The sequence below is a fragment of the Sediminibacterium roseum genome (assembly GCF_009939005.1).
GTDB lineage: Bacteria > Bacteroidota > Bacteroidia > Chitinophagales > Chitinophagaceae > Sediminibacterium > Sediminibacterium roseum.
Map to the genome: position 1 here is coordinate 952,058 of NZ_JAACJS010000002.1, position 92,627 is coordinate 1,044,684.

General features: G+C 48.1%; 82 protein-coding genes (1 of these 82 cut by a window edge). 54 read left to right on the plus strand and 28 right to left on the minus strand.

Annotated elements, in window-relative coordinates; genetic code table 11:
• From GWC95_RS04205 to GWC95_RS04235, 7 genes are all read left to right on the plus strand, one after another.
• Window positions 1-679, plus strand: partial view of a hypothetical protein gene (locus GWC95_RS04205; RefSeq protein ID WP_161817409.1) — the 3' portion only. It extends 368 nt beyond the left edge of the window; the window shows 679 of its 1,047 coding nt (coding positions 369-1,047); its start codon lies beyond the left edge, outside the window; the stop codon is at window positions 677-679.
• Complete coding sequence (locus GWC95_RS04210) at window positions 669-2,357, plus strand: capsule assembly Wzi family protein (RefSeq protein ID WP_161817410.1); 1,689 nt, start codon at window positions 669-671, stop codon at window positions 2,355-2,357. Before GWC95_RS04205 ends, GWC95_RS04210 begins: the two co-directional genes overlap by 11 nt.
• 8 nt (window positions 2,358-2,365) lie before the next feature.
• On the plus strand, window positions 2,366-4,000 hold the full coding sequence (locus GWC95_RS04215) for a capsule assembly Wzi family protein (protein ID WP_161817411.1): 1,635 nt from the start codon (window positions 2,366-2,368) through the stop codon (window positions 3,998-4,000).
• A gap of 303 nt (window positions 4,001-4,303) precedes the next feature.
• Entirely contained in the window at window positions 4,304-4,921 is a 618-nt protein-coding gene (locus tag GWC95_RS04220; protein WP_161817412.1) for a glycosyltransferase family 9 protein, read from the plus strand.
• Complete coding sequence (locus GWC95_RS04225; RefSeq protein ID WP_161817413.1) at window positions 4,914-5,633, plus strand: glycosyltransferase family 25 protein; 720 nt, start codon at window positions 4,914-4,916, stop codon at window positions 5,631-5,633. Before GWC95_RS04220 ends, GWC95_RS04225 begins: the two co-directional genes overlap by 8 nt.
• 70 nt (window positions 5,634-5,703) lie before the next feature.
• Entirely contained in the window at window positions 5,704-6,645 is a 942-nt protein-coding gene (locus GWC95_RS04230; protein WP_161817414.1) for a class I SAM-dependent methyltransferase, read from the plus strand.
• Window positions 6,632-7,930: a lipopolysaccharide biosynthesis protein gene (locus GWC95_RS04235; protein WP_161817415.1), complete on the plus strand. Its 1,299-nt coding sequence runs from the start codon at window positions 6,632-6,634 to the stop codon at window positions 7,928-7,930. The genes GWC95_RS04230 and GWC95_RS04235 overlap by 14 nt, the downstream gene beginning before the upstream one ends.
• A gap of 58 nt (window positions 7,931-7,988) precedes the next feature.
• Here GWC95_RS04235 and GWC95_RS04240 read toward each other — a convergent pair whose 3' ends face one another.
• Entirely contained in the window at window positions 7,989-8,675 is a 687-nt protein-coding gene (locus GWC95_RS04240; RefSeq protein ID WP_161817416.1) for a DUF707 domain-containing protein, read from the minus strand.
• Complete coding sequence (gene glf / locus GWC95_RS04245; protein WP_161817417.1) at window positions 8,672-9,775, minus strand: UDP-galactopyranose mutase; 1,104 nt, start codon at window positions 9,773-9,775, stop codon at window positions 8,672-8,674. The genes GWC95_RS04240 and glf overlap by 4 nt, the downstream gene beginning before the upstream one ends.
• 162 nt (window positions 9,776-9,937) lie before the next feature.
• Between glf and GWC95_RS04250 the strand changes: the two genes are divergently transcribed.
• The 8 genes from GWC95_RS04250 (at window position 9,938) to GWC95_RS04285 (ending at window position 19,857) form a co-directional block, all read left to right on the plus strand.
• Window positions 9,938-11,218 carry an O-antigen ligase family protein gene (locus GWC95_RS04250; protein WP_161817418.1) on the plus strand — a complete coding sequence of 427 codons (1,281 nt, stop codon included), beginning with the start codon at window positions 9,938-9,940 and terminating at the stop codon, window positions 11,216-11,218.
• Window positions 11,219-11,911: 693 nt separating this feature from the next.
• Window positions 11,912-12,685: a WecB/TagA/CpsF family glycosyltransferase gene (locus tag GWC95_RS04255; protein ID WP_161817419.1), complete on the plus strand. Its 774-nt coding sequence runs from the start codon at window positions 11,912-11,914 to the stop codon at window positions 12,683-12,685.
• Window positions 12,682-13,659 carry an NAD-dependent epimerase/dehydratase family protein gene (locus tag GWC95_RS04260; protein WP_161817420.1) on the plus strand — a complete coding sequence of 326 codons (978 nt, stop codon included), beginning with the start codon at window positions 12,682-12,684 and terminating at the stop codon, window positions 13,657-13,659. Before GWC95_RS04255 ends, GWC95_RS04260 begins: the two co-directional genes overlap by 4 nt.
• Before the next feature lie 302 nt (window positions 13,660-13,961).
• Complete coding sequence (locus GWC95_RS04265; protein WP_161817421.1) at window positions 13,962-15,521, plus strand: capsule assembly Wzi family protein; 1,560 nt, start codon at window positions 13,962-13,964, stop codon at window positions 15,519-15,521.
• Window positions 15,522-15,678: 157 nt separating this feature from the next.
• Window positions 15,679-17,025, plus strand: coding sequence for an undecaprenyl-phosphate glucose phosphotransferase (locus tag GWC95_RS04270; RefSeq protein WP_161817422.1), 1,347 nt, complete (start codon window positions 15,679-15,681; stop codon window positions 17,023-17,025).
• Window positions 17,026-17,175: 150 nt separating this feature from the next.
• Window positions 17,176-17,622, plus strand: a complete 447-nt coding sequence (dut, locus tag GWC95_RS04275; RefSeq protein ID WP_161817423.1) for a dUTP diphosphatase — start codon at window positions 17,176-17,178, stop codon at window positions 17,620-17,622.
• Window positions 17,623-17,628: 6 nt separating this feature from the next.
• Window positions 17,629-18,462 carry a DUF4292 domain-containing protein gene (locus GWC95_RS04280; protein WP_161817424.1) on the plus strand — a complete coding sequence of 278 codons (834 nt, stop codon included), beginning with the start codon at window positions 17,629-17,631 and terminating at the stop codon, window positions 18,460-18,462.
• Between the two features lie 90 nt (window positions 18,463-18,552).
• Complete coding sequence (locus GWC95_RS04285) at window positions 18,553-19,857, plus strand: murein hydrolase activator EnvC family protein (RefSeq protein ID WP_161817425.1); 1,305 nt, start codon at window positions 18,553-18,555, stop codon at window positions 19,855-19,857.
• A 12-nt stretch (window positions 19,858-19,869) separates the two neighbouring features.
• Here the strand turns inward: GWC95_RS04285 and GWC95_RS04290 are convergent, their stop codons facing one another.
• Window positions 19,870-20,964, minus strand: coding sequence for an AI-2E family transporter (locus tag GWC95_RS04290; RefSeq protein ID WP_161817426.1), 1,095 nt, complete (start codon window positions 20,962-20,964; stop codon window positions 19,870-19,872).
• A 134-nt stretch (window positions 20,965-21,098) separates the two neighbouring features.
• On the opposite strand from GWC95_RS04290, the gene GWC95_RS04295 reads away from it, so the two are divergent.
• The 3 genes from GWC95_RS04295 (at window position 21,099) to atpC (ending at window position 23,383) form a co-directional block, all read left to right on the plus strand.
• The gene (locus GWC95_RS04295; protein WP_161817427.1) at window positions 21,099-21,320 is read left to right on the plus strand and encodes a YtxH domain-containing protein; all 222 of its coding nucleotides are present in this window, start codon (window positions 21,099-21,101) and stop codon (window positions 21,318-21,320) included.
• A 211-nt stretch (window positions 21,321-21,531) separates the two neighbouring features.
• Window positions 21,532-23,034 carry a F0F1 ATP synthase subunit beta gene (gene atpD, locus GWC95_RS04300; protein WP_161817428.1) on the plus strand — a complete coding sequence of 501 codons (1,503 nt, stop codon included), beginning with the start codon at window positions 21,532-21,534 and terminating at the stop codon, window positions 23,032-23,034.
• A gap of 94 nt (window positions 23,035-23,128) precedes the next feature.
• Window positions 23,129-23,383 (plus strand): ATP synthase F1 subunit epsilon, encoded by a 255-nt coding sequence (gene atpC, locus GWC95_RS04305; RefSeq protein WP_161817429.1) that lies wholly within the window; start codon window positions 23,129-23,131, stop codon window positions 23,381-23,383.
• A 106-nt stretch (window positions 23,384-23,489) separates the two neighbouring features.
• Here the strand turns inward: atpC and GWC95_RS04310 are convergent, their stop codons facing one another.
• Both GWC95_RS04310 and GWC95_RS04315 read right to left on the minus strand, forming a co-directional pair.
• Window positions 23,490-24,593 (minus strand): DUF3667 domain-containing protein, encoded by a 1,104-nt coding sequence (locus tag GWC95_RS04310; RefSeq protein ID WP_161817430.1) that lies wholly within the window; start codon window positions 24,591-24,593, stop codon window positions 23,490-23,492.
• A 143-nt stretch (window positions 24,594-24,736) separates the two neighbouring features.
• Window positions 24,737-25,285 (minus strand): YqgE/AlgH family protein, encoded by a 549-nt coding sequence (locus GWC95_RS04315; RefSeq protein ID WP_161817522.1) that lies wholly within the window; start codon window positions 25,283-25,285, stop codon window positions 24,737-24,739.
• Window positions 25,286-25,405: 120 nt separating this feature from the next.
• Between GWC95_RS04315 and GWC95_RS04320 the strand changes: the two genes are divergently transcribed.
• Window positions 25,406-26,737 carry a sensor histidine kinase gene (locus GWC95_RS04320; RefSeq protein WP_161817431.1) on the plus strand — a complete coding sequence of 444 codons (1,332 nt, stop codon included), beginning with the start codon at window positions 25,406-25,408 and terminating at the stop codon, window positions 26,735-26,737.
• Between the two features lie 409 nt (window positions 26,738-27,146).
• On the opposite strand, the gene GWC95_RS04325 is transcribed toward GWC95_RS04320, so the two are convergent.
• From GWC95_RS04325 to GWC95_RS04335, 3 genes are all read right to left on the minus strand, one after another.
• Window positions 27,147-27,782 carry an imm11 family protein gene (locus GWC95_RS04325; RefSeq protein WP_161817432.1) on the minus strand — a complete coding sequence of 212 codons (636 nt, stop codon included), beginning with the start codon at window positions 27,780-27,782 and terminating at the stop codon, window positions 27,147-27,149.
• A gap of 53 nt (window positions 27,783-27,835) precedes the next feature.
• Window positions 27,836-29,086, minus strand: a complete 1,251-nt coding sequence (locus tag GWC95_RS04330) for an S-adenosylmethionine:tRNA ribosyltransferase-isomerase (RefSeq protein WP_161817433.1) — start codon at window positions 29,084-29,086, stop codon at window positions 27,836-27,838.
• Between the two features lie 118 nt (window positions 29,087-29,204).
• On the minus strand, window positions 29,205-29,603 hold the full coding sequence (locus GWC95_RS04335) for a DUF3052 domain-containing protein (protein ID WP_161817434.1): 399 nt from the start codon (window positions 29,601-29,603) through the stop codon (window positions 29,205-29,207).
• Between the two features lie 259 nt (window positions 29,604-29,862).
• On the opposite strand from GWC95_RS04335, the gene mraZ reads away from it, so the two are divergent.
• The 14 genes from mraZ to GWC95_RS04405 all read left to right on the plus strand — a co-directional run bounded on the left by mraZ (window position 29,863) and on the right by GWC95_RS04405 (window position 47,783).
• Window positions 29,863-30,318: a division/cell wall cluster transcriptional repressor MraZ gene (gene mraZ, locus GWC95_RS04340; RefSeq protein ID WP_161817435.1), complete on the plus strand. Its 456-nt coding sequence runs from the start codon at window positions 29,863-29,865 to the stop codon at window positions 30,316-30,318.
• Between the two features lie 34 nt (window positions 30,319-30,352).
• A complete protein-coding gene (gene rsmH, locus GWC95_RS04345) occupies window positions 30,353-31,288 on the plus strand; it encodes a 16S rRNA (cytosine(1402)-N(4))-methyltransferase RsmH (RefSeq protein ID WP_161817436.1) in 936 nt (311 codons plus the stop codon).
• A gap of 26 nt (window positions 31,289-31,314) precedes the next feature.
• Window positions 31,315-31,674, plus strand: coding sequence for an FtsL-like putative cell division protein (locus GWC95_RS04350; RefSeq protein ID WP_237722051.1), 360 nt, complete (start codon window positions 31,315-31,317; stop codon window positions 31,672-31,674).
• 37 nt (window positions 31,675-31,711) lie between these two features.
• Window positions 31,712-33,826 (plus strand): penicillin-binding protein, encoded by a 2,115-nt coding sequence (locus GWC95_RS04355; RefSeq protein ID WP_161817437.1) that lies wholly within the window; start codon window positions 31,712-31,714, stop codon window positions 33,824-33,826.
• Window positions 33,827-33,852: 26 nt separating this feature from the next.
• On the plus strand, window positions 33,853-35,316 hold the full coding sequence (locus GWC95_RS04360; protein ID WP_161817438.1) for a UDP-N-acetylmuramoyl-L-alanyl-D-glutamate--2,6-diaminopimelate ligase: 1,464 nt from the start codon (window positions 33,853-33,855) through the stop codon (window positions 35,314-35,316).
• Window positions 35,317-35,400: 84 nt separating this feature from the next.
• Window positions 35,401-36,720, plus strand: a complete 1,320-nt coding sequence (gene mraY / locus GWC95_RS04365) for a phospho-N-acetylmuramoyl-pentapeptide-transferase (protein WP_161817439.1) — start codon at window positions 35,401-35,403, stop codon at window positions 36,718-36,720.
• Window positions 36,721-36,795: 75 nt separating this feature from the next.
• Entirely contained in the window at window positions 36,796-38,136 is a 1,341-nt protein-coding gene (gene murD / locus GWC95_RS04370; RefSeq protein ID WP_161817440.1) for a UDP-N-acetylmuramoyl-L-alanine--D-glutamate ligase, read from the plus strand.
• 22 nt (window positions 38,137-38,158) lie between these two features.
• Window positions 38,159-39,451, plus strand: a complete 1,293-nt coding sequence (locus tag GWC95_RS04375) for an FtsW/RodA/SpoVE family cell cycle protein (protein ID WP_202630203.1) — start codon at window positions 38,159-38,161, stop codon at window positions 39,449-39,451.
• Window positions 39,452-39,480: 29 nt separating this feature from the next.
• Window positions 39,481-40,650 (plus strand): undecaprenyldiphospho-muramoylpentapeptide beta-N-acetylglucosaminyltransferase, encoded by a 1,170-nt coding sequence (gene murG / locus GWC95_RS04380; protein WP_161817441.1) that lies wholly within the window; start codon window positions 39,481-39,483, stop codon window positions 40,648-40,650.
• Entirely contained in the window at window positions 40,647-42,002 is a 1,356-nt protein-coding gene (gene murC / locus GWC95_RS04385; RefSeq protein WP_161817442.1) for a UDP-N-acetylmuramate--L-alanine ligase, read from the plus strand. The genes murG and murC overlap by 4 nt, the downstream gene beginning before the upstream one ends.
• A gap of 30 nt (window positions 42,003-42,032) precedes the next feature.
• Window positions 42,033-43,100 (plus strand): cell division protein FtsQ/DivIB, encoded by a 1,068-nt coding sequence (locus tag GWC95_RS04390; RefSeq protein WP_161817443.1) that lies wholly within the window; start codon window positions 42,033-42,035, stop codon window positions 43,098-43,100.
• A gap of 62 nt (window positions 43,101-43,162) precedes the next feature.
• A complete protein-coding gene (gene ftsA / locus GWC95_RS04395) occupies window positions 43,163-44,533 on the plus strand; it encodes a cell division protein FtsA (protein WP_161817444.1) in 1,371 nt (456 codons plus the stop codon).
• 184 nt (window positions 44,534-44,717) lie between these two features.
• Window positions 44,718-46,649, plus strand: a complete 1,932-nt coding sequence (gene ftsZ / locus GWC95_RS04400; RefSeq protein ID WP_161817445.1) for a cell division protein FtsZ — start codon at window positions 44,718-44,720, stop codon at window positions 46,647-46,649.
• A 201-nt stretch (window positions 46,650-46,850) separates the two neighbouring features.
• Window positions 46,851-47,783, plus strand: coding sequence for a TIGR01777 family oxidoreductase (locus GWC95_RS04405; RefSeq protein WP_161817446.1), 933 nt, complete (start codon window positions 46,851-46,853; stop codon window positions 47,781-47,783).
• 119 nt (window positions 47,784-47,902) lie between these two features.
• On the opposite strand, the gene GWC95_RS04410 is transcribed toward GWC95_RS04405, so the two are convergent.
• Window positions 47,903-48,727, minus strand: a complete 825-nt coding sequence (locus tag GWC95_RS04410) for an ABC transporter permease (protein ID WP_161817447.1) — start codon at window positions 48,725-48,727, stop codon at window positions 47,903-47,905.
• A 16-nt stretch (window positions 48,728-48,743) separates the two neighbouring features.
• Window positions 48,744-49,640 carry an ABC transporter ATP-binding protein gene (locus GWC95_RS04415; RefSeq protein WP_161817448.1) on the minus strand — a complete coding sequence of 299 codons (897 nt, stop codon included), beginning with the start codon at window positions 49,638-49,640 and terminating at the stop codon, window positions 48,744-48,746.
• Window positions 49,641-49,812: 172 nt separating this feature from the next.
• Here GWC95_RS04415 and GWC95_RS04420 point away from each other — a divergent pair, with 172 nt between their 5' ends.
• Window positions 49,813-50,424 carry an ATP-binding protein gene (locus tag GWC95_RS04420; protein WP_161817449.1) on the plus strand — a complete coding sequence of 204 codons (612 nt, stop codon included), beginning with the start codon at window positions 49,813-49,815 and terminating at the stop codon, window positions 50,422-50,424.
• A 115-nt stretch (window positions 50,425-50,539) separates the two neighbouring features.
• Here the strand turns inward: GWC95_RS04420 and GWC95_RS04425 are convergent, their stop codons facing one another.
• Window positions 50,540-52,915 (minus strand): 3-hydroxyacyl-CoA dehydrogenase/enoyl-CoA hydratase family protein, encoded by a 2,376-nt coding sequence (locus GWC95_RS04425; protein WP_161817450.1) that lies wholly within the window; start codon window positions 52,913-52,915, stop codon window positions 50,540-50,542.
• A gap of 149 nt (window positions 52,916-53,064) precedes the next feature.
• Between GWC95_RS04425 and gatC the strand changes: the two genes are divergently transcribed.
• The 3 genes from gatC (at window position 53,065) to GWC95_RS04440 (ending at window position 54,790) form a co-directional block, all read left to right on the plus strand.
• Window positions 53,065-53,355, plus strand: a complete 291-nt coding sequence (gene gatC / locus GWC95_RS04430) for an Asp-tRNA(Asn)/Glu-tRNA(Gln) amidotransferase subunit GatC (RefSeq protein WP_161817451.1) — start codon at window positions 53,065-53,067, stop codon at window positions 53,353-53,355.
• Window positions 53,356-53,455: 100 nt separating this feature from the next.
• On the plus strand, window positions 53,456-54,169 hold the full coding sequence (locus GWC95_RS04435; protein WP_202630204.1) for an ABC transporter ATP-binding protein: 714 nt from the start codon (window positions 53,456-53,458) through the stop codon (window positions 54,167-54,169).
• A 60-nt stretch (window positions 54,170-54,229) separates the two neighbouring features.
• Complete coding sequence (locus GWC95_RS04440) at window positions 54,230-54,790, plus strand: cob(I)yrinic acid a,c-diamide adenosyltransferase (RefSeq protein ID WP_161817452.1); 561 nt, start codon at window positions 54,230-54,232, stop codon at window positions 54,788-54,790.
• 53 nt (window positions 54,791-54,843) lie between these two features.
• On the opposite strand, the gene GWC95_RS04445 is transcribed toward GWC95_RS04440, so the two are convergent.
• Window positions 54,844-55,359 (minus strand): DUF4199 domain-containing protein, encoded by a 516-nt coding sequence (locus tag GWC95_RS04445; protein WP_161817453.1) that lies wholly within the window; start codon window positions 55,357-55,359, stop codon window positions 54,844-54,846.
• Between the two features lie 95 nt (window positions 55,360-55,454).
• Complete coding sequence (locus GWC95_RS04450; protein WP_161817454.1) at window positions 55,455-56,108, minus strand: ABC transporter ATP-binding protein; 654 nt, start codon at window positions 56,106-56,108, stop codon at window positions 55,455-55,457.
• A 146-nt stretch (window positions 56,109-56,254) separates the two neighbouring features.
• On the opposite strand from GWC95_RS04450, the gene GWC95_RS04455 reads away from it, so the two are divergent.
• Window positions 56,255-56,476, plus strand: a complete 222-nt coding sequence (locus GWC95_RS04455) for a DUF2795 domain-containing protein (RefSeq protein WP_026751298.1) — start codon at window positions 56,255-56,257, stop codon at window positions 56,474-56,476.
• Between the two features lie 133 nt (window positions 56,477-56,609).
• On the opposite strand, the gene GWC95_RS04460 is transcribed toward GWC95_RS04455, so the two are convergent.
• From GWC95_RS04460 to GWC95_RS04490, 7 genes are all read right to left on the minus strand, one after another.
• A complete protein-coding gene (locus tag GWC95_RS04460; RefSeq protein WP_202630205.1) occupies window positions 56,610-57,152 on the minus strand; it encodes a DUF2911 domain-containing protein in 543 nt (180 codons plus the stop codon).
• 56 nt (window positions 57,153-57,208) lie between these two features.
• Window positions 57,209-57,505 carry a SemiSWEET family sugar transporter gene (locus GWC95_RS04465; protein WP_202630206.1) on the minus strand — a complete coding sequence of 99 codons (297 nt, stop codon included), beginning with the start codon at window positions 57,503-57,505 and terminating at the stop codon, window positions 57,209-57,211.
• Between the two features lie 8 nt (window positions 57,506-57,513).
• On the minus strand, window positions 57,514-58,338 hold the full coding sequence (locus tag GWC95_RS04470) for an enoyl-ACP reductase FabI (protein WP_161817455.1): 825 nt from the start codon (window positions 58,336-58,338) through the stop codon (window positions 57,514-57,516).
• Between the two features lie 118 nt (window positions 58,339-58,456).
• Entirely contained in the window at window positions 58,457-60,109 is a 1,653-nt protein-coding gene (gene recN, locus GWC95_RS04475) for a DNA repair protein RecN (protein WP_161817456.1), read from the minus strand.
• 123 nt (window positions 60,110-60,232) lie between these two features.
• Entirely contained in the window at window positions 60,233-61,687 is a 1,455-nt protein-coding gene (locus GWC95_RS04480) for a tetratricopeptide repeat protein (protein WP_237722052.1), read from the minus strand.
• A 219-nt stretch (window positions 61,688-61,906) separates the two neighbouring features.
• Window positions 61,907-62,662 carry a zinc ribbon domain-containing protein gene (locus GWC95_RS04485; RefSeq protein ID WP_161817458.1) on the minus strand — a complete coding sequence of 252 codons (756 nt, stop codon included), beginning with the start codon at window positions 62,660-62,662 and terminating at the stop codon, window positions 61,907-61,909.
• 131 nt (window positions 62,663-62,793) lie between these two features.
• Window positions 62,794-63,894 (minus strand): Nif3-like dinuclear metal center hexameric protein, encoded by a 1,101-nt coding sequence (locus GWC95_RS04490; RefSeq protein ID WP_161817459.1) that lies wholly within the window; start codon window positions 63,892-63,894, stop codon window positions 62,794-62,796.
• A gap of 109 nt (window positions 63,895-64,003) precedes the next feature.
• On the opposite strand from GWC95_RS04490, the gene GWC95_RS04495 reads away from it, so the two are divergent.
• Complete coding sequence (locus GWC95_RS04495) at window positions 64,004-64,870, plus strand: aminotransferase class IV (RefSeq protein ID WP_161817460.1); 867 nt, start codon at window positions 64,004-64,006, stop codon at window positions 64,868-64,870.
• A 77-nt stretch (window positions 64,871-64,947) separates the two neighbouring features.
• Complete coding sequence (locus GWC95_RS04500; RefSeq protein ID WP_161817461.1) at window positions 64,948-66,255, plus strand: cryptochrome/photolyase family protein; 1,308 nt, start codon at window positions 64,948-64,950, stop codon at window positions 66,253-66,255.
• Between the two features lie 21 nt (window positions 66,256-66,276).
• Here the strand turns inward: GWC95_RS04500 and GWC95_RS04505 are convergent, their stop codons facing one another.
• On the minus strand, window positions 66,277-67,122 hold the full coding sequence (locus GWC95_RS04505; RefSeq protein WP_161817462.1) for a 1,4-dihydroxy-6-naphthoate synthase: 846 nt from the start codon (window positions 67,120-67,122) through the stop codon (window positions 66,277-66,279).
• 81 nt (window positions 67,123-67,203) lie between these two features.
• Window positions 67,204-67,872: a futalosine hydrolase gene (gene mqnB / locus GWC95_RS04510; protein WP_161817463.1), complete on the minus strand. Its 669-nt coding sequence runs from the start codon at window positions 67,870-67,872 to the stop codon at window positions 67,204-67,206.
• Between the two features lie 189 nt (window positions 67,873-68,061).
• On the opposite strand from mqnB, the gene GWC95_RS04515 reads away from it, so the two are divergent.
• The 4 genes from GWC95_RS04515 (at window position 68,062) to fabD (ending at window position 70,581) form a co-directional block, all read left to right on the plus strand.
• Window positions 68,062-68,472, plus strand: coding sequence for a 6-pyruvoyl trahydropterin synthase family protein (locus GWC95_RS04515; RefSeq protein WP_161817464.1), 411 nt, complete (start codon window positions 68,062-68,064; stop codon window positions 68,470-68,472).
• Between the two features lie 49 nt (window positions 68,473-68,521).
• Window positions 68,522-68,932, plus strand: coding sequence for a 6-pyruvoyl trahydropterin synthase family protein (locus GWC95_RS04520; RefSeq protein WP_161817465.1), 411 nt, complete (start codon window positions 68,522-68,524; stop codon window positions 68,930-68,932).
• A 17-nt stretch (window positions 68,933-68,949) separates the two neighbouring features.
• Window positions 68,950-69,546, plus strand: a complete 597-nt coding sequence (gene folE / locus GWC95_RS04525) for a GTP cyclohydrolase I FolE (RefSeq protein WP_161817466.1) — start codon at window positions 68,950-68,952, stop codon at window positions 69,544-69,546.
• 144 nt (window positions 69,547-69,690) lie between these two features.
• Window positions 69,691-70,581 (plus strand): ACP S-malonyltransferase, encoded by an 891-nt coding sequence (gene fabD, locus GWC95_RS04530; protein ID WP_161817467.1) that lies wholly within the window; start codon window positions 69,691-69,693, stop codon window positions 70,579-70,581.
• A 76-nt stretch (window positions 70,582-70,657) separates the two neighbouring features.
• Here the strand turns inward: fabD and GWC95_RS04535 are convergent, their stop codons facing one another.
• The 3 genes from GWC95_RS04535 to GWC95_RS04545 all read right to left on the minus strand — a co-directional run bounded on the left by GWC95_RS04535 (window position 70,658) and on the right by GWC95_RS04545 (window position 74,198).
• Window positions 70,658-71,107 (minus strand): GNAT family N-acetyltransferase, encoded by a 450-nt coding sequence (locus GWC95_RS04535; RefSeq protein WP_161817468.1) that lies wholly within the window; start codon window positions 71,105-71,107, stop codon window positions 70,658-70,660.
• Window positions 71,108-71,189: 82 nt separating this feature from the next.
• The gene (locus GWC95_RS04540; protein WP_161817469.1) at window positions 71,190-72,863 is read right to left on the minus strand and encodes an N-acyl-D-amino-acid deacylase family protein; all 1,674 of its coding nucleotides are present in this window, start codon (window positions 72,861-72,863) and stop codon (window positions 71,190-71,192) included.
• A gap of 108 nt (window positions 72,864-72,971) precedes the next feature.
• On the minus strand, window positions 72,972-74,198 hold the full coding sequence (locus GWC95_RS04545) for a trans-sulfuration enzyme family protein (protein ID WP_161817470.1): 1,227 nt from the start codon (window positions 74,196-74,198) through the stop codon (window positions 72,972-72,974).
• A 58-nt stretch (window positions 74,199-74,256) separates the two neighbouring features.
• Between GWC95_RS04545 and GWC95_RS04550 the strand changes: the two genes are divergently transcribed.
• Window positions 74,257-74,745, plus strand: a complete 489-nt coding sequence (locus GWC95_RS04550; protein WP_161817471.1) for a DinB family protein — start codon at window positions 74,257-74,259, stop codon at window positions 74,743-74,745.
• Between the two features lie 60 nt (window positions 74,746-74,805).
• On the opposite strand, the gene GWC95_RS04555 is transcribed toward GWC95_RS04550, so the two are convergent.
• Window positions 74,806-75,795 carry a beta-ketoacyl-ACP synthase III gene (locus GWC95_RS04555; protein ID WP_161817472.1) on the minus strand — a complete coding sequence of 330 codons (990 nt, stop codon included), beginning with the start codon at window positions 75,793-75,795 and terminating at the stop codon, window positions 74,806-74,808.
• 273 nt (window positions 75,796-76,068) lie between these two features.
• Here GWC95_RS04555 and ruvA point away from each other — a divergent pair, with 273 nt between their 5' ends.
• Entirely contained in the window at window positions 76,069-76,653 is a 585-nt protein-coding gene (gene ruvA / locus GWC95_RS04560) for a Holliday junction branch migration protein RuvA (RefSeq protein ID WP_161817473.1), read from the plus strand.
• A gap of 72 nt (window positions 76,654-76,725) precedes the next feature.
• Complete coding sequence (gene sov, locus GWC95_RS04565; protein WP_237722053.1) at window positions 76,726-84,006, plus strand: T9SS outer membrane translocon Sov/SprA; 7,281 nt, start codon at window positions 76,726-76,728, stop codon at window positions 84,004-84,006.
• A gap of 133 nt (window positions 84,007-84,139) precedes the next feature.
• On the opposite strand, the gene GWC95_RS04570 is transcribed toward sov, so the two are convergent.
• Both GWC95_RS04570 and GWC95_RS04575 read right to left on the minus strand, forming a co-directional pair.
• Window positions 84,140-85,483, minus strand: a complete 1,344-nt coding sequence (locus GWC95_RS04570) for an ABC transporter permease (RefSeq protein WP_161817474.1) — start codon at window positions 85,481-85,483, stop codon at window positions 84,140-84,142.
• 27 nt (window positions 85,484-85,510) lie between these two features.
• Window positions 85,511-86,446 carry an ABC transporter ATP-binding protein gene (locus GWC95_RS04575; RefSeq protein ID WP_161817475.1) on the minus strand — a complete coding sequence of 312 codons (936 nt, stop codon included), beginning with the start codon at window positions 86,444-86,446 and terminating at the stop codon, window positions 85,511-85,513.
• Between the two features lie 131 nt (window positions 86,447-86,577).
• Between GWC95_RS04575 and GWC95_RS04580 the strand changes: the two genes are divergently transcribed.
• From GWC95_RS04580 to GWC95_RS04610, 7 genes are all read left to right on the plus strand, one after another.
• Complete coding sequence (locus tag GWC95_RS04580) at window positions 86,578-87,579, plus strand: zinc dependent phospholipase C family protein (protein WP_161817476.1); 1,002 nt, start codon at window positions 86,578-86,580, stop codon at window positions 87,577-87,579.
• A gap of 105 nt (window positions 87,580-87,684) precedes the next feature.
• Window positions 87,685-88,335 carry a hypothetical protein gene (locus GWC95_RS04585; protein WP_161817477.1) on the plus strand — a complete coding sequence of 217 codons (651 nt, stop codon included), beginning with the start codon at window positions 87,685-87,687 and terminating at the stop codon, window positions 88,333-88,335.
• Window positions 88,336-88,359: 24 nt separating this feature from the next.
• A complete protein-coding gene (locus GWC95_RS04590) occupies window positions 88,360-89,166 on the plus strand; it encodes a sensor histidine kinase (protein WP_161817478.1) in 807 nt (268 codons plus the stop codon).
• Window positions 89,141-89,785, plus strand: a complete 645-nt coding sequence (locus GWC95_RS04595; RefSeq protein WP_161817479.1) for a response regulator transcription factor — start codon at window positions 89,141-89,143, stop codon at window positions 89,783-89,785. The genes GWC95_RS04590 and GWC95_RS04595 overlap by 26 nt, the downstream gene beginning before the upstream one ends.
• 19 nt (window positions 89,786-89,804) lie before the next feature.
• Window positions 89,805-89,942 (plus strand): Hachiman antiphage defense system protein HamA, encoded by a 138-nt coding sequence (locus tag GWC95_RS20040; protein WP_161817529.1) that lies wholly within the window; start codon window positions 89,805-89,807, stop codon window positions 89,940-89,942.
• 347 nt (window positions 89,943-90,289) lie between these two features.
• Complete coding sequence (locus GWC95_RS04605; protein ID WP_161817480.1) at window positions 90,290-91,288, plus strand: hypothetical protein; 999 nt, start codon at window positions 90,290-90,292, stop codon at window positions 91,286-91,288.
• 8 nt (window positions 91,289-91,296) lie between these two features.
• On the plus strand, window positions 91,297-92,325 hold the full coding sequence (locus tag GWC95_RS04610) for a DUF1016 N-terminal domain-containing protein (protein WP_161817481.1): 1,029 nt from the start codon (window positions 91,297-91,299) through the stop codon (window positions 92,323-92,325).
• Window positions 92,326-92,627: the final 302 nt, after the last annotated feature.

Consider the following 92,627-nt stretch of genomic DNA (forward strand, 5'->3'; position numbering starts at 1 on the left):
CGATTTCTCGCATCTGAAACAGAAATGGGCAAGGAAAGGTGAGGCTGGTTTAAGCAATATAGATTTTTCAAAATTAAAAAACGACAATGCATCGAAGCACACGATTCTCCAGGATAGTGTGCTTTTTGTTCTGTTCGAACGACTGAAGAAGAAGCATGTGAAAGCCGACAGGTTGAATAAAAAAGGTTCAATCATTACGGTGAATACGGTTGCCGAGGACCAGGTTTTCTCCAAGTTATTTTCAGAGCGTTTGGTAGACGAAACACGTAAACTGTACATTTCTGTAAAAACATCCGTTTCCGCCGCCAACATCAACCGCCTGCAGTCAAGGGCCGATTCTTTACAAAAGGTCATGAATTTCAAATCCTACCAAACCGCATCCCTCCAGATCGTCGATGCCAATACCGCTTTCAAAGCCGAAGCTGTACCTGCAGAAGTTACACAACGCGACAGGATGGTAACTTATGCAATCTATACCGAGGTTATGAAAAACCTCGAAGCGAGCCGGATGGCGATGGCAAATCAAACTCCGGTTATACAGATATTGGATTCGTCAAAATATCCATTGGAAAATGAAAAGTCAACATTTTTGATGATACTGATGCTGAGCATAGTGGCTGGTTTGCTTGTATGTGGGGCCTTTATTTTTTTATTTTATCCAAGAAGTCATGCAATATAAAAAACGTAATTATTCATCATTGGTTTCATTGGCTGGTAAGCGGATCCTGCTTGTCGTGCTGCTTGCCGGGTTATCGGGCATGCATACTGCCATGGCGCAGCTGTCTGTTCCGGTTGGGATGACAGGCTTTGATGATCAATTACGCATCCTTCAGCTGCAAGGAAAGCTGGGCATTGATCATTCGCTGATGGCGCGGCCTTTTTTTGCAGATCGTTCTATTACAATGGATAGCATTTTCCACATGGTAGATGGTAAGGTGAGCTACCCCTCTTCCCATAAAGCGTTCATGAATGGAAAAGTAAATGCGGCATTGCTACCCCTAAGCCTGTATACCAAATTCAACAGCGACCATCCCTATTCCTGGAACCAGCCGGGTTTTATACAGGCAAAAGGATTGCAAACCCTTGTTTCAACCGGAGTGTATGCATCCGCAGGTTGGTTTAGTGTACAGCTAAAACCTGAACTGGTGCTTGCAAACAATCCGATGTTTCCACACAACAGCAACTGGGGAGCGCCTACCACAGGAAATTACCGGAAGGTTTTTATGGGGCAATCCGCGGTGAGGCTCACCAAGGCCGGTGTGTCGCTGGGTTTGTCAACAGAAAACATCTGGTGGGGCCCGGGTGTTCATAACTCATTACTTATGAGCAGTAATGCTCCTGGGTTTTTACACGCAACCTTTAATACGGTCAAACCCATACAAACAGCGATCGGAAATTTTGAGTGGCAGTTGATCTCCGGCAAACTAACAGAAGACACCTCCTTATTGCTGGAAAACAAATCCTTGACCACCCGGTATTACAACCCCGCAAACTACGACGGGTCAGGTTACTCGTGGGCTTACGACCCCAGGAAGAAATGGCGTTATTTAAACGGCATCACCTTGAGCTACAATCCCAAATGGATCAAGGGGCTCTTTCTCTCTGTAAGCCGTGTCGGGTATACTTACAAAACAAAATTGGATTCTGTCGAAGGCTATAACTTTTTCCAAAAATATTTCCCCGTGTTTTTCGGGGTCATGCGGAAAAGCTATCCTTATGGGTCGCCCAGCCAGAGTCACGACATAGGCTATAAACAGATGGCATCCCTTGCCGCGCGTTTTGTTTTTCCCAATTCACAAACCGAAGTATATGCGGAATATGGATTTGGCGATAATTTTTACAACCTGCGCGACATGAATACGGATGCCCCACACTCGAGGGCATATATCGTTGGGTTTAAAAAACTGAAAGCATTAAACAAAGGCAAATGGCTCGATATTGGCGCAGAGATCACGCATATGTCGGAGCCGGTTAACTATCTATTGCGTACCGCCGGCGACTGGTATAGTTACCAGGGTGGTTATACCAACCAGGGGCGCATCATTGGCGCCGGACTTGGCCAGGGTAACAATGCTTTTACATTGCGTGCAAATGTGCTCTCCGGGTTTTCACGGATGGGTGTGATTATACAGGGATTGCAGCACCGTCCTGTGGCTGTTGTGGGCGGCCTACCTAATTTTGGCATTCGTGAAACAAAGTGGAACGATTTTTCAATCGGAATTTCAGGCCAGAAAAAATTCAACCGGCTTATTTTAAATGCAGAACTACAAGCCGTGAACGCGAATAACTACGGATGGGAAAACGGGAACAACCGGTTTAATTTATACGGATTCTTAGCAGCGACATACTTATGGTAAAAAAATATTTGCAGACAGTTGTTTTTTTGTTGTTCATGGCAACGGGCAATGTGGCGCATGCGCAACAGGGACTATTGCAACAGGTTCAACTGGATGACTATTACAGGCGCCGGCAGATAACCGGAACGGACAGTATTCCGTATTCATTTTTTATGCAGCCTTATGCATACAGGTACAGCGATAAGTTGTACGAAACAAAAAAAGATACTTCCCTTTTGAGGTCGGTGGTTGGCTATACCATTCAGAACAACTCTTTATTGCCATACGGGTACAACGATGAAACATTGATGCCGGCATCCGGATTTCAGCAGCGAATCACGGCTGGTATTTATTTTGAAACCAAAAATTTAAGCATAAGGATCCAACCCGAATTTGTTTATGCAGCCAATACGGTTCACGATGAATTGATTCCTCCGGCAAGGGCCGACCTGGGCAATTATTTCGGAGGTTATTTCGCTATGCTCGGCAATAAGATCGATATGCCTTTCCGTTTTGGCGATGCTGCGAACAGTAAGAGCTATTGGGGCCAGTCTTCCCTACGGTACCGTTATAAATGGGTATCTGTCGGCTTATCATCTGAAAGCATGTGGTGGGGACCGGGCCGGTACAATGCCCTGATCATGGGAAATAATGCGCCGGGTTTTCTCCATGGCACCGCCAGCACCACCAGGCCTGTCAACACGCCTTTGGGACGCATAGAAGCGGAAGTTATTTACGGTGGACTCAAGGCTTCAGGGTTTGCGCCGGCTGAGTATAAAAGGATCGCACAACTCGGCTGCCCTCAATGCTATGAACCACCATTGTCTGATTCTATCAGCAAACGATACGCCGCGGGTTTTGTTTTCGCGATCAGTCCCGGCAACCTCACCAACCTGCACATCGGGCTGGCATTTATGTCTTATTTCTACCGCGATTCCAGCCTGGCGGCTTCACAACTGTCTTCTTTATTTCTGCGTTATACAATGCCAAAAGACAATGCGGAAATATACGCAGAATACGGTAGATCGGATCGGTTGATCAGCCCGTTGGATCTGTTCAAGGATTCGGTTCCCTATGCGTATACCCTTGGTATCAGGAAGATGATACCCATGCGGAACAAAAGTTTTATCAGTATCACCGGTGAGTTGACCCAGTTGGGATTGCCGAAAGCCAGGCTCATTTTTGACAGGAACAACATATTCGGACCTTCAAATCTCAATTCTTATAGTTGGTATACCAGTGCAACCATCCGGCATGGTTACACAAACGATGGCCAGGTAATGGGCGCTTCGATTGGTCCCGGCAGTAACAGCCAAACCATAGACATCGCATGGGTGCAGGCGCAGAACCAGTTGGGTTTGAAATTGCAGCGGGTTGTGCACAACACAGACTTCTATTATTACCGGTATTTCAACGGCACCATTGGCGGGGGTAATACCGATGCATCGTGGGTCGATGTTTCTGGTTCATTGTATGGACAGTTAAGTTACCGCCAGTTCCTTTTTGCAGGATCCATAGATTACCTGAAGTCGATCAATTACAAGTGGCAGAAACTCGATGGCGGTTTTGCCGAGCCGTCTTCGCTGTCGGATAAAAAGAACTTCCAGGTAAGACTGTCTGTTTTATACAACATCAACTGGATAAGCCGCATTTTTTCTGAATGACAAACGTTGACGGTTTACAGGTGATCTTTCCCTTCATATTTAAAAACGCATCTTCAATTTTCAGGAATGCATAAAAGCAAGACCGTTTTTCTATTGAGGGCTTTCGGTGACTTTGTGATTGCCATCTATGCTGCCGTTCATAATACTGTAAAGGAGCCGGTTACTTTGGTCGCATCAAAACATCTGGAACCACTTTATAACGCGCTTGCCGCGAGGCTTCCGGAAAACATTACATTGGTGTTTGAAGATTTTAAGATCAGCCACAATATTTTTAGTTGTTTTACAAACAGGTATCTTTTCAGCATGGGAGCCATAAAAGAATTGCTTGCATTGCGTGGCTACATTAAACAAAGGTCATCACCTGGTACGCGTTATTATCTGGAGAACCGGAAAAGGCGTATTCTTCCCGGTTTATTTTCGGGCAGTTTGTTTGCTTTTGTTTTTTCAGATGAAAATGCATACGAGGCATACGCGGATTTCTTTGCTGTTCATCCTGGTGCAATGGATTATCCGGCCACACCGAAAAAGCAAAGCGGCCTGAGAATACTGGTGATCGCGGATGCAAGACAAAAAGAACGCAACCTGGATGATGGCGTGATCAAAAAGATTGCAGATTATTATAAGGAAGGTGGCAATAGTGTAACAACAGCGTTCTTCAGGCAAAGAAAACCTAGTGTTACAAATGAAGTTGAGGTATACGGCGATTTTCAAACCCTGGTGGCATTGATAAAACGCTACGATATTATTGTAGGTGCCGACAGTATGCCGGTTCACCTTGCGCAATTTTTTCGAAAGCCCCACTACATCCTGCACCCTTCACATGTGAAGGACCAGTTCTTTACGCCGTTCTCGATGAAACACAAAACACATTTTACTTTTGAGGAGATCGCCTCCAGAAATTCATTTTTGCCCGATGCATGAGGAGATAAAAGGATTTGTATTAGGATCGGTTCATGAGCCTGATCGCCGGCAGAACATCGCATTGTTACGGCGAACGCTGCCTTTGCTTCAATATGAAGAAGCGATCTACCCCGCTTTTTGTAAGGTTCCTTTTGTCGATGACATCGCCGCGCGTTCACTCGAGCGTACGGGTCATTCATTGAATAAAGGAGAGATCGGCTGTTTACTCGGCCATAGGAATATCTGGAGAAAGATTGCCGCCCAACCAGATGACAAAACGATGTTCCTGGTATTGGAATCCGATAGCTGCCTGGTAGATGCCGCGATCATCAACAGGCATTTTAAAAAAATCGCAGAAGAATATGATCTTTTTTTCTGGGGCGCATGGGAAGGGCATATGAAACTGCTCCGTAGTACAAAAAGACCCTTATCCGGCGAGTATGCTGTTGGAACGCCGTATATCAAATCGGTGTATTGTACGTATGGATACTCCATCAACCGTACAGGCGCGAGGCACCTGTTGAAGCAGACAAAAAAAGTTGGCTACCCGGTGGACCAGTTCAAGCGGTTTATCCGACCCGGGGACCTGCGCATCGGGGGTGCAATGCCGGAATTGGTAAAAACAGCCGGCCGTAAAAAGAGTTATATACAGGAAAGCCGCAACAGTGTAAAAGAGTTTTTCCTTTGGTTGGCCCTTGATTTTAAAAATGCACTGATTTGTATGCTAAAATAGATGGAATAGGCACCCGTGGCCTTATTTTTGTCGCCACGCTTACATTGATGATGATAAACCAAGTCCGATCATGAGTTGCGCAATATGTGGTTCCAGCGACCAGGCGATCCTGTTTAATGATACCGTCGAATCATCCGAATGGTATCTGAACAATGTTCACTACGACTATATAGCATGTGATCAATGCGGGTTCATTCAGTGCCACCCGGTTCCGCCAGCGGATGATCTGCTGCAGTATTACCGCGAACAATATGCATACGATTGGTTTCAAAAGAATACATACTTTAAAAAATGGCAGGCATCGCATCGGTTGGGTAAGGTTCGGAGATACCTGAAGGGTAGCTCGCGTATTTTGGATTTCGGTTGCGGACATGGTTTTTTTGTGCAGGAACTCGCCAGGGAAAAATTTGAAAGCTTTGGTTTTGATATAGGCGCCGATAAGATCATGGAGGCCGGCAATGCACGCATCACCAACAAAAACAATCTGGAAGAATATACAGAAAGAGGCTTTGATGTAATCAGTTTGTGGCATGTACTCGAACACATGAGAGACCACGACAAAGTATTGGAGGATCTCGCGGGACGGATCAATCCCGGTGGCAAGATCATCATAGCCGTGCCCAATATCAGCAGCCTGGGCTATAAGTTGTTCAGACAGAAATGGGGGTGGGTACAACAGCCTTATGTTCACATCAATCATTACAATCGCCAAACACTAAGTATGCTGTTACAAAAGCACGGTTTTTCGGTTCGGTCGGCCAGCACGCGGGATACCTGGGACCAGAACCTGTACGACTTACTCATCACTTATTTTTTTTACCGGAAAAAATCAAGGAACCCGGTCCGGAAATTCGGAAACGGAACAGGAGCGAACCTTTTTTTCAGGGCCAACCAGGTGGCAAGACTTTTGTTCACACCAGTTTCTTACCTGGTATCATTTATCAGGAAAAAGAAAGAGGAGGGAAGCGAATTGTTAATTGTTGCTGAAAAAAAGAGGAATGGCGATCTTTAAGGGAAAAGTTCCTGTTAACTACCTGGTCAACCTGCTCACAACCTTTCTTTCACAGGCTTGTAGCGCGGGGATCATTATTGTTCTTACCCCCGTCTTGCAAAGAAGCTTCAGCGTAGATGAGTTTACCAATTACGGTGTACTGCTCAATATCGTCCTGTTTGCTTCCGCCTTTGATTTCGGTTTGAATATCGGGTTGTTGCGAAGGATCATTCATAATGAAAACGCAGCTTCGGTACTGGTAAGCTCCACGTTTTTTTTCTATCTTTTGTTATTTGCTTTAGCGGTTCCCGTTTTCCTGTTATTGTATTATTTCGATGTTCTTCGCACAGGGGAGCATTTTTTTTACAACGCAGTTTTAACCGCTTTGCTGGCCACACAAACCATTGTTGCGGCTTTGTTCGACGTTGTACTGCAAACAAAAAACAAGATATTTCTTGGTAAGTTGATCAGGATGGGCAAACTCATTGCAGAGTTTAGCATTTTACTTTATTGCAGCAAATATGATTCTGCGACTTTACTGCTGCTGGTGAGCGCCCTTATCAATTTTATTTACATCATCACTCTTTTTATTCATTCGCGCAAACAGGTAAACTACGAAATCTCCATCCGTATGTTCCGGTGGCAGTCTACATTCGATCACATGCGCTATAGTTTTTGGTATTTTTTAAACGCGATCAGTGTGGCCCTCGTATTTTATTCGCAGATTATTATGCTTAACCAGTTGGTCACGAAAGCGCAGGTGGCAAAGTACGTGTTGGTAACGCGTTTTTTTGATGCGATCAGGCTTGGATCAACAAATTTTACAACAGTACTATTTCCTTCCCTCGCTATTTCGGAGGCAAAAGGCGAATGGGGCGCATTGAAGGATACTTATTTTACGGTTTTATCACGCGTAGCCGTATTGGCGGTGATCGGCCTTGCCTTCCTGCTTACCGCCGGTAAAATGATATTTCAGTATTGGAGTGGGCAGAACAGCGGTGACATACTCACGCTTTATGTGTTCCTGTCTATATTTACGATGTTGATCGTTGTTGATAATGTTTCCGCCGTGTTCCTGAATGCGCTCAGGTTAAACAGGGGGCAAACCATCATTTCTATCGGCCAGGGAATTCTTGCGTTGCTGATCGGATCTGTTTTACTGAGAAAAATGGGTATTGCCGGGATGGCCGTCGGTTCCATCACGGCGCTTGCAGTCACTAATCTTATTTATAACCCGGTTCACCTGGTTTCGGTAATGAAGAAAAAAATCAGGGGGTTAGCCATCAGGCAGGATGATAAGATATAAGCAGCCTCTGTTTGTACTGGATTTTGGTATATTGCCTACCCCCGGTTGCCTGAATTATTTATTTAAAAGCGATCGCATCATACACAATGATCTTTGCGCGCAACCCTGGTGCATATGCTTTGATCAGTTCCTTCATTTCTTTCTCAGGATGTTTTGGAAACCGCGAATAATCTTTACCAACGGGTTTCGTATGTTTCATGATTACCGAATCGATGATGGCGATCTTATTCCTTGGGTATCCCAGCAGGTAAGGCCACAAGTAATCGTATCCCCAACCGGAGTAGTTCAAATTGAATGTGTCCTTCAACCGCAAAAGTGTTTCGCGGCTCATCAGCGGCGCAAGCACTTCTACAAAGTTTGTGAAGCGTAAAAAATTTTTGGTCGGGGTTGTCACCTTATGTGAAATATAACCGGTCATCGCCGGCTGGCTCAACAACAACTTATTTTCGTCTGCAATTCGGAACAATTTATTGATGTCAGCTGTAGAGATCGACACGTCATTGTCGGGCAGCCAAATGTAATCGTAGCCTTCGATGAACGATAGATTCGTCTCAATAAATGATTTCAGCAGGTGGTACTTGCTTCCTTTCATCATGAAAAAAAGCGCGGTAGTTGCCGCATACCTTTCTGCAACCTCATCACTGTTGCCATAATAAAGCAGGCAAAGATCAAATCCTGCGTTGCCCGCTATCCATTCCGGGTGCAGTGATTCGTCTCCCACTGCACTGATTACCAAATATCTCATGACAAATGCGTTCTGATGAATTCTAATGCAGATTCGATCACCTGGTGCATATCGTAATACTTATATTCAGCCAGCCGCCCGCCGAAAAAAACGTTGGTTTCAGCATCGGCCAGGGATTTGTATTTACGGTATTTTTCATTGTTGGCCTCATCGTTTACAGGGTAATAGGGTTCCGTAACACCCGCTTTGTACTCGGCCGGATAGTCGAAGCTGATCCATGTGTGCTGTGTTTCATTTTTTTCAAAATGTTTGTGTTCAATGACCCTCGTATACGGTACTTCGATGTCTGTATAATTCATCATCGCCACTCCCTGGTAATTTGACGTTGAAGCATCTAAGCGGTGTTCAAATCGGTTTGTTTTGTACTCGAGTTCGCCATGTACATAGGCATAGTAGCGGTCTATCGGTCCTGTATAGATTAATTTTCCATAAGCCGGCAAGGGGTCGTTAAAAAAATCAGTGTTGAGTCTTACCTCGATCCCTTCGAGCAGTTTTTTAAATATCTGCGTATATCCTCCCACCGGGATCCCCTGGAAACGGTCATTGAAGTAATTATTGTCGTATGTGAACCGAACGGGCAGCCGTTTTATGATACTCGCCGGCAACTCCGCAGGAGGCTTGCCCCATTGCTTGTGTGTATAGCCTTTTATCAATTTTTCATAAACGTCTGTGCCAACCAGCTTAATAGCCTGTTCTTCCAGGTTGCCGGGGTCGCCCGAAATGGAGGCAGCCTGCGCAGCAATGATCTGTTTTGCTTCGTGCGGATGGGTGATATTCCATAACCTTGAAAAGGTCCACATATTGAAGGGAAGCGAATAGATTTCCCCTTTGTAGTTTGCAACAGGCCTGAGGGTAAAATCATTGAATGTTGCAAGTTCGTTGATCCAGCTCCATATCATGGGGTTGGATGTATGGAATATATGCGGGCCGTAAATATGTAGATGGATACCGTCCCGCTCCTCGGTATAGCAGTTGCCGCCGATGTGATTGCGCGAATCGATCACGCAAACGCGAAACCCTTTTTTTGTCAATTCTCTTGCGCAGATCGAGCCGAAAAACCCCGCACCTACAATCAGGTAGTCGTATGTGCCGTCTCTCATCGCTTATTTTCGGTTTTAATGGTCAAAATAGAGGGGATCATCGTTAAACGGGATATCAACGGCTGCAAATATAGTTTATATGACACGGGAATTTGCAGGGCGCTACGTTTATTTGCCTAGTTTGCGATTAGTTTTGCACCCATAAAAACCAGCACCGCCCGGATGGCCTCAGTTAAAGCACTTTATTTTCGTTTTTTTGTATTTGTGTATGCGCTGTACGCCTTTTTTAACAAAGGGATCGCCTACAGTTACCTGGCCGAAGTTACGCTGGTAACCGGGTTACTGCTCATCCTCTGGAACCTGCGCCGGTATGAATTTGCCTGGGGGAAACGAATGACATTGCTGGCGGTGTTTGTAAGCCTTTCAATAGTTTATATAATCAGGGGATTGGCATCGGGGTATAGTCTAGTTGATGTGGTCCGCGACTCTGTTATGTTCAACTACATTGGCTTCGCGTTTATCATTTACTTTTTTAAGGACGACCTGCCTGAATTGATCCAACGGCTTTCCATCGTATACAAATGGTACCCCTTCGTGATGTGTTTCTGTTTCCTGCTCTCTTCTTACAATACTTTTTTCCGGGAACTCATCCTGTTTGGAGGCCAGCGGCTTTTTCTATATAAGTTTGGCGACATGGGCGTGCATCTTTTTATTGCCAGTATATTGCTGTTGAGCGGGAACATCACGTTGCGCAAACGCTATTTTGTGATGCAATGCATCATGATCGTTTACTTATTATTGATCGTAGCCTCTTACAGCCGTTCAGGGATGATGTCTTATGTGCTGGCCATGGGCGCTTTTCTCGTTTATACCAAGAACGTTGCATTACGCAGGCAGGTATTCAGGTGGATTAAATTTGTTCCTCTACTCATCCTGCTCGCGCTGCCTTTGTTTTTGTCTACCAACGTCGAAGAAAATTTCCAGGGAAGATCGTTGAGCCTGGAACAACTCTCAAAGAACGCAACCAGCATTTTTTCTTTTGAAGACGACGGATCAACTTTAAGCGACAACAAAGCCTGGCGGTTGTTGTGGTGGGCGCGGATCGTCGATGAAACTTTTATGGGGCCCTTTTTCCTTTGGGGCAAAGGCATGGGAATGAGTCTTGTGCCTGTCGGTGAAGCGGGATATGATGTATCGGAAGGCGATCTGAGGTCACCGCATAGTTTTCACATGACCGTGTTGGCACGTTTCGGCGTACCTGTGTTTTTGCTGTGGATTTGCTGGATGTACCTGCATCTTTCCCATATCCGTAAAAAAAATACCAGTCCGCACGCTTTGTTGTTCACAGCCATCACATTGGCTTTTTTGGTCAATGCATCCTTCGATGTATTCCTGGAGGGGCCCATGGGAGCCTTCCCATTCTGGACATTCGTGGGGCTCGCATATGCAGAAGAAGTATTTAAACAAAAGCCAGAGAACCCCGCTCGCCTGGGGGCGGGGTAGCATAAAAAATGCGGATCTGTATTAATATCTAATACCATTGCGTGCGTTTGAAACGATAGCTTTAATCGTGTAATAATGTCAATCGAAAGAATAGTAAAGGATAATCCGAGTTTTCATGGGTGGTCGGCTGGCAAAACAGCGAATTTCGGCGCATCGGATGAGGTACTTAAATATATGGACGGCACATCGTGTCCTGGCTTTTTTACCCAGGAAACGGGCTCAGGGAAGTCGACCTTCGGTTTTTTACTGGCAGACTGTAAGCATATGGCCATCCCCCCGATCCAAACGAAGAGGAGCGCATCCGGGATTACTGCGGCAAAAACAATATACCCGACGATCTTACACAGAAAAAAAACTAAAAAACGGGCGGGTACACGATCGTTGACGATGTTAATTTATCCTCCGTGCGCAACCTGAATACCTTCCTTCGCAAAAAGAAGAACTGGAAACTGGATAAAGTGGTTGGTAAAACTGCTTTTTTTATCAAAACAGGAGAAGCATTTCTGATGAACGATTGGCAAAACCAAGGGATCAAGAGGTCTTTTTTTATTTATTCTGGAGATCGCGGAAAGCTGGTCCGGTTCGATAAATGCACCTTATTTATGAAAAAATAAGGTGGAATGCCCGGGATAGGGAAACTGAAAGACTACAGGGAGGGGGTTAATTGTTATTTTCGCTGCTTATTACACAAACATGGTTTTTGTTCTCAACGTTCCTTTTTACGACCGCGATATACCATCGGCGGTGGCGCAAATACTCTCTGAAATGAGGTCCGGCGCTTCACGGGCCCAAAATTTCCGCATCAGCGCTACGGGCGCACACGGGTTGATAGAGGCGCGTAAAAGCCCCGCATTCAATGCGGTGATCCAGGATTTTTACATCAACCTCCCCGACGGCATGCCGGTTGTATGGGTGGGCCGGCTCCGGGGCCATAAGCAGATGCGCAGGTGCTACGGCCCCGATTTTTTCAAGGAACTTATCGTAGCTACCGCCAACACACCCATCAATCATTTTTTCTGTGGGGGAAAGGAGGGGGTTGCCGAAGAGTTGCAGGCGTTCTGCCGGACCCGTCTTCGCAATGAACACATCACCGGAACATATTCACCTCCTTTCCGTTCTATGACCGACCAGGAAATGGAGGAACTGGGCCGACGGATTTCAAAGGCTGGCGCAGACATCATATGGATCGGGCTGAGTACGCCCAAACAGGAGGCTTTTGCTCATAGGCTGGCCGGTTATGTAAAGGCTCATTACATCATAACCGTAGGTGCAGCATTCGATTTTCACACGGGCAGGATAAAGCAGGCGCCCCGATGGATGCAGTCGATCGGCATGGAATGGTTTTTTAGATTACTCACAGAACCGAGGCGTTTGTATCGGCGATATTTCGAGATCGTGCCTAAATTCATCTTCCTAAATATCAAGGAATTTTTCTATTTTTATCTAAGTAAAAGACACATTAAATGAAGAAAGTGCTTGTTTGCGGTGCGGGTGGTTTTATCGGGGGGCATTTGGTAAAAAAGTTAAAAAAAGAAGGCTGCTGGGTGAGAGGGGTTGACCTCAAAGAAAACGAGTTCAGCATTTCGCCCGCGGATGAATTCATCATTGGGGATCTTACCAACCAGCAAACAGTGCGTGAGGTGCTCGATATGCCTTTTGACGAAGTTTACCAGCTGGCAGCCGATATGGGCGGTGCAGGTTATATTTTTACCGGTGAAAACGATGCCAACGTAATGCACAATTCAGCAACGATCAACCTGAATATTATTCACCAGGCGCATAAGGCCGGTGCTAAGAAAATATTCTATTCTTCCTCGGCGTGCGTGTATCCGTCGTTTAACCAGGAAAATCCCGATAGCCCGTTGTGTACCGAAGATTCCGCTTACCCGGCAATGCCAGACAGTGATTACGGGTGGGAAAAATTATTCAGTGAGCGCCTGTACCTTGCCTTTAGCCGTAATTATAATATGACTGTGCGCATTGCCCGTTTCCACAACATTTTCGGGCCGGAAGGTACCTGGAACAGCGGTAAAGAGAAAGCGCCGGCGGCCATCTGCCGGAAAATAGCCGAAGCGCCCGATGGCGGGTACATTGAAGTTTGGGGCGATGGCAAGCAAACGCGCTCGTTTCTTTACATCGATGAGTGCCTGGAAGGAGTTCAGCGTTTGATGGAATCTGATTTTGCAGGCCCGGTAAACATCGGTTCCGAAGAAATGGTTTCATTGAACCAGTTGGCAGAGATGATAATGAAGATCGCCAATAAACCGCTTACCATTAAAAACATTCCCGTTTCACATATTGGTGTAAGGGGACGTAATTCCGATAACAACCTCATCAATGAGAAACTGGGTTGGGCGCCAAATGCACCACTGGTGCAAGGGCTCAAAAAAACCTACCAGTGGATCAGAGAACAGGTGCTTTGCGAAATGCCTGCTGAATAGCGTTATCCACTCCAAAACAAAGCGCCGGCACCATGCGGGTGATCGGCAATCCTGGAAGACGGCTGATGTTGCATTCCGGCTTTTTTTGAGGCATTGTTCCAATAACCGCTTTGTTGTTTGCATAAAACAAGCCGGCAGAATTTGCAAACGTGCACTCATCGATTATCTGGCCGCTTATACCATGGCATTGCCACTATGCAGTCACGATACAAAGTTAATGTTTAATGCAGGTGCCCATGTACATATTTCGGGTCTAAAAGGCTGTTCGGGTACACACAATATCTTTACAAAAAACCAAATAAATGCGTTTAAGGATTATCATCGTTTTAGGATTACTGGTTTTAACAGCCGATAGTTATTCACAGGTTGTATATGAGCGCCACACGAACGAAGTGTACAATTTCCTCTCGCGTTTTGCGCAGAAAGGGGTGATCGAGTTTGATGATATGATCCGCCCGGTGAGCAAAGAAAGGATAAGGGTGGCGCTGGACAGCGTAGCCGCGTACCCGCAGCGCTTGTCGCCCACAGAAAAAAAAGAACTGGCTTTTTACCAGGAAGAATACAATCCAGGCGTCCGTAAAAGAATTTTACGCGCGGCCGGCGAAGACTTTACACTCGAGGCCGATCCCGTATTCAGCGGTTCTTACCAGTCCGGTTCAGGAAAAGATATCAAAAGCACCAGTTCTGGCATCAATCTCTGGGGCCACGCAGGAAAACACTGGGGATTTCAATTTTCTTTCCAGGATGTGAATATGAATGGTAAAGGACTCGACACTTCTTACAGATCGCTCGAAAGCGGTGGGATAACGGGGCCTGTACTGTTCAATAATTTCAACAAGAACGTACAGAATTTTACGGAGATCCGCGGTCACCTAAGTTATTCTTTTAAAAATGGATCTGTAACCGTAGGGCAGGATTATCTTCTATGGGGGTATGGAGAGAACAGGCTGGTGCTTTCAGACAAAGCACCCACCTATCCATACCTGCGTTTCGATTTTCAGCCTTTGCCCTGGCTCCGTTTTAATTATACACATGCATTCCTGCAGTCGGGAGAGTTAGACAGCACAAGATCCTACACCATTCCTTCTGGTATTTTTGGCGGCATTCGCGAAGTACAGGTATCTAAATTCATGGCCTCTCACAGTTTGGATTTCAGAATCATGAAAGGATTGAATTTTTCCATGGGCGAATCGGTGATCTACAACGACAACCTCAATATCGGTTACTTGATACCGATCATGTTTTTTAAAGCGGTAGACAATTCCATCGGCTCCGGTTCTATCACGAGGGGGTCTAACGGGCAATTCTTTTTCCAGGCCAGTTCACGCAACCAACTGCGCAATACGCACCTCTACGCCACCCTCTTTATTGATGAGATCAGGGTGGGTACTATTTTCGATAAACAGAAACAACGCAACCAACTCGGATACTCGGTTGGCGGATCGCTTACTGATATCGGAGGCATCCGTTACCTTACGGCCGGCGTCGAATACACGCGGATCAGGCCATTTGTGTACCGGAATTTCTTACCGGCGCAGAATTATACCCACAACAATTATTTACTGGGGGATTGGCTGGGCAGCAATGCAGACAGGTTCGTTGGTTTTGTAAAATACACGCCATTGGCAAAACTCAAGCTGCAGATGCGTTATTCTTACCTGCGCAAAGGAGACGCAGGCACGCTGGCGCAGCAATATACCGATCCTGCTCAGCCGCCGTTCTTGTTTGGCCCGCAACTGCAATCGAACGAGTTTTTCTTCAACGCTTCTTACGAATACCTGCACAGGCTCTGCTTTAACGGCTATTATAAAAGATTTGATAATCATCAATCTGTGTTTGTGGGGCTGACCTATGGGCTTTGACGGAAATTATCGCTGCGCCATCATTTCAACGGCTATTTTTTGAGAAACAAGGTTGACGGTTAAATCCATTAGGTTTATATTGCAACGGACTTACCTGGGAACTATGTTTAGAGGAAACCGCTTAAATTACTTGTTGAGGATTTGGTTGGATATATTCATGCTCGCGACTTGTTTTCTCTTCGCGTGTTATATCGACAACGGGGCCATACGCGATGTATTGAAGTTGCCTCTTTTAGCGATTGTTTTATTAAGCATCATCGTTTGGTACGTAGGTGCGCGGATCTTTCTTTTGTATGGAGAAATCACGATCTTTTCCTTTTCGCAGGAGATGACGGTGTTCCTCCGGCAGCTGGTCACACATCTTTTGATCCTTACTTTTATCCTGTTTGTATTTTATACGCAGTTTTACCAGTTCCGTTCGCTGCTTTTGTATTATCACCTGCTCATTTTCGTCACGCTCCCTTTTGAAAAATACTTTTACCGTGTAGTGGTTGCGTATGTACGCAGGCAATACAAATACGAAAAGAACATCCTGATCGTTGGCGATGGCGCCCTGGCCAGTAATTTTTACCGCTCCGATATTCTTCACAACGACCTTAAATACAACCTTGTTGGTATCCTGGGTGATAACGACAACAAGAATTTCAACAGCAAATACCTCGGTTCCATCAATCTCCTCCCAGAAATACTCGACCAGAAAAGCATTGACGAGGTATTCCTCGCACTGCCCGGCGATGCGATCGAAAAGACGGATTATGTGATCGATGTATGCGAGAAAAGATCCTGCCGTGTAAATGTGATCCAGGATATCAACCGCTTGGGTGCAGGCTCTTTTGAAGTAACCAATTTCGCAGGGTTCCCCGTGGTGGGCATCCGTTACATTCCCTTGGATGATGCGGAGAACAGGTTCTTCAAACGTGTATTCGATATTGTTTTTTCTGCATTGTTTCTTGTGCTCGTATACAGCTGGCTATGGCCCATCATCGCTCTGGCCATTAAATTGAATTCAAACGGGCCGATCCTCTTTAAGCAGGAACGATGGGGGTTGAACAACGATAAGATCATCTGTTACAAGTTCCGCACTATGTACATGCCGTCTACCGGCGAAGGAAGCATCGGGTTCAAACAGGCGAGCCGCAACGACAAACGCGTAACCGCAGTGGGACAATTTCTAAGGAAAACAAGTCTCGACGAGCTGCCCCAGTTTATCAACGTATTTTTGGGCAGCATGTCTGTAGTGGGTCCGCGCCCGCATCCCATACCGCTTTCGCTCGAGTCCAAAGACCTGGTTCAAAACTACATGCTGCGCCACCTTGTAAAACCCGGCATCACGGGATGGGCACAGGTGAACGGGAGCAGGGGTGAGACAAGTCACCCGGACGACATGCGCAAACGCGTAGCCTTCGATCTCTGGTACATACAGAACTGGAGTTTCTGGCTCGATTGCCAGATCATTTTCCAGACGATCGTGAACATGATCAAGGGAGACGAGAACGCTTATTAGCCACCGGATTTTATCGACCGACCATCTTTTACTCATGTAAAAGCTGTTGGCTCCTGGCCACCGGCTTTTTTTTATTTAGAGACATCCATTCATTCACCCGTTTGTAAAATCTAGCCGATCGCTAACAGCTAAAGGCTTAATTTCGCAGTCATGCAGCACACCGTTTTCAACGTCAACATCATCAACCGTTCAGACAATCCGCTTCCGCATTATGCCACCGACGGCTCATCAGGTATGGATCTGCGGGCATGGCTTCCCGGCGACCTCGTGCTTCAGCCGATGGAGCGTAGCCTGGTTCCTACAGGGCTCTTTATCGAATTGCCCGAAGGCTACGAGGTGCAGGTACGGCCGCGCAGCGGGCTGGCGATCAAGCAGGGGCTTACCTGTCTTAATTCACCCGGCACGGTAGATGCCGATTACCGCGGCGAATTAAAAGTGATACTCATCAACCTGTCTACCGAACCGCAAACCATCCGCTCCGGCGATCGCATTGCGCAGATGGTGATGCAGAAAGTAGAAAAAATAAACTGGCAACCTGTTGAGGCCATCAACGAAACCACGAGGGGAGAAGGCGGCTTTGGGCATACAGGTAAATAATCAATTATGAAAAACGTACTCTTCATACTGGCAGCGGCTACCTGTATTTTCTTTTCGTGTAAAACAGTGAAGAAAACACAGGTGATACAGGCCGCCATCACTAAAAAAGATACCACACCCCTGATCGTGATCAAAGAAACACCCAAAGTGGATTCGGGGGCCATCGTTCGCGACATCATGAGCAAGGTGATGAGAAGCAAGATCAGCTTCAACACATTCAACGCAAAGATCAAGGTGAATTATGAGTCGGGCGATAAGGACAATAATTTCACAGTGTACCTGGGTATGAAGAAAGACAGTGTGATATTGATCAAGGTAACCGGTACCTTCCTGGGCATTTCGGGTTTGGGGCTGGAGGCGCGGATCAACAGGGACAGTGTTACCGTGGTCTATCACCAGGGCGAAAAATATTACATGGTGCGCCCGATCAGCTACCTGAAGGAAGTGATCGAGATACCGTTTGATTTTTCAACGATACAGGACCTGCTCATCGGCAACCCGGTATTCATAGACAGCAATATTGTTTCGTACCGGGCCGGTCCCAACCAGTTGTCGGTACTGATGATAGGCGATCTGTTCAAACACCTGCTGACGCTCGACAACAACGGTTTCAAAGCGTTGCACAGCAAGCTGGATGATGTGGATCCGAGGCGCAACCGTACGGGCGATATTACGTTCAGCAATTACGAGAAGATGGGCCCGTACCAGTTTGCCACCTACCGCAACATCTCCATCGCCGAAAAAACAAAACTGAATGTGTACCTTGATTTCAAGGAATATGCCCTAAATGAACCGTTAAAATATAATTTCGATATCCCGAAAAAGCTGAAGCGTAAGTAATTTAAACGCATCTTAGCCGTTATTATAGAGCAATCACCCCTTTAATTGATCAGCATGCTAAACAGACTTTTTTCTACAATCCTTCTTGTAATGGCTTTCGCTATCGGCGCATCTGCCCAGACAAAAGAAGAATTGCAGCAAAAAGAACGGGAACTGCAGAAAGAGATCGCCGACCTGAACCGGTCGCTGAACGAAACACAGAGCAACAAAAAGCTTTCATTGAAGCAGCTGGCCATCATCCGCAACAAGATCAACAAAAGGGAAGAGCTGGTGAACAGCATCAACAAACAGGTGCGCCAGATGGACGAGACCATCTTTCTCAACGAACGCGATATTTACCGCCTGCGCCGTGAGCTGGACACTTTGAAAGTGAAGTATGCGAAAAGCATCGTCTTTGCTTACAAGAACAGGAGCAGCTACGAGTACCTCAACTTCCTGTTTTCGGCCAGCAGTTTCAACGATGCGATCAAACGCATGAACTACCTCAAAAGCTACCGCCAGAACCGCGAGGCGCAGGCACAGGCCATCGTGAAATCGGATAAACTATTACAGGAAAAGATCACAAACCTCAGCACCAGCAAAAAAGAAAGGCTCACCGTTTTGGTGGCGCAAAGCGCACAGCTGAAGGAATTGCAGGATGATAAAAAGCAGCAGGACCAGGTGGTGAACGAATTGAAAGGAAAGGAAAAGGAGCTGGCGCGACAGATCTCCGATAAAGACAAACAGCGCCGCAAAGTGCAGGATGCCATGAACGCCATCATCCGCCGCGCCATCGAAGATGCGAAGAGGAAGGAGGCGGCTGCCAAACAAAAAGCGCTCGACGATCAGAAAAAAGCAAACGCAGCAGCAGATGCTACCGCAAAAAACAACAACCCGCCTGTTTCTGCACGCCCTAAATCGGACGAACCCATTACCGGTGTAACGGCAACAAACAGGGACAGGTCTTACAGCCCGCTGGAATCAACACCCGAGGGAAAAGAAATGTCGATCAATTTTGAGAACAACAAGGGCCGCCTGCCATGGCCCGCGGCAACAGGGGTTGTTACGGCAGAATTTGGGGTAACGCAGATCCCCAATACCAAGCTTACCCGTAAAACAGACGGCATAGAGATCTCACTCCCCGTGGGCTCTACCGTGCGCTCGGTTGCAGATGGCGTGGTGATCTACGCAGGTGAGATCGACGGCGAACAGGCGCTGGTATTGCAGCACGGAAAATATTTTACATCGTACAGTAATATGTCCTCACTCAGCGTGTCCAAGGGCCAGGAAGTAAAAGCCGGATCCGTGCTAGGCAAATCAGGAACCTCTATCGACGGCGAGGGTATCATGATCTTCTCCATTATGAACGACAAAGGCGTTCAACAGAACCCAAGAAGCTGGTTAAAGGGAAGGTAGCAGCAAAGCGTCCTAACTTTTTCCGCCGCGTTTTTTGCCCAGGAACGGCACATTGAAATAGCTGTTGCTAACCACTTTTCTTCTTCTTACAGGAGTGGCCTTCTGGTATTCTGTGTAGTAAATGCGCAGCAGGATGATGAAATAAGAGATCAGCAACGGTCCGAACACCAGCCCGGTAATCCCAAAATATTTTACACCGATGATCACGCCCAGTACCGTTACCACCGGGTGAACATCGGCCATGCGTTTGGCGAGCACAAAACGCACCACGTTGTCCATGCTGCTTAATACCACGAGCCCCCAGGCGAGTATAAAGATTCCCTGCCAGGTTAACCCGTTTGCGAACAGGTATATCGTCATCGGTATCCACACGAGCCCGGTACCGATCAACGGCAGAATTGATGCAAAGCCGGTAAGCACAGCGTAAAAGCCGGGGTCGTTGATGCCAACGATGAGGTAAGAAATATACGCGATCAATCCCTGCACAACCGCGATCAACGGAACACCCACTGCGTTGCTGAAGGTTTGCGCCTTGAGCTCTCCGCCAAACAGTTCGATCTTGTGGCGACCGAAGGGCAGGTAGAAAACGATCGCCGCCTCCATGCGGTTGATGTTGATGATGAGGAAGTACAGGAAGAAATACATCATGGTGATCGTACCGAGAAGGTTCAATCCCTGGTTGAGTAAAGACGAAATAAGCCCGGTAACGAACGATTCGGCCTGAGCAATGTTTTTATCGGAGATCAGGGTGATGTGAAATTTCTGCTGCAGAAGCGCATCCAGGTTTTTCAGTGGCTGGATGATGGTAGCCTGCATGTTGCCGGCCACCTGTTCGATCTTTCCGAACAGCATCGTTCCCATAAGCGAGATCGGCAGCAGGATGATAAAGAACGAGATCACGATCACCAACACCGCCGCCATCGATTTTTTCCACCGTTTTTTCTTGATCAGGTATTCTACCAGCGGTTTGCTCAGCACGTAAAACATTACCGAGGCAAGAAATGCGGTAAAAAATTCAACAAGGCTGTATACAAGGAAGATCCCGAACATCAGGATCACACTGAGTAGAATGTAACGGTTGATTTTATGATCGCGTTGATTGTCCACAGTAACAATGATTGATGCTTGGTTCACAATTTCTCTCCGATGAAGATAGAGCATTTAAGCTGGTTGGCCGGAACACTTATTGCAGTTGAATGTTGGGTTTCCCCAAAGCATTCATAAACAAACAATCTTAAACTATGAGCCTCAAATTCATCGCCGGCCTGCTGATCGGCGCTACCGCTACCGCCGCCATCCTGTATTTCCTTGAAACAGAAGAAGGCAAGGCGCTCACCGCCAAACTAAAGGCGGAGGCCGGCAAAGTGGAAGAAGACATCCTGGCCATGGCCGACGATATGGCCAATGATCCGCATGCCTTTATGAACGACCTGGAGAAGCAGGTAGACAAAGCCACCTCCTGAGCTACGGACGCATTTACCCGCGATTTTGCACGAACAACGCCACAAAAGGCGATGACCCGGAGCCAGCCCCGCAGATTAACCACATTTTTCCAATAAAATCCCCCAAATTCTAAATTTTTACCCCCCATCCCCTTACCTTTGCCGCCAAGTCGGAAAATCCGGCTTTTGGTACATAAAAAGTACATTTTTAAACCTTAATATATCTCCTGATATGGCTACAAAAGGTAAGATCAAACAGATTATCGGTGCGGTAGTAGACGTTCATTTCCCCGACGATAATACATTGCCTGAAATTTACAATGCCCTTGAAATCACAAAGGCGAATGGCGAAAAATTAGTCCTGGAAGTGCAGCAACACCTTGGTGAAGACAGCGTTCGTACCATTGCGATGGACGGAACCGAGGGCCTTGTGCGTGGTATGGAAGTAATTGATACCGGTAAAGCGATCGCAATGCCGATCGGTGGTGGCATCAACGGCCGTCTCTTTAACGTTACCGGTGATGCGATCGATGGTTTGCCGCAGCTCGACAAATCGAACGGCCGCCCGATCCACAACAAACCGCCATTGTTTGAGAACCTGAGTACCGCTTCAGAGATCCTGTTCACAGGTATCAAAGTGATCGACCTGATCGAGCCTTATGCAAAAGGTGGTAAGATCGGCCTGTTTGGTGGTGCGGGTGTAGGTAAAACCGTATTGATCCAGGAGTTGATCAACAACATCGCCAAAGGACATGGCGGTCTCTCTGTATTTGCCGGTGTGGGTGAGCGTACACGTGAAGGAAATGACCTCCTGCGCGAGATGATCGAAGCAGGTATCATGAACTACGGCGACGCTTTCAAACACAGTATGGAAGAAGGCGGATGGGATCTGAGCAAAGTGGATATGGAAGGCCTGAAAGAATCAAAAGCAACGTTCGTATTCGGACAGATGAACGAACCTCCAGGGGCGCGTGCACGTGTTGCCCTGAGCGGTCTTACCATCGCAGAATATTTCCGTGATGGAGATGGTACCGGTAAAGGAAAAGACATCCTGTTCTTCGTAGACAATATCTTCCGTTTCACACAGGCGGGTTCAGAGGTATCGGCATTGCTGGGGCGTATGCCTTCAGCGGTAGGTTACCAGCCAACGCTTGCCACAGAGATGGGATTGATGCAGGAGCGTATCACTTCAACCAAAAACGGATCGATCACATCGGTACAGGCGGTTTATGTGCCTGCGGATGACCTGACCGACCCGGCCCCGGCAACAACCTTCGCCCACCTCGATGCCACAACGGTATTGAGCCGTAAGATCGCCGATCTGGGTATCTATCCGGCGGTGGATCCATTGGATTCAACATCAAGGATCCTTACGCCAGCTATCGTTGGGGATGCACACTACGACTGTGCAAACCGTGTTAAACTGATCCTCCAGCGTTACAAGGAATTGCAGGATATCATCGCGATCCTCGGTATGGATGAGTTGAGCGAAGAAGATAAAATGACCGTACAACGCGCACGTAAAGTACAGCGTTTCCTGTCGCAGCCTTTCCACGTGGCAGAACAGTTCACCGGTCTGAAAGGGGTATTTGTAGACATCAACGATACCATCCGCGGTTTCAACGCCATCATGGATGGAGAAGTGGACGATTATCCTGAAGCAGCCTTCAACCTCGTAGGTACCTTGGAAGATGCCATCGAGAAAGGTAAGAAAATGATGGAAGCAGCGAAGTAATTCAATTGGTATTAATAAGCAGTATGGGTAACTGCCGGTTACCGGTACTGGTTATCAATTACCGGTGATTAATTCCTAACCACTAATTAATAACATGACTTTAGAAATATTAACTCCCGAAAAAAAGCTTTACAGCGGCGATGTGTACGGTGTTTTGTTGCCGGGTATTACCGGGTTGTTCGAAATACTGAACCACCACGCCCCGCTTGTAAGCGCTTTGAAGAACGGAACACTGAAAATTCTGAAAGACAAAAGCAAAAGCTCGGAAAGCTACTCCATCCAGAGTGGTTTTGTAGAAGTGCTCAACAACAAAGTAACCGTACTTGTTGAAGGCGCTGTAGCAGTATAAAGCGCTTGCTTTTACCAATGAATAGATCCCTGGTTGAGAAACCGGGGATTTTTATGCCGGATAGCGAATAACGGAAAGCAAGCAGGACATCCCATTCGGTATTCGATCAATGCATCGTCCAGACCGTAAATGCGATCAATAACTTTTTCAATACCCCAAACAGCAGGAAAAAGAATACCCTGCTGCAGATATACGAAGCCAGGAGGTTGAACCACCATGGCTTGTTGGCAATTCGTTTGAACGCGATGAAAAGCCACGGCATCCAGAACAAAAAATGAAAGAAAGCAAACGAGTTCCCAAACAGGAATTCAAAATACGGCCCGGTGGCGCCCCGGAACAGCGGGTTGATCGGGCGGAAGAGTATAGATCCGAAATCTTCGCCCCACAGTCGATACGGCAACCAGTTCACCAGGCAATGCATGATGAAAAAACACAGGTTGAAGACCATAAAATGCGTGGCCAGCACCAACGCAGCGCCGTAATATTTCAAGGAACGGAAAAAGAAAACAAACAACAGGCCGGCCATAAAAGGCAGCATCACAAAAATGAATGTTTTTGAAAGGGTTGATACCGAAGCATCAAACGATTTCAGGAAAAGCTTTTGTGCTTCATTGCCTGCAATGGCATAAAGCTGCTCTTTGTTTACGAAGGCAGCATCGTTGTTGCTGAAATTGCGGATGCGGTATAAACCTGTTGCAGAATCTTTAACTGTTTCAAATCGCTCCAGCAGGTGTTGACGCGTTTCCTCAAAATATTTCAAATGCATTTTATCAATGCCCCTGATCACCGCACTGTCCAGCGGCGCTGCCCATTTGAAAGTGGCATAATCGGAGAGGAGGTGGTATTTCTGGTCGCCATAACCCGGCGTATAATCTGTTACGCCTATCTTGGTTACCGTAAAGTAGAAAAGCACACTTACCACCAGGTACAGTTGAATGGGGTTCGCATATTTTACCCGTATCCCCTGGAGGTTTTGCTGGGTGATAAAACCTGGCTTTTTGATGTTGAGCCAGATGGTTTTTAAAACCTTGCTCTCAAAATGCGTAAAGAAATCGATGATCTGGTGAAAGAAATGTCCCGACGACAACTGCTTTTCATCAAAAACCTTTTCGCCGCACTTGTTGCAGATCTTTCCTGTAAAATGATTCTGGCAATTCCTGCACGTAACAGGATGTTCGGAATGAATAAATTGCCGGGTTGTTAGTTTCACGCGGTGAAAATAGGGATTTAGCTGTTAGCTTTCCGCTGTGGGTTATTGGCTTTTTTAAAAAGAAACTTTCGGTAAACAAACGAAACCATAGAGTGGGGTTTGGCCTACCGGTTATTCTCCTGGCCATCAGTTAAAGGGTACCGTCAATTCAATTGCGGATCGATGGGGTAATTCACCATCTGGCTGTATTCGCCGCCAAGGTCTTCAAGCGCCGCTTTCCAGATCTGTGGCGTATTCATGCCGAACACAAAACTTTTATTGGCCTCGCGTGTGATCCAGCTTTTTTCTTCGAGCTCGGCCGCCAGTTGCCCCTCGCCCCAACCGCTGTAGCCGAGAAAGAAGCGTATGTCGTTTTTGCCAAGCTCGTTGGCTTTGAGCATCGATAAAACACGCTCAAAGTCGCCGCCCCAGAAAATGCCATCGGTAACTTCAACGCCCCCAATGTCTTTCGGGCGCTGGTGCAGGAAATGGATCGTATCGCGCTGTACCGGGCCACCACTGTAAACGGGGAAACGGATGCCCTCGGCATCCTGCAGCAGGTCGCAGATCTGCTGGTCGATCAGCTTATTGAGTACAAAGCCAAAACTGCCGTCTTTCGTGTGTTCGCAGAGAAACACAACGGTTCGCATAAAATTGGGGTCCTTTAAAAAAGGATCGGAGATGAGTAAGGTTCCTGGCGCTGCATCTGTCATAGGTAAAAGATAAGCCAAAGAATTTATTTATAAAAAAACTATGCTCGCCCCGCCGTTAAATTCCTTATAAACCTGCCGGGTGCCGGGCAGGGTTGTTCCTTTCACATTATATTTGTAAGGATGAAGAGAACTTTCCTTGCCATAGTCATACTGATCTCGCTCTCACTGTTTGGCCTGATTCTTCTCCAGGTCTCATGGTTCAAGAATTTATTGGAAACCACACGAACACAGTACTACAACAACTATAACCAGGTAGCGGTAACCGTTGCGAACGAGTTGTACAATACCAACAACAAACAGATCATACGTTTGCCCAAAAGAAGCGGCACCATTTTTGGCACCGACCCGCATCTTTACCACAACATCAAACCGATTACCGTAGAACAGAAATTTACGCAGCAGGAAGTGTCGGAGATGATCCGGAAGCACCTCGAACGCAACCACCTCAAACACGTAGATTTCGAATTCGCCATCGCCGAACCGAACGACGAGCCTGAAATGGCAAGCAAGAATTTTTACGACGCGTACTGGGATACCATCAACAACAAACGCTTCATCGTTCCCGTTATTCCCATCAACAACAACGACATCGAGATCGGTGCGGCGGAGAACCTCGTGATCATGGCCATCGCATTCGACCAGCAGATCTGGAAATCATTGCGCTGGATCGTACTTGGCGCAGGGCTCTTCACCATTGTGATCATCGCGGCATTTTTTGTAACGGTAAAATCACTGCTCAAACAAAAGAAGCTGAGCGAGATCAAGAGCGATTTTATCAACAACATGACGCATGAGTTCAAAACACCGCTCGCAACCATTTCATTGGCGGTAGATGCATTGCGCAATGAGAAGGTACAGGCCGATCGGGAGAAGTCAAGGTATTTCAGCAACATCATCAAGGAAGAGAACATCCGCATGAACAAACATGTGGAAACGATATTGCAGGCCGCTTTGATGGACAGGCAGGAACTCCAGCTCAACCTGAAACCGATTCACATACACGAATTGATCACCGATACGGTAGACACCTACGAATTACAATTGCAGGAAAAAGGAGGCGAGATACAGCTGATGCTGAATGCGAAGCACGATGTGATCAATGCCGATGAAGTGCATTTCACCAATCTCATCTCGAACCTGGTAGACAATGCGATCAAATATTCAAAAGACAAACTCAAGATCATCATCTCCACCCACAGCACCAAGAATAACCTGGTGATCCGCATCGAAGACAACGGGATCGGTATGAGCAAAGAATCCGTAAAACGCATCTTCGAAAAATTCTACCGTGCACACACCGGCAACCTGCACAACGTAAAAGGTTTCGGCCTGGGCATGAGCTACGTAAAAACGGTGATTGATGCCCACAAGGGAAAGATCAAAGTAGAGAGTGTTTTGGGAAAAGGAAGCTCATTTACCATCGATGTGCCGCTGGCGGAACAGCAGATCTGAACAACCGATTATATTCAACCTATTAATGGTATAGTACTCATATAACCCTAACGTATGTTAACGAAAACTGTCCCGCAGTTCAATGTCTTGTGAATACTCGAAACCGCAGAATCCAACTCAATCAACAAAAAAATCCTTTTCACGAAACGCTTCATCTGTTCCTTCTTTTGATAGCCCAAAACCAGAAGCGTTGCAAAGGTTGAAAATTGCGCACGGGCATCCAACCCCAAATAATTATTGCCTTCGCGCATCAGCCACAGTATTGGAAGCTGATTATCGTGCTGTCCTATTGCACGCACTGATGAAGAAACTGGGAAGTTACGTGTAGCTGATAATAGGAGAAAGTTTTGGTCTCAAGCTTAAACATAAAGCTCCGCCTGGCGAGGGGAGCTTTATGTTATTCATAAAATCAGAGCACTTCGAATGATATTCCTGTCAACCCTGCCGTTTCTATTTTCTGTTTAAGTATTTCTGATACATAGTAACGGATACCTGGAGCATTGCGTAAAATAATAAAATCTTTCTGGATGTTATCTTTGAATTTGACGGAGTAAATATTGATGCGCTCGGGCAAAAAAACAGCTTTCGACAATTTTTCAAAATCGTTTTGCGAGCCAATCGACAACTTTTTAACTTTAGTATCCCCAGCGCCGCACAACCAGGCTTCTGACTTTTCAAAATTAATAGTTTGCATATCGAACCTGAGTGGATTCAATAGCCAGTATTCGTAGGTCTTGTCAAGGTAATGTACGGTCATAGGAAGAAATTGAAAAAGCCCTTCTTCAGTATTTTCCTCTAACAACATCTTCAGTTTTGCACTAATGCCAAGTCGGGAAGTAAACACTACGCTCAATAAATCAGAAGGCTTTGCATCCGGATGTACAATGGCTTCCGGAACATATACGTCGTGCAAAAATTCAAAACCTTTACCTCTGATATGTCTCGGATCATTAACCGGGATCAAATCTCGCGACGTTTGTACCTGGGGGAAAGTCATTCCTGTTTCCTCCGGTTTGGTCGAGAAATTGAATTGAAAATATTTCATGTTACGGAGTTATAATATTTTCCAAAGAAAACTGCATTTACGCGATACGAATTTCAGAAACCTGTGTTTGCCGGTTCTTCGTTCCAAAGCAAACTTCCATCTCCATAACTTAAGAACCGGAACCCATTCTGCATGGCATATGCATAAATATTCTTCCATTCCTCCCCAACGATGGCAGACACCAGCAACAACAGCGTTGACTGCGGCTGGTGAAAATTCGTGACCAGCGCCCGGATGATCCTGAAGCGGTAGCCCGGCGCAATAATGATCTGTGTTTTGGTAACCAGTCGCTCCGCCTTGTGCCTGTGCATCCACTGCAGCAATGCACCCAATGCATCGGCAGCGCTGATGTGGTCTGCAGGAAGATCGTACGGTTCCCATTGCGAAACGGTCAATGCTTCCGGGGTGATGGATGGATCGAGTTTTGTTTTTACGCCCAACCAATACAAACTTTCAAGGGTACGCAGCGAAGTGGTGCCAACAGGGATAACGGCATGATGGATGTTTTGCAGAAGACGCTCAATAAAAGCAATGTGCACGTCTATAAATTCTGCATGCATTTCATGTTCCTGCATCGTATCGCTTTTTACCGGCTTAAAAGTTCCGGCGCCTACATGCAGGGTAACAAAACCGTGTTGTATTTTTTTTGACGCGAGCGATCGAAGGATGGCATCCGTAAAATGCAACCCTGCCGTGGGAGCAGCCACAGAACCATCGTGAGCGGCGTAAATGGTCTGGTATCTTTCTTTGTCGGCCGCTTCCACTGCGCGGTTCAGGTAAGGGGGCAGTGGGATGTTTCCTGCAAGGTGCAAAATTTCCGCAAAGCTCAGCGAAGCATCATCCCAATCCAGTTCAATGATATAGGCGTCTGCGCGCTGTTCGATCTTTGTTGCCTGTAAAACCACATCAGCTGCATCACTACGCGTGATCCGGTATGTCAGCGAACCCTCTTTCCATTTTTTTGCACCACCCACCAGGCACTTCCACCACACTTTTTCTTTTTGCAGCATGGCGGATGTAATGTCTGCATACCGCTCGTGCGGCTCCAGGCAAAAGATCTCGATCCTGCTGCCGTTCGACCTTTCAAAATGCAAACGCGCCTCAACCACTTTTGTATTGTTGAAAACAAGAAAAGCATACGGGGGCAAATGCGATGCGATGTTTGCATACACATCCTGCGTAATGGCCTTGTTTTGATAGATCAGCAATTTGCTTTCATCCCTTTTCTCCAGCGGGTATTTCGCAATGCGGTCGTCCGGCAGGTCGTAGGTGAAATTTCTGATCGGGAGGTTTTTAGGATGCATGTTGGTGTGTGCCCGTTAATTTGACTGCGTTGATTGTTGAGATCGCTCCGGTTGTGATTGGTTGCAAAACTAATTGATCCCCGTTATCCAAAACAGCGAAAAACAACCCGCATGCCGGTCATCTTTCCGAAAGACGCCTTACTATTTTCAAACCGCTCCACAATTCACTCACCGCGCACACTTTAACATCCACCCATCCCGTTGGCAGAACAATTTGTCGGATGGTGTCTTCGGTGATGTCTGTGGGCATTTTCGCTGACTTTTTGTACCACGAGATCCAGATCGTTCCACCCGGTGCAATAGAATGGATGGTAAGCTGGAATTGTTTCTCAAGATCTTTTGCCCTTTCCGCAAAAATGTGAACGAAATCGCCTCCACTTTTTACCACCTGCGCCGAAACATCGGCCTCCAGCAGCTCAAAATAGTTGGTCGGTGGGTTAACCAGGCAAATCTTCATACCCGGTTTGATACCCAATTTCTTGATCAGCGGAGTGCCGGAATACCCGGTTGGGGCCATTTTTTGACGATTTAGCGCCGAATTTCAGGAAAAACAGTCGAAATGCACAACAAAAGCACATTTATTCATGGGTTATCCACATGAATTCACACCATTAGAGGGAAATCTCTGCTCAAAAAGGGTGCAAACCCAGCGTGGTATTGCATTCCACGTCGTTCCAACCTGTGGATAAATACAAATGCGCCAAATTCAATTAGAAAGTGGGAAATAGTGTTATTTTGTGTCAACAAGTGGTAATCTTGGAAATATTTATTCACTAATGATTGGATTTCACGGAGAATACGAAGCAACGGTCGACCAGAAAGGGCGATTTCTTCTTCCGGGCGGACTGAAAAAACAGTTGCCGGAAGGGGAGGGCCGCTTTATTCTGAGCCGTGGGTTCGAGAAATGTCTCACGTTGTATCCGATCAAAAGCTGGGAACAAATTATTTCAAAGATCAGCCAGTTGAATGATTTCGACCCAAAAGTACGTGAATTCCGCCGTCAGTTTTTAGGTGGGGCAACGGAGGTGGAACTCGATTCTGCCGGAAGGATGCTTCTCCCGCAAACATTGAAAGAATTCGCGGGCATCAGCAAGAACATCATTCTTGCCGCCGCGCTTGACCGATTCGAGATCTGGGATGCAGGTAAGTACAAACAGCTCTTTGAGGATTTTTCACCCGAAGCCTTCAGCAGTTTGGCAGCGGAAGTAATGGCGGAGAAAGAAAGCAAGTAATCAAGAAACACGAATCAAGAAAATGGATCAAGAAATGAACGAACAAAATTCTAAATCCAAGATCCCCGATTCCGATTACCACGTTCCCGTCCTCTACCGCGAAACCCTTTCCGGCTTAGCCATTCAACCCGATGGTGTGTATGTGGATTGCACATTTGGCGGTGGTGGCCACAGCCGCGGAATACTGGAACAACTAAACAGCAAAGGCAAACTGATCGCTTTCGACCAGGATGCAGATGCACAGAAAAACCTGCCCGAAGATGACCGTGTCATTTTTGTGCCGCAGAATTTCCGTCACCTGCAACGCATGCTCCGTTTGCACAAGATCACCGAAGTGGATGGTATCCTCGCCGACCTCGGCGTAAGCAGCCACCAGTTCGATGAAGGCGAACGCGGTTTTTCGATCAGGTTTTCAGGGCCGTTGGACATGCGTATGGACAGGCGCCAGGGCGCAACGGCAGCCGACATCATCCGTACGTACAGCGAAACACAGCTGCACAAACTGTTTGAACAGTACGGCGAAGTAACCAATTCGAAAACATTGGCCAAACACATTGTGCAGGAGCGTAAACACCTGCAATCGTCAACGATCGAACAGTTCAAAGCATTGATCAGTCCCGTGGTGAAAGGAAATCCCAACAAGTACTTGGCGCAGGTATTCCAGGCTTTGCGAATTGAGGTGAACGACGAAATGGGTGCGTTAAAAGACATGCTGCAGCAGGTTCCTGCTGTGCTGAAACCGGGTGGCCGTGTTGCCATCATCACCTTTCATTCTATAGAAGACAGGGTAGTGAAGAATTTCTTCCGCCAGGGGAGTTTCGACGAAACGCCTGATAACCCTTTTATGCCTTCAACGAAGGAAAATGTGTTTGACATCATCACCAAAAAACCGGTAACGGCCTCGGAAGAAGAGTTGAAAAGAAACACGAGAAGCAGGAGCGCGAAACTGAGAGTGGCGAGAAAGGTGTAAAGACCTGGCGCAGGAAAAAACAAACAATGGCAGAACAGCTTAACGATACAACCGCACAAAAAACGGAAAAGCAAGGCGAGAAGGGTAGCAGGAATCCTTTGAAAGGATTGTTCAACTACCAATGGATCGTGAAGAACATTCCGTTCTTTTTGTTTTTGTCGGCGCTCACGATCCTGTACATCGCCAATGGACACAAAGCAGATAAAACGATACGCAGGATCAACAGTACAACCAACGAGCTGAAAGAATTGCAGTACGAATACAAAACACTGAAAAGTGAAATGATGTTCAGAAGCGAAGAAAGACAGGTGGTAACGGCAACACAACCACTCGGTTTGCAGGTGAGCAAGGAAACACCTGTAAGGTTAAAAGCAGAAAAACAATAATTGGCAATTACCAATCACCCATTATTAAGTAAAACAGTTGGATGTAAAACGCGACATATTATGGAGAGTATACCTCAGCTACCTGTTGGTAGTGGTGGTATGCATTACCATTTTTGGGAAAGCCGTTTACATACAACAGGTGGAGGGCGCAAAATGGAGAAGCATGAGCGACAGCCTTCACCAGAAACTCGATGAGATAGAAGCGGAGCGCGGAACCATTTACAGTGAAGACGGCCAGATGCTGAGCACCAGCATTCCGCAGTTTGATATATACATCGATTTCAGGGTCGAATCGCTCCGCCAGAAAAACGGGCAGCTGTTTCGTTCGGGCGTTGATTCGTTGAGTGAGTGCCTGGCCAATCTTTTCAAGGACCAGACGGCCGGGCAATACAAGGCAATGCTGCAGCAGGCGTATAAAGACGAGGAAGGATATTTTCCATTGAAGAAAAAAATATCGTTCAGGGAATATGAGCAGCTGCGTACGTTCCCGATTTTCAAACTGGGCCGTTACAAGAGCGGGCTGATTGCAAATGAAAAAACGATCCGCCTCAATCCGTACCAGATGCTCGCATTCAGGACCATTGGTCTTGCGCGTGACTCGAACAAGGTTGGGCTGGAAATGGCTTATGATAGTTTGCTGCGTGGAAGAAACGGAAAACAGTTTGTAAGAAGGATCGCTGGCGGCGCAACGGTTCCTGTTGATGATACTTATGAGATAGAACCCGAAACAGGGAAAGACATTGTTAGTACGATCGATGTTTTTATCCAGGATGTTACTGAAAATGCGTTGATGAAGATGATGGTTCAGAACGAGGCCCAGAGTGGTTGTGCCATGGTAATGGAAACAAAAACAGGCAAGATCAAAGCGATCGCCAACCTGGGCAAAACACCAAATGGCAATTACTGGGAAAATTACAATTACGCCATCACGCCAACAGAACCCGGATCAACATTTAAACTGGTAACGATGTTGTCGTTGCTCGAGGATAAAAAAATATCGCTCAACCAGATCGTTGATGTGGAGCATGGTGTCTGGAAAACCGCGGGGCAAACGGTTCGCGACGATGATGATACGCGCAACATCACCACCATCAGCGTTAAAAAAGCATTCGAGGTAAGCTCAAATGTTGGTATGGCAAAGATCGCAACAATGGGCTATGCCGCTAACCCGCAACAGTATTTAAGACACCTGAAAAAACTCCGCATCGATACACTCACCGGTATAGACCTTGTTGGGGAGAAGCGGCCGGTGATCATTCGCCCGGGCAGTAAACTCTGGGGACCCACCACGCTGCCATGGATGGCGTTTGGATACAACGTACAGGTAAGCCCGCTGCAAACGCTCACCCTTTACAATGCCATTGCCAACAACGGGAAAATGATGCGCCCTTACCTCGTAAGCGCGGTCAAAGAAGAAGGTGTGCTGATCAGGCAGTTCGATCCGGTTGTAGTGGATGAAAAAATTTGCAGCGATCAAACCGTTCGCCAGGCGCAGGAACTGCTGGAAGGCGTTTGTATAGAAGGAACAGCAAGAAAAGTTTTTGTTAACTCGCCTTACAAGGTTGCCGGTAAAACAGGAACCGCATTGGTGGCAAATGGCAATCGTGGGTATGCCGACCAGATCTTCCAATCATCTTTTGTTGGGTATTTCCCGGCAGATGCGCCGCAGTATACCATTGCGGTGATCATTGTAAACAAGCCACATGCCGTTAACCATTTTGGTGCGAGTGTGGCGGGGCCCGTTTTCAAAGAAGTTGCAGACCGCCTGTACAGCACTTACATCCGCGCCGTGAATACACAGGTGGCACAGGCGCCCAAAAAAGACAGCAGCTCCTTCGCTTATACAGGGAGCAAACGCGACATCGCATTCATCAACCGGAAAATGGGACTGCCGTATGCAGATTCAACAACGCGCAACGATGAATGGATCAACATGAACGGAAAAAATGCATTCGTATCACTGAGTAAAAAAACGGTTGACAACGGTAAAATGCCTTTGTTAAAAGGAATGGGACTGAAAGATGCGGTATACCTGTGCGAGAACATGGGATTGAAAGTAAGCGTGAAAGGAAGGGGCAAAGTGGCTGCACAGTCGATCTTGCCCGGACAGTTGATCGCAAGAGGGCAATTGGTAAGTGTTGAGTTGAATTGATTTTGGGCTGAAAAATAAATAAACGCATGGCAGTATTAAAAGACATATTGTACAAGGTTCACCTGAAGAAAGTGCAGGGAAGTACAAGTGTTGATGTAACATCAATACAGATCGACTCCCGCAAAGTGAGCGGGGGCTGTGTATTTGTTGCCATACGCGGCGCGCAGTCTGACGGGCATGCCTTCATTGAAAAAGCAGTTTCCCAGGGCGCGGTGGCCATCGTTTGCGAACAATTGCCCGCGTCAATGGCCGAAGGTGTTACCTACATCGAAGTAACCAATACCAATGAAGCCGTGGCTTACATGGCGCACCAGTTTTACGGCGAGCCTTCGGCAAAACTGAAGCTGGTGGGTGTTACCGGAACGAATGGCAAAACAACGATCGCCACTGTTTTATTCAAACTGTTTACACAGCTCGGTTACAAATGCGGGTTGATCAGTACGGTGCAGAACCAGATCGCAGACGAGATCATTCCTGCAACGCATACCACGCCCGATGCGGTTAGCCTCAACGCACTGCTCAAACGCATGCTCGATGAGAACTGCACGCATGTTTTCATGGAATGCAGCAGCCATGCGATACACCAGCACCGCATCACCGGCCTGCATTTTACGGGCGCATTGTTCAGCAACATCACGCACGATCACCTGGACTATCACAAAACATTCGAAGAATACATACGCGTTAAAAAGAAATTCTTTGATGACCTGCCATCAACCTCGTTCGCCATCTCGAATGCAGACGACAAACGCGGGGAGGTAATGCTGCAGAACACACATGCTAAAAAATACCTGTACAGCCTGAAAACGATGGCCGATTTCAAAGGGAAGATCCTGGAGAATGTATTAACGGGGCTGGTGATGCAGGTAAACGACAAGGAAGTTCATTTCCGCCTGATCGGCGAATTCAACGCATACAATCTGTTAGCGGTGTACGGCGCAGCCGTTTGCCTGGGCGAAGAGAGCGAGACCGTTTTAACCACGCTCAGCCTTCTCACCGGCGCCGAAGGAAGATTTGATTACAGCGTTAGCAGTGGCCTCATCATAGGAATAGTTGACTACGCACATACGCCGGATGCTTTGGAAAATGTATTGATGACGATCAAAAAATTACGCAAAGGATATGAGCAGGTGATCACGGTGGTGGGTTGCGGAGGCGATCGCGATAAAACAAAAAGGCCGGTGATGGCGCAGACGGCTTGCGACCTGAGCGACCGCGTGATCCTTACAAGCGATAACCCGAGAACAGAAGATCCCGCGCAGATACTGAGGGATATGGAAGAAGGGCTCACAAGCTCGGCCAAAAGAAAATACATATCGATTGAAGACAGGAGGGAAGCCATCAAAACGGCGGTGAGCTTCGCGAACAAAGAAGACATCATCCTCATCGCCGGGAAGGGCCATGAGAAGTACCAGGAGATCAAAGGCGTAAAACATCCATTCGACGACAAAGAGATCCTGCGGGAGATGTTTGAGTTGCTTGGCAAATAGATGTGCAGAAAACAGGAACACAGGAATAAGAAAGACCGAAAACAGGAATAACCCAATAAACCAAACCACAAACCCGCTTCGTCTATGCTGTACTATCTATTCAGTTGGCTGAACAAAGAGTTTCACATTCCGGGCGCGGGACTGTTCCAGTTCCTTACGTTCCGTATTGCGATGGCGGTGATCCTGTCGCTGGTAATTGCAACTGTTTATGGCAGGCGCATCATCGCGTTCCTGAAGAAGAAACAGATCGGCGAGAGTGTGCGTGATCTTGGGCTGGAAGGACAGACGCAGAAAAAAGGAACGCCAACCATGGGCGGTATCATCATCCTGCTGAGTATCCTGATCCCGACCTTGTTGTTTGCCAACCTCGACAAAGTGTACATCCGCCTGATGGTACTCTGCACGGTGTGGCTGGGAGTGATCGGTTTCCTTGATGATCTCTTCAAGATCCGCGCAAGAAAAAAAGCACAGGAAAAAGGTGAGGCATACAAAAAGAAAGACAGTGATGGGCTTGCGGGCGTATCAAAGATCATCGGGCAGATCGGTTTGGGAATCATCATCGGCTTGACCCTTTATTTCAGCAATGCCGTAACTGTTGAGAGAGAAGTGATCAGCAGTCCGCAGGGCCCATTGGCCGCGTTGCAGAAAGGCGAGCGCCTCGCAAAAGATTCAGACATTGTTGTGAGAAAGCTGAATGGTGTGGAGAAGCAATTCGTAAAAGTAAAAACGCCGATCACCACCATTCCATTTGTAAAGAACCATGAATTCAACTACAGCAGGCTGATCAGCTGGATAGGCCCGGGCGCTGAGAAATATACCTGGATCATTTACATACTCATCGTAACATTCATCATCACTGCAGTATCAAATGGTGCCAACCTTACAGACGGTCTCGACGGGCTGGCCGGTGGTGTGAGTGCGATCATTGGTGCGGGTATCGGCGTGTTTGTATACATCAGCGGTAACTACATTTTCGCGGATTATTTTGATGTGATGTACATCCCCAACCTGGGCGAGCTCTCCATTTTTGTTGGCGCGTTTGTGGGGGCCTGTATCGGGTTTCTCTGGTACAACGCATTTCCCGCACAGGTATTTATGGGCGATACGGGAAGCCTCGCGCTGGGCGGTATCATCGCGTCACTCGCCATTATCGTAAGAAAAGAATTGCTGATACCGATCTTCTGTGGCGTGTTCCTGATAGAAAACCTGAGCGTGGTTATACAGGTTACCTACTTCAAATACACCAAAAAGAAATTCGGCGAGGGCAGAAGGGTTTTCCTGATGAGCCCGTTGCACCACCACTACCAGAAAAAAGGTTTTCACGAAAACAAGATCGCGATCCGGTTCTGGATCATAACGATTATCTGTGTGGTGTTATCGATTGCAACGCTCAAGATCAGGTAAGGTGAAGAAACAAAAGAGCGTACCATCATTCGAAACAAAAAATAAAGGCAAGAGGCAAACAACCGTAACACAACAATGAAGCACAAACTCATCATACTCGGATCAGGCGAAAGCGGCGTAGGTGCGGCTATCCTTGGCAAGAAACAGGGGTATGATGTATTTGTAAGCGATGGCGGAACCATCAAACAGGCGTACAAGCAGGAATTAACGGACAGCGGGATCGAATTTGAAGAAGGACAACACTCAAAAGAAAGAATACTTGCGGCAAACGAAGTGATGAAGAGCCCGGGCATTCCCGAAAAAAACGAACTGGTAAAAATGATCCGGGCCAAAAACATACCCGTGATCAGTGAGATTGAACTGGCGTACCGGTTTAAGGGTAACAGCAAAATTGTTGCGATCACGGGAAGCAACGGGAAAAGCACCACAACCGCTTTAACCTACCAAATCTGCAAAACAGCCGGGCTCGATTGCGCGATGGTGGGCAATATCGGGATCTCGTTTGCAAAACAGGTGGCGCAGGATCCGAAAGAGGTATACGTGGTAGAAGTAAGTTCCTTTCAACTGGACGATATCAAAGATTTCCGTGCGGATATAGCAGTGTTGCTGAACATTACAGAAGATCACTTAGACAGGTACGACTACAGGTTTGAGAATTACATCAACAGTAAGTTCAGGGTGATCGAGAACCAGACAAAAGAAGATTATTTCATTTACTGCCTGGACGATGAAGTGATCACAAAAAAACTCCCATTACTAACCATTCATACTAACCCATTACCATTCTCTATGAAACAAGAAGTAAAAAAAGGCGGCTACATCAAGGGCGACCAGATGATGCTGCGCATCCAGGAAGAAAGAGTAAGCATGAGTATCTACGATTTTGCGCTGAAAGGCAAACACAACAACTACAACACTATGGCAGCAGGTATTGCAGCGGCAACCCTTGGCATCCGCAAAGAAAAGATCCGCGAAGCAGTGAAGAATTTTCACAGCCTCGAGCACCGCATGGAGTTTGTTGCAATGGTTAGAGGTGTTGAGTTCATCAACGACAGCAAGGCCACGAATGTGAACAGCACGTGGTTTGCACTCGAGAGTATGAATAAACCAACGGTACTCATATTGGGTGGTACCGATAAGGGTAATGATTATGGTTTGATCGCCGACCTGGTAAAAGAAAAAGTAAAAGCGATCGTATGTATGGGAGTGGACAATAAAAAGATCATAGAGGCTTTTAAAGACATTGTTCCGGTGATCGTGGAAACAGATTCGGCAAAAAAAGCCGTGAACGCGTCTTTCAAAATGTCGCAGAAAGGTGATGTGGTTTTGCTCAGTCCTGCTTGTGCAAGTTTCGATCTGTTCAAAAATTACGAAGACAGGGGAACACAGTTTAAGGATGCAGTAAAAGAACTATAACCGAAAATTCCGGATCAGAAATATGTCAGAGCTAAAAGATACCCTATTTGCCCAGATGCCTTCCATTGGTGGAATGCGCGGACAGCTTGTGCAGCGTACGAGGGGAGATAAGTATATCTGGGGGATAGTGGTGTTGTTGTCGCTGATCTCGATCCTTGTTGTATACAGCGCTACCGGATCACTGGCATATAAGATGTACAAGGGAAATACGAATGTGTACCTTTTCAAACAGATCTCCTTCACATTGGTAGGATTGCTGTTGATCTATTTCCTGCACCGCATCAACTACACCATTTTTTCGAGGGTGGCAACGATACTGTTCCTTGCCTCCATTCCGTTGTTGCTGTATACGCTTTTGTTTGGCGCCAAGATCAACGATGGAAGCCGATGGATCAAATTGCCGATCATCAACATGACGGTACAGACCAGCGATTTTGCGAAGCTTGCTTTGTTCATGTACATATCGCGGTTGCTCAGTAAAAAGCAGGAGGTGATCAAGGATTTTAAGAAAGGGTTCATACCCGTGGTTGCACCCGTAATGATCATCTGTGCATTGATCATGCCCGCCAACCTCTCCAACGCATTGCTCACCGGCGCAACATCGCTGCTGCTGATGTTCATCGGCCGCGTGAGCCTGAAACATATTTTCCTGACGATCGGCGTCGCTTTGATACCGGTTACCCTCATCATAGCAGTGGCAGTTGCAACCTACGATGGTAAATCAAAAGAAGATGCACCCAAGACATCCGTAACAGAAAAGGCGAAATCGTTCGGGCGCTTTGGTACCTGGGTCAGCAGGGTGCAGTCCTTTATTTACGCAACAGACAAAGAAACACCGTACCAGGTGCAGCAGGCAAAGATCGCGATCGCAAATGGAAGCGTATTGGTGGGGCTCGGCCCGGGAAACAGCAGGCAGCGTAATTTTTTACCGCAGGCTTACAACGATTTTATTTATTCCATCATCATAGAAGAATATGGGTTGCTCGGCGGTGCGTTTATGATATTCATCTACCTCGTGTTCCTCTTCCGGTGCATCAGGATCTTCAGGCGATGCCCGTATGCATTCGGCGCGTTCCTGGCATTGGGGCTGAGCTTTACATTGGTGATACAGGCGGTGGCCAATATGGCGGTAAACGTAAACCTGGTTCCCGTAACCGGTGTAACGCTGCCATTGGTGAGCATGGGCGGAAGTTCATTCCTGTTCACCTGCGCCGCCATCGGCATCGTGCTTAGTGTTGCAAGAAACGTGGAACTGGTAGAAGGAAAAATTCCACCTGCAGAAAACGCAGCACAGGCAGAACCCATACCCGCATAACAATAACATAAGTAATTGAAGAAATAAAAATGGCAGATAACACAACCAGCAAAGCATCACCACTACACCATCCCCACGGGAAGGGAAGCGGTGGTGCCGGAAGGGGAAGGAGCACCCGCATCATCATCGCCGGCGGCGGCACGGGCGGCCACATCTTTCCTGCCATCGCCATCGCCAACGCATTAACAAAACAGGAGCCGGGCATCGAAATATTATTCATCGGCGCCAGGGGAAAAATGGAAATGGAAAAAGTTCCGCAGGCAGGATACCAGATAGAAGGGCTGGATATTGCCGGGCTGAACAGGCAATCCATGGTCAAAAATGTTGCACTGCCTTTTAAAGTGCTGAAGAGTTTCTTCAGGGTCAGGTCGATCATGAAAAGTTTTCAGCCCGATGCGGTCATTGGTGTGGGCGGCTATTCAACCTATCCTGTTTTACGTTATGCGCAAACCAGGAACATACCCACATTTATCCACGAGAGCAATTCTTTTGCAGGAAGGGCAAACATAATGTTGGGAAAGAAGGCCGCTAGGATCTTCGTGGCCTCAGACAGGATGGAAATGTTTTTCCCGAAGGATAAAATAATGATCACGGGTAACCCCGTTCGCAGTGCGATCGCGCATTCAACGCACAGCAGGGCAGATGGCCAGCAATTTTTCGGGCTCGATGCAGGTAAAAAAACAGTGCTTGCCGTAGGCGGAAGCCTGGGTGCAAGAAGCATAAACGAAGCCATTGCTGCGCACATAGATGTTTTTGAAGAGAACGGCCTGCAGCTTATCTGGCAAACCGGTAAAACAACCGCGGCCGAATACAAACACATAGGAGAGGGAAAAAAGAACATCTGGGTGAATGATTTTATCAGGGAAATGGAAATGGCCTATGCCGCCGCGGATATAGTGATCAGCCGCGCAGGCGCTATGGCGGTTACAGAATTGTGCGTAGCTGCCAAGCCCACCATATTTGTTCCGTATCCTTTGGCGGCAGAAGACCACCAGACATCCAATGCGATGAACCTGGTGCACAAGCATGCGGCTTTGATCGTGAAAGACAACGAAGCAAAAGAGAAATTGGTGGCCGCTGTGGTTGCGCTTGCAAAAGACGAGGCACAACAGCGGTTGCTGCAAACAAACATCCACGCACTGGCGGTAACAAATGCCGACGAGGTAGTGGCGGCAGAAATATTGAAACACATCAGGTGAGTAAACTAAACGACATAAAGAAGATCTATTTCATCGGCATCGGTGGAATTGGCATGAGTGCCCTGGCGCGTTATTTCAGATCGAAGAACGTGGAAGTGAGCGGTTACGATAAAACCCCAACGCCTTTGACACGCGAACTGGAAGCAAGCGGCATCGCCATCCATTACGAAGAACGGGTGGATGCGCTGCCGAAAGATGTGGACGCGGTTGTGTATACACCCGCTATTCCCGCGCAGCATGCAGAACTGGTATATTTCCGCGAGAACAATTATACCGTGGTGAAAAGAAGTGATGTGCTGCAATGGATCACCGAGGGCTCCTTCAACATCTGCGTAGGGGGCACACACGGTAAAACAACCGTTACCTCTATGATCGCGCATTTGCTGCGTCATTCGGGTTATGGTTGCAATGCTTTCTTAGGGGGCATTGCCGCAAACTACAATACCAATTTCTGGAGCCATGAAAGAAACGTGGTGGTGGTTGAAGCCGATGAATACGACAGGAGCTTTTTAAAACTCGTTCCTGATGTAGCGGTCGTAACGGCGATGGATCCCGATCACCTCGATATCTATGGAACGCCTGAAGAAGTGGTGAACGCATTTATCCAGTTCTCGCAAAAAGTAAAACCCGGCGGTTGCCTGGTTTCAAAATACGGGTTGGAAAGAGGCAATGAATTGAATGCGGCGCATCACTACACGTACAGTTTTGAGAACACCGGCGCCGATGTTTATGCAGCGAACCGCGAAGTAAAGAACGGCAGCTATGTTTTTGATGTGGTGGCCAGGGAGTGGAGTATCAAAGAGGTTACGCTGCATATGGGCGGACTGCACAACATCGAGAACAGCATTGCGGCCATCACCGTTGCGAAACACATCGGGATCAGCGATGAAAAGATCAGGGCGGCCGTAGCAGATTTCAGGGGTGTAAGAAGAAGGTTCGAGTATGCGCTTAAAAACGAGCAGCATGTTCTGATCGATGACTATGCGCATCACCCAGAGGAACTCAATGCATTGATCAGTGGGGTGAGAAGCATATTTGATAAAGAAAAGCTGGTGCTTGTTTTCCAGCCGCATCTTTTCAGCAGAACAAAAGACCTCGCCGATGCGTTTGCGGCGAGCCTGGACCAGGCGGATGAAGTGATCCTTCTGCCCATCTATCCCGCACGCGAGTTGCCGATGGAAGGGGTAACGAGTGAGTTGCTTCTTTCAAAGATGAACAATCCCAACAAAAAAGTATTGGGTAAAGAAGAAATAAAAACATGGGTGGCGGAAAACAAACCCCGTTTGATCGTAATGGCCGGCGCAGGTGATATAGACGCACTTGTTGGGCCCGTGAAAGAATTATTGAGTTAAATGCGCAGGTACAACTGGAAAAAAATAGCAATGAGCGCCCTCTGGGCGATGGCAGGCATCGGGGCGATCGTACTGCTGGGCGCAGCTGTGCAAAAGAAAAACCATAAGGTTTGTGCGGGCATAAAAATTGAGATCAGCGGCGCGGAGCGGCATATGTTCATCGATGAGAAAGATGTGATGGAGATCCTGCGAAGCACCGGCAAAGTAGAAGGCTACCCGATCGCAGAACTCAACCTCCGCTCGATGGAACAGGTTGTTGAACGCAACCCATGGGTGAAGAACGCGGAAATGTTTTTAGACAACAACCAGGTGCTGCAGGTGAGCATCGAAGAACGACAACCCGTGGCAAGGGTGTTTACATTGGATGGAAGTTCGTTTTACCTCGACAGCGGCGCGCTCCGGCTGCCTTTGAGCGATAAATTATCGGCACGCGTTCCATCGTTCACGGGGTTTCCGACAGACAGGAAAAAACTGGCGGCGCCAGACAGTATGCTTTTGCACAACGTGGTTGCACTGGGCAAATACATTCTTGCAGATTCGTTCTGGATGGCGCAGGTGGCGCAGATAGACATCACCCCGCAATCCACTTTTGAAATGGTACCGGTGGTGGGAGATCATATCGTGGCGCTGGGCGATGCAAACAACATCGAAAGAAAATTCAGTCACCTGTACACGTTTTATAAAAAGGCATGGTTGCAGAACGGCCTCAACACCTACGAAAAGCTGGATGTGCAGTACAGCAACCAGGTGGTGGCCGTAAGAAAAGGAACAGGCAGGGCCCAGGTAGATTCTGCAAGGGCGCAGCTGCTGATGCAGAATTTAATGGCGCAGTCGCAGCCGGTGATGGACAGCGGTCTCGTAACAACACCGCCAAAACCGACAGCCGTTAAACCGGCGAAAGACAGTGCGGCGGTTGTAAAACCAGCTGCAATGGTAAAGAGCGGGGTAAAAAATACGGCGAAAACAAATTCAGCATCTAAATCAAACAATAAAGGAGTAAAAAAGGCGTTAACACCAGTAGGTAAGAAACAAGTGAACAGGAAACAAAGTAAGAAGCCGGTAAAGCCGCAACCGAAAGCCGTTTTGAAAAAACAATAAGGCGTTACCGGCCCGGGAATAAATACACAACTAAGCATACTAACAACTAAAACACACCATCTATGAATCACAATGAATCACCAATCATTGTTGGTCTTGACATCGGAACCACCAAGATAGCCGCCATTGCGGGCCGTAAGAACGAGTACGGTAAGCTGGAGATCCTTGGTTTTGGCCGCGCCAACAGCAATGGCGTGCAGCACGGGCAGGTACTGAACATCGACCAGACGATCAAAGCGATACAATCTGCCCTTGAGAACTGCTATGAAAGCAATCCTGATCTTGAGATCAGCGAAGTGTATGTGGGTATTGCGGGGCATCACATCAAAAGCCTGCAGACACGCGGAGACATTGTGCGCCACGACCCGGACACAGAGATCAAGCGCCCCGAGATAGAACAGCTGATCAACAACCAGCGCAAGACCTTTATCCCGGCGGGCGACCAGATCATTGATGTGATCCCACAGGATTTTCATGTAGACAATATACAGAACATCAAAGATCCGGTTGGGTACAATGGAGTGAAGGTGGGTGCGAATTTCCACATCATTACCGGCGACAGGAACGCGATCCGCAACATCAACCGGTCGGTAGAAAGAAGCGGCCTCACAACAAAGGACCTCGTTCTGCAACCGCTTGCCTCGGCCAGCGCTGTTATGAGTGAGATTGATATGGAAGCGGGTGTTGCCATACTGGATATTGGTGGCGGTACCAGTGACCTCGCGGTTTTTTACGAAGGCATATTGAAACATACCGCGGTGATCCCGTTTGGCGGGGAGAACATCACGAACGATATCCGAATGGGCCTCGGTGTGCTGAAGAGCCAGGCCGAAGCCATGAAGGTGCAGTTCGGAAGCGCATTGGCCGACGAAGCAAAAAGCAATGCTTATATAACAATACCCGGACTGAAGGGCATGCCGGCAAAAGAGATCAGTGTAAAAAACCTTGCGGCCATCATCCAGGCGCGCATGAGCGAGATCCTCGATTTTGTTACTTATCATTTGAAACAGGTAGGACTGGACAGCCGCATGCTCAATGGCGGGATCATTCTTACCGGTGGCGGATCGCAGTTGAAGCACCTGATCCAGCTAACAGAATATACAACGGGGTTGAATGCACGCATCGGTTTGCCCAACGAGCACCTTGCGCCTAATCATATAGAAGAGTTAAAAAAGCCGATGTACTCAACCTGTATCGGGCTTATTTTAAAAGGATACAGCGATTACGATCACAAGTACAAAGAGTTCTCGGAAAAATTCAAGAAAGTGGAAGTACCGAAAAAACTCACCGTTGAAGCGGCAGCCCCGGCGCCTGAAACCGTTGCCCCTGCTGCATCTGTAGACGTAAGCGCGCGCAAGGGAAAGTTCTGGGATAAGTTCAAGAACAACCTGATCGATATGTTTAAAGAAGAAGAGGACCAGGTTATAAAATAAATGGCTTGGTAATACCGTTATATACTATCCGACTTGTGAGAAAAGTTCCTGGTTAAGTAGTTTATTGGTTGAATGGTTTGTTGGTAAGGTATTTGTAACACAAATAACCAATCCGCAAACCGGGTAATCGTAAACGAAAGAACCAACAAAGAAACCGCTATTATCAATTTTTAAAAAGCCAGCTATGATTCATTTCGATCTTCCCAAACAAAAATCTTCCATCATCAAAGTATTGGGTGTGGGAGGTGGAGGAAGTAATGCAGTAAACTTCATGTTTGAACAGAATATCGAAGGTGTTGATTTTATTATCTGTAATACAGATGCGAAAGCCATTGAGCAAAGCAACATCCCGAACAAGATTCAACTGGGGCCGCACCTTACACAAGGTTTGGGTGCAGGCGCTAACCCTGAAGTGGGCAAGAAAGCAACAGAAGAGTCTCTTGAAGAGATCAAAAGGATATTGGAAGTGAACACCAAGATGGCGTTCATCACCGTAGGTATGGGTGGCGGAACCGGTACGGGTGGCGCGCCCATCATTGCGCAGATCTGTAAAGAACTCGGCATCCTCACGGTGGGTATCGTAACCACACCATTTGGTTTCGAGGGGCCGCGCCGTTTGCAGCAGGCGGAAGAAGGGATCATGAAACTGAAACCCTTTGTAGACACGCTGCTCGTGATCAGCAACGACAAGCTCCGCATCCAGTACGGCAACCTGAAAATGAAGGAAGCGTTTGGCAAAGCGGATAATGTACTCGCCACCGCAGCAAAATGCATCACCGATATCATCAACAGCCGTGGGCACATCATCGTCGATTTTGCGGATGTATGTACCGTAATGAAAAGCGGCGGCGTTGCCATACTCGGTAAAGCAGAGGTGGAAGGCGAAGACAGGGCGCAGCGCGCGATCGAAGAAGCATTGTCTTCTCCATTGCTGAACGACAACGACATCACCGGTGCAAAATGGATCCTCATCAACATCAACAGCGCAGAAGGAGAACACGAGTGTACGATGGATGAACTGGAAACGATCAATAACTACCTCAGGATGCAGGCAGGGCCCGATACGGATGTGATCGTTGGTATGGGTTACGAGGCCGGCCTCGATAAAAAGATCGGCATCACCCTTATCGCAACAGGATTTGAACACAAAGACCCTTTTGCAAAGCCGGTTGCCGTAAAACAGGCAGAACCACAACCTGAAAAAATTGTGATGACGCTGGAGACTGAAGTACCGAAAGCCGCTGTTACAACACCCGTGGCAGCACCGGCGCCGCAACCAACACCTGCGGCGGTTGAGCCAACGCCTGTGTCGCCAAAGCTCCAGGAAGTGCTTTCCGTGATCAACGAAGAGAAACAGGATTTCCTCGCACCAAGCCTGCAGGAAAGACAACCGATAGAAAACCTCCTGACTGTATTCAACAAACCCGAGTTCACTTCAGCACCCGTGCATTTTTATGAAGAAGTGAAAGAGGTGGTGCAGGAAAAAGAATCGATGGTGCTGCAGTTTGAACTGAGCCCGGAGATCACGGCAGAAGTAAAAGAACAAGAGCCTGCAAAAGCAGAAGCTCCAAAAACAGAAAGGGAAGAACTGGTTAGCTTCAAGGTAAGCGAGCAGCCCACACAACCCGCTTCAACCATTGGAAGTTTCCTGAGCAAGCCATCCAATATTTACGCAGAGCAGGAAGCACCCGTGAAAAAGCCGGTGGTAGCGGAAATCAAACCGGCACCGGCGCCACAGCCACCACCCGCTCCGAAAGTGGAAGAAACAGAAATGGAAATGCAGATCGTAATGAAGGAAGAGCCGAAAGCAATGCCACAGGCCGATCTCAGTTCTTTTAACGACGAATATTCAGACGAAGCGGAGGACCAGAAAAGAAGGGCCGCAGAAAGGATCCAGAAACTGCGCAACCTCTCGTTCAACATGAACAATTCATCAGATGCAAACAATGAGTTTGACGCAGTGCCGGCCTATGTACGCAGGAACATGGAACTGTTCGGTAATACACTTACTTCTGTAGAAAACTTCTACAGCAAGTATACTGTGGGAAAAGACGAGAACGACCAGACGCAGATCTCAACCATCAACACATTCCTGGATGGCAAAAAACCCGACTAGCCTTTGCTTGCTATAATTGTGTATTTAAAATTGGTGATTTTAGTTGTGGCCCCCGATGATGAGTCGGGGGTTTTTGTTGGTGAACTTTTTAACCGGATTTCTGTTGAAATCCAAACAAGGAAACCAGAAAACCACAAAACCGCAAATCATTACCAATTCCTAATTCCTAATTACTAATTCCTAATTATTAATGATTCGTCCATGTCTACAATCCTCATAACCGGCGGCACGGGAATGATCGGCACACAGCTTGCAAAACTGTTGCTCGCACAGCAACACCGTGTCATCGTCTTAACACGCGACGCGCACAAAATAAAGCACAAACACCCCGGCATACGTTACGCCAACTGGGATGCCGGGAACCAAACCATCGATGAGAAAGCCGTGGCAGATGCGGATCATGTGATTCATCTTGCGGGAGCCGGCGTTGCTGATGAACGATGGAGCGAGAAAAGAAAAAAGGAAATCGTGGAAAGCCGTACCCAAAGCAGCGCACTGCTTGTAAAAGCCATGCATGATGTCCCCAATAAAATAAAAACAGTGGTGAGCGCCTCCGCTATCGGTTGGTACGGACCTGATACGGAAGCGAGCCGGGAACAGGGTTTTGTTGAGACACAACCAGCCGACACTGCGTTTCTTGGAGAAACCTGCAGGCTATGGGAAGAGAGCATCGAACCTGTTACGGCGTTGGGTAAACGGCTTGTAAAATTAAGGACCGGCATTGTGCTCAGCAAGACCGGCGGTGCGCTCGAAGAATTCAAAAAGCCCCTGAAAGCCTTTGTGGCAGCGGTTTTGGGAGATGGAAAACAGATTGTGAGCTGGATCCATATAGATGATCTTTGCCGCATGTACATCGATGCAATCGGGAATGAAAACCTGCACGGTGTTTACAATGCAGTGGCACCCGGGCCGGTATCAAACAAAACATTAACGATTGCCCTTGCCAAAACATTACGCGGTAATTCGTTCGTTACCATACATGTTCCCTCGTTCGTGCTGAAAGCGATGTTGGGAGAGATGAGTATCGAAGTGTTGAAGAGCGCTACCGTTTCTTCAAAGAAGATCGAAGCCGCCGGGTTTGCCTTCCGTTTTCCAACGATAGGTGATGCATTGAGAGATCTCGTGCGCGGTTGAACACTTTGGCAGATAGATAAAAAAAGAGCTTACTACCGGTGCACGCCTGCCATGCAGTAACGTGAACCGGTGGTAAGCCCGTTGGTTGCGAAGCACAATGCCTCGTTCGCCGAAAAAGTTTACAGGTCTCTCTTCTTGTGTACCCAGTAACAAATGCCCCATATAGCCGCAGTTAACAAAATAGACAGCACCACATGCTCTGGAATAATCGAGATGGCTTTGTTGTAGCTGGCCTTTTGTGCCTCTCCCCATTTAGAGAAGAAAGCAGGGCGCGGTATCAAACGGTCGGAAATCTCGAAGGGCAGGAACCTGCCGATGTCGTTCAGCTTGAAAGTGGCATAGCCCACCGCAATGTTTTCCAGTACGAGGTAATAGAAAAGAAAAATGCCGAGGGCGATGAACGCCTTTTTCACCAGGTACCCGAGCAGGAACGCAATCGATAGCTGGGCGAAAGTCTGCAGTAAAAACAGCGGGATGTACTGCGCCTGTTCGGCCCATCTTCCTTTTGAATCTGCGTCGGCATAGATGCCGAAGCCTCCCGCAACAAGGATATAAACCACGGTGGCGATCACGGCTACGATCAACACATCAAACAGCTTACTGGTAATGTATTGCTGGCGGCTCCATCCATCGATGATGTTTTGCCTGTGTGTTTTAAAAGTGTACTCGTTCGTTACCATCATGATCACAAGAATGGATGGCAGCAAAACAAAGAACGAGGAGAAATAGGCAACGGAATGCCAGGTTTCAGGAAAAGCAAAAGGGTTGCCGAGCAGCATCTTGGCAAGGTTGCTGGTCACTTCTTTTCCCTGCGTAAACTCGAGGTACCCATAATACATCAGGCAGTTCAGGCCGGGATAGGTGAGGGCAACGATACCGAGCATCCACCAGAATGCGGGGTATTTTTTTATCTTAAGCCATTCAATTTTTATAAGCGCAAACATGTTGTTCGTTTTAGAGTTAGTCGTTGGTTAATTCAAAGAATTTCGATTCAAGGCTTTTCTTCTTCACCAGCAAAAGATTCAGCGTGATGCCTTTTTCAAAACAAAAACGGTTCACCTGTTCCAGCTGCGAAGTGGCAAGCGGGAAAAACAGCTGTATGTTCTTTCCATCCTGTTTGATAGACGAATAGCCAGGGAAACTTTTCAGTTCTGCATACAACCTTTGCGGGTCGCTTGATGAAACTTCCACGATGTCTTCGTTCGACAAAACCTCGTCAACTGCGCCGGCTGTCAGCAGTTCGCCTTTCTTCATGATGGCCACATGCGTACAAACCTTTTCAACCTCATCGAGCAGGTGGCTGGCCATAATGATGGTCTTGCCGCGTTTCGACAATTCCTTGATCAGTTCCCTGATTTCGGCGATGCCCACAGGGTCCAGGCCGTTTGTGGGTTCATCAAACACCAGTACATCCGGATCGCCCAAAAGCGCGGCGCCGATCGCCAGCCTTTGTTTCATACCCAGGCTGTATGCGCTGAAACGGCTCTTTTTCCGCTCGCTCAGTTTTACGATCTCCAATACACGGTCGATGTCTTTCGCATCACCCCGCCCGCTGATGGCATGCGTAATGTTAAGGTTGTCTACCGCCGATAAGTAATGATAGAAATTGGGCGTCTCCAATAAGGATCCGATCTTTTTGCGTGTTTCGGGGCTGCCCGGCTGGCCAAACCAGGAGAAGGTTCCCGAATCGGCTTTTAAAATATCGAGGATGATACTCAGCATGGTGGTCTTACCGCTGCCGTTCGGCCCGAGTATCCCGAACACCGACCCTTCCGGAACATCATACGAAACGCCTTTCAGCGCCTTGATGGCCCCATAAGCTTTGGCAACACCATTGATAGAAAGTACTGGCTGCATAATAGTTAAGGTTTTAAGATGCTTGATGAAGGTAGCAAGATATTCGGGAACAAAATGGAATATTGACGAAACGCCGGATTGCCGATACGAAAGGGGTTTTGCAGCAAAACCGGTACCCGATCGGAACAAACTACAAACTAATTGCTTACATTCAATCAACAACCATCCAGCCATGCCCCACGCTTTTAACAGGCGGGAAATAAAAAGCATTACAGACGACCTGAAACGCTTTCTCAGTGCGGTTAACGGCCCTATTGCCAAGCTCGATTATTTTAACCGCAACGCAGCTTCGCTTGAAAAGAACGGTGTTATGGAGATCGGGTACGACCCCGCACCCGTCGATCTTATTCCTGAAATAGAAAAGACCGTTACCAGCCAGGTGGAGAAGGCCGAAGAAAGCGCCATCGGCATTCACCTGCATTTGTCGCCCGCATCGATGATGGTGCAGGTAGACCGGCTGTTTTTTCAACAGGTGTTTTACAGGCTGTTTGCCGATATGCTGCAGGTGAATGAAAAGGGAGCCATCATCAGCGTGTACGTAACCGACAGCGATGGCAAATGCATCGTCGAGCTCATGAGCCGTGCAGAAATGCAGGCAGGGCGAGCTTCTGAAGACTATTTTAAAAAATACCGCATCACCAATGTGCTTCATGCGCCGGCTATGCAGGACGAGCACATATTACTGGCATACAAGAAAATGGTGGAAGACATGAAAGGAGAACTGGCCTATGTGTTCACCAAAGACAGACCCAATTATGTGCGGTTGAAGTTCGGGTTGATCTGACGCCACAGCGGGCATTTAACCGAAACAAAAACAAGTTGAACAACACTGGAGAAACGCACCTGCGAGCAGCATTTTCCCTGGCGTTATTCAACTTGTTTTTATTGATAAGTAATGACTAGTTGCGAACCGGCCTTCCACTCTTTAACACGCTCTGTATTCTCTCGAGGGTTTTCTTCTCACCGCACAAACTCAGGAAAGCTTCTCTCTCAAGATCAAGAAGGTATTGTTCGTTTACAAGGCTTTGGCTGGTAAGGTCGCCGCCGCACATTACATAAGCAAGTTTGCGCGCCACGAGTGCATCGTGATCTGTGGCGTAGTTGCCGCGCCACATACCGTTGATGCCGGCGAGCATCGCACCGAGCCCGAGGCGGCCCATCACTTTCACATCGTTGCGTTGAACAGGCATCGAATAACCTTCGTCGTACAACGCGATCACACTTTTTTTCGCTTCCGCGATACGTCGGCCTATGTTCATCACTACTTCGTCGTGCCCTTTGCGCATAATGCCCATATCAAAGCTCTCCTGCGCAGAAGTTGCCACTTTTGCGGTGGCGATGGAGAAGAAGCGGTCTTTGAGTGTTACGGTCTCCGGTTCATCGGTATGCAGTTCATCCCCGGCGCGCAATGCGAATTCCTTGGTGCCTCCGCCGCCCGGTATCAATCCCACGCCGAGCTCCACAAGACCGATGTATGTTTCTGCGGCAGCGCATATTTTATCGGCGTGCAGGTTCATTTCGCATCCCCCGCCAAGGCAAAGCCCGTGTGGCGCCGTTACAACGGGTATGGAAGAATACCGTACGCGCATCATGCTGTTCTGGAACATGCGGATGGCCATGTCGAGCTCATCGTATTCCTGTTCAATGGCAAGCATGAAGATCATACCCACATTTGCGCCGGCGCTGAAGTTGGGTCCGTCGTTCGCGATCACGAGGCCTTTGAATTTTTCTTCTGCCGTTGTGATCGCCTTGTTCAAACCCTCGAGTACTTCGCCGCCGATGCTGTTCATTTTGCTGCTCCATTCGAAGCCTGCAACGCCGTCTCCTATATCGTACAAACGGCAGGCGCTGTTTTTCCAAACGAGCTTGTCTGCATGGTTGTTCAAAATAATGAACGCTTCGCCACCCGGTAATGCTTTGTATGATTTTGAAGCAACATCGTAATACAAACGTTTGCCCGCTTCCACTTTGTAAAAACCTGTGGCGCCCGCTGCAAGCATCTCCTCAACCCATGGTGCAACCTTGTATCCGGCGGATTTCATGGCATCAACTGTTTTGGCAACGCCAAGCGTGTCCCATGTTTCAAAAGCGCCGATCTCCCAGCCAAAGCCGGCTTTCATAGCATCGTCCAGGCGATAGATCTCATCGCTGATCTCGGGTATGCGGTGGGAGATATAAGAGAACAGGGCGTAGTGAAACATCCGGTAAAACTCACCTGCTTTATCCGGCGCGGCATTCAGCATTTTTATTCTTTGCCTTAGATCCTCAACGGGCTTGGCGGCCTCGATACTGGCAAATTTTGGTTTTATTCTTGCGCCGTATTCCATTGTCTGGAGGTTGAGCGTAAGGATCTCTTTGCCTTCGGCCGATTTTATCTTTTTGAAAAAACCCTGTCCCGTTTTATCGCCGAGCCAGTTGTTTTTAACAACGGTATCGAGCCATGCCGGGATCGTGAAAACTTCTTTTGCTTCGTCGTTGGGGCAGTTGTCGGCAACCCCCTTCGCCACTTTCACAAGTGTATCGATACCTACCAGATCCCCTGTTCTGAAGGTGGCGGATTTGGGGCGTCCCATCACCGGGCCCGTGAGCGCCTCGATCTCGTCTATCGTCAAACCCAGTTTGTCCATGATGTGAAATACGCTCATGATACTGAACACGCCGATGCGGTTGGCAATGAATGCGGGCGTGTCTTTGCAGAGCACGGTTGTTTTCCCGAGGTACAGGTCGCCGTAATGCATCAGGAAGTCTACTACGGCAGGGTCGGTGTGCGGTGTAGGGATGATCTCGAGCAAACGCAGGTAGCGCGGCGGGTTGAAGAAATGCGAGCCGCAGAAATTTTTCCTGAAATCATCGCTTCTACCCTCTGCCATCATATGGATCGGGATACCCGATGTATTGGAAGTAACCAGCGTGCCCGGCTTGCGGAACCGTTCTACTTTTTCATAAATGAGTTGTTTGATATCAAGCCGCTCCACCACCACTTCAATGATCCAGTCGCAGGAAGCGATGTCTTTCATATTATCGTCGAAGTTTCCCGTGGTGATCCTTTTCAGCACATCTTTTGTAAACACGGGCGAGGGGTTGCTTTTAACGGCGGCCTGCAGGGCATCGTTCACCAGTTTGTTGCGCTCGGCGGGTTTGGTACTTTCTTCAGAACCTTTGGGAACCATATCGAGCAGTAATACCTGCACACCAATGCCCGCAAAATGGCAGGCGATCCGCGAACCCATAACACCGCTCCCTAAAACAGCAACTTTCCTGATAGAACGTTTCATAATGATAGCTTTTCTTAAAATTAGTTAGTTATGCAACTATTTACCGAAGATAGGGAAAACCCTTTAGCTGTTGGCCGCGGGTCGCAGGCTTTTTTGGTGATTTTATGGGCTTGTGGCTTATGCTCACGGGGAACAGCTATTTTTGCCTTATGACCATCGACAACAAAACAGTAGAAAACCTGGCCCACCTCGCAAGGCTGCGGTTCAACGAATCGGAGAAAGAGCAGATCCGCGAAGGGCTGGAAAAAATGGTGGCGTTCGTGGAAAAGCTGCGGGAGGTGGATACGACCGGCATTGAGCCATTGCTTCACATCAGCGATGCGGCCAATGTGTTGCGCGAAGATGTGGTCCGGGGCTCTATCAGCCGCGAAGAGGCACTGTTGAATTCGCCGGTAAAAGATGAGGTGTTTTTTAAAGTGCCTAAAGTAATAAAGAAGTAAATTGTTTTTTGATTGACCGATCGTAATTGGCCGGGGGCACAAACCGGCAAACCCCTAACCACAGATCGATCAACCGGCAACCTGATAAACCGCATCAATTATGAACGACGTCATCATCCGCCTCGAAGACATCCAGAAAAGTTATTTCATGGGTACGCAGGCCATTCCTGTTTTGAAGGGCATAACGCTTGATATTTTCAAGAACGAGTATGTGGCGCTCATGGGCCCGTCGGGTAGCGGTAAGAGTACGCTGATGAATATCCTGGGCTGCCTCGATTCTCCCACAGGCGGCAGGTACATTCTCAATGGCAAAGATGTAAGCAAGATGGTAGACGATGACCTCGCCGAAGTGCGCAATACAGAGATCGGTTTCGTGTTCCAGCAATTCAACCTGCTGCCGCGTTTAACGGCGGCGGAGAATGTGGCGCTCCCGCTGATCTATGCCGGGGTGAGCAAGAAAGAACGGATTGAAAGATCGATGGAGGCCTTGCATAAAGTTGGGCTCGCAGAACGCAGTCACCATAAATCGAACGAGCTCAGCGGCGGGCAGATCCAGCGTGTGGCCATCGCCCGTGCGTTGGTGAACAATCCTTCGCTCCTGCTTGCAGACGAGCCCACCGGTAACCTCGATACAAAAACGTCGGTTGAAGTGATGGAGATCTTCGGCAAGATCCAGGAGGCGGGTAACACGGTTGTGCTCGTGACCCACGAAGAAGACATCGCCAATTACGCCCACCGCGTGGTTCGTTTAAGGGATGGACTGGTGGAAACAGATACGCAGAAAAGCAGCTGGCAAATGGGCGCAGGGAAATAGTTATCCTGCATCCTGCCCGGTTTTGCTCCAATCGCCAACTTTTACTCCAAACGCTAAATCATGGCTCTCAAAATATATACTAAAACAGGCGACCAGGGAAAGACATCGCTTATCGGCGGAACGAAAGTGCCTAAGAGTCATATACGCATTGAAGCGTATGGTACGGTGGATGAGTTGAATTCATACATCGGTTTGGTGGGCGATCTGTTGGCCGACGATCATTCCAGGAAAATACTGAAGGAGATCCAGGACCGGCTCTTTACCATTGGTTCATCGCTTGCCTGCGATCCCGAAAAGGAGCCGTTGATGAAAATGCCCGATCTTAAAGAAGAAGACATCACACTGCTGGAACAGGAGATCGATAAAATGAACGGGGTACTGCCCCCGATGAAATCATTTATTTTACCCGGCGGGCATGTAGCGGTATCAACAACGCATGTTGCGCGCTGCATCTGCAGGCGGGCGGAGCGCAGCTGTGTAAACATGCAGCAACAGGATGTTTTTGTGGATCCGCTCGTGATCAAATACCTCAACCGGTTGAGCGATCACCTGTTCGTGCTATCCCGTTACATCGGTCACCTGCTGAATGCTCCGGAGATCGCGTGGAAACCCAGGGTATAAGTACGGGGTACGAAATGAGATGCAGTCCGTACCCCGTGGTTTTAAACACGATGCTAACTTTGTGCTTTTGCCGCCCCTCTCCTGAATATTGCCGAGCCGATGAGTGAAAGAACCAGTCCGAAACCCATCATAAGTACAAAGAGAAAACAGTACGAGAGCACTGATCCGCCGGAACTCATGTCTACCATCTTTAAGTGGGCATCTATTACCTGCTGCGAGGCGCCGGTGGCTGTGATTTTGGCGCGTTCGAATTCCATCAGGGTTGGTTTGAATTGCGTGTTGATCACTTCCCCATAAATACTATAGATGATCACAACGCCGATGCTGTAGATAACAGCAACCGTCATCCCGGCCTTTACCCCCTGGCCAAAACTGAGCGCGCCCTGTTGTTTTCTTGTCTGGTAAATGGCAACAAAGATCAGCACATAATATACCAGTGCGCCGAGCATTCTTGCATATTGTCCTGTTTCGTGGTTGGTGGTGTTGTAACCGAGTACGTGTTCGATAACGGTCCATACAAGGGTGAACAGCAGCGCGTACACCCCGAATTTTACAGCGGGCGTTTTCATATGGCAGTAGTTTTGGTTTACCCTAATATACTCAGAAGTTGGGAGTTTGGCGCCGGGAGCGGGTTTTAATTAAGCACATTAGGGTTTGCCCTGTATCAGCTTACCATCATCCCATCCCGCATATGCAGGGTGCGGTCGCTCATATTGGCCAGCTCCTCGTTGTGGGTTACGATGAGGAATGTCTGGTTGAAATCGTTGCGGAGGCTTACGAACAATTCGTGCAGTTCGCGGGCATTGGTGCTGTCGAGGTTGCCGGTGGGTTCGTCGGCGAATACGATGGAGGGGTTGTTGATCAGCGCCCGGGCCACCGCCACCCGTTGCTGCTCACCGCCTGAAAGTTGCTGCGGCTTGTTCTCCATGCGGTCCTGGAGCCCTAAAGTTGTTAACAGTTGGATGGCCCTTGCGGCGGTCTCCTTTTTTTTCTGGCCCGCTATCCATGCCGGTATGCAAACGTTTTCCAGTGCGCTGAATTCGGGCAGCAGGTGGTGGAACTGGAAAACAAAACCAATGTGTTTGTTGCGGAAAGCTGCAAGCTTTTTGCCCGTGAGCTGGTCTATGCGTTCGCCCTTCAGCCAGATGGCGCCGGAATCAGGTTTGTCAAGGGTTCCAAGGATATGGAGCAATGTACTTTTACCAGCGCCCGAAGACCCTACAATGCTTACGATCTCACCCTGGCGGACCTCAAGATCCACACCTTTCAGTACGGTTAATTCGTTGTATTTCTTCTTGATCTGTTCGGCTTTGAGCATCCCGGTGGGTTAAATTATGGATACAAACGTACAACAGGACGGCAGTTCGGCACGAATTTTTAAACATTTCTTCATGAAAAGATGAAAACTCACATTTGGTGGTTTCGTTTATACGGCTACATTTGCAAAAAATTAAAAGGTAAAATATGTTCTGGACATTAGAATTGGCAAGTTACCTGGAAGAGGCCCCCTGGCCGGCAACAAAAGACGAGCTGATCGATTATTCGATCCGCAGCGGCGCACCGCTCGAAGTGGTAGAGAACCTGCAGGAGCTGGAAGACGAAGGAGAGGTGTACGAGAGCATCGAAGACATCTGGCCCGATTACCCGAGCCAGGAAGACTTTATGTTCAACGAAGACGAATACTGAGCCCGCACCGGCTTCCCGTGAAACAGGAGGCATATGTGTGTGCCTGCGGGGCTGTTGTTCCCGCATCAAAATACCGATGTAAAAAAGCCATTCAGTTTTTGAATGGCTTTTTTGTTTGTTGCAGGTGTACCGATCAACGTACGGTGAACTGAACCTCTCCGATGTGTTTTTCCCAACCGAGTGTGAGCGATGCTTTGCCATTGCCCAGCAGGGTAAGTTTGTAGTTCAGTTGCTCGATGGGTGCGCCGGGTGCGCTCATTTTCATTTTAACGCGCCCGAGGTCGTTCTCCGCTTTGTAGGTAAGCCCGCCCTGGCCCGTTTGTTTATTGATCACCAACTCCCAGTTATTGGCGTCGGCAATGTTTACAAACAGGGTATAATCCCCTTTGGGCACATCCAGGTTACCGATCTTCAGATCGGCATCGGTATGAAATGCTGTGGCCGCATTTGCGCCGGCGCGCCAGATCGGAAAGTTGGTTTCTTTAGAGATAAGGCCGGCTGCCCCGAATATATCCCTCCCTCTTACCGAAGGTGCCGAATATTTAACCGAGATGGTTTTGCCTCCCAGCTCAACAGATGTCTGCGCCGCCGGGCTTTGCGCCGAAGCCATATGGGCAACCATGCAGAATGCAGTTGCCAGCATACCCTGGCGTGTGAAATGGATGATACGGTTCATGGTTTTGATTTTAGTGATGATTCGATCCTGTTGTTCCCGACGGCAGCGCCAATACGCTAAGACAGTGGCGGCTGCTTTTTAAAGGTGATCTTGAAGTAAAGCAATACCAGCGTCAATGCCAGCACAATAAAATTGGCAACGATCACCGGGCCGCTGTCTACCGCGAAGCCATATACCAGCCATACGATGGTGCTGAGTACAACGATCAGTACCATAAGTATACTCAGATCGCCCACACTTTTTGATTGCCACGACTTATATACCTGCGGTATAAAAGTGATGGCTGTTAAGAACGATCCGAAATAACCGATGTACGGGATCATATCGGGCGGTATGGCTGCTAATACGGGCATATGGTTGTTTATTCAGATTCTGAAATACCGAGTTTCTCTAATATCGCGTTGCTCACACCGGTTGATGAGTAGCCGCCATCGTGCAACAAATTCTGCATGGTCACCATCCTGGTAAGGTCGGAGAACAGCGTTACGCAGTAATTGGCGCAATCTTCAGCGCTGGCATTGCCCAGTGGGGAGATCGCATCGGCATAGTCAAAGAAATCGCCGAAACCTTTGATGCCTGTACCGGCCGTTGTTTTGGTTGGCGATTGGGAAACGGTATTGATGCGAACTTTCTTATCAACCGCATAATGGTAACCAAAACTGCGCGCGATCGATTCGAGCATCGCTTTGATATCGGCCATGTCTGTATAGAACGGGTAGGTTCGCTGCGCTGCCATGTAAGTAAGCGCAACCACGCTTCCCCATTCATTGATCGCATCGAGCTTTTTGGCAACGGCGAGCATTTTGTGAAACGACATCGCGGATACATCGATGCCTTTATTGAAATAGTCGTAATTGAGTTCTGTGTATGGGATCTTTTTACGGATGTTCACGCTCATGCCGATCGAATGCAGCACAAAATCGATCTTGCCGCCCAATACTTCCTGGGATTGTGTGAAGAGTGTAGTAAGTTCTTCCACGCTTGTTGCATCTGCCGGTATGATCTTCGACCCGGTTTTCTCCGCCAGCTTGTTGATCTCTCCCATACGCATCGCGATGGGGGCATTGGTCAATACAAAGGTTGCGCCTTCTTCGTGACATTTCTCCGCTACTTTCCAGGCGATCGAATTTTCATCCAGTGCGCCTGTGATAATACCACGTTTGCCTTTTAATAAGTTGTATGCCATAGTTGGTTTGTTTGAGGTGTAAAAGTAGAGAATAGCAACGAGCTTTGAGCTGTGCGCTCCGGGCTTTTTTGGGATGCGATACTTAGTGTAAAAAACAACGCCCTGGGTCCAAAACCGATCAATTCATCATCTCCCTCGCATTCTCCAAAGCCGCTGCAGTAGGTTTCTCGCCGCTCAGCATGCGTGCGATGGCGGTGATGCGTTCGTCTTGATCAAGCAGGCGTATGTTTGTTTTTACCGCATCGTTCCTGATCTCCTTGTACACGAAGAAATGCGCATTCGCCTTGCCCGCGATCTGCGGCTGGTGGGTGATGCAGATGATTTGCCGGTTTGATGCCAATCCTTTCATGATGAGTCCAACCTGTTTGGCCGCTTCTCCCGAAATACCCGTATCGATCTCATCAAAGATCATGGTGGGCAGATCGATGGATTGCGCCACGAGCGATTTGATGCACAACATCAGCCTGCTCAATTCGCCACCGCTCGCCACTTTGCGTATGGGCTCGAAGCGGTTGCTTTTGTTGGCATCGAAAAGAAAATCGATCTGGTCTTTTCCGGATGCCTGCAGTGCAGTTTCTTTCAACTCCACCTTCAACCGCGCATTGGGCATGCCTACCTGTGTAAGCAGGTGGTTCACTTTTTCTGCAAGCGGGTTTACCTGTTTGTGTCTTGCCTTCGAGATCTTCTCTGCGAGTGTATTTGCTTCGGTGAACAGGGCTGCTGCCTGTTTTTCTTTTGCTGCTATGGAATCGTCAATCTCGAGAACGGCTTTCAGTTTCTCTTCCAGTTCCGTTTGAATGGCGAGAAGCTGGTTTGTATTTTGTACGCCGTGTTTTTTTACAAGTTTATACCCCTCCATCAGGCGTTGGTTGATGAATTCGATCCGCTGTTCATCGTAGTTCACCGCATCGTTGATCCGGTCCACTTCGTCTGATATATCCTGCAATTCTATCTGCGCACTTTGCATTCTCTCTATCACGCCGGTAAGATCTGGGTGGTAAGATGCGTATCCCTGCAATTGGTTGATGAGCTGTTTCAGTACCTGTACCAGTGGCTGTTCGCTTTCTTTCAGGTCAAAGTATACTTTTGACAGTGTTGTTTTGATGCCTTCTGCGTTGCTCAATAATTTCAATTCAGCGTCGAGGTCCTCAAGCTCATTTTCTTTGAGGTTGATCTCGTTCAGTTCATTGAATAGGAACTGGTGGTAATCGAGTTCTTTGTTGAAATCTGTTTTTTGTTGCTGCAGCGCCATCAGTTCTTTGCCCGCGGTTTGCCATTGCTGGTATGCTTTCTGGTAGGAGGCAAGCGTTGTTTCATTGCCGGCGAGTGCATCCATTACCTGCCGCTGGAAATCCGAATCACCCAGTTCAAGCGTGTCGAATTGCTGGTGGAGGTCAACAAGAAGGGATGCAAGTCCTTTCAATTGCTGCAGTGTTGCGGGTGTGTCGTTGATGAAGGCGCGCGATTTGCCGTTGGCGGCGATCTCTCTTCTCAGAACAAGTTCTTCTTCCACATCAAATTCATTTTCCTGTAAAAATGCTGTGACTTGTTTTTTTGCATCAACGGTGAACGTTCCTTCGATAAAACATTTTTTCTGTGTGTTTACCAAAACAGAACTATCGGCGCGTTCACCCAATATCAAACTGAGTGCGCCCATCAAAATGCTTTTTCCCGCGCCGGTCTCACCTGTGATGATATTTAGCTCCGGCGAAAAATCGATGGTGATCTCGTCGATGATGGCGTAGTTCTGTATGGAAAGTTTTTTTAGCACCGGCTTTGGTTTGTGTTGTAATCGGTTGTTGGTGTATGGGCCTTATCGGGGGTGAAAGTTAATCTAGTTGCTCAATTCAGGCAAGCAGAATTTACTGTAAAAATACGGGTGAGAAACCTCATTTTATTCCCCTTTGCACCGCGCGATCCCTGATTTTGCCCGCTGGTCGAGGGAGTTCTTGTACTCGTGGTCCTCCATATCGATGCATTTCTGGTAATAAGTGATCGCAAGCGCTTTCTGTCCTTTCTTTTCGTAGATCTGCCCGATCTGTAATGCGGCACGGGCAGCAAAATATTCTTTCCGGTTCTGCCCGATGTTGATGGCAACCAGGTAATTCCGGATCGCCTCGTCGCTTCTTCCCAGATCGTCGTTGATCCTGGCCATGCGGTAGGCGAACTCTAATTTTTCTTCGTCTTTCTGAAAATCATCTTCTGATTTGCCATGCAGCAATGCGGTTGCTTCGTTGTTGTAACCGCCATCGCTCAGCAGCCTTGCTTTGAGCAGCAGCATATTGGGCCATTTGCCCGATTTGGCATCTTTCAGCGCCTGCTTGTCTGCATCTGCATCCGTGGCTCCTTTTTTGATCACGTTGGCGCGCGCCTCTTCCGCTTTTGCCATGTTGCCCTGCAGGTAATAGCACCAGCTTAGTTTCTGGTACGCATCTTTCAGGTAAAATTTTCCTTTGAAATTATTGACGAACGCTTCCAGGTTTTTTGCCGCCTCCTGTGTTTCGAGGTGGTAGAGCCTTGTGAACCCGAGTTCAAAATCCCATACACCTGTTCGTAAATATTCGGGCGATTTGTTTCTTGCCAGTATCACACTCTCTGCGTATTCCGATTGTTTGTTGTTGATGCCAAGATTGGCCGCCATGTAAGCGTGCAGGTGGTTGTTTACCAGGTCGAGCCTGCGTTGCTGCGTAAAGGCCAGCGCCTCTTCTTTTTTGTTCTCGATGTAGAACATGAGGTAAGGATAGATGAATGCCGCTTCGTTAAAGAACACGCGCGCCCAGGGGTCGTTGCTGTTCATAAACCCACGCACGGTTTTCATGCCTTCGGTAAGCGATCCTTTCATCCCAAAAATGCTCGCGAGCCATTTGTATCCTTTCGGAATGGTTCCGGTAACGGCCTGCAGGGAGCCATAGATCAGGTCGTTCGGGCCAAAAGTGGGAAACTGTTTTTTGTTGTCCTTGATGAGCGAATACGCCCTTTTAAAATCCCAGCCCGCATCCCACATCTTCCCAAACTTTATGGCCGATGCGGCTTTGTGCACACGCACCATGCTCAGGCAGTAATAATAAAACGGTGAGCTTTTCGGGCCTTCGGAAATCAAATTGATGCGCTCGAGGAATTTCGGGTACCGCACCGCATATTCCTTTGGATCCTCGTTGAGAAACAGAACATAGAAGTCAACATAACTTTCCAGTAGTTCGGGAATGAGGTTGTCCGGGTTCTGCTCCCTCGCTTTCTGCACCAGGGCCAGCCCGTTGTTGATCTTCAGCCTGGTGATCTCCTGGTAGGCCTGCTGGCAGGTAGAATTGAATTCAAATACTTTCTGGGCGCTTACAGAAAAGCAGCTCAAAAGCAATACGGTTATTAGGAACGGGGTTCTGATCTTGTTGTTTTTATGATGTGACAGGAATTGCAGCATGAACTAAATTATTGTGCCAGCCGGGATCAACCCGACCGCTTTATAAAAATCACACAAAAATCAGAATAAACGATAAAAAAGAAAAGGAGCGCACTGCGCTCCTTTAATCTTATATCCATCTTGCTGTGGCTTTGCAGCACCAGCGGTTTTTTATTTTGCTTCTACGCTGTCGTTCAGGTCTGCATCAACCAGGATACGTCCGCAGTTTTCGCAAACGATGATCTTTTTGTGCAGGCGGATCTCGCTCTGGCGCTGTGGCGGAATCGAATTGAAGCAACCTCCGCAGGCATCCCTTTCTACAGGCACAACAGCCAAACCATTGCGGTAGCTCTTGCGGATGCGGTCGTAGCTGTACAGGAGGCGCTCGTCTATGTGACTGCGTGCGTCACTGCTTTCCTTGTTGAAATGCGTTTCTTCTTTTTCCGTATCGGCGATGATCTTCTGGAGCTCGCCTTTTTTGTGGTTGAGAACGCCTTCTTTCACGCCCACTTGTTTTTTAGCGATCTCGAGTGCCTTGATCTTTTCAGTCAGCTCCTCGTTCGCATCGCGGATGTGTTTTTCGGCCAGTTTGATCTCGAGTTGCTGCATCTCGATCTCTTTATTGATCGCTTCAAACTCACGGTTGTTTTTTACGTTCTCGCTTTGTTTTTCGTATTTCGCGTTCAGGGCCTCACTTTCTTTGATGGCGTTTTTCTTTCCCTCAATAAATTCAGTGATACCATTGATCTCTTCTTCAATACGCGTCTGGCGGGCGGTTAAACCCTGAATTTCGTCTTCAAGGTCACTCACCTCCATCGGAAGTTCACCTTTCAGGATCTGGATCTCATCCAGTTTGCTGTCAATCTTCTGCAACCTCAAAAGGGTCACCAGTTTTTCTTCAACAGAGAAATCTTTAACTGAAGCCATACTTTAATTTGTTGTTTGTAGTTTGTTGTTTGTGGCTGGGTCACTGTTTACCGGGTTATCGTGGCGGGTCATTGAAAAACCAGCAAACCGTCAGCGAATGATCCAATAAACCAATCCATGATCCAACTTCCTCAACCGATGAAGTAGTTAACCGGGTTGGTTTTTACTTCTGATTTGAGGACGGCAAAGGTAGGGAATTTAGCCTGTAAAAGCTCAACCAAAAGCCCAGTGGTAAATTGTTCGCTTTCCCAGTGGCCTATATCCGCCAGGACCATCCGGCCGTCTGCATCAAAAAATTCGTGGTATTTAACGTCGGCCGTCACGTACACATCGGCGCCCGCCGCGATGGCCCTGGTTGTTAAAAAGCTCCCTGCGCCGCCGCAAACCGCTACTTTCCGGATCTTTTTGCCCCGCAGCGGGGTGTGCCGCACCAGTTCAAGCTCGAATGAGGTTTTTAGCATATATAAAAACCCTTTCTCGTCCATAGCCTCCGGCAAATCGCCCAGCAAACCGCTTCCAACGGATTGAAAATCATTGGCAAGCGCAACCAGGTCGTAGGCCACCTCCTCATACGGGTGGGCCGCGAAAAGTGCTTTTAGCACGGCCGGCTGGCGGTATACGGGTAAAATGACCTCTATTTTTGTTTCCTTCTCCTCGTGCCTTTTACCCGGTTCGCCCACAAATGGGCTGGTGTTTTCGCCTCCCCTGAAAGTGCCCGTTCCGTCGGCATTAAAGCTTGCTTCGCTGTAGTTGCCGATGTTTCCCGCACCTGCGGCAAAAAGGGCGGCGCGGATTTTTTCAGCCTGATCGGCCGGTGCAAACGTGAACAATTTCAGCAGTTGGCCGGGTTTGGGGGAAAGGATCCTGCGGTTGACCAGCCCCAGCCGGTCGGCGATCTGGTCGTTTACCCCATCCAGCACGTTATCCAGGTTGGTATGGATGGCGTAAATGGCGATATCGTTTTTAATGGCGGCTATTACGGTCCTTTCCACGTAGTTCTTACCGTTGATCTTTTTCAGTCCCCCGAAAATGATGGGATGGTGCGCCACCACCAGGTTGCAGCCCCGGTCCAGGGCCTCCATTACCACATCCTCGGTTGCATCGAGGGTGCATAGAACGCCTTTGCATTCCCAGCCCGGGTTGCCGGTTAACAATCCCGCATTATCATAACCCTCCTGGAGCGAGGGCGGTGCTTTTTCTTCGAGCGTTCGTATGATGTCGATTATCTGCATGCGGTAAATTATAGGGATTAAATGAAAACAGCAGTTGGCTGTATCTCCTTTTTCCAAAAATACTTACTACTTATCACTTACAACCTACAACTTAAAATACCTTTATTCCATGAACGAAAACGGGTTCCTTATTCACGATGGTAAAATACGCAAGTCGGGCATTCCCCTGATCTCGCCGGATAACAGGTCGTTCCGCTATGGCGACGGTTTTTTTGAGACCATGAAAATGGAAAACGGGCAGATCGTTCTCGAACCGCTTCACTTCGAAAGATTATTTACCTCCCTCGATCAGCTCCGTTTCAAACGCCCCTCTTTTTTTACACCCGATCACCTGCGCAGGCAGGTACTGGAGATCGCCGAGAAAAACAAACACCAGTCGCTTGCACGCATCCGCTTAACCGTGTTTCGTGGCGAGGGTGGTTTGTATGAGCTGGACGACCAGGCCCCGCACTACATCATCCAGTCGTGGCCGCTGAATCCTTCCGTAAACAAACTGAATGAGAACGGGTTGGTTGCAGGTATTTACAAGGATGCACGAAAGGCGTGTGATGGATTTTCGCATATCAAAAGCAATAACTACCTCGCTTATGCAATGGCTGCCCTTTGGGCGAAGGAACAAAAAATGAACGAGGCCTTTGTGCTCAATTCTTTCGACAGGATCGCAGATGCCACCATCGCCAATATTTTTATTGTGAAAGACGGACTTGTCAAAACACCGTCGCTGGCCGAAGGCTGCGTGGGTGGCGTGATGCGCAAATACCTGCTGCAGCTGCTGCGCAGGGAAAACATACCCGTTGAAGAAACACAGCTGGAAATAGAAGATGTGCTGCAGGCATCGGAGATCTTTTTAACCAATGCCATACAGGGCATCAAATGGGTAAAACAACTGGGCGAAAATGGGTTTGACAACAGCCTGGCCGCCCACCTCCACCACAAACTGTTCAACGAATATGCATTTCAGCCGGTCAACCGATAAACAAGGAAACAATAATCGCATAAACCGCTAAACTTTCGGGCGGCAAACTTGTTTCGTCTTTTCATCAACCCGTACAAATGAAGCCGGTCGTAAATATCATGTGGTTCAGAAGGGATCTGCGTCTTACCGACAATGCCGCACTGTATCATGCATTGAAGAACAATACCCCGGTTTTGCCGGTTTTTATTTTCGATAGCAACATCCTTGATCAACTCGCGAACAGGTCAGACCGCCGTGTCGTGTTCATTCATGAGGCGCTGCAAGCCATGCAATCCAAATTGAGCGCACTGGGTTCTTCCCTGGAGGTTTGCCATGGAACGCCGGAGGAATCGTTCAGGAAACTGTTTGAGAAATATGCCGTCGGAAAAATTTTCACCAACCACGACTATGAGCCTTATGCTACGGAAAGGGATGGTGCGATAGAAAAAATGGCCGTACAATACGGAGCGGATTTTCACACCTATAAGGACCAGGTCATCTTTGAAAAAGACGAGGTGGTTAAGGACGATGGCAAGCCCTACACCGTTTTTACACCCTACGCAAAAAAATGGCGCGCCAGGCTGCAGCCTTTTTATTTGAAAGCCTATCCTGTTGAAAAATATTACGACCGGTTCTACAGGCGTGATCTGGTTGCCGTTCCTGCTTTGGAAGAGATCGGGTTCAAGCCGGCCAAAGAAGATTTTCCACCGTCGGATGTGCCTGATGCCATCCTTGAAAATTATACGCAACGGCGGGATTTTCCTTCGATAGCGCATGGCACATCACACATAGGCGTCCATCTCCGTTTTGGAACGGTGAGCATAAGGCAGCTTGCCTCGCGTGCCGTAAAATTAAATGCGACCTACCTGAACGAGCTCATCTGGCGCGAGTTTTACCAAATGATACTTTGGCATTTTCCAAAAGTGGGTAAGGGGCATGCGTTCAAAGCTGCGTATGATAACATCAAATGGCGCAATAATGAAAATGAGTTCCGGCGGTGGTGTGAGGGCAGCACGGGCTACCCGATCGTTGATGCGGGTATGCGCGAGCTGAATACGACCGGTTTTATGCACAACCGTGTGCGCATGATCACTGCGTCTTTTCTTACAAAGCATTTGTTGATCGACTGGCGCTGGGGCGAAGCCTATTTCGCTGAAAAATTGCTTGACTACGACCTGGCCGCCAACAACGGCGGCTGGCAATGGGCCGCGGGCAGCGGGTGTGATGCGGCGCCTTATTTCCGTGTGTTTAACCCGGCATTGCAGACGCAGAAATTCGACAAGGATCTGCGGTACATCCGCAAATGGGTGCCGGAGTTTGAAGAGCTTACTTATCCCCAGCCCATGGTTGTGCACGAAGAAGCGAGGAAGCGGGCGCTGGAAACGTATGCAAAGGCTTTGAAATAATAGTCTATTAATAAAGACACATCAACGGAAGATACTTCCTTCGAAAGAAGCGTGGTGGTTGAGTTCTGTATACACATCCAGTAATTTTTTTACTGCGGACTTGCCGTCGTTGCCAAGCTCAACCGAATAATTGTTTACATAAAGATCGATGTGCTGCCGCATAACCTGTTCGCTCATTTCCTGCGAATGCATGCGGATGTAATCAGTCAGCTCAGGATAATGCTCAAATGCATACGATACGCTTTGCCTGATGAGGGTATCGACGGTTTGTTGGAGTGATGGGTCGAAGGAACGCTTCATCACTATGCCGCCCAGTGGTATCGGTACTTTTACGGTTTCTTCCCAATAAGCTCCGAGATCGATGATCTTGATCAATCCTTTGTCGTGGTAGGTGAAACGGTTTTCATGGATGATCACTCCCGCATCCGCCTTGCCACTCAATACCGCGTTCTCAATCTCATGAAACACCATGAACGTTTTGTTCTTCACTTCCGGGAATGCAAGTGAAAACAACATGTGCGCGGTTGTATTTACGCCGGGAATGGCAACAGATGCGTCCTGTAGTTTGAAGTGATCGGCTGCCAGCCTATCGTAGTTTTCCTTGTTGGTGATCAGCAAGGGTCCAACACCTTTGCCCAATGCGCCGCCGCTGTGTAAAACAACATACCCGCTCAATACAAGCGGCAACACACCGTAGCTGATCTTGGAAACATCCAGTCTTCCTTCTTTCGCCCAATCGTTCAAAGTCTGCACATCTTCAAGCACTACATCAAACTCAATTCCCTGTGTGTCGATCTTTTTATTGACGAGTGCATCAAAAATAAAAGTGTCGTTGGGGCAGGGGGAAAAGCCGAGTGAGAGGGTCATGGGGTGAGGGATGAATATTGAATCGTAATGAAAAGGCAAAGTTAATCATTCAGCCTTTATTCAACGTTGATGGTAGTTTGTTCATCGTATTTTGTAAAGCCTGTCCACGTATTTTACCAGTACTTCGTTAAGATTATCGATCGCTTCTTTTATTTTCCAGTCGGCCTTGTTTCTTTCGCCGATGTAGTTTGATACGGCGCGTATCTGCAGGAAAGGGATGTTGGCCTGCCGGCATACATAATGCAGCGCGGCGCCTTCCATACTTTCGATGAAGGGGTCGTATTTTTTGATGAGTTGCTGGATCCTTTCTTTATCGGTTGTTATTTCGTTGATCGTTATGGCGGCCACTTCGGGCAGTTTCAAAAGATTGAATTTACCGAGCCACGGGTTCGGCAACCTTCTTCTTTCAAAAGGAGGGTAGCTGCTTTTCTCGAGTTTGAGGTCGAAGATGTCTTTCCATTTCCCGTCTTCCATCACTCCAACATCGCCCAGCATTTCCTCTTTAACCGCAACCACTTTCCCGAGCGGCGCGCTTTGATCGAAGCAGCCGGCAATACCAGCCTGGATCACCAGGTCGGGCCTGTCTTCGAAGATCATTTTGGAAAGCGCATAGGAACTGCCCAGCATACCGATGCCGCTTTGGTGAAACTGCACCCTGAGGCGGTCGCTCTCGCCGGTATACAGCTTGTCGATCGCCAGGAAGGCCGGCATCCATTCGCCAACGGTTGCGGCGGTGATGATTACTCGCATAGGGCAAAGGTAGCTTTTAGCCGTTAGTTGCAAGCCGGGGGTAGGGACTGCCCGCTTTTTTTACCCGACTGCCCGATAATTTTCAAAAAAAAACCTGTAAAATGAGCACGATCTACAGCTGAAGGCGCGAATCCAAAGGCTGAAACTCACCGTCAAAAAACCTACCTTTGCGGAAATTTTTGGTGGAGAATGGTGTATTTAACTAGACAGGAACACTTTAATGCGGCGCATAAACTCTTTAACCCAAAATGGAGCAAGGAGCAGAACGAGGCCGTATTCGGGGTATGTGCCAATGAGAACTGGCATGGACACAATTACGATCTTTTTGTTACGATCAAGGGCGAGCCCAACCCGGATACAGGGTTTTTATTTGATGTGAAAAAGCTGAGCATACTGGTAAAACAATATGTGATCGATAAACTGGATCATAAGAACCTGAACATGGATGTTGACTTTATGAAAGACAAAATGTGCAGTACCGAAAACCTCGCGATCGCCATCTGGCAGCAGCTGGCGCCCCATTTGCCGGGAGATGTGAAGCTGCATTGTATTAAATTGTACGAGACTGCAAGGATCTATGTTGAATATTTTGGCGATTAACTGAACCGCCGAACAAAGTACCGGCGGCGGCGTTATTGAAACCCATACCATGAATAAAGTAGCTGTTTACCGCAAGGAACATTTCAACGCAGCGCACCGGCTGCACAACCCTGCGTGGACAGACCAGCGGAACGATGAAGTATTTGGTCTTTGTAACAATCCCAATTACCACGGCCATAATTACGACCTGGTGGTGAAGGTGGTGGGAGAACCCGACCCGGCAACAGGATACGTGATCGATCTGAAAATACTGAGCGATCTCGTGAAAGAAGAAGTGATGGAACGGTTCGACCACAAAAACCTGAACCTCGACACGGCCGAGTTCGCAAACCTCAACCCTACCGCAGAAAACATTGCGATCGTTATCTACAACCTGCTCAGGCCAAGGCTCGATGCAAAGCTGGAACTGCAGGTACGGCTGTACGAAACGGAAAGAAATTTTGTAGAATACCCCGTATAAAAAAACAACACACGAACATGGCCTATTCAAAGATTGAAAAATACGATGAGGACGTTACGGCAGGACTGATCAAAGATTACCACCACGCCATAGAATTGCTCGGTGAGGATCCGCAAAGAGAAGGATTGCTCAAAACGCCGGAGCGCATGGCAAAAGCAATGCAGTACCTTACACAAGGCTACCAGCTCGATGCAAAAGCGATCATTGAATCGGCAAAATTCAAGGAAGACGTAAGCGAGATGGTGATCGTAAAAGATATTGAATTGTACTCTATGTGCGAACACCACATGCTACCCTTCTTCGGAAAGGCGCACATTGCGTATATTCCAAATGGCTGGATCACCGGCTTAAGTAAACTTGCGCGCGTAGTGGATGTTTACTCGCGCAGGCTGCAGGTGCAGGAAAGGCTGACCACGCAGATACTCGAAGCGATCAAGGAATCGCTGAACCCCGTTGGCGTTGCAGTGGTGATCGAAGCCAAACATTTGTGTATGATGATGCGGGGGGTAGGCAAGCAGAATTCCGTTACCACCACATCCGCATTCGATGGGGAGTTTTTGAAAAATACAACACGCAGTGAGTTTCTCAAACTGATCACAAAGAACCTGGAATAATGGTAGGTGCTGTTGTTGGTCGCCTGACGAACAACAATGCATCATCCAATCATCAAAACTGTGCCTTTGTTGGTCTCCTGACCAACAACGAACATAACCCAAACAAGCATTCAATTCTGAAATACATTTAACAACAGATTGCCTATGAAACACGCCTATGTTTTCCCCGGTCAGGGCTCGCAGTTCAGCGGAATGGGAAAAAATTTATACGAGAACAACGCGGTTGCGAAAGATCTTTTTGAAAGAGCGAACGAAATACTCGGCTTCCGCATCAGCGACACCATGTTTTCCGGAACGGATGAAGAATTAAAACAAACCAACATAACGCAGCCTGCCGTGTTCCTTCACTCCGTGGCCGCATTCAAAACCATCGGCGATGCCAAACCCGATATGGTTGCCGGCCATTCGCTCGGCGAATTCTCTGCGCTTGTTGCAAACAATGTTTTACAGTTTGAAGATGCATTGAAACTCGTAAGCATAAGGGCAAAAGCCATGCAGAAGGCCTGCGAGCTCAATCCTTCAACCATGGCGGCAGTACTGGCACTGGCCGATGAAAAAGTGGAAGAGATCTGTGCGGCAGTGTCTGCAGAAACAGGTGAAGTGGTTGTTGCGGCAAACTACAATTGCCCGGGGCAACTCGTTATCAGCGGCTCCATCAAAGGCATTGAAATTGCCTGCGAACAAATGAAAGCCGCCGGCGCCAAACGCGCGCTTGTATTGCCTGTTGGCGGTGCATTTCATTCTCCTTTGATGGCGCCTGCAAAAGAAGAACTTGCTGCTGCCATTGAGGCCACGCATTTCAACAATGCCAGCTGCCCCGTTTACCAGAACGTGGTTGCCAAAGCCGTTTCCGATCCCGGTGAAATAAAAAAGAACCTGATCGACCAGCTGACCGGCGCCGTAAGATGGACACAAAGCGTTCAGGCCATGGCAGCAGACGGCGCAACTGATTTCACTGAATGCGGCCCGGGAAAAGTATTACAGGGATTGGTACAGAAAATTTTTAAAGAAGCGGTGGTTGCCGGTGTAAGTTAACAGTGAGCCATAACCAACGCGGGCTTTTGAAAGGGCCGGGTACTGCACCCGGCCCTTTGTATTTTGCGGGTTGCTTTTAAAGATCCAAAATGCCATTGATCCATCCCGGGTCGAGTGTTGCATTGTATTTTTTGTAGAAATTGATCGCAGGTTCGTTCCAGTCGAGCACCTGCCATACCATCCTGGTGTAGCCTTTGTCTTTTGTTTCCTGGATGATCCTGTCAAACAATAATTTTCCTGCGCCCTTGCCGCGTAATTTTTCGGTAACCAAAAAATCTTCGAGGTAAAGACACTGCCCCTTCCACGTGCTGTAACGGATGTAGTACAGTGCCATTCCTTCCACACGGCCATTGATCTCGGCCACGAACCCCCACCACACGGGCTTTTCGCCAAAGCCGCTTTCTTCGAAATGCGAGAGTGTAACGGTTACTTCTTCAGGCGCTTTTTCATAATCGGCCAGCTCCTGTATCAGTTCAAGCAGGCGCCTGCAATCTTCTTTAACGGCCCTTCTGATCTTTACTTCCATGGTCTTTGTGTGTTTGATAAACGCGGCAGGATCAACGCGCGTTCTATGGTCAATTCAATATTGTTTATTCATGCATGGCTGTTCATGCCGCTTTTCTTCCTTTCACAAACCGTCCTGGTTTTGCCCCGGTGTGTGTGCCGTCTTTCAACACCTGTTTCCCGTTTACAAATACGTGTACCATTCCGGTTGAGTACTGGTGCGGGTTTTGGTAAGTTGCATGGTCCTGCATTTTTGCGGGATCGAAAACGAGTACGTCTGCGTAGTTTCCCACTTTCAGTTCCCCTCTTTTCTGAAGATGGAGGTTGGTTGCTGGAAGTTTTGTAAGCTTGTAAATGGCGTTGGCCAGCGTAATTATTTTTTCATCGCGCGTGTACTTGCCGATCACCCTTGTAAAATTTCCGTAGGCGCGCGGGTGTGAGCTTTGCTTGAGAAAATTTCCCGCCGTGGCCATCGATCCTGCATCTGACCCAAAGCTGGTCCATGGCAACGCGACCTGTTTTTTTATGTTGTCTTCGTTGATCATAAAGAACGCAACTTCTATGCGGCTGCTGTCTTGTATGATCAGGTCTATCGCAGCATCTTCAGGTGTCGTGTTTCGTATGCGCGCCACTTCTGCCAGCGTTTTCCCGGTGTATTTATACAGCGAGTCTCTTCTGAAACCGAGTAGCAACACATTTTCGGGCGAGCCGGCGCCATAATATAAATTTTCCCAATCGGTGGCATTGGTCCGCATCGCCTTCTTCATTCCTTCGCGGATAAAATGATCCTGCAAACGTTCCCATAATTTTCCAAAACCACCTGCCTGTACCGAAGGCGGGAGCCCGGCTGTTAACCCGGTTGCACCTGCCGTATAGGTATACATGTTGGCGGAAATATCGATGCCTTCTTTTCTCGCGCGTTCGATCCGTTTGATCACGCTGTCCATTTTGGAAAAATTATCCTTGCCCACCGCTTTGAGGTGGTAGATCTCTCCATGCACTTTTGCTTCTTTTGCAATGGTGATGAGTTCTTCCACCGCCTCGTGCAATTTGTTTCCTTCGCTGCGCAGGTGTGAAAGGTACACGCCATCGTAAGGGGCAGCGGCTTTGCAAAGCTCGATGAGCTCGTTTGTTTTTGCAAAGAATGCGGGTGGATAGATCAACGAAGAGCCAACACCGAGTGCGCCTTCTTCCATTGCCTGTTTTACGAGCCGCTTCATCTGTTCCATTTCTGCAGGCGTAGGGTCGCGGTTCTCTTCGCCCACCACGTTTATGCGCACCGTTGTAGCGCCAACCAACGAAGCGATGTTGCAGCTGATGCCTCGCTTTTCCATCGAACGCATGTATTCGCCCAGCGTGTTCCAGTTCACCAGGAACCGGTAAACGGATTGGTCGTCCTGCATCTCTTTTTTCATTTTCGCATTCAACGGACCCATGCTTTCGCCTTCGCCAAACACTTCCAGCGTAACGCCCTCTCTTATTTCGCCCTGCGAATTTCCATCTTCGATCAGGGTAACCGGCGACCAGCTCAACATATTGATGAAGCCCGGCGTAACGGCCATTCCCCTGGCATCGATCTCGTGTTTGGCAGATGTTTCCTTTGAAAGATCGCCGATAAAGGCGATGGTGTCATTCCTGATCGCAACATCGGCCCTGAAAGGCGCGCCGCCATTGCCATCGTACACCAATCCATTGCGGATAATGGTATCGTATTTTTTGCTGCTGCATGAAAAAAGCAAACAAGCAAGCAAAACAAAACAGGAGATGCGGCGGAGCATAGTGGTTATTTTAGGTGGACCGTGAGTTGTAAAAGTAAAGGTGACCGGCAGATGTTACAAGTGCATCACAAACCATCAGCGCGTGACGTTTATCAAAAAGCTTTCGGATTACGCTTTCAGCGCATTGTCAAGATCGTTCAGGATATCGGCAATGTTTTCAATCCCCACACTCATCCGTATCAATCCGTCTGTGATGCCATAACGGATCCGTTCTTCGCGTTTCAACCCGAAATGGCTCATCGTTGCAGGATGTGAGATCAATGTGTCAACCGTTCCCAGTGATACGGCGCGTACACACATCTGCAGTGCGTCTATAAAACGGCGTCCCGCGTCCAGTCCGCCTTTCAGTTCATAACTCATCAGGGCGCCCCCGTGCCGCATTTGTTTTTTTGTTACGGCATGATCAGGATGTGATGCTAACCCATTGAAATTTACATGTGCGATCTTTGGATGCGCCGAAAGAAATTCTGCCACTTTTACTGCGTTCTCACAATGTCTTTCCATACGCAGCTCCAGGGTTTTCATCCCTTGTGTAAGCAGGAACGCATCGAACGGGTTGCTGTTGCCGCCCAGCAAAGCGTGCCATTTCCATACACGCGTGCGCATGAATTCAAGATCCTTCCCCAGCAGTACACCACCAATAGCAGTTCCATGTCCGTTCAGGAATTTCGTAGTGGAATGAAAAACAAAATCCACCCCGTATTTAAAGGGTTGCTGCAGGTAAGGCGTTGCAAAGGTGTTGTCAACTGAAACGGTAAGGCCCTGTTGTTTGGCGAGTTTTGTAACCGCATCGATATCCACACACTGGATGGTTGGGTTGGCCGGCGTTTCTATGTGCACGAGTTTGATCGATGGATCTTTTTTCAGCGTGTCTTCAACAAGGTTTAGGTCGCGCATATCGATAATGGTGGTATGAACACCCATCTCCGCCAAAACTTTCTGCAGCAACTCCTGCGTTCCGCCATACAGGGAAAAATGGGAGAGAACCGTATCGCCCGATTTAAGTGTGCTGAGAAACAGGGTTGTCATGGCCGCTTGCCCACTCGCATGCAGCAATGCCTTTACCTGTAATGGTTCGCCACCGGCATCGCTGATGCCGAATGTTTCAAGCGCCGCGATGGTTTCTTCTGCGGTGGTGAAAGTGGGGTTGCCCCAGCGGCTGTAGATCTTTGTTTTATCGGCCCCTGCAAATCGCTCGCTGCCCTGTAGCGCAGAATCGAAGGTAAAGGTGGAGCTTGCATAAATGGGCGTAAGGTGAGCATAGTCTGCGTTCTGTTGTCCTGAAGCGTGTATTGCCACGGAGCCGATGCCGGTAAGCGGGAATTTTTTATTCATTATTTTTGGTTGATCGATTTTATCGGCGCAACGGCCTTCTCCAAAAGTAAAACTAAACATGAAGCAATTACTAACCTCGTTCACCAAATATGAGTACTGGGCAAATGAAAGATTGTTACCGGTAATTACCTCGCTCACCGACGAGCAGCGGCACCAAAGCATCGTAAGCAGTTTCCCGTCTATTCACAAAACATTGCTTCACATATGGGATGCGAACACGATCTGGTGGCAGCGGCTCCGGAGAGAAGAAGAGATCATTGTGCCGAGCCTTACATTCCATCCAAACATGAACGATATTGAAAAAGGGCTGCTTCAATCCAACCAGAAATGGATCGACTGGATAGAACAGGCTTCGGAAGCCGACCTTGAAGAGATCCTGCCCTACAAAACCATGAAAGGAGATGTTTTTGCGCAGGCGGTGAAAGAAATCGTTCTACACCTCGCCAACCATGGCAGCTACCACCGCGGGCAATTGGTTACGATGTTGAGACAGGCAGGTATTGAAAAGATACCCCAGGTAGATTATATCCTGTATGCCAGGAGTTAGAAAGTTCCCTGCGCTGAGGCTCCGGGGTTGGTAACCCAAACGCAGGGAAGGCTGTTACAATCAATAGGCCCATTTAACCCAGGTGGCGCCCCAGGTAAAACCACCTCCAAATGCGGCCAGCACAATATTATCGCCCTTTTTCAGCTGGCTCTCCCATTCCCACAGGCAAAGGGGAATGGTGGCGGCCGTGGTATTGCCAAATTTCTGGATGTTGATCATTACTTTTTCCATCGGCAGACCCATGCGGCTGGCGGTGGCATCTATAATGCGGAGATTGGCCTGGTGCGGTACGAGCCAGGCGATGTCGGTGCCGGTCAGGTTGTTCTTTTCAAGCAGTTCCGCGCTCACATCTGCCATTCCTTTTACGGCAAATTTGAAAACGGGCTGGCCCTCCTGGTAAGCAAAATGTTCTTTGGCAAGAACCGTTTCCACTGTAGCGGGTTTCAATGAGCCACCGGCTTTCATGTGCAGGTATTGGCGGCCGCTGCCGTCGGTTCTGAGTATGCTGTCTTTGATACCGTTCTCATCCACCGAAGGCTCGAGCAATACCGCCCCGGCGCCATCGCCAAAAATGATGCAGGTGGCGCGGTCGGTATAATCCACGATCGCGCTCATCTTATCAACGCCCACTACCACCACTTTTTTGTAGCGGCCGCTTTCTATGTACATGGCGCCCGTGGTAAGGGCAAACAGGAAACCGCTGCAGGCGGCGCTCATGTCGTAACCCCACGCGTTGGTGGCGCCAAGTTTATCGCAGATGATGTTCGCGGTGGCGGGAAAGACCATATCCGGGGTAACCGTGGCGCAGATGAGGCAGTCGATGTCTTTCGGGTCGAGGCCCTTTTTGCGCAATAATTCCTGCACAGCCGGAACGGCCATATCGCTGCTCGCTTTGCCGGGTTCTTTCAGGATCCGCCGCTCGGAGATGCCGGTGCGGGTGCGGATCCATTCATCGTTCGTATCGACCATCTTCTCCAGGTCAAAATTCGTAAGTTTCGTCTCGGGAACATATCCTCCTACTGCTGTAATAGCTGCCGTAATTTTACTCATACAGATTTTTGATTGGCGCAAAGCTATAACATTTTGTTTTCGGAATTTGAACCGAAGGGAAGGGGGTAAGCCGGTTAAACCGACAAAAATGGCCGGGGCAAAGGATTCGCCGGGGTTTAGGGTTTTTTACACCGGCCGTTCCGTTGTTTCCCCATATCGGGGCAAAATCCCCCCTAAATCAAGCCTGTTCCCGGGAGCCGGCAAAAAAACAGGCGTTTTATTTCGTGCCAGACTGCGGCTGACACCGGTTTTTCACATATTTTTGACGCCGGTATGATCGCTTTTGTAAGAGGACATTTTGCTGTAAAAACGCCCGCCCGCATTGTGGTGGATGTGAACGGGGTAGGATATGAGTTGCAGGTGAGCCTCAACACCTATTCTTCCATCGTTAACAAAGACAGCGGCCAGCTCTTTACTTATCTGCACATCACCGAAAATGCCCAGACCTTGTTTGGCTTTGCGGAAATAGCGGAAAAAGAGATGTTCCTTCACCTCATCAGCGTTTCAGGCGTAGGTGCAGCAACGGCGAGGATGATGTTGTCAGGTATGAAACCCGACGAGATCGCCCGCGCCATCGTTCAAGGCAACACAAAGCAGCTGGAAGCGATCAAAGGGATAGGAAAGAAATCGGCGGAACGGTTGATCGTGGAGCTCAGGGACAAGCTCGGCAAACATCCGCTCGATTCCGCCGTTGCAGTGGCCGGCTTCCCGGCGGTGGATGCAGACGCAGTTACCGCGCTCATCGCACTCGGTATTGGACGGGCCATGGCAGAACAGGCGGTGAAGAAAACAACCGCGGCACTGGGAGACAACGCATCATTGGAAGATATCATTAAACAAGCACTCAAAAATCTATAGTCTATCGCCTTTATTTCTACCTAACCAGTTACCAGTAGCAAATTGTATCCACCTGTAACCAAGCTCAACTGTTTGAAGAAGGCTGTTCAACGTTTAGCATACATCGCATTCCTGCTTCTCCCGGCAATGGGCGCCCGGGCGCAGCAACAGAAAGATTCTGTTCATTTTCCTATCAGCGACAGGAGGGGCGACCCGTATTCAAACCCGAGCAGGAACCCATTTGACCTGCGCGATACTTCGCTTATCAAAAGAGACATCCAGTACGACCCCGCCACCCGGCAATATTATATCATTGAAAAAGTAGGCAATAAATTTTACCGCGTTCCCACCGTTCTCACGTTCGATGAATTCATGCGCCTCCAATCGCAGAAAGACGAAGCCGATTATTTCCGCAAACGCGCCAATGCACTCACTGCCCTCAACCTCAAAACGCAAAGACCCAAAATGCGGGTATACGATAAACTGTTCGATCGCATTTTCGGAACAACGGCCAATGGTTTGAAAGTGAACATCGTGCCTACCGGTGAGGTGAACATTATGGCGGGGTACCAGGGACAAAACATCGAAAACCCTACGCTGCCGGAACGCGCACGGAGAAACGGCGGATTTGATTTCGATATGAACGCGAAACTGAATGTGAACGCGAACATCGGCGACAAACTGAAATTTCCCATCAATTACAATACACTTTCGAATTTTGGTTTCGACAACCAGTTGAAACTGGATTACAAAGGAATGGACGACGAGATCATCAAAAGTCTCGAAGCCGGTAACATTTCTTTTCAGTCGCGAAGCACACTCATGCCCAGCGCACAGAATCTTTTTGGCGTAAAAACGCAATTGCAGTTCGGGAAATTATTTGTGACGGCCGCTCTCGCCAACCAGCGTTCAACAAGGCAGTCTGTGGGCTTGTCTGGTGGAACCGCCACGCAGAACTTCAGCAAAAAACTGGATGATTACGAAGAGAACCGCCACTTCTTAATGGCGCAATACTTCCGCAACACGTACAACAAAACGATGTCCAACCTGCCTGTCGTAAACTCGCAGGTACAGGTACAACGCATCGAGGTATGGGTGACCAACAGAACGGGGGCAACAACAGATGCGCGCGACATTGTTGGTTTCATGGACCTGGCAGAACCGCAGCCCTTCAACCCGAATGTGCATGGCACTCCGGGTGCGGGACAACTGCCCGCCAACGGCGCGAACGATCTTTACAATTCACTGAATGGCAACCAGGCCGCGCGCAACCCTTCTGCTATTAATTCTATCCTGATCGCAAGGGGACTGCGCCCGGTAGACGATTACGAAAAAACATTTGCACGCAAACTCAACCCAACGGAATATTATTTCAACCCGCAGGTAGGCTTTGTTTCGGTAAACGTGCAGCTGCAATCGGATGAGGTGCTTGCCGTTGCTTACCAATACACCTACAACGGGCGTGTTTACCAGGTAGGAGAGTTTTCGCAGGATGTGGCCCTGGATTCAACAAAGGGTGTGCAAAAGGTGCTGTTCCTCAAATTGCTCAAAGCCACTTCGCAAAGAACCAGTTTGCCCATATGGGGATGGATGATGAAAAACGTATACTCGCTCGACCTGTTCGGCGGTATACAGAAAGACGATTTCAAACTGAATGTGTTGTATGAAGAACCAAGCGGCGGACTGAAACGATACCTGCCCGAAAGTTCGCCTGCGGTTGATGGTAAATCGTTGCTCCGCATTTTAAACCTCGACCGCCTCAACAACCGGAACGATCCGCAACCCGATGGCGTATTCGATTATGTAGAAGGGTTTACGGTGCTGCCCACCATGGGCCGCGTGATCTTTCCCGTTCTTGAACCGTTTGGGCGCGACCTGGATACCCTGGCCTTCTCGGGCCAGCCGCTTGCAACAAGAAGAAAATATGTGTACTACCAGTTGTACGATTCCATCAAGGCCATTGCGCAGACCTATGCGAACCTGAACAGGTTTGTGATGCAGGGACAGATAAAAGGAAGCGCCGGTGGATCGGAGATACAACTGAACGCATTTAATATTCCGCCGGGATCTGTAACAGTAACGGCAGGCGGACAGGTACTGCGCGAAGGGCTCGATTATACGATCGATTACAATTTGGGAACCGTAAAAATCCTCAACGCAGGGATATTGAGTTCCAATGTTCCGGTAAACGTTTCATTCGAAAACAACGCCGGCTTTGGCGTGCAGCAAAGGAATTTTACGGGGCTGCGACTCGATTATGTGGCAAATAAAAAGCTCACCCTCGGAACGTCGTTCATGCGTTTGGCGGAGCGCCCGTTCTTTACCAAAATGAGTTATGGGGATGATCCGATCAGCAACTCGATGTATGGTTTCGACATCAGCTACCGCTCCGAACTCCCGGGCCTTACGCGTTTGCTTGATAAACTTCCTTTCTATTCAACCAGGGCAAGATCGGCCATCACCGCCTATGGTGAGGCCGCTGTTTTAAAACCGGGCCACCCTTCCCAGATCGGCAGCGGAAGCTCAGGCCTGATCTACATCGACGAGTTTGAAGGAACACGCACAAGCATCGACCTGCGTTTCCCGCTGGTTGCCTGGACACTGGCCTCAACACCACAGGGCAATCCAAGATTCCCCGAAGCAGGGTTGACGGATTCGATCGATTACAATTTCAACCGTGCAAAACTTGCCTACTACAACATCGAGCCAAACCTGCAGGACCGCAACTCTACCACGAACCCATTGCGGAGAAACCTCGCGGAGCTGAGTGATCCGCGTGTAAGGCAGGTTTATACCAATGAACTCTTTCCGCAGCGGACAACCAATATCACCGATGTGCAGGCATCAACATTTGACCTCGCATTTTACCCGAGGGAAAAAGGGCCGTACAACTACGAATACAGGCCAACACAAATAGATACCGCAGGAAAACTGCTGCGCCCGCAGGACCGCTGGGGCGGATTGATGCGCGCGATAGACCAGACAGATTTTGAAACAGGGAACATCGAATACATAGAAACATGGATGCAGGACCCGTTCATTTTAAACCCGACAAGTGCCGGCGGTAAAATGCACATCAACCTGGGAAATGTGAGCGAGGACATACTCAAAGACGGCAAACGTTTTTTTGAGAATGGCTTGAACACACCAAAGATTCCCGCATCGGTAGACAGCACCAGCACATGGGGTGTAACGCCGGTGAACCCGATACAGGTAACACAGGCGTTCAGCAACGATCCCGACGACAGGCCCTACCAGGATGTGGGTTTTGACGGATTGGACGATGCGGGCGAGATCCGCAGGAAAGGATACATACTGCAAAGGCTCGGCAATAATTTCGGGACCTCATCCTCTGCGTACCGCAAAGCCGCAGCGGATCCTTCTTCCGACAACTACACCTGGTACCGCGATCCTGTGTTTGATGCATTGGGCACAGGAATACTCGGCCGTTATAAAAACTACAACAACCCGCAGGGCAACTCGCCGCTTGCATCAACCAGCAGCCAGTTTACTTCTGCGGCCACACTGTACCCGGATAACGAGGACCTGAACCGCGACAACACACTCAACGAAACAGAATCTTATTACGAATACGATATCGAACTGAAACCGGGAATGGATGTGGGCATCACACCCTTCATCACCGATAAACGACGTGTGCGTGTTGTTTCTGCAGATGGTGTGGAGCGGTTTGAGAACTGGTTCCTCTTCCGCATCCCGGTAAAAGGATATACCAGGAAAATAGGAACGATACCGGATTTTAAATCGATCCGTTTCGCCCGTTTGTATCTTACCGATTTCTCCGATTCGGTTGTATTGCGTTTGGCAAGGCTCGATCTTGTAAGGAACCAATGGCGCCAGTTCCAGTTCAACGTAGATACAACAGGGCAATACACGCCTGTTAACAATGCAGGCGGAACCACATTCAACACACTGGCGGTAAACCTTGAAGAGAACAGCAGCCGTACACCTGTTAACTACATTATGCCACCGGGCATCGAACGTGTGCAGTTGCTGAGCAACAACGGTGTGAACCTGCAGCAGAATGAGCAGGCGATGAGTTTGAAAGTGACCAACCTCTTCACCGGCAATTCGCGCGCGGTAGTTAAAACCATGAACCTTGATATGCGCCAGTATGGAAGGTTATCCATGTTCCTGCACGCAGAATCGGTAGTAGGGCAAAGAGCCATTGCCGACGATGAGATGAACGCGATCGTGAGAATAGGGCAGGACTTCCTGAACAACTATTACGAGATCAAGATCCCGCTTAAGATCACACCTCCGGGGCGGTATACCGTTGGGCAGGAAGAAAAAGTATGGCCCGCCGCAAACAACCTCGACATCGCACTGCGTGCACTCATCGATCTGAAAATAAAAAGGAACAATGCAGGTGCATCCGTTACCAATATTTACCGGCAGCAGCTCGATAACAAAACCATTTCCATCCTGGGTAATCCCAACCTCGGGGAAGTACGCGGCATCATGATCGCGATAGAAAACCCTTTTAAACCAGACGGGCAACCGATCACAACAGAAGTATGGGCGAATGAACTCCGTCTGTCTGAACTCGACGAGCACGGTGGATGGGCCGCGCTTGGAAGGGTGGACCTTACCCTTGCCGATCTGGGTACCGTTACCGTTTCTGCAAACACCCACTCAAATGGGTTCGGAACCATTGAACAACGCGTGAACGAACGCTACCGCGATAACCTGCTGCAGTTTGATGCGGCGGCAAGCATTGATGTGGGTAAGCTCGTTCCAAGACAGGCGCGCCTTTCATTACCGGTTTATGCAAGCATCAACAGGACCGTGTTGACACCGCAGTACGATCCGTACGATCTCGACGTATTGTACAAGGAAAAACTGAACGGCGCCGCAAAAGACAAACGCGATTCGATCAGGAACGCGGCGGTTGACCAGACAACCATCCGTACCATCAACCTCACCAATGCACGCATACTTCCGGGTTCCGGTAAACCGGGATTGTTCAGGCTGAGCAATCTTGATTTCAGTTATGCCTATTCGCAGATACAGCAATCAAACCCCGTGATCCTGTCCAACACCGTTACGCGGCAACGCGGCGCGCTGGGTTACACATTTGTAGGAGGAAGCAGTTTTATAGAACCCTTTAAAAAACTGATCCGCTGGCAGTCGCCATGGGTTTCGTTCATCAAGGATTTCAACTTCAACCTCAAACCATCGTTCCTGAGTTTCAGGGCCGATATCAACCGGCAGTTCGGCGAGTTCATCCCGCGTATCGTGAATACGGTGGATAGCAAAGTGGAAAGGGTGGATACCACGTACGATAAATATTTTACGTTCGACAGGTATTATGGCGCGCGATGGGATCTTACACGATCGCTCAATTTTGATTTCAACGCCATCAACAATGCGCGCATCGATGAGCCGTTTGGAAAGATCGATACAAAAGAGAAAAAAGACTCCGTGCGCAAGAACCTTTTCAAAGGCGGGAGAAATACTTTGTATACACAGAAGGCCACGCTTACCTATGCACTTCCGTTGAGCAAGATCCCGCTTACCGACTGGATCCGTGCCAACTACAGCTACAGCGCCAGCTACAACTGGATAGGCGCGAGCCGCCTGGCGGTAAACCTTGGGAACACGATAGAGAACAGCCAGGAAAATACGTTCCGTGCAGAATTCAACTTTGCGAGCCTGTATGCAAAATCGAAATGGTTGCGTGCGCTTGACAACATTCCGGCGCCCAAACCAAAACCCGACCCGAGGAACCCTGTGGGTGTGAAAGATTTCCCAAGCAAAAATCCATTGGGCGATGCCATTCCTACCAAAGAAGAGATCGCCAAGGGGCTGAAGGGAAAAGCGCGGAGGGATGCGGTCAAAAAATGGCGGCAGATGAAACGCGATGCGCGCACCGCCGATAAGCTCGCCAGGGCCAATCAACCGATCGAGCTCAACGGCATCACAAGAACAGCAGGTAAATTACTTACCGCGGTGCGCAACATCGGTGTAACCTATACGGCCAATTACCGCAGCCGCGTTCCGGGTTATATGGACAGCACACAATACATAGGCCAGAACTGGAAATCGATGGCGCCGGGGCTGGATTATGTTTTCGGGAAACAACCGGATGCGGCATGGCTCGATAAACAGGGGTCGAAAGGCTTGATCACACGCGACAGCACATTCAACTTCCTGTTCCGCCAGACTTTTGAGCAGCGCCTGAGCATAACGGCCCAGCTCGAACCGATACGTGAGTTCATCGTTGACCTCAATTTAGAAAGAACATTCACCAAAGAATACACCGAACTGTTCAAGGATACAACAGGATCTGCGGGATTAAGACACCTGAACCCGCTGGCGAGCGGCGGATTTAATGTATCGTATATTTCATTCAACACCTTATTCGGTAAACAGAACCCGAACGAGATCTCGGCAACGTTCAGGACATTTGAAAACAACAGGCTCATCATCAGTAAAAGGGTGGCAGAGCAGAACCCTTACTGGCAAGCGCTTCCGAACGGGCAGAAATTTACTGCCGACGGTTATGCAAAAGGATACGGCCGTTATGCGCAGGATGTATTGGTGCCTGCCTTCATTGCAGCGTACACGAAGAAAGATCCGAACTCGGTTGCGCTCATCAAACAGTCCAATCCAAACATCAGCGCCAACCCGTTCAGCGGCATCATTCCGAAACCGAACTGGAAACTGAGTTATACGGGGTTGAGCAAGATGCCGGCATTGGCCAATATTTTTACAAGCATCAACATCTCGCATGGTTACAACGGCAACCTGAGCATGAACAGTTTCAACAGCGCACTGCTTTACCAGGATCCGTTCCGATTCAGTGCGCCAGGGTTTATCGATACGGTAAGCGGTAATTTTATTCCTTATTTCCTCGTGCCAAACATTACGATCAAAGAATCGTTTGAACCATTGATCGGCTTTGATGTAACAACCGTTGACAACCTTAGCCTCACGTTCCGCTATGCAAAAAGCAGGCAGTTGAGCTTGAGCCTGATCGATTACCAGTTGAGTGAGAGCCGCAGCACAGAATGGGTATTTGGTGCGGGATTGAAAAAGAAAGGGGTGAAACTTCCATTCAGGCTGCCGGGTGCAAAAGGAAAAGTATTGCAGAACGACCTGAACCTGCGCCTCGATGTTTCCATGCGCGATGTTTCAACAAGCAACAGCAGGCTAGACCAGGCGAATGCATATGGAACCGGCGGGCAAAAAGAGATCACCATACAACCGTCGGTTGATTATGTGCTGAACAACAGGATCAACATCAAACTCTTCTTTGACCAGCGGAGAACGATACCATACATTTCAACCTCTGCACCGATGACGAATACAAGGGCGGGAATCAATATCAGGGTGTCGCTGGCGCAGTAAGAAGTAGTTTACGGGTTGAACGAGAGATAGGCATGTAAATGTGCCCGGCTAAAAGAATTCCAACAAGCGGTTATAAAAAAAGCTGCCCCACATTAAAGGGGGCAGCTTTTTTCTATTTGTTGAGTAAGGCTGATCAGTTACTGCGGAAAGCCCATTTGAACATTTCCTTCCAGGACACTTTCTTTCCATACATCAAAAGGCCGGTTCTGTAGATCTTACCCGCCAGCCATGTGGTGAATATAAACCCGGCGGCAAGCGTTAACATGCTCGTAGCAAGTTGCCAGTAAGGAACCGTTCCCGGTACACCGAACGAAACCCGCGCCATCATTACGATTGGTGAGCTGAATGGTATGATGCTTGCCCAGAATGCGAGCGGACTGGTAGGGTTTTGAATAACGCTTGTCATGATCACAAAAGAGAAGATGATCGGCATCATGATCGGCAATGTTAGGTTTTGTGAGGCCTGGATGTCTTCCATCACGCTTCCTACCGCAGCGAAGAGCGCAGCATAAAACAGGTAACCGCCAAGGAAATAGAAAATGAAACAGCCGATGATCACCGGCCAGTTGGCAGTGTTCATAGAGTGAGTTACGGCATACAGTTTCTGTGCGCCCTCACTGGCCTGCACCATTCCGCCACCCGGCATGATGCCCCCGTTCTGCTGCAATGTTTTTGCCTGCTCCAGTACATCGTGCGGGATGAAACCCTGCGCAGCGGTGATCAGCACAAACATCAGAATGATCCACAATAAAAACTGGGTAATACCTACGGCGCCAACACCAATGATCTTTCCCATCATCAGCTGGAATGGTTTTACGCTGCTCACGATCACTTCCGCAATGCGGTTCGTTTTTTCTTCCATTACACCGCGCATCAGCATCATTCCATACACAAGCATTGTGATGTAGATGAGAATACCGCAGGCGTAACCGATCATCGTGGCCATACCTTCGTTGCTTTCGGTTGCCTTGTTGTCGTTGGTGAGCTGTTCTGTTTTCAGCTCGGCAAACTGCGATTCTTTGTGGATGGAATCGAGCTGCGATTTGCGGATGCCGTTGTCCTGTAATCGTTGGTCCTCGATGGCGGCATTGATGCGTCTTTCAACCGATTTTTTCAACCCGTAACCCAGGCTTTTTTCGGAGCGGATGATGTAGTTGGTTTTGCCCTGCGGGTTGCTCAAATCGGAGATCAGTAAAATATCGGTGTAGCCTTTTGCAATGAAATTGCTCGTATCAACACCTTCGGGGAAGCTGAACTCGAGTTCCTCGGTTCCTTTCAGGTTGTTTTTGAAGATCCCGCTTTTGTCTATTACCGCAATGTTGTGTTTGGATGTATTGTTGCCGCGGATCGACATCCATATATTGATGCCGAACAAGCCTGCAAACAGGAGCGGCGTAAGCAACGTGGAAAGAATGAACGCTTTGTTACGTACCCTTGATACGTATTCGCGTTTTATGATCAGTGCTATTTTATTCATGGTATGAGGTTGAAGAGTTGAGTAAGGTTATTGTACAGGTTGAAACGCTCTCGTGGTGGCCTTTGTGCCTTCCACCAGCCCGATGAAAATATCATTAAGCGAAGGCAGAATCTCATGAAAGGCTTCAATGGTCGTGTTCTGCTGTATAAAATGCTGCAGCACATCGTTGCTCCTGAACCCTTCTTTGATGCGTACCGTTAATGCGTTTGCCTTCTGGTCAACCAGTTCGAACGAATTTCCCTGTACGCTGGCGGGCACTTCCTGGAGTTTGATGTGGAACTTGTTCTCCTTGAACTGCTGTTTTACATCGTTCACGGTTCCGTCGAGTATTTTCTTGCCCATGTTTACCAGCACGATATGGTCGCAGATCTCTTCTACCTGTTCCATCCTGTGCGTACTGAAAATGATGGTGCTGCCCCTTTGTGCAAGGCCGTAAATTTCATCTTTGATGAGGTTTGCATTCACGGGGTCGAGGCCGCTGAATGGCTCATCGAGTATAATGAGTTTGGGTTCGTGCAAAACGGTGGTAACAAACTGGAGTTTCTGGCTCATGCCCTTACTCAGGTCCTCAACTTTTTTGTTCCACCAGCTGTCCATTTCGAGGCGCTTGAACCAGAATTTTATTTTGGCCATTGCATCGCTGCGCGAGAGGCCCTTGAGTTGCGCCAGGTAGAGCGCCTGTTCGCCGATCTTCATTTTTTTGTAAAGGCCCCGCTCCTCGGGCATGTAGCCGATCTTGACAATGTCGTTGTGCGGGTCAAATTCCTTTCCGTCAAACTGGATATGGCCGCTGTCGGGATAAAAGATCCCGGTGATCATACGCAGCAAGGTGGTCTTGCCGGCGCCGTTCGGCCCCAGCAAACCGAAAATGCTGCCCGGCTGGAGGGAAAAACTGATATCATCTACCGCTTTCTGGGTAGCGTAATATTTTTTCAGGTTTTGGAGTTCTAGGAGATTGTTCATAGCGGTTTTAGGTTGTGGTCAAATGTAGCGTATATTTTTTTCGCTGTACAGCGGGTTAGTAGGAATGTTCACCTAAATATTACAGGGCGGGTACTAAAAAACGATAAATTCGCGGCATTAATATGAAAATCATGGGATCAGTCAGAAAATTTGGTGTTGCGGTTGTATTATCGGCGTTGTTGATCATTGCGGGTGGATGGGGTTTCCTCATTCACAGAACCGTTCACCAGCTGGCGGTGTACGAGCTGCCCGCTCCAATGGTCCCGTTCTTTTACCAGCACATGGATTACCTGGTAAGCAATGCGCCACGGCCCGACCAGCGCAGGAATACCGACAGCACGGAGGCCCCCAAGCATTTTATAGACCTGGAAATGTTCGGCACCGATGCGGCCCATACCATGCCGGCGGATTGGGAAAGCGCGGTGAAGAAATATACCAAAGACAGCCTGCTGAAATACGGCTATGTTCCCTATCATGTTATCTATATGAAAGGAAAACTGACAGATGCATTCAGGAAAGGCAACAAAGACAGCATCCTGTTTTATGCAACCGATCTTGGCCACTACATCGGCGATGTGAATGTGCCTTTGCATACAAGCGTGAATTACGACGGGCAGCTCACCAACCAGAAAGGGCTGCATAGTTTGTGGGAGTCTATGATACCGGAAATACTGGTGGGAAACTACAACCTCTATTCAGATCACAAAGCCACTTACCTGAAAGATCCGGCGGCGGCGGTATGGACGGCCATCAGGCGCTCATTCAAACTGGTGCCCGAGATGCTGGAAAAAGAAACGGAAGTGAGCAAAAGCTTCACTCCCGAAACAAAATACCGCGTACAGATGCGCAACGGACGGGAGTCGCGTAGCTACACTTCTGAATTTGCAAAAGCATATGCAGCGAGTTTAAAGACAAGTGTGAACGACCAGCTCATCCATTCAACCGATATGGTGGCGGATTTCTGGTATACATGCTGGGTAGATGCCGGCAAACCCGACCTCACCAAACTATGCAATGCATGGACAGTGGAAACACAGGCAAAATTTGATGCGGAGATAAAAGCTTTCAAAGAAAACAAACTCATCGAAAATAAATTACTGCTCTCCAAACAAGGCAGCGCTCCGCGCGATTAATACCGTGAAACTACGGTGCCAAAACAAGTATAAATACGGTAATTCATAAATCAGCCCTTTTCTATATTTAGGTAATTGTAATTTGATTCACCTAAACATGGCTGCGTGAATATTTTTTTCAACCCGGTAACAGAGCTGATCAGCGTTCTCATCGCTGCTGTTTACTATGCGAGGATCAGGTACTCGGTTAGTAAATGGTTCCTTCCATTTCTTCTTTTTGTTGCGGTTGGAGAAATGGCAGCGGGCGCTTTCCTGGAAACGAACAACATTCATATTTACTACATCATCAGCATCGGCGAATCTGTTTTTTACGGGTACCTCTTTTACCATCTTTCGAAAAACCGGTTGCTGAAAAATTTTATCAGGGTTTTCAGCTGTTTTTTTGCACTTGCGTATTTATATGGATTGATCTTTCACACAAGCAATGCTTCTTATTACATCCTGTTGCTCGCCACCAGCGGTTTTTTTCTTGCGCTGGTTTCGTTGTTGTATCTCTATGAAAGAGTGAACATTGACGATGATACCGACCTGGTAAGGCAGCCCGGTTTTTGGGTGGCATTGGGTGTGTGTATTTTTTTCTCCGGCACATCGATCGTTTTCAGCCTGCACGATTTTATTTCTAAGGAGAACCTCAGGCTTTTTGGATATAAGTTGTACTGGATCATCCCCCAGATCCTCAGTTTCTTTTTATACACGTGCATCTCTGTTTCAATCATCCTGCACCCAAAAAGAGAACACAGGAGCGCTGAAGAATAAGAGCGCGCCTAAATACGAACCTGTATGCATATAGATAAAGACATCATCGTCATTGCCGTTGTTGCCGGTAGTATTTTTATTGCGATGTTTGGCGTTACCACCTTCCTGATAGCCGTGAGCTTCACCAAACGCAAACGCAGGCTGCTGCTCGAGCGCGAAGTGCGCGAGGCTTACTACCAGAAAGGCGTGCTGCAGGCGCAGCTGGAAATGCAGGAACATACATTCAACATCATCAGCCAGGACATTCACGACAACGTAGGGCAGATCCTTAGTCTTGCGAAAGTGAACCTCAACCTCCTTACCCTCGAACAAAAAGAAAATGAATCGTTCCAGCGCATCAAGGAGCTTGTGGCCAATGCGATTGCCGAACTGCGTCATTTGGGAACGGGTTATTATGCAGAACGGCTGGTAGAAAAAGGATTGGTGGATGCGATCAGGCACCAGCTCAACCAGCTGGAAAAAACCGGCCTGTTCACCACATCCTTTGAAACGCAGCTGGAGAATGTATCGATGGAAAAGAACGACCTTATTTTTTTATACCGCATGATGCAGGAGGCGATCAACAATGTGATCAGGCATTCGGCGGCCGACCGCGTAACGGTGAGCCTGCTCCAGAAAAACGACGAGGTGCACATAAGGATCACGGACAATGGCAAAGGATTTGCGCTCACGCACAAAGATTTCAAACCCGGTATAGGCCTCAACAGCATCCGCCAGCGTGCGGAGATGATCGGCGCGAAGGCCGATATCAGCAGTACGCCGGGAACAGGAACGGTGATCCATCTTTCATTCAAGCAAAAAGCATATGATAAAAATAGCGTTGGTAGATGACCATGTTGTGCTGCGCCGGTCGCTCGCCATGCTTATCAAAACGATGGGTGGTTTCCAGGTGGTGATCGAAGCGGGCAACGGAACTGATTTCTTACAACAGTTGAAGGTCGGCCCCATTCCCGATATTGTACTGCTCGATGTGGCCATGCCGGTAACCGGGGGCGTGGAAACGGCAATACTGTTGCAGAAGCAATATCCCTGCATAAAGATCATCGTGCTCACGCTTGTAAAAAGCGATCACGTTAAAATGCGCATGGTCAAGAGCGGCGCGCGTGCTTATCTTTTCAAAGACTGCGACACCGAAGCATTGCGAAACGCCCTGCACGATGTACACGAAACGGGTTATCATTTCAACGAAGATTTTACCATTGAAGAAACGCAGCAGAAAGCATCTTTCTACAAACCACCCCTCAACGCACAGCAACGCTCGTTCCTGCGCTGGGCCGCCGCCGGCCTCACGCACCGCGAGATCGCAGACCGGATGCAGGTGAGCCAGCGCACGGTAGACAGCTACCGCGATACGCTTTTCAAAAAACTGGATATCAACTCGAGGGTGGGGCTCGTGAAATATGCGATCAGGAACGGGTTTGTTAATTTTGAAGAAGATCATGTGAGATGAGCTTGCCCCTGATCTCCAAATATATTTCAAAGACGCCATTAATGTGAATGTGCATGGATTTGATGGCGTGCATATCAGCATCAACGGCGATCAAAAAAAACTGTGGCTTGGCGAATCCAAATTGTACTCCCGAGTAATGGCAACCGTACCAGGATAACTTTTTCATCTCGCCGGCGGCAGCAATTAGGGGCTTTTACCCCTACCATGCAATCATCAACCAAAGTATATTTGCCCCCTTTAATATTCACAATTCCAAAACTAACCGAATGAAAAAATGAAGATCCATTTGATTACAGGGGTATGCCTGCTATCCATCCTGATGCTGAGCTGTCACAAAAATGAGGTTGTTCCTCAGCCAGTAGGCCTCGACGTTAATATGGCGGGCAAAGTAATCAATGGCTAGATATAAGAAAAGCCCGTTACAGCAATAATTCGGCTGAATCCGTTTCGATCCAGGTCAATACTATAGTAACTACCGCAGGATCGAAATGGGGTAATATAAATTTGCTGAAGGAAAACCTGCGATTCGATCTGGCAACGACTGAAGACCGTGACGCTGATAGAAAATATCTCGTCATACCAGTCAATGACCGCATGCTTGATATAAAAAAGTTGGATAAAAACGGGTCACTGTACTTACTTATTCTCATTGATAAAACAAGTGAAATAAAATCAGGAAATATTGTCTATTACCGACCCGTTGATGGAAAAAAGAGTGTTAAGCTGGACAGAAATGTGTTTTCGGGAATTTTCAATAATAGCCCGCTGAATGTGAGTGGAAAATTTCATTTTCTAGACCTCACAGGCCGCCTACTCTATCAGTATGAGTACAAGAATGGAAACAGATATTCATTTGGAGTCGTTAAACCAAAATCCACCGGTCAGATAAACGGAAATAAAACAGACAACGTGTGTATAGACTGGTACCTGGAAACATACATTGAATACACAGATGGCACACGTGAAACCATCAGGGAATATCTTGGAACTACTTGTTACGACTGTAGTGATTTCAATTACATGACGTTGTGCCCCGGTGTAGGAGGAGGTGGAAGCGGACCCTCACAGCCAACACCCCCTGAAGACCTACCCATTATCGAGGATGTAAATGAGGACACACCTGCGGAAGAAGATCCGGCAAATGCACCGGCAGAGTCCCCGGACGATCCAAACGAAGCGCCAAGAAAATTTGACCCTGTCGTCTGGAATCATCATGCAACGATTACTCTCGATGCAGACACGCGTGAGATAACTTTTGTATATCAAGATCCTGCAACGGTCCAACCTTTATATTCCTATATTTACTGGCGTCCGGGAGTGACAGACACCCGCAGGTTATCCCAACCTTTTCAGACATACAAGAATTTCTTTGTCAGTTCTGACGGCAAACGCGTAACATTATCGTGGAGAGGTACATGCGTGGGTAAGATAACGCGTTCGGGATCACCCAATTATGGACGTACAGATTTTTTCTACGACAACACTACCATTGTCAGGCCTTAACTTTGTCTATGATTTTCTCCGAACTTAACCCTGATTCGTTCTCTGCTGTAGTCAACAGGGAACGATCATTTTTATTGCGCTATACCAGCATAGGCCTGACAAGGCTTTTTTGGAACATTGGAAAATCAATAAACAAGTGTCCGTCCTTGAAGCAAACGGATGATGAAAAACTTTCAGCTATTAAGATTCTTTCCGAAAATCTGTTTCATTCCTTTGGTTCATATTTCAATCAAGAGTCGTTATTGCTGATGTCTCAATTTGCTGATAAATTTCCGGAATTTGAGAGCCAGTCAGAATCTGAATGTATTACATGGGATCATATAAAATTGCTTCTGGCAATCGTCAATGATGAAAAGCGAAATTTCTTTACAAATCAGAGCATTGAAAAACTGTTGTCCGCTGATCAGCTCGCCAAATCAATAACCGCTGGTCAACATTCGGGGAAGTTGAATACTGATAATAGTACGAAAATAGGAACACCAGACATTGATAGGATGACTATGTTGGAGCAATCAAAACACTTGCGGCCGGTGTTGATGAATAGCTCTTTTAAGGAACTACTATTCCCCATCAAAAAACTCGCGGGCAAAGTGCGTCGAAATGAGCGCACTTTAGAAATTCTACAGGAGCTGACAGATCAGATAAATGTACTGATTGAATCCTTCAACAATGCTGTAAAGAAGACGCTGGCAAGAACAATTGACGGTGTAAAATGGAATGTAGGTTGCTTTGTAAGGGCAAAACTGGCGACGATTATCGGCCTTGAAAATAAAGAAAAGGTTCTTGATCGTATCTCGATCGAATTATTAGAAGAGTTCGGCAAAACGCTTCCGCCTGAATATTTAAATGAAGCGGCAATCTTTGCGCACATATATTCCTCGAAAAACGCTGCACAAAAATATGACGAGTTTGCCTTTGCGACTTCGTTAAATTCAACAGAGGCAGAAATAGACCTGATTTATCTAAAAAAATCCGATCCCTCTGACATCGTCCAATACGAAATATTACAGGATCCTATCTTATTGTTCTTGTCTTGAGGTGCGCGTGTCAGTGTTCATTGGAGGTGTTTTTGAACTTTAAAAATGATTGATAAGGCTATCAATTTGCGTCAAAAACAGGATCCTTTTTTTTAAAAGTGGCCCCTACGGAAGGATTCGAACCACAGATTGCAAAATCCGATCGCACAGATCAGTTGATTCCGGTTTTGATGTATGTCTAGTCCTAAAATAGCTTTACAGCAATGCCTCTAGGATGACTGAAAAGAAAAAGCAGAAAAGCCAACCAAGCCCGCTCAGCAAAGTGCCATGGAAGCGGCGCAGTAAAGATGAAATGGAGTTAA

Coding starts and splice junctions, on each gene's coding strand:
- GWC95_RS04330 (WP_161817433.1), bottom strand. CDS start 29,086: ATGCATCCTAAAAACCTCCCGATCAGAAATTTCACCTACGACCTGCCG.
- GWC95_RS04485 (WP_161817458.1), bottom strand. CDS start 62,662: ATGGCTTCAGTTAAAGATTTCTCTGTTGAAGAAAAACTGGTGACCCTT.
- mraZ (WP_161817435.1), top strand. CDS start 29,863: ATGATTGGATTTCACGGAGAATACGAAGCAACGGTCGACCAGAAAGGG.
- GWC95_RS04210 (WP_161817410.1), top strand. CDS start 669: ATGCAATATAAAAAACGTAATTATTCATCATTGGTTTCATTGGCTGGT.
- GWC95_RS04610 (WP_161817481.1), top strand. CDS start 91,297: ATGATTTTCTCCGAACTTAACCCTGATTCGTTCTCTGCTGTAGTCAAC.
- GWC95_RS04590 (WP_161817478.1), top strand. CDS start 88,360: ATGCATATAGATAAAGACATCATCGTCATTGCCGTTGTTGCCGGTAGT.
- GWC95_RS04500 (WP_161817461.1), top strand. CDS start 64,948: ATGAAGCCGGTCGTAAATATCATGTGGTTCAGAAGGGATCTGCGTCTT.
- murD (WP_161817440.1), top strand. CDS start 36,796: ATGAAGCACAAACTCATCATACTCGGATCAGGCGAAAGCGGCGTAGGT.
- GWC95_RS04280 (WP_161817424.1), top strand. CDS start 17,629: ATGAAAAACGTACTCTTCATACTGGCAGCGGCTACCTGTATTTTCTTT.
- GWC95_RS04230 (WP_161817414.1), top strand. CDS start 5,704: ATGAGTTGCGCAATATGTGGTTCCAGCGACCAGGCGATCCTGTTTAAT.
- GWC95_RS04405 (WP_161817446.1), top strand. CDS start 46,851: ATGTCTACAATCCTCATAACCGGCGGCACGGGAATGATCGGCACACAG.
- GWC95_RS04580 (WP_161817476.1), top strand. CDS start 86,578: ATGGGATCAGTCAGAAAATTTGGTGTTGCGGTTGTATTATCGGCGTTG.
- GWC95_RS04490 (WP_161817459.1), bottom strand. CDS start 63,894: ATGCAGATAATCGACATCATACGAACGCTCGAAGAAAAAGCACCGCCC.
- ruvA (WP_161817473.1), top strand. CDS start 76,069: ATGATCGCTTTTGTAAGAGGACATTTTGCTGTAAAAACGCCCGCCCGC.
- murG (WP_161817441.1), top strand. CDS start 39,481: ATGGCAGATAACACAACCAGCAAAGCATCACCACTACACCATCCCCAC.
- GWC95_RS04235 (WP_161817415.1), top strand. CDS start 6,632: ATGGCGATCTTTAAGGGAAAAGTTCCTGTTAACTACCTGGTCAACCTG.
- GWC95_RS04335 (WP_161817434.1), bottom strand. CDS start 29,603: ATGGCCCCAACCGGGTATTCCGGCACTCCGCTGATCAAGAAATTGGGT.
- ftsZ (WP_161817445.1), top strand. CDS start 44,718: ATGATTCATTTCGATCTTCCCAAACAAAAATCTTCCATCATCAAAGTA.
- GWC95_RS04450 (WP_161817454.1), bottom strand. CDS start 56,108: ATGCTCAAAGCCGAACAGATCAAGAAGAAATACAACGAATTAACCGTA.
- GWC95_RS04285 (WP_161817425.1), top strand. CDS start 18,553: ATGGCTTTCGCTATCGGCGCATCTGCCCAGACAAAAGAAGAATTGCAG.
- folE (WP_161817466.1), top strand. CDS start 68,950: ATGGCCTATTCAAAGATTGAAAAATACGATGAGGACGTTACGGCAGGA.
- GWC95_RS04315 (WP_161817522.1), bottom strand. CDS start 25,285: ATGACAGATGCAGCGCCAGGAACCTTACTCATCTCCGATCCTTTTTTA.
- GWC95_RS04415 (WP_161817448.1), bottom strand. CDS start 49,640: ATGCAGCCAGTACTTTCTATCAATGGTGTTGCCAAAGCTTATGGGGCC.
- GWC95_RS04350 (WP_237722051.1), top strand. CDS start 31,315: ATGGCAGAACAGCTTAACGATACAACCGCACAAAAAACGGAAAAGCAA.
- GWC95_RS04325 (WP_161817432.1), bottom strand. CDS start 27,782: ATGAAATATTTTCAATTCAATTTCTCGACCAAACCGGAGGAAACAGGA.
- atpD (WP_161817428.1), top strand. CDS start 21,532: ATGGCTACAAAAGGTAAGATCAAACAGATTATCGGTGCGGTAGTAGAC.
- GWC95_RS04390 (WP_161817443.1), top strand. CDS start 42,033: ATGAGCGCCCTCTGGGCGATGGCAGGCATCGGGGCGATCGTACTGCTG.
- GWC95_RS04595 (WP_161817479.1), top strand. CDS start 89,141: ATGATAAAAATAGCGTTGGTAGATGACCATGTTGTGCTGCGCCGGTCG.
- GWC95_RS04470 (WP_161817455.1), bottom strand. CDS start 58,338: ATGGCATACAACTTATTAAAAGGCAAACGTGGTATTATCACAGGCGCA.
- GWC95_RS04270 (WP_161817422.1), top strand. CDS start 15,679: ATGCTCGCGACTTGTTTTCTCTTCGCGTGTTATATCGACAACGGGGCC.
- GWC95_RS04515 (WP_161817464.1), top strand. CDS start 68,062: ATGGTGTATTTAACTAGACAGGAACACTTTAATGCGGCGCATAAACTC.
- GWC95_RS04225 (WP_161817413.1), top strand. CDS start 4,914: ATGCATGAGGAGATAAAAGGATTTGTATTAGGATCGGTTCATGAGCCT.
- GWC95_RS04320 (WP_161817431.1), top strand. CDS start 25,406: ATGAAGAGAACTTTCCTTGCCATAGTCATACTGATCTCGCTCTCACTG.
- GWC95_RS04440 (WP_161817452.1), top strand. CDS start 54,230: ATGGCTCTCAAAATATATACTAAAACAGGCGACCAGGGAAAGACATCG.
- GWC95_RS04295 (WP_161817427.1), top strand. CDS start 21,099: ATGAGCCTCAAATTCATCGCCGGCCTGCTGATCGGCGCTACCGCTACC.
- GWC95_RS04360 (WP_161817438.1), top strand. CDS start 33,853: ATGGCAGTATTAAAAGACATATTGTACAAGGTTCACCTGAAGAAAGTG.
- GWC95_RS04435 (WP_202630204.1), top strand. CDS start 53,456: ATGAACGACGTCATCATCCGCCTCGAAGACATCCAGAAAAGTTATTTC.
- glf (WP_161817417.1), bottom strand. CDS start 9,775: ATGAGAGACGGCACATACGACTACCTGATTGTAGGTGCGGGGTTTTTC.
- GWC95_RS04535 (WP_161817468.1), bottom strand. CDS start 71,107: ATGGAAGTAAAGATCAGAAGGGCCGTTAAAGAAGATTGCAGGCGCCTG.
- GWC95_RS04260 (WP_161817420.1), top strand. CDS start 12,682: ATGAAGAAAGTGCTTGTTTGCGGTGCGGGTGGTTTTATCGGGGGGCAT.
- GWC95_RS04520 (WP_161817465.1), top strand. CDS start 68,522: ATGAATAAAGTAGCTGTTTACCGCAAGGAACATTTCAACGCAGCGCAC.
- GWC95_RS04255 (WP_161817419.1), top strand. CDS start 11,912: ATGGTTTTTGTTCTCAACGTTCCTTTTTACGACCGCGATATACCATCG.
- GWC95_RS04555 (WP_161817472.1), bottom strand. CDS start 75,795: ATGAGTAAAATTACGGCAGCTATTACAGCAGTAGGAGGATATGTTCCC.
- GWC95_RS04455 (WP_026751298.1), top strand. CDS start 56,255: ATGTTCTGGACATTAGAATTGGCAAGTTACCTGGAAGAGGCCCCCTGG.
- GWC95_RS04505 (WP_161817462.1), bottom strand. CDS start 67,122: ATGACCCTCTCACTCGGCTTTTCCCCCTGCCCCAACGACACTTTTATT.
- GWC95_RS04460 (WP_202630205.1), bottom strand. CDS start 57,152: ATGAACCGTATCATCCATTTCACACGCCAGGGTATGCTGGCAACTGCA.
- GWC95_RS04265 (WP_161817421.1), top strand. CDS start 13,962: ATGCGTTTAAGGATTATCATCGTTTTAGGATTACTGGTTTTAACAGCC.
- GWC95_RS04240 (WP_161817416.1), bottom strand. CDS start 8,675: ATGAGATATTTGGTAATCAGTGCAGTGGGAGACGAATCACTGCACCCG.
- ftsA (WP_161817444.1), top strand. CDS start 43,163: ATGAATCACAATGAATCACCAATCATTGTTGGTCTTGACATCGGAACC.
- GWC95_RS04220 (WP_161817412.1), top strand. CDS start 4,304: ATGGGAGCCATAAAAGAATTGCTTGCATTGCGTGGCTACATTAAACAA.
- GWC95_RS04550 (WP_161817471.1), top strand. CDS start 74,257: ATGAAGCAATTACTAACCTCGTTCACCAAATATGAGTACTGGGCAAAT.
- dut (WP_161817423.1), top strand. CDS start 17,176: ATGCAGCACACCGTTTTCAACGTCAACATCATCAACCGTTCAGACAAT.
- GWC95_RS04410 (WP_161817447.1), bottom strand. CDS start 48,727: ATGTTTGCGCTTATAAAAATTGAATGGCTTAAGATAAAAAAATACCCC.
- GWC95_RS04545 (WP_161817470.1), bottom strand. CDS start 74,198: ATGAATAAAAAATTCCCGCTTACCGGCATCGGCTCCGTGGCAATACAC.
- GWC95_RS04250 (WP_161817418.1), top strand. CDS start 9,938: ATGGCCTCAGTTAAAGCACTTTATTTTCGTTTTTTTGTATTTGTGTAT.
- mqnB (WP_161817463.1), bottom strand. CDS start 67,872: ATGCGAGTAATCATCACCGCCGCAACCGTTGGCGAATGGATGCCGGCC.
- GWC95_RS04465 (WP_202630206.1), bottom strand. CDS start 57,505: ATGCCCGTATTAGCAGCCATACCGCCCGATATGATCCCGTACATCGGT.
- GWC95_RS04420 (WP_161817449.1), top strand. CDS start 49,813: ATGCCCCACGCTTTTAACAGGCGGGAAATAAAAAGCATTACAGACGAC.
- GWC95_RS04425 (WP_161817450.1), bottom strand. CDS start 52,915: ATGAAACGTTCTATCAGGAAAGTTGCTGTTTTAGGGAGCGGTGTTATG.
- gatC (WP_161817451.1), top strand. CDS start 53,065: ATGACCATCGACAACAAAACAGTAGAAAACCTGGCCCACCTCGCAAGG.
- GWC95_RS04445 (WP_161817453.1), bottom strand. CDS start 55,359: ATGAAAACGCCCGCTGTAAAATTCGGGGTGTACGCGCTGCTGTTCACC.
- GWC95_RS04570 (WP_161817474.1), bottom strand. CDS start 85,483: ATGAATAAAATAGCACTGATCATAAAACGCGAATACGTATCAAGGGTA.
- fabD (WP_161817467.1), top strand. CDS start 69,691: ATGAAACACGCCTATGTTTTCCCCGGTCAGGGCTCGCAGTTCAGCGGA.
- GWC95_RS04540 (WP_161817469.1), bottom strand. CDS start 72,863: ATGCTCCGCCGCATCTCCTGTTTTGTTTTGCTTGCTTGTTTGCTTTTT.
- atpC (WP_161817429.1), top strand. CDS start 23,129: ATGACTTTAGAAATATTAACTCCCGAAAAAAAGCTTTACAGCGGCGAT.
- GWC95_RS04375 (WP_202630203.1), top strand. CDS start 38,159: ATGTCAGAGCTAAAAGATACCCTATTTGCCCAGATGCCTTCCATTGGT.
- rsmH (WP_161817436.1), top strand. CDS start 30,353: ATGAACGAACAAAATTCTAAATCCAAGATCCCCGATTCCGATTACCAC.
- GWC95_RS04495 (WP_161817460.1), top strand. CDS start 64,004: ATGAACGAAAACGGGTTCCTTATTCACGATGGTAAAATACGCAAGTCG.
- mraY (WP_161817439.1), top strand. CDS start 35,401: ATGCTGTACTATCTATTCAGTTGGCTGAACAAAGAGTTTCACATTCCG.
- GWC95_RS04575 (WP_161817475.1), bottom strand. CDS start 86,446: ATGAACAATCTCCTAGAACTCCAAAACCTGAAAAAATATTACGCTACC.